The following is a 95684-nucleotide window of genomic DNA, read 5'->3' as shown; positions in this document are numbered from 1 at the left end:
AACAGCAAACACTACCCAAGTGGACAGTATTTACAGAAACTATTTGACACTACCCTATAGCGAGTATTGTCTTGAGTCGCACATCTATCGGCAAGTCCGAATGACTTTTTAAGAGCATTTCCTGTAGTACCGGGCTCACGTTAAATCTATCTTTCGGCGACTTCGCAACGTTTTCCTCTACACTAAGACTTTGATCGACTCCGGTCGACAGGATTTTCTCCTCAGTATCGTTTGTGTGCTCCGATCTGGCACTAGTCTCGACGAGGTCGGACACGATGGGGACTGTAGCCGCAACGCTACTTCGAGCTGAATGAATAGCGGTCAAAACTCCCGACAAGGCACCTATGCACAAGACGGCACTCATTCCAATGAATAGCTTTCGCAAAACTCTCCTCCTTCTAGGCTAAGAGTAGGCCCCGGTGCGGCGGCTTTGAGTCAAACTTTAATACGAAACGACGAGGGTGTCATTGCAATATTTAGGTTTCACGCGGATCCCTCCGACTGGGCGAGTTCGGAGGCGAGGCCTTCGGATGTAGCTGCGTTGTTGCGCAAACGTAGACTGTCATCCACGGCAAGGCAGGGATCCAATGCGCTTGCAGGGTTTACTTCGCCGCGTTCGTAGATTCCCGCTCTTGCGGGAAGGACAGATAAGTCGGCGGCCAGCGGCGCATTTCCGACCCGCGAGGACGCGCGTTCGGTCAGGCGGAGAGGGGACAGTGGGTTCTCGGGCACGCGGGACGCAGAGTCGTCTCGCAGGGAGGCCTCCATGTCGAGCAGGGCTTCCAAATCAATGGAATCTGTTGCCCCCCCCCCGCATACACCGCAGGCAGGAATTGCCACGCCTGCACGGAACTGGGGAGGAAGGTGAGCGCGGTGAAGACGGAGTCGCACCGAAGAAAAAATTGGTGGCGAGTCGAAGATCCGACTGGGCGGACGAACAGGTACATGGCGGAAGCCCTCCTCCTTGGTGTCATGAGCCCGAGAATGTGTTTTGTACTGCCGCGACTTATTGCCGCTGATTTCGAATCTACTCCTGTCTTGCGTGAATGTCAAGTAAAAAATTTCGACGGTTGCCATGGCAGCGAAAGGACGATACTCATTGTGAAATAAGCTCGAATAGACCTACATTCAGTCGTCCGAATTCTCGATTCGGGACACTGTTTCCCCCTCCCGCCCCTCGTTTTACTCCGAACCTATCCATCCATTATCATTTCCGCAGTGAGAGCAATCCCCCATAGCCCAACACCGGAGAACGCAGTTTCATGAATATTCCCGCGAATCTTTCGACCCACCAGCACCCCATCCCCGAGGGCATGCTCGCCGAGTTGCGCGATAGCGCCGATCTGGTTTCGGATTCGGAGGGACTTCAGGCGCGGATGGCGGAGGACGGCTATCTGTTTTTGCGCGGGGTGCTGAATATCGAAGATGTGCTGGCGGCGCGTGCGGAGGTGATCGCGCGCCTGGCGGCCGTGGGTGAATTGGCGGAGCCGTATGAAGACGCCATATCGTCGCACACGAGTCGGCGGGGCGAGTTGGTGGAAGATTTGGGTGCGTTCTGGCAGTCCATGTGCGAAGGTGCGGCGTTGCGCAAGGTGACGCACAGTGGCAACATCGTAAAGATCATGGAGACGCTCATCGGGGAGCCGGTGCGGTCCTATGACTTTTTGTGGCTCCGCACGATGCATCCGGGTCGGGCCTCGGCTTTTCACTTTGATCATGTGTATATGAATCGCGGCACGGACCGCCTTTTCACGGTGTGGACGCCGTTGGGCGATGCGACGCTGGATGAAGGGCCCCTGCTCCTGGTGGAGGATTCACACCGGTGGACGGACCTGCACGAGGAATTCCGCGGGCTGGATGTGGACAAGGACAAATCGCGCCCCGGCCATGTGACGCTGGATCCGGTGTCGCTGGCGACGGAGCGCGGGGTACACCTGCTGTCGGCGAATTTCAAGGCGGGTGACGTGGTGATCATGCCCATGTTCATGCTGCATGGCTCGCTGGACAACCGCAGCCCGGTCCACCGCGTACGCTTTTCTTCGGACACGCGTTATCAGGCGGCATCGGAGCCCATCGACGAGCGTTGGATCGGAGAAAATCCCATCGGCCACGGCGGGGGTTATGGCTCGATGGGCGGTGCAAAGCCCGCGACGAGCGATCCGCTATTCAGGTGAGGAAGGCTGTAGGATGAAGTCTGAAGGATGAAGTCTGAAGGATGAAGTCTGAAGGATGAAGCGCGGGCTATTGGTGATTTTTCATACTTCAGCCTTCAAACTTCAGCCTTCAATTCACTCCGGCGCCACGAGCTGTTTGCGCTGGCGCAAAAACTTCGGCAGTACGCCGTGTCGTGGTGAGGCCAGTGCCGCGAGGACGTAGAGTCCGCCGCTGACGACGGCCATGGCACCGGCGATGGCGCCGTCGACCCAGGCCGCCAGGGCGTAGCCGCCGAGGGCGCTGAGCACGCCCACGATCACGGAAATCATGAGCATGTGAGAGAGGCGATCGGTGAGCAGATAGGCCGTGTTGGCGGGCACGATGAGCATGGCCACCACGAGGATGGCCCCCACGCTCTCGAAGGAGGCGACGGTGGTCAACGACACGAAGCCCATGAGAAGGTAGTGCCAGAAGGCCACGTTGATCCCGATGGATGCGGCGAGGGCGGGGTCGAAGGAGCAGATCTTGAGCTGCTTGTAGCCGAGAAGCACGAAGATCAGATTGAATACGGAGACCGCACCCGTGAGCCAGACGGCGCGCGGCCCGAGGTTGTAATCGCCCCAGGTCAGGGTGTCGAGGGGCGCAAAGACGATCTCGCCGTACAGCACGCAGTCCACGTCGAGATCCACGGTGCCCGTGTATTTGCTTACCAGGATCACCCCGATGGCGAAGAGCCACGTGAAGGTCACGCCCATGGCGGCGTCGGACTGGAGTTTACCGAAGCGGTTGAGCACGTCGGTCAGAAATGCGGTGAGCATGCCCATGGCCATGGCGCCGACGAGCATGGGGACGATGTTGCGGCTGCCGGTCAGCATGAAGGCGATGACGATGCCGGGCAGCACGGCGTGGCTGATGGCGTCGCCCAGCATGGAGAGTCGACGCAGCACGAGGAAGCAGCCCACCAGGGAACACGAAGCGGCGACCAGGCTGCCGATGACCAATATCCAGAAGGTGTCCATCGTAATCATCGGGCCTGCCCTTCCTGGGCCGCTGCGGGGATTTGCTGGCCGTGGGGATCGAGGCCCTCGTCGCCCAGCTCGTCCATCAAGCGCTGCTCCAACTCGGGTGTGAGAATGTGCTCGATTTCTTCCGCGTCATCGTGGACGTGGTCCGGCGCGATCTCCAACTTTTTCATGAGATAGAGTTCCCACAGGCGGTGCAGACGCGTCAGGCGTTCGGCCGCTTCAATACCGGCACGGGTGAGGATAAAGCGGCCACCGCTTTCCTCCGATACGAGGCCTTCATGTTCCAGGCGGCGTACCGTGCGCTGCAGGAAGCCCATGGGCATGTCGCGGTGCTGGAGCAGTTCGCCCAGCGAGCGGGGCTCGTGCCAGTCGCGCGCGGCCTCGCCGAATTTGTACAGGGTGCGCAGAATGTTTTCCGTGGCGGTCTTGCGGCGGAAGCGACGGTGGCGCACGACGCGGGCCAGGGCGCCGCGCCGGGGCGCGACGAGGAAGGACACGATGAAGATGCTGGTCACCCCCACCACCATCCAGGGTCCCGTGGGCATACGCGCGCTGAGGTAGCTCACGTAGGCGCCGATGAAGCCGCTGATCGCGCCAAAGAGCACGGCCAGTAGGAGCATCCTGCCGAGATGATCGGTCCAGTAGCGCGCGGCGGCCGCGGGGGTCACCAGCATGGCCGCCATCAGTACGACGCCGACCGCCTGCAGGCCGATACACACGGCGAGGACGATCATGGTGGCCAGTGCGATTTCCACGGCGCGCACGGGCAGACCAAGCCCGCGGGCGAAATCGGGATCGAAGGATACGATCTTCAGTTCCTTGTAGCCCACGAGCACAATCGCGCACAGGACCAGCCCGAGACCGCCGAGGAGGTAGACATCCTTTTCCACCAGCGAGGCGGCCTGGCCGAAGAGGAATTTGTCCAGCCCCGACTGGGCGGCGTTGCCGGATTTCTGGATATGGGTGAGCAGAAGAATGCCGAGGCCGAAGAACACGGAGAGCACCATGCCCAGGGCGCTGTCTTCCTTGCAGCGGGTGTACTTCACAATCCACTCGATGGCCAGCGACCCCATCCAGCAGGAGACGACGGCGCCGGAGAGGACGACCAGGGGCTCCTTGGTGCCGGTGAGCATGAAGGCCATGCACACGCCCGGCAGGGCCGCGTGGGAAAGGGCATCGCCCAGGAGAGAGCGCTTGCGGAGAAAGGCGAAGCAGCCCAGGAGCCCGGCGGATATACCGAGGATGACGCAACCCGCCAGCACATAGACCACATTCGCGCTGGGAAAGGTGAAGAATTCCAGCCAGGGCGGTAAACCTTCAGGCGCGGCGCCGTTCATTCCGCCGCCTTCCGGGAGATCCACTCCTTCTCCCGCAGGCGCTCCGTCACCTCGGTGAGCAGGTGGAGCCGCCCGCCATAGGTGGCGTTGAGGTTCTCCGGCGTAAAGGTCGTGGCCACGGGGCCAAAGGCGACGGCGCGCAGGTTGAGCATGAGCACGGAGTCGAAATAGTCCGGCACGCTGTGGAGATCGTGATGGACCACCACGACCGTGCTGCCCTGGGCGCGCAACTCGCGCAGCAGGGTCACTATGGCCTTTTCCGTGGTCGCGTCCACGCCCGCAAAGGGCTCGTCCATGAGGTAGACCCGGGTCTGCTGGGCGAGTGCCCGCGCCAGGAAGACGCGCTGCTGCTGGCCACCGGAGAGCTGGCTGATCTGGCGATCGGCGTAGTCTCCCATGCCCACCTTGGCCAGGCTCTCCCGCGCGATCTCGCGGTCCCGTTTGTGGGGCCTGCCGAAAAGGGAGAGATGGCCGTAGCGCCCCATGAGCACCACGTCGAGGGCGGTGGTGGGAAAATCCCAGTCCACCGATTCCCGCTGGGGCACGTAGGCCACGGCGGAAAGGGCCCGACGGGACGACTGGCCGAAGATCTTCACATGGCCCGAGGCCAGGGGCACGAGGCCCATGATGGCTTTGATGAGGGTGCTCTTGCCCGCGCCGTTGGGCCCCACCACGCCGATGAGCTCGCCCTTGGGAAAAGAGAGGTCAATGTCCCAGAGGACGGGGCGGTGCTGATAGGCCACCGTCAGGTCATGGACTTCAATGGGTGCGGCTTCAACCGGGGCTTGCATCGCTCTTCAGGGCCTCCACTATCGTATCCACATTGTGCCGGACCATCCCGAGGTAGGTGCCTTCGGGCGTTCCCGTCTCCCCCATCGCATCGGAGTACAGCGTGCCGCCGAGGCGCACGGTGTGCCCCTTCGATGCAGCCCCCGCGATCAGCGCCTCGATGGACGCGTGAGAAATCGACGTTTCCACAAAGACCGCCTGGATCTTGCGGCTCACCAGCAACTCCACCAGTTTGTTCAAGTCCTGCAGGCCGTATTCGGAGGATGTACTGATCCCCTGAATGCCCATGACTTCGAGGCCATAAGCCCGGCCAAAATAACCGAAAGCGTCGTGGGCCGTCACGAGAACGCGGTGGTCCTCCGGGATGGTCGCGATCCGGGTGCGGGCGTATTCATGCAGCTCCGCCAGCTTCGCCTGATAGGCCGCCGCGCGTTCGTCGAAATAACCCTTCTGTTCAGGGCGGCTTTCCACCAGGATGGCGTGGATGCGCTCGGCTACTTTTTGCCACAAGGATACATCAAACCACACATGGGGATCGTAATTTCCCTGAAACTCCGGCGGCTCGCGCAGCAGGGTCGGATCGATCTGGTCCGTTACCTGATAGGTCTTCACCCGGCTCGCCATTCCAACAAGGACATCCGCCATTCGGCCTTCGAGGTGCAGCCCGTTGTAGAGTATGACATCCGCTTCATTCAAGCGGGCCAGGTCGCCCTGGGAGGCCTTGTAGAGGTGCGGATCGACACCGGAACCCATCAGGCTCGTCACGACGACCTGCTCGCCGCCGATTTCCTGGGCCACGTCGCCGATCATGCCGATGGTGCAGGTGATTTTCAGGGGCGCGGTGCTATCCGCGGGCCCGGCGGGTCCAGCGGCCTGTTTGCAACCGGTCAACGGCGCAAACAGGGCCAGGCCGAGGAGCCACGGAATCATTTTGGATTTATTCATACAGGAACCCTCAAACATCGCGCAGGCTCCGCCACCGAGCGTGGTCGGTTGCGCTGGTTTCTTGACGCATGCACTATAGCAGATTTTTAGCCCCGGCGCAAGTAATTTTGAAGCATGCCTAATTAATAAAATGAAACTCCATAATACACCTTTCAACGAAAAGGCGCCCGTGCCGGTAAGGCACGGGCGCGTGTATTTCGAAAGTGTGTTGCTATCGGCGTGATTAGTTCGGTGTGACGACGACGTCCACCCGCATCTCGGTTTCGATCGTGCCGTCGCGGTGGTCGGGGACCAGCTTTACGTGGATCACGTCTATTCCCGTCACAGGACCACCGGGCAGTGGCAGGTTTGCTTTTTCCCGATTGACATCGTCAAAGAGGCTGCCGTCGAGGGTATCGATGTAGAGCAGGTTACCCTGCCCATCGGACACGTGGACGATATAGCCGCAATGCCCCGTCGCGCGCCCATCGGAAGCCCAGGTAATCTGAATTTCGCTTATGTGACGATCGGCCAGGTTCCAGACCGCATAGACGGGAATCGCCGGGATCGAATTGTTGATGGCGGCGCGGCTTTCGAGGGTCTGCCGGAAAAGGGCCAACGCTTCGGGATCGGGCACGATTTCATCGGCCCATGCGGCCTCTTTCGCCGCATCAACCGGGTAGGGTTCGGCCAGGGGTTCACCCATTCGAAACACGAGCTGATTCCCCTTGGATACCCCCGTCTTACCGAGGTCGTTGGATACGAGAATATCACCTTCGGTCACCGTGACTTTGGTGGCGTCGGATTTCACTTCGACCACGAAGGCCGTGCCAAACACCAGGATTTCTCCGCCAGGCGTTTTCACGTTGAACAGGCGCTTGTCCCGGCCCACGTCAAAAAAGGTCAGGCCTTGTTCCACGCTTACGCGGCGATTGTCCTGGATGGTAAGTCCCGAGCTGTAGTTCGCCTTGACGATTGAGCCGCCGATCAGCGAGATCGCCAGCCTGCCCTTCGCCAGGGTTTCAAACTGGTCTCCCGGGCGCACCAGCGACTTCAGCTCGGCCGCCACATAGGTTTCATCCTCGCCCGCCTTGCAAAAAACCTCATTTCCGTTGCTGTAGGTCACCATACCCACCGCGGGCGGGCGCACTGAGGACGGCGCGGTTTCGCCGGTATAGAAGTAAAGCCCGGCCAGGGTCAACAGGGCGGCCGCGGCCACGAGCAACATTCTGGGGAAGGGGACAACCCGGGTGCGCCGGCGGGCATACTGCGGATCGGTGGGATGGGAACCCATCCTCGGCGCCGGGTCCATCTCGGGAAGGTGATCCAGGACCTGCGAGCGAAGGCCTCCACGCAGCCGCTGAGTGAAAAGTGATTCGAAAATTTTCGCGGAACACGCGTTCTGTTCGCCCAAGTCATGCCGGCAGGACGGGCACTCGCGGAGGTGCTGCTCGAGGATGCTCTTTTCGGCATTCCCGAGTTCTCCGTCGATATACGCCTGCAGCAGGCTGCTTACTTGCGAACATGAGGCCAAGTGGACTCTTCCTCCTGATTTCCGTCTTCCGACAACACCGTGCGAAGCTGGCGCCCGGCGCGGTGCAATATGCCACGTATCTCGTCGCGGGACTCGCCCGTGAACCGACTGATTTCTTCGTAACTCAACTCTTGCAGATACCGGAGCATGACCGGCAATCGGTACCGCTCGGGCAGGGTATCAATAGCCCGCTGCACGCGGGCGTAGAGGTCTTCCCGCTCCATGAAGGCCTCGGGACCCCTGCGCGCCTCCTCCATCGAGATCGTGCGCCGATGGGGCAACGGGGTCTCGTGATTCAGGCGGGACCGGTTCTTCCGAAGCCAGTTCGCCGACGTGCGCGTAGTGATCTCCCGAAGCCAGGGGCCAATCTTGTTGGGATCTTTCAGGCGGCGCAATCCGCGATAGGCCGCCCAGAAAGCCTCCTGGGAGACGTCTTCCGCCGCGCCATAGCGACCGACATAGTAGTGGGCCGTGGCGTAGACGGAAGATTCATAGCGCTCTACGAGATCGCCGAAGGCATCGGTATCCCCCTCCAGGCAGCGGAGCACCAGCGCGGCATCGCTCAGTGTCGACATGGGTACTCCTTCGCCAAGCTCTGCGACGATGCTGCCGCAACTTGTGCAGCGAGTCTGATTAAACTTTCCACAGTATAAGTGGTTCGCATGATCATATCTCGCATATTGAGTTCCACAATGGAGCCATACGACAATTATTCAGCATAAATAGGTGCGAATTTTCGGCGGTTAGCCGGGGAAAATTACACCGAGCTGACCGATCAACTCACTGCTGTGTCCGGCGGCGCGGAGCGGGCGAACAAGATCCGCTTCGAGATCCGGGACATAATAGTTTAGCACCTTTCCTGTTCCTGTGATGGTATAGGGCCCCGCGCCAGCCGGAATCATCACCGCGCGGCAGACTTGCAGTGCACAGCGTTCCTCCCCGGCGCGGATCTCCATTTCCCCGTCTCGGGGCATCACAATGTGGAAGGAGCGTCCCCCGGTATCACGTCGGAAGGCGCCGTCCAGGGAAATGAGTTCGTTCACGAAATACTTGCAGGCGCCGAGGACGGACACTTCCGCGCCGTCCAGGTGATAACCCAGTGGCCGGGAAGCGCCCGGATGGGACAGCCCGAATCGGGTCACCTGAGCGGCCTTGTCGAGATGAAGTTCACGAGCGCGCCCGTGGGCGTCGGTGCGGTCCCAATCGTAGATTCGGTAGGTGATATCGCTGTTTTGCTGGATCTCGGCCAGCAGAATCCCGGCGCCGATCGCGTGGACCGTGCCGGCCGAAACGAAGGCCGTCGTGCCGGGCACGGCGGGGATGGATTTCATGAATTCCTGGATCGTGCCGTCCTCCACGGCGACTTGAAACTGTTCCGGCGTGACGGCGGGGTCGAGCCCGCAAATCAGTGCGCTGTCCGGTTCGGCGGCGAGTACATGCCACATCTCGGTCTTACCCACGTCGGGCTCGCCGAGGCGGATGGCGTCCTCGTCATCGGGGTGCACCTGTACCGAAAGCACCTCGGCGGCATCGAGGATTTTCAGGAGGAGGGGAAAGCGACCGTGGATGGTTGGGGCGGCGTGGGTGCCCAGGAGGTAGTCGGGCGATGACAGCACGAGATCGTGGAGGGTCTGCCCGCGCCAGGCCCCGTTCGAAACGCGACTTTCATGGGCGGGGTGATCCGAGATCAACCAGGCTTCACCCAGGGGGACATTGCGGGGGGCATCAAAACCCGGCAACGAAGCAAAACGGTGCCCGCCCCAGATGCGCTCGAAGAAGGCGGGATCGAATTGAATTAACGATTGGGTCATGGTGGAACACTACTCCCTGGCACCATGGCTGGCCCGATCCAGACCGCACGGGTCGACTCACTGGGCACGTTCAACGCGCGCGCACCGATACCGGTCAGGCGACCGGGGCGAGCTGCTGAAGGTACCATGCAATCACTTCGGGCCCGACGAAGAGGTAAACCAGGCCCGCAATGGCGATATAGGGACCAAAGGGAAGGTAATGCGCGCCCAGCGAAATACCGTCGTCACTTTCGTCGTCCTTTTCAGGCTCCCCGCCATCCGTTTCTGCTTCCGGTGTGGTTTCGGCCGCGGCGGGCGCGCCCTTGAGCTTGAAATAGAGAATCATGGAAAGGCCGATGGTGCTGCCGAGTACGGAGGCGAGCATGAGCGTGCCCAGCACGCCCTGCCAGCCAATGAAAGCACCCAACATGGCCATCAGCTTTACGTCGCCGAAGCCCATACCCGGCTTCTTGAGGACAAAAATAGCGATGCGGTCAAGGCCATACAGAATTCCGAAGCCCAGGGCGATGCCCGCGAGCGCGTCGAAGGGATGTATGACGCGCAACCCCGCAGCCGGGACCAGCATGGCGATGACGGAAAGGCCAAGCCCCACGGGGACACCCGGCAGGGTGATTTCATTCGGGATGGTCCAGTCCGCGAGGTCCTGAAAGGTGACAACGACCATGGCCGCCGCCAGGGCCATATAGATGGGTGTGGCGAGGGTCATGTCGAAGCGAAGGTAGACGAGGACAAACAAGACGCCGGTGATCGCTTCGACCACGGGATACTGCCATGAGATGGGGGCTTTGCAGTGGCGACACTTTGCGGCAAGTATCAACCAGCTCAACAGGGGAATATTGTCGTACCACGCGATGGCGTTCATACACTTGGGGCACCGCGACCGGGGAGAAACCACCGATTCGCCGTGGGGCCAGCGCCCGACGCACACATTGCAGAAACTCCCGACCAGCAACCCCATGATCAAAGACACCGCTAGAAAAAGACTATTGAACTGGGCCATTACTGCATCTTCGGGCATAATTTCGGCAATCCTCTCCTTGGTTGAGGGCTAGAGTATATGCGCTGCCCCCCGACGGGCGCAAGACTTAGTTTGAGGGATAGTTGATAGTTGATAGTTGACAATTGACAGCGATAGGACGGATACGACCGACAGGACGTATATTTGAAATCGGCAGTATTGGTCGTATTGGTTCTACGTGCCCAGCTCGTCCACCATCTACCATCCACCATCCACCACCCACCATCCACCATCCACCATCTACCATCCACCATCCACCATCCACCACCCACCATCCACCATCCACTGTCCACTGTCCACTGTCCACTGTCCACTGTCCACTGTCCACTGTCAACTGCCAAGCGCTTTCGCCATCAGCAGGGCGCCTGCGGTGACCACATCCTCCTCCAGCGCGCAGGGCACAACGCTGAAACTGCCCTGGTAGGCCCCGAAGGCCAGGGCGTCCACGCGCTCCGCCAGTGCGTCGAGGAGCACATCGCCCATGAGCGAGACCCCGCCGCCCATGGCAATCTTCTCGGGATGAAGCAGCGTAACCACATTCGCCAGCGCCTGTCCTACGCCCGCCGCCACGGCGCGAATCTCGGCCAGGGCCCGCGCATCACCCGTCCGTGCGGCATCCGCAAGCATGGGGCAGGTCAAACGTCCGGCATCGCCTCCGCACATCACGCCCAGAGGCGACTTCGGATCGAGGTCGCTCCAGTTTCGGATTCGGCGGGTTATGGACCAGCCGGAGCAAAGGTGCTCCAGTTTGTCGATGGCGCCGGGCGTGTTCGAGGTCCAATCCGACACCCAGGTGTGTCCAATCTCACAGGCGCCGAGCCCCTGGCCGTTGTACAGCTTGCCATCGACGACGAGCGCGCCGCCGATGCCGCTGCCAATATTGCAGTAGACAAAAGTATTGGCGCCCTGCCCCGCCCCCAGACAATACTCCGCCCAACCCGCCGCGTTGGCATCGTTTTCCACACAGGTCGGTAGCGAGAAACGCTCTTCGAACCACTGCTTCAAATGGACACCGTCCCAGCCGCCGACCTGATGGGATACGAGCACGCGCCCCGTCGCCGAATCCACCGGACCACCGAAGCCCACGCCGATGGCGCGACAGGCCCCGTCCCCCGGGCAACGCCCGATCACCGTCGCCGTTGACGTCTCCAGCCATGCCAGAATGCCTTCGGCGCCGCGCGCGGGATCGACGTTGCCCCGCTCGACATCGACAATTTTTCCTTCCGGTGTGCCCAGCGCCACCTGCAGTTTTGTTCCACCAATTTCTACGGCGAGTAAGTAGTCTTTCATGATTAATCCTTGCTTCAACCAATCTCGATACCACGGTCTTCCGTGGAAACGCCTACCGGCCCGCCAGTGCTTCGTTCAGCTTTGCCAGAAAGGCTTCGCCGAAGGTCGCCCGCACGTTGTCGGCAATATCCGGATACAACTTCTTTGGCTTCCCTCCCCGTTTCCAGGCGCAGGGAAACTCGTATATATCGTCCTGAAGGGTGAGGACCGGCGGATCGCCCTCGGCCAGGGCCAGGGGCCACATGGTGCATACCGAAGGCTTCTGCTGATAAGGGTCCAGATCGTGCTTCAGCGCCGCCGCGTGAAGTGAACACCAGCCGCGGCCCTCTTTGTCCCTAAAGGAAAAGGCGCAGGCGCCCGACTCCTCATGACAGTCGATGGCCAAGCGACCGGGCTCCACGCGCTCGAAGGGATTTTCGAATTCGCCCCCCTCGCCCACCTCCGGCGCAAACTTCGCGGCGTCGGGCATCAGTCCCACCGCCCGCTTGATGTCCGCCTTGTCCACCGTGATCTCATATTGAGCGCAGCAATACCGGCCGTTGCGGCAGAGCATGGGGTCGCAATAATGCTTCAGGCGCAGGAGTGCCCGCACGTCCACCAGGATACCCTCGATGAGGAGCATCCCATCCGATTCCGTCATCGGGAATCCCTCCGGGCCAGGGCATCACGCGAAGCATCCGCCCGTTGACCAAACCAGGCATCAACGAAGGATTTCGAAAGGCTGGGTTGGTGGTTCTTTTGATAGGTGCGGAAGCGCGACGGCGGCGCGGCATTTTTGTAGCACGCGTCGAGAATGGGATTCACCCGGCGACCCCGCCAGGAAGCATAGCGGTTGGGATTGTAGGACTCGTCCATTTCCGGCGTGATATAGTCCCGAATGTCGAGTCCACCGCGATAGCGCCAGGCGCCCTTCTCGCGATAGAAGAGGGGCCCGTCCCCCGCGCTGAAGGCCAGCGCCAGCCGGAAGCCCTGGTAGTTCGCCTCCATATCGCCGTGGGAGAAAATCCCATCCACCAGTTTCCCGACCAGGTTGGATTCGTGTTGAATCCCCCACCTGAGCACACGATCCAGCGCCGCGTCGGGGCTGTCGCCCGCTGCAAGGGCGCGCTGATAGATTTGGAAATAGCGCCGCCCGAAGCCGAACATATGCCCGATCTTGTCAATACCCAGATAGACGTCGCCCACGCGAATCGTCTGCGCCATGGGCAGCAGGTACGGGAAGGCGGGCCGCCGAAAGATACTCATCCGCTGGTACTCCCAATCGGAGAGATCATCCGAAGGAAAGCGTTCCACCTCGGGAGAGGTCTTCAACCAGTTTCGAATCCGAGAGGCGTGGAGCCCCTCAAACAGGTGGAGGTAGAGGTCGACACTGAGATCCTCCACGCATGCCGGGGGACGCGTGCGGCGATTGGCCTTCACCAGAAATCGGTTAATTTCCGCATCCAGATAGGCATTCAATTCCGCGGAAGAATCCCTCAGGGTTGTCCCCCACGTTAAATATTGATCCGTCTCCCCCGCCGCGACTTTCGATACCCCCGCAAGCACGAAGCTTCCGGTCGCGCACGCCACAAGCGTGAAGTATCTGAAGATTTCGCCGTTGGATTTCATAGACTGACCGGATTTGCCGCCGCAGGTTAAAGGCTAAGGGAATAGTAGCACAAAGTTCACACATGTTCGGAAGAGCGGTGCCCCGCCTCGCGCCACCGGTGCAATGCCGCACCTCTGGACACGCCCCATTCTTAACCGACCCATCGTCCCGAATAACAAGAGCGCCGCCCGATGGGGCGGCGCAATTGCAGACTAATCGGTATTAATCGTCACATGTCCATGTAGGGCATGGCGGGAACGAGGCCCTTCAGCCGCGCGTACACGGTCAACGCGCCACGGTGATGGGCCGTGTGCTCTTCAATCGCGCCGACAATGCAGAGTTTCGGCGCACCGCCCATCACCGGCCCTTCGGGCAAAGGCGCTTGCAGCTCGTCCATGCTCTTCGCCTTTATCTCGGCAATCGCGCTCGCCACCGACTTGTCCAGCCACGCCCGAGCCTCGGCCAGGGAGCCGATGGCCATCACCGGGCGCATGTGATTCTCGAAGTCCATGTCGAATCCATCGGCCCGGTGAAAGGCGCCCTCGATGAACCAGTCAAAGGTCTGAGCCACGTGGGCCACCTGCTGGGCCACCGTCATCATGTCCGGTGTGGGCTTATATCCCGCAAGCTCTTCCGTAAGGCAGCGGGTCGAGCGGTCGAAAAACTCCTTGGAGGTGCTCAGGCTCTCGGCAAATTTGTCAGGGGTCATGGGGTCTTGCTCCTTGTTGTTGGTGTGTGGGTGCGTTGAACTGAGGCGAACTCTAGCACGACCCTCCTGACACGGAACGTCAGTAGACTGTAAATTAATTCAGTCCATCGAAATGAATCTCGGTGGAATGAAGCTTCAAAGACCGGGGGAGCCACCCCGCGCGCCCTGAGGATGGTATCACGGATTCACGGCCAGGGGCGGCGGCAATGTTTCGAACCCCGTCACGAGCACCTTGACCTCGCCCTTTTCCAGCGGGCGGGTGAACACCTGCGTGAAGTAATAGCCGACCGAATCATTGCCCGCTACGCCCATCCCCGTGAGGGTAAAATCCCCATTCAGGATGTTGTTTCGATGGCCCGTGCTGTTCATCCAGCCGTCTACCGCCGTTTCAACGGGGTTTGGAAAGCTGTTCCAGGCAATGTTCTCCCCGGCGCGTGAATATTCGATGCCCGCCGCGTGGATCCGGTCGAAAGGCGACTCCCCATCGGGATTGTCATGGGCGAAGAATTCCCGGGCGACCATATCCTCGCTGTGGGCCCGTGCCACGGCGCGCAGGTCGGCGTCCATCGTCAAGGGATCGACGTCGGCGGCGACACGCTCCCCGTTGATCAGGTCCAGCGTTTCAATTTCCATCGCCGCAATCCCGTCGCCTTCGCCTTCGCCCTCACCTTCCCCCCCGCCGCCACCGGGATTCTCCGGACACCCGGCCAGTGCGATGGCCATTAAGAGCAACGCGACCAGTCGGGTCTTTCCGAGGATACAAATGCGAGACTGCATGGTCCGACTCCCGCCCCGAGGGGCTTTATCCGTGGTGGAATGGCCGAACCGCACAAGACAAAAAATTGCCGCCCGGCATCTGCCCCATTCTGCCACAGCGGGGCAAAATTTGCGAACCGCCAGGAGACGCCCTTACTCCAGCGCGTCTTTCGCGAAGAGATACTCGTTGCTCTCTTCGGGGAAAACTTCCATCATCTTGCGATATAGCAGACGCAGACTACTCTGATCATCCAGATTACTGTAGCAGGTCATGAGCTGGTGATACACTCCCTTGATGCCGGGCCAGTCCGGATATTGCTCGATTACCTGCTCGTAGTAGCGAGCGGCCGTTGCGTAGTCCTGTTTCTTCTGCTTGTACAGATTCCCCAGGGCGCTGAGGAGAGCCGCCGCCTCTTCCGGCTCCGGGTTCTGCTCCAGCGATGCCGTATGCTCGGCGATAACCGTGTCCGTCGACTTCTCGGGACTGGCCTGGGCTTCACGCGCACCGGCGGCGGCTTTTGCGCGCTCGAACTCGTCCCGCAACGCGGCCTGGGCGTCCACCGCGGTGGACTCAGGCTCCGGTTCCACGGTCCCGCCGGGTGCGATAGCGCCCCGAGCGTAGTAAAGCGCCGCCCCCACCACCAGCACGACCGCGAGTGCGAGATACCAATTCGATTTCAACCACGCCACAGAACCCTCCAATCTCATATACCCAGTTCTCTCCAGGACACCTGCGAAATGGCGAGGATGGGATAATTGCCGATCATGCCGATGGGAAGATTATCCGCCAGTGCGGGCACCTGATAAATGTTCGGAACGTTCGTTCCCATGTCAAAGTAGTTGGAAACAAAAGTTCCCATTACGTTGGTCTGTTTTGCCGAGGTAATCTTAGTCTGTGCATAAAATGCGCCCATGATATCCAATTGGGCCGTCGAACCGACCACCATATTGTTGGACGCCATGATCCCGATGATGTTGTTCACCGGGAAACTATTGCTGGTATTCGTCTTGTCACCGTTGTTGCAGGTGATCAAATTGGCATCGATGTTGACGTCGCCATAGACCAGCAGGGCCGCGCGACCGCTGTAGTTGATTGTTCTGTCACCGCCCTGGCCGGTGAAGGACAGATTGCCGTTGATCCGGATTTGCCCGTTTATTTTCATCACGTCCGTCGCGCTGTCAAACCAGATGTAGTCATCGGTTGCCGCCGGTTGCGTTGCGGGCAGAGACCCGTTCAGCACTTGACCCGTGGTGGCGTTCCAGTAAAACTTGCTCGTCTTCACGTTGAGCGTTATGTTCCCGGTGTAGGTGCCGTCACTGGGGTTCGTGGGACTGGCCAGGAGCACCTGGTTGAAGTAGTCCTGGTGGGTGTACCAGGTTCCCGTGGAGGGATCCTCCACACGGGCGCCGTTCACCGGGTCGCGCCAGTCGTCCGTCAGAATGGGAAACGGCACTTTGTCACCGAGATCATACAGTTCGTCCCAGCCGTTGTCACTGAACACGGCCTTGGGGTCGCCGCGGTCACCGTCATCCACGACGGAGTTACCGGTCCAGCCGCTGGTTACGAAGATACCATCCATCGTCTCCTTGAAATTATTGCCCGCTATCTGGGGCTCGCCGATTTCGGAGTTGCCGGACATGCCGACCAGTCCAGCCTTGGCCCGGAGTTTGGCCTCCAGGGTGTAAACCGTCTCACCTTCCACCACGGCCTGCGGAAGGGCCGGAACGCGGCTCTGCAGGTAGGCGGGCACACCGACGTAGTTGTTATGGATCAGGCTCGTGCCGCTCAGGTCAATGGCCGCAAGCGCCATAGCGCCGGTAATCAGGTTGTCTCCAAGGAGATGAACGGAGCCGTGAATGCTCACATTCCCGTTAATTAACCCGCCCGCCTGGCCGGTGCCCGCGAAGATGGCGTTCTCCCAGACGTTCACATTGCTGGCTTCGTAGACGACTTCGGCCTGGCGCTCATTCTCGCCGTTTCGGGCCATGGCGTACACGGTATACATGTCTTTCTCGGACACATCGTCCACCACGCCGTCCCCGTTACTGTCTCGACCGTCGTTTTCCCAGCGCGCCGTATAGCCCGCGAACGCTACATCCTCCATGGACTGGAGCGTCTGGAGTGTGACATTGTCGTCGTCCATGGCCGGCATGACGATTTGGTTGTTCTCGTCGTAGGCCGGTGTCCAGTCTTCCATTCCGAGTATCCCATCGTCACCATTCTCCAGCTCCACTTTGCACGCGCTCACGGCGGCCTCCATACCCTGGAAGGTGGTGGTGTAGTCCTCGTACTGCTCCACGACCTGACGTTGCTGGAGGGAGCGGGCCATCAGTGCGCCCAGTACCACCAGGCCGACGCCGATGAAGAGCATTGCCACCAGGAGGGCCATGCCCTCTTCCCGTTTTCGGTGTAGTTTTCCCATCGCTAGTTCCTCGGATTCACAAGTTCGGTGAACTGTTGACGGATCACGTGTCCCTTGCGGGACTTGCCTTGTGTTCGTATCGTTATGAGCACGCCACCAGCCTGCTCTTCAACCCAGAATCCGGCCGTGTTGGGCGCCGGCGCTTCCCCATCCGCCGGGGGCGCGGGCGCCGCGTCCGGAGAAAGATTGTTCGCCAGCACCGTAATCTCCTCCCCCTGGAGCATGATCAGTTGCTCGGCCGCCACCCCGTCTTCGTTGGCGTCGTCCACATCGCGCTGGATGGTGACGAGTGACCCCACTTCCAGGTTGCCGTTGACGTTCACCGCCGTGCCGTTGCCGTCGATATCGGCCGCCATATTGAATTTCAGCACGTCGCCGGGGAGATCTTCGGTATTGACGCTTGTGCCTTGCGCCTGCCGCAGGCGGGGCACAACGGCGAGCAAGGCGCGCCGCGCCTCGTCGTTGGAGGTGGCCTTCACCTGCTGGATCCGGGCGGTATCGCCGATGCTCAGCGACAGGGAGAAGAGAACCCCCATGACTGCGGTAAGAATAGCGACGGAGAACATGATTTCAAGCAGGGTCACGCCCAGTTGGCTCTTGCGCATCGCGCCCATTTCAGCGGCCCACCGAGGTCGTAACATAGGTCTTGAAGACATGACCTTTTTCATTGGTCCAAAGCAGGGTGGCCTTTACTTCCAGGGGATTGGGCAGATCGGGAAGGGGCTCCAGAAGCGCGCCGGAGTCGGCGTCCACATCAAGATCCATGGGGATGGCGATCGCCACGCCGTCTTCGTCGAAGCACTCCAACTGTACGGTACGCTCCACACCAGGCCACTCGGGGGTCTGAGGCTCATACAACAGCAGATCCTTCAAGGGCTTGCCCCGGAGCTCCTCAAGGGTGCTGCTCAGGGCGGTGTTGGCCACCGCTTTCTCCTCATTCAGGCGACCGACGATACTGATGCTGATGAGCGAACCAAACAGGAGCGAGAGGGTCGTGGCCAGGATCCCCATGGCAAACATGATCTCGATGAGGGTCATACCTGAATTATTGTCTGGGTGTCGTGTCATAGTAGTCTCCTGTCTGGCGCGCACCACGCGTTCCACACAGGCACAAAGCAACTAGCATGCCACCCCTTTGATATGAATCCGCCAATAACCTTAAACCATTTATTGCCAGAGACTTAAAAATATCAAATCTCAAGCGGCGTCCTTTGCATCCGCGCCCTGGTGCGAATTTATACGCGGCATGTGCAGAAAATTCCACTGCGCGCTTTGGGGCTGCGAAAGACAAAATCCGGGCCAGCGAAAGGGGGCGCTGGCCCGGAGGTTGGTCTCTCTCGAAATCCCGGGGCCTTGGGAATCGCAGGACGCGCACATGCTCACCCGTCACCGGATAGCGGAGCGGGAGCAGTCAACGGCATGCCTTCAATGACGAAGAGAAGGCGGCTTGCCGCCGTCCGACGGAGAAGGATTCCTGATCCAGACTAATTCTTCTCCGCGACCTTTTTGCAACGGAGTATGCCGACAAGCACCAGGCCTGCGAGCCCGAGGCCAGCCGCCCCGGGTACCGGCACGATGTTGTCATTTGGGTCGGGCGGAAGCACAGGCGTGACGGAGACAAAGGCATCACTGGTGCCACCGTTAATACTCCTCACATGCAGTCCGAAGTTGATCAACCCCTCATACAACGCCCCGGAAACATCGTTCCAGCCCGCACCGCTGACGAGTCCCATGAAGAACGTTGCGGATTCACCTTTTGATATTCCGGGCTGATTTCCCTGATCCGCCGCCGCATCCGCGACAAAGCCGATTCCGTTGCCCCCGGGAAGATTTTGAGGGCTTACGCTACCGGGGCCAGGGTCCATGTTCCAGGAATCCCCATTCGGATCATAGTAGAAGCCCCCCGGTGCGGGCGGCGTGGGATCCAGCACGACGGGCGTTCCCCAGTTCCAGTAGAGCTCGGCTATATTGGCCGTCATGCTCCCCGTGTTTGAAAACGTGAACGCGACCATGGTGTCGTAGAGCCCGTTGTTCAGGCCTTCAAAAGAAGAGCCAAGCACCATCTGTATTTCAACGTTGAACTGCGAGGCCACGGTATTGGCATACGGTGAATTATTCGACAGGGGTGTGAAGCCGATATTGATCGACTCGGCCCTCGCCGAAACGCCGCCCACCACGGCGACGGCCATGAACCCCAGAAACAGATTTCGCACTGCTACTTTCATCAAACTGAACCCTTGATGTTTTCTCTAGACTGTGGAGGATGGAACGAAGTCCACTTCAGCCGGTAACCGGGAACCTCTGTGTTCCGGGGCTCTGCGCCTCCCTTGTACGGATGAACGGGCCGATACGACGCTCTGTACCGGCCCGTCCGTTTGCCGCAACCCTGTCGGGCTGCGGCATGTTTTAACAGGAGAAGCGTTTGCGTACCGCCAGCAGGCCCGTGCCCAGACCAAGCAGCACCATCGTGGCGGGCTCGGGGACGGGCGTCAGGGGCGGCGGAGGAAGCTCATTGGGCGTGCCGACGAAGGCGTCCGATTCTCCAGCGGTCCCTATGGACTGGACATGCATCCCGAAACGAAGGGTACCGTCCTGAATCGCCGCCGAGAGGGTGTCGAGATCGGTGAGGAGGGTGTAGCTGAGAATCAGGGACTCGCCCTGGCCGATGCCGTTCTTCGGGGACGGGTTGTTCGCGTAGACGCTGAGGTCCGTGTTGGCGGAGAAGCCGATGCCCGATCCACCGGGCATGTCGGACGGCGACCCGCTGCCGACCGTGAATTTCAGCACATTGTTAACCATCGGAGAGACAATCGTCGGGCTTCCCAGAAGCGCTTCGCCACTGTCGTCCAGATAAATCTGGGCGATCACCGACGCGATGGCCGAGTTATTCTCGAAAGTCATCGTCAGGGTGGTTCCATCGGTGACGAGGGACAGGTCAAAGTCGAGCATGGCCAGATCGCCCGCATTCGAGTTGCCCGATCCTACAACGCCAAAATTGAAAGCGCCGTAGGCCGCATTGAATTCGCTCACGGTAAGGGCCATGGCGGCGCCCGGAAGCACCGCGGCCAGAATTCCCAAGGTCAAGTACCGCATTATTCTTTTCATAGCTGCCAATTCCTGTCTGCCTGTTGCCGCACCATCGCGGCCCTCTTGCTTCGATTGCCGTCGGCATCAGAGGATGCCGACGTGACACCTATCTAATGGCAGCAATCGTGCCAAAAATCTGTCACTCTGCTTGTGTTTACAAATACTTTACTAAGAGAAGGATGGGGCAATGCCAACGTGGTAATAATTCGCAACGCTCGCCTGTACCGCGAAATTTTCCGCACACAACTTTCCATTAATGCGACATTTCCCTCACACCTCTACTCACGTGAGCCAGGGATGTGTCCAGGGCAATCTTTTCCGCCGCGTCACGGCCATCAAAAAAGTGTCGTCGTGCCTTCCGGCTTGAACCAGTCATAGTCAAAACTGACAACTCTTTGATCGGCAATCTTCGCGGTGGGACATCGCGGGGAACGGATCACGAGCGTTATTTTCCGAAAAAACGCCAGATAAGTATGGATTTCCGCCTGTATGTTCCTATACTATAGTAGTGTCTTTAACTTTGTGAGTGCGACATGTCCCCTGCAAGATGCTTTACCCGGCCGCCCCTTCCGCTCCGCGAGGACAAGCCGTGAAGCTGAATCAGAAGATCATGCTGGTGCTGATTGCCGCCATCACGCTGTATACCGCCGTGGGATTCGCCTTAAATCGATTCCTCATCCTGCCGAGCTTTCGCCAGCTCGAAATCGACGAAGCGCGAAAGGACATGCGGCGCTGCCTCGCGGCGCTCGAGAGCAACTTCACCCAGATTTCTTCGCTCTGTTACGACTGGTCGGCCTGGGACGACACCTACGCGTTTGTCGAGACGCCGAACGAGGCGTACATCGCGGCCAACCTCTACCCCTCCTGGTTCGTCGACAACGACATGAGCATCATGTACTTCTTCCGCAACGACGCCTCCATCGCCTGGGGTCAGTATTTCGATCTGGAATCGGGGACACCAGGCCCCTTTCCAAAGTTTGACGACGGGACCTTCCCGCCGGATCACCCGCTCCTGGTCCATGCCAACCGCGATAGTGCCGTTCAGGGGATACTGCGCACATCCCTGGGGCCCATGCTGGTCGTATCCCGACCGATACTTCCGAGTGAAGCGACGGCGGGGGAAGTGTCTCGCGGCACGCTGGTAATGGGCCGCCTCCTGAACAACGCCATCATTGGCGCAATCCGGGCGCAGGCGCAGGTTGCCCTCAACATCATCGACCTGAATGAGTATCCCATCCCCCCGGAAGCGGAATCGCTGGTTGCGGGCGAGATTCGCGTGGTGGAGGAAAGCCCCGAGATCTTACGCGTGTTGAGCGTCACGCAGGACTTTCATCAGCGCAATATTCTAGCCTTCGATGCGACCATCCCCCGCAGGATCATGTCCCGCGGCAAGGCGGCGATCCAGTTGAACATGCTGGCGGCGGCCCTCGCGGGCTGCATCTTGTTGCTCCTTCTGCTGGCGGCCATGAAATGGACGGTGTCCGCGCCGCTTCTGCGCCTCAGCGCCCACGTAAAAGGCGTGGGGCCCGGCAGCGCCCGTGAGCCGGTGCCGCTGGCCGGGCGCAAGGATGAAATTGGGGACGTCGCCCGGGAGTTCAACCATATGCTGGCGCGCCTCCAGGCTGAAGAGGCGGAGCTCATCGCCACGGAGCGTGCCCTTCGTCTGAGCCAGGCGCGAACCCGCACCATTCTGGATACGGCGCCGGACGCGATCGTCCTCATCGATATGTCCGGCAAAATAGAATCCGCAAATCAGGCCGCGTCCGAATTGTTCGACGCGGCGGGCCGCCCCCTGCTTGGAAGCCCGGTCATAGACCGGATCGCGCCTGAAAGCCACGAAGAGTGGCTGAACACGCTCCAGCGGGCGATACAATCCGGGCCGGGGGCATCCGCGAATGTAGAGGCCGAAATGCTCGGGCTGGGGCGGGATGGGGAGATCGTGCCTATCCATGTGATCGTTGCCACGACGGAACTGGAGGGCACACCATACTACACCTGCGCCATACGCGATATATCCACGTTGAAGGCCATGCAGGAAAAGGTGGTCCGCAACCAGCACCTCGCCCGCATCGGGGAGATGGGCGCAACCGTGGCCCACGAAATCCGCAATCCCCTGGCGGGGATGAAGGGCGCGCTCCAGATTATTGCCGGAGGGCAATTGGAGCCGGACGAGCAGCGCAGAGCATTGCGGGATATCCAGGGCCTGATCGACCGAATTTCCGCGACGGTGGAGCAGTTGCTCCGCTATGCGAGGCCCATCACCCCGCAGCCGGAGTCCGTCGTGCTTCGCAGTATGGTAGAATCCCTCTGCGCGGGCACGATCACGCCCGTGCCGGAAGGCGTAGCGGTGACCATCGAGTGCGCCGAAGGGCTCACGGTCCAAGCCGACCCCCGCCTTCTCCGCCAGGTGCTGGAGAACATCTGGGCCAATGCGTGCCAGGCTGTTTCGCCCGGCGGGCGAATTACGTGGTCAGCCTCCTCGGACATGGACGCCGTCACGCTTCGATTGACCAACGACGGCCCCCCCGTACCCGAGGCCAATCTCCCGCGGCTCTTCGAACCTTTCTTCACGACACGCGTCGAGGGCTCCGGGCTGGGCCTGGCGGTCTCCCTGCGGATCGTTGAAGCCCATGATGGTAAAATGTATATAGAAAATAGAGAGCAGTCCGGCGTCACGGTCGTCGTGCGCCTGCCACAAGGAGAATAACTGTGCCTGGTTCTGTTTTGGTGGTCGACGATGAGAAAATGATCCGGTGGTCCTTGAGGAAGCGGCTCGAACTGGAGGGCTACTCCGTGGTGGAGGCCGAATCGGGGGAAGTGGCCCGGCGCCGGTTCCGTGACGACTCCTTTGAAATCGCCCTCATGGACATGCGACTCCCCGACACGGATGGCATGGCGCTCTTCCAGGAGTTCCACGATACCCATCCCGAGACCCCTGTCATTATCATCACCGCCTATTCCAGCCTCGAGGGGGCCGTGGACGCCATCAAGCACGGTGCGGCATACTACATCTCCAAGCCCTTCGATCTGGACGAATTGAGCCTGACCGTGAACCGGGTGCACGAGAACAGCGTGATGCGGCGCAATGTCACCACGGATCTGGATCAGAAGCGGTCTCAGTTTGGTCTCGACAACATCGTCGGCTGCAGTCCCCAGATCATGGAAGTGAAGTCCCTCGTCCGCAAGGTGGCCCAGGGCCCCAGCACCACCACGCTGCTGCTGGGCGAGAGCGGCACCGGGAAGGACCTCGTGGCCCGCGCCCTGCACTACGAATCCTCCCGCGCCACCCACCCGTTCATGAACATCACCTGCACCGCCCTGCCCGAGACCCTTCTCGAATCCGAACTTTTCGGTTACGAAGCCGGGGCCTTCACCAATGCCACGAGTCGCAAGAAGGGCCTGATCGAACTGGCCAACCGGGGCACGGTGTTTCTCGATGAAATCGGCGACATGGCCCCTGCGCTCCAGTCCAAGCTGCTCCGCATCCTCGAAGAAAAATCGTTCAAGCGCATCGGCGGCGTCACGGACATCCACGTGGACATGCGCCTTATCGCGGCGACCAACCGCAATCTGGAGCGAATGGTCATGGACCATACCTTCCGCGAGGACCTCTACTACCGGCTGAACGTCGTACCCATTCACATGCCCCCGCTTCGCGAGCGCAAAGGGGACATCACCGTACTTGCGAATTACTTCCTCGCCATGTTCAGCAGGGAGTTCCGCAAACAACTTCAGGGCATCTCGGCCGACGCGCTGGCCAAGCTCAACGCCTACCCGTGGCCCGGCAACATACGCGAGCTCCGCAACGTCATGGAGCGGGCCATCCTGCTCAACGAAGGCCCCTGGATCGAGAAAGGCGATATCATCCTCGGCCGCGCAAACTTCAATACCCCCTCGGAGAGTGTCGGCGAACTCGTCGCCCTGCCGCCCGAAGGCTGCACCCTGGCCGACGCCGAAGAAAGCCTCCTCCGCCAGGCCCTTACCCGCTGTGACTGGAACCAGACCCGCACCGGCGCGCTCCTCGGCATCACCCGGGATCAGGTCCGATACAAGATCGAAAAGTTCGGGATGAAACCGCCGAGCAACTGAGTTCGAAGGGTGCGGAAAGGGGACGCGCGCTGGAATCGCGTGTCAGGCTGAAGTAGTGCGGGCGTTCCCGTTGTACCCTTCCCCTGACAGCGTAGTCTGGTGCGGGTCAGTCCCCTCAGCCCTTCGTCGCGTCCGCCAGGGATTTCACAAAGGCTCCCACCTTGACCGCCGTCTCGGGGCTTTCGCCGAGCTGTCCGATCATGCGAACGATGGCGCTGCCGACGACCACGCCCTGGGCCATGCCCGCAACTTTCTTCGCCTGCTCGGGGGTGGATATGCCAAAGCCGACGGCCACGGGGGTATCGGTGTGCTTCTGGATGTTGGCGACGGCCTGGTCGAGGTCGGCGGCAAGGGCGGATTGTTCGCCCGTCACGCCGAGTCGGGAAACGTAATAGATAAAGCCGCTGGATTGCTTCGCAATGATTTTGATGCGCTCGTCGGTGCTGGTGGGCGACATGAGGAAAACGGTGCGGAGTCCGTGGGCATCGAGCGCGGCCTTGTATTCATCCGCTTCTTCCGGGGGGAGATCCACGCAGAGCACACCATCGGCCCCGGCGTCTTCCGCGGCCTGGGCAAAGGCTTTAAGGCCGAAGGCGAGTACCGGGTTGTAATAGGTGAAAATAAGGATCGCCACCTGCGACTTCTCGCGAATCTTCTTGATCAGGGCGAGAACATCGCGAAGCGAAACGTTGTGCTTCAAGGCACGCAGAGCCGCTTCTTGATTGACCGGGCCGTCGCCGATGGGGTCGGAGAAGGGCACACCGAATTCGATGATGTCCGCGCCCGCCGCTTCCAGGGCATAGACAATTTCTTCGGTCTGGGCGAGGGTCGGGTCACCGGCGGTGATATAAGGGATGAAGGCCGTCTTCCCGGCGGCTTTTAGATCTTGAAAACGTTGGTCGATTCGGTTCACCGCTTAGATCTCCTCGTCCGGAAAAATGAGCCGGGCGGCCTGGGTTACGTCTTTGTCGCCGCGGCCGGACAGGTTGATGATGACAATCTCGTCCTTCGGCATCTGGGGAACGGCCTTCATGGCGTGGGCGATGGCGTGGGAACTTTCGAGGGCGGGAATGATGCCTTCGAGGCGCGCGCAGGCCTTGAAACCTTCCAAGGCTTCCTCGTCGCTGGCGTGAGTGTATTGCACCCGACCGCTCTTGAAGAAGTAGGCGTGCTCGGGGCCTACGCTGGCGTAGTCCAGACCTGCGGACACGCTGTGGGTCGAGCCAATCTGCCCATTGTCGTCCTGGAGCACATAGCTGATGGCGCCGTGGAGCATGCCGTACTGGCCGCCGTCGAAGCGAGCCGCGTGTTCGCCCGGAAGAATCGCCCGGCCTCCCGCTTCCACGCCGATCATCTTGACGGATTCATCCCCCACGAACTCGAAGAAGAGCCCGATGGCATTGCTGCCGCCGCCAACACAGGCGATGAGGGTGTTGGGCAGACGACCTTCGGCTTCGAGGATCTGGCGGCGCGCTTCCTGGCCGATCACGCTCTGGAAGTCGCGACAAATCATGGGGAAGGGATGGGGACCATGCACCGTACCCAGAACGTAGTGGGTATCCCCCACGTTCGTCACCCAGTCGCGGAGGGCGTCGTTGATGGCGTCTTTGAGGGTCTTGCTTCCCGATTCCACGGAGACGACGGTACTGCCGAGGAGGCGCATGCGAAATACATTCAACTTCTGGCGCTCGATGTCTTCCGAGCCCATATAGACGACACATTCAAGTCCGAGCAGCGCGCAGGCGGTAGCCGTGGCCACACCATGCTGTCCCGCGCCGGTCTCGGCGATGATGCGCTTCTTGCCCATGCGCTTCGCCAGGAGGCACTGCCCGAGCGCATTATTAATTTTGTGGGCGCCCGTGTGGGCCAGATCTTCGCGCTTGAAGTAGATCTTCGCACCGCCGAGGTGCTCCGTCATGCGCTTTGCGTGGTAAAGGGGCGTTTCCCGGCCGACGAAGTGGGTGCGCAGGTCCGCCAGTTCCGCTTGAAACAGCGGGTCGGCCTGGGCCGTGCGGTAGGCCTGCTCCAACTCGTCCAGAGCGTACATGAGCGTCTCGGGGACGAACTTGCCGCCGAACTCGCCGTAGCGCCCGCGGGCGTCAGGCCAGGGATGTTTTTGCGTTGTGGATGAAGGCGCGAATTCGGTCATGGTCTTTCTTTCCGGGGGCGGATTCCACCCCACTCGACGTATCCACGGCGTAGGGGCGCACGGCGCGCACGGCCTCGGCCACGTTCTCGGGCGTAAGTCCGCCCGCGAGAATAATCGGTTTTCCGGTGCCCACCGCCAGCTTCGCAAAGTCCCAGTCGCCCTGATGGCCCGTGCCGCCCCGGTCTTCGGTGCGATAGGCATCGAGGAGATAGGCCCGCGCCTGATAGCGTGTCATGTCACTCACGCCGAAGCCCGGGCCGGGACGAAAAGCCTTGACAGTGACATGCGCCGGGGGGCAATCTTCGGGTTCTTCTTCGCCATGAAGCTGCACGCAGTCGAAATAGGTCAGCAGGCCCGCGAGGGTCATCATGGACTCATTGACCGTCACCGCGACGGTAGTGACGTAGGGCGGCAACTGCTCGATGATCTCAAAGGCGGCATCCCGCTCGATGTAGCGGTTACGTTTCTTAGCCTCGGGCGCGAGGACGAATCCGAGCGCGTCGGCACCCGCGTCACAGGCGGCCAGCGCGTCTTCCAGATTGGTAATTCCGCAAATCTTAACCCGCGTCATGGCCCAGCAATTCTTGAATCTTTGCACGGATATCGTTGCTCGTCAGCAGGGATTCGCCGACCAGGATGGCATCCACGCCGCCGTCTTCCAGCTTCTGCACCTGACTGCGGGTGTAGATGCCGCTTTCGCTTACGAGGATGTTTCCGCCCGGAACGAGCTTCTTCAACTCCAGGCTCCGGTTCACGTCCACCTCCAGGGTGTCGAGATCGCGGTTGTTGATACCGATAATATGCGCACCGGCGTTCAACGCCCGCTCGATTTCTTTCGCGGTGTGGGTCTCCACCAGCACTTCCATGCCCAGGGTCTTGGCAACCTTGGAGAAGTCCTTCAATTCCTCGTCGCTCAGGCAGCGCACGATCAGCAGGATGGCGTCGGCCTCGGCCGCACGCGCTTCGTGAATCTGGTATTCATCCACGATAAATTCTTTGCGCAGGCAGGGAATGTGAACGTGGCGGTGTACGTTCGTAAGATCGTCCAGCTTGCCCTTGAAGTATTTCTCGTCCGTCAACACCGAAATGGCGCGTGCGCCGGTCTGCTCGTAGAGGGCGGCAATTTCCACCGCGTCCACACCGGGAAGAATGTCGCCCTTGGAGGGCGAGGCGCGCTTGATCTCCGCGATCAGGCTGATGCCATCCTGACGGAGGGCGGAGCGAAAGTCCCGCGGCTTGCGGTTCATGGCGATACGCTCTTCCAGCTCGCGGAGGGGCACCAGCTTCTTGCGCGCGGCTACTTCGATGCGCTTGTTTTCGAGGATGGGATCAAGAATCATGGGTTTTTCGAATCAATTCTTCCAATTTATTCAACGCCGCGCCGGAATCAATCGACGCCTGGGCCACGCGGATCCCCTCTTCGAGGGAGGCCGCCTTGCCACCAGCCACCAGGGCCGGGGCCGCGTTCAAGAGCACAATGTCACGACGGGGTCCCGCCTCGCCCGAAAGCACCGCCCGCAGAATGGCAGCGTTCTCCGCGGCATCGCCCCCCTTCAGGGTGGCCGCATCGGCCCGGGCGAGTCCGAACTGTTCCGGCATTACTTCATAACACTTCACGTCGCCCGCGCAGCCTTCGGCTACGAAACTGGGCCCGGTCAAGGTCAATTCATCCAGCCCGTCGGAGCCGGCCACGATAAACACGTGGCGGCTGCCCAATTGAAGCAGCACCTCGGCCAGTGGCGCAATCAGGCCGCGATCAAAGACGCCCATCACCTGGCCGTCCGCACCGGCCGGATTGGTCAATGGGCCGAGGATGTTAAACACCGTCCGCAGCTTCAGTTCCGCGCGAATAGGTCCCACATGTTTCATGGCGGTATGCAGATTCCGGGCAAAGAGAAAGCCGATTCCGATCTGGTCAATACATTCCGCCACTTTCTCCGGGCCCAGGTCGAGATTGACCCCGAGGGCTTCGAGTACGTCCGCGCTGCCGCACAGGCTGCTGGCGCTGCGGTTGCCGTGCTTGGCCACGTGGACCCCGGCGCCGGCGGTCACGAAGGCCGCCGTGGTGGATATGTTGAAAGTCCCGGAATGGTCGCCACCGGTTCCACACGTGTCCACCAAAGGTCGCGCGGTCGCCGGAATTGCGGTGGCCAGGGCCCGCATGGTTTCGGCCATCCCCGCGATCTCCTCCACCGTCTCCCCCTTCATCGCCAGCGCCGTCAGGATCGCCCCCACCAGGCTCGGTGAGGCTTCGCCGCCCATGAGCACCCGCATGAGGGAAGCCGCCTCGGGACGACTCAGATCCTCGCGCCGTACCACGCGCGAAAGTGCGTCATGAATCATGCCAATGGCTCCTCCAAGTTACAGATTGACCGCGCCCGCGGAAGGGTGGGACTGTAGCAACCCCGAACCGCTAAAGTCAAGAAAATTGACGGTTTAGGGCGTATTAATCGATTTGGAAATGCCCAGATCGGCGGTCAGTTGCGCCGCCACGAGGGCGTGGGCCGAAGGCCGGGGGTGACTGTCGAAAGGCAGGAAAAAGTTGCTCTCGGCGGGTTCTGGAAGCAATTGGGTGTAGTCCAGCACCTGAAGGCCTCTGGCCCGGAGTCGCTCGCCCATCTGGCTGGCGGGGAACTCGTCGTCCGGCGCGGCTGGGTACAGGACGACGTAAAATCTGCCACCCTGGAACTCCTCGGCAAAGGCCGCTGCGGAGCGCTCGATAATGGCGGCGGTGAGCGCGTGGTGCCGTTCGGCAAGTCGCAGCGGCAGGTCAAGCCCCAGGTACTGGATCACGTAGTCGCCTTTAAGAAAGTCATACCAGCCGGTGAGTCCTGCCCGTTCCCCCTGGAAGGAACCAAGCCGCCGTGGCAGCCCGTCGTCTCCCAGGACGTACCAGGGCGAATGGCGTGACCATGAAATAACCGAAAAAGACCCAATCACGCGGCGGACGTGGTTCGGGATGAAGACGTAAAGACCCGTTACCTCGGCTTCGGGAACTTCAGAGCGGGTGTCGAGTGATTCGAGCCGCGCCAGCATGTGATTTGGGCCATAGCCGGAAAAAGCATAGTTGTAAACGGCCCAATCGGGCGCCGACTTCGCAACGAAGTTGGGCAGAGTCTCATCGTCGTTCACGCCCTCCCCGAAGGTGTAAGAATCGCCGAAAAAGACCAGCGCATGATCCCGGAGCGTGTCGGATGCGCCATCCGGCGTGACCCGCCGTCGAAAGTTGTCCGTGTGGTAGGTGTAGTGAAAGACTTCTTTGCCATCGACAACAAGCCGCGCGCCGGAGCTTACATTGCGCCGGGGCATGTGGCCGAGAATGCGGCTGGACTGGTAGCTTGCCCCCACGCTGTGGGTCCCCTCCCGGACGGAACGGGCCTCTTCCCGGGTATGTCGCCATCCGCATACGCCCTGAGCCGCCAGGTAAAGACTCGTGAAGATCGAAAGGGCGACGAGCATTCCCGTGGCGCGGGCAAGAACGGGGCGTGCTGTGAGACTCTTGATTTGCAGCCGGACTGAAAGACCGAGCAGGGCCATCAGCACCGACAAGGCCGAAAGCCACGCGCACACATACTCGAAGGAATGGAGGCGTCCCTGGCCCAGGCGAAACCAGCCATAGGCGCCAAGGGTACCTGCCGCCATGAGAAACAGGCACGCCTTGGGCAGCCACGGAAACCTCCGCGCAAGCTCGGGAAGGCCGGTCGGCTCTGGCGTGGGTTCAGTCATTGGGGGGACAGCCCTTCATGAGGCTTCGCCTCACCCGTAGAGGATGAAAATTGTGTCGGGTCCTACCCCCCCTACCCCCCCGCAAGCGGGGGGGACCAAGAGGTGCGCTTTGGCGAGTAGGGTTCCCCCCGCTTGCGGGGGGCCAGGGGGGTAAACTCCCGAGTTGGCAAAGACCGCTATGAAGTTCTGGTTCCGCCGCTCGCGTATTTTCAAAGCCGCCGAATGGAGGTTGGGCGCGGCCTGTGTAGACGATCACGGCGTGCGCTTTGCGGTCTCCCCCCCCTGCCCCACCGCAAGCGGGGGGAACAGCGCGGTTCACTTTGGCCTTTATGGTTCCGTCGCCCGCGACGGGCGATGATACCAGGCCTTCCAGATTCTTATACCGCTCAGCCGTATTCGTCATGCCGTCAACCCTTGCCATTACGGTTATCGAGCGCGGCAAGAATAACCAGAACTTCACGCTCATTAACCTGGCCACGCATCACCGAAGCGATCAAGCGGGGATTGGTCGTCTCGGCCTGCCCTGCGGCCATCGACACCTTCATGTAGGTCGGCTTCGTGACCCAGGGAAAGGGGTGGCTTCGACCGCTGTGACGAATGTAGCTCTCCAGGGCGCGCCACACCCAGGGCTCTTCCCGGGATAGGTCCCGAGCCACATCGGCTACCGGAACCTCTCTCTCGAAGAGGGCGAAGGCCTCGCGATAGTGCTCGGGAACGACGCTGGAGCGTACCGGTGCGGGTGCCTGCGCGACCGTCCTGGGCGTGGACGTGGGCGGCGGCGCAGCCGGGGTCAAGGGAGCCTCCACGGAGACTTTCACGGTCCGGGGCTCCGAGGCGATGCCAAGAACACCCGCCACGGTCTGGCGCGCCACGTCGTCCATGGCCCCGTCGGCCAGTCCGAGGAGGGGAACTCCGGGAAAGAGGCAGGAAAGGACGCGACAGGTCTCATAAGCGATCAGGTAATCCGGGGCTTCACCGCAGATGCGCTGGCACGACGCCAGCGCCACAAAACGCAGGGCCAGTCCCCGGATAAACTGCACGAATCGGGGCTGGGTCAGGCGCTCCGGCGTCACAAAGACCAGTTGGATGGTGTGATTCTGGAGGGCAATGCCCAGATCCCGCCGTTCCGCGTCGGACATGTGGGGCGTCACGACCAACGCGCGCACGGGAAGGGCGCTGGCGCGGGCCGCGCGGCACAGAGGGTGTGTTTCGTCGGGGACAATCACCAGCCCCACCCGGGCGGGGTCGGCCAGCAGGGGGCCGTGGAGGCAGGCGAGGCATTCACCGGGGGCGCTGGATTCCAGCAGCAGCCCCTGCCCGGATTCTATGGTTGCGATGCGCCGTTCCCGCTCCAGCAACCGCGCGGCGGCGGACAGGCCCTCCCCGGATGCCGCCCCCGTCATGGCGCCGGCACTTCCAGCAGGCCGTGATGGAGGGCGAGCGTGGTGAGGGCCAGGAGGATGAAGAAGCCGCAAAGATCGGTGAGGGTCGTGAGTACCGGGGGCGCGCCGAGGGCGGGATCGAGTTTCAGCTTCCGCAAGGCCAAGGGGACGATGCCGCCGAGGCACACGGCGTTGATGGTGTTCACAAAGAAGGCGACGCCCACGAAGAGGGCCACCAGGGGAGCGTGGGAACCCCGCACGTAGTCCAGGCCCAGGGCGACGAGGGCGATGGTGGTGCCCAGCACGGCGCCGTTGATCAGGCCCACTTCAAATTCCTTGCGCAATACGCGCCAGAAGTCCTGGGGCTGAATCAGGCCCAGCGTCAATTCGCGGATACTCACGGCCACCGCCTGATTGCCCGAGCACCCGCAAAGATTTCCGATGATGGGAATGAAAAAGAGCACGGCGGGAAAGCCCAGAATGGTCTTCTCGAAGATGGGGAGCGTAAATGCGGCGATCATGCTGAGAGGCAGATTCACACCGAGCCACATGATCCGGCGGGACACGCGCTCGCCCGCGGGCATGCTCCGCAATTCTTCACCGCCGATAATACCGCCGAAGCGCATGAGGCTCTTCTCGTGGCCCTCGCCCACGGCCTCTTCCGCATCCGCCCGCCAGATCACCCCCACCATTTTCAGGTCGGGATCGGTCACGGGGACGCTGTAGAAGGGATAGCGATCGAAAAACTGGGCGACTTCCTGCAGGGGGGCATCGGACTGGAGATAGAGCGGATTCGCGATCATGATCTGCTGCAGGGTCTTCCAGGCCGGGGCCAGCACCAGATCGCGCAGGCGCACGACACCGATAAGCGTGCCGTTCTCGCTGTTTACGTAGGCGTACTGCACGCCGTAGTCGCTGTAGCGCTCGGCGTTGGCGCGGAAATCATTGAGCACTTCGGCGACCGAGGTATCCTGGGGATAGGAGACAAACTCTGTGGCCATGATGCCGCCCGCTTCGCTCTCATGGTATTCCAGGAGTTTCCGGGCGTCCTTCGCCTCCTCCGGATCCATCGCCTGCAGGATGGCCTCGGCGTCGTCTTCGGACATCTCCCCGAGGATATCGGCGCGGTGGTGACTCTCCATCTCGTCGACGATGGCCGCGGCCTCTTCCACCGGAAGCGCTTCCATCAGGTCGGAGCCCTGGGTGTCGGAGAGTTCCTCTATCAGGTCCGCCGCCGTTTCGGGGCTTAGCAACACCAGGACGGAGCGGAGGGCCTCATCTTCCAGACGGGAAAAGGCCCGGGCGACTTCACCGGGGGTGAGGACTTCCAGATAGGCGTCGAGCGCGGCCCGGTCCTGTGTGGCCGCGAGCGCTTCAATACGCTCCCAGCTTTCCAGGGTCTCGGTGTCTTCCATGGGGGCCAGCTCCGCAGGGTAGGGGCGTCGCCGGGCACGCGGCGGCGGGCGGGCGGCGGATTCAAAGTTGCTCCAGATTCACGCGCGGTCACGGGTATGGTGAAAATGCGCGCGAAGAGGGGATTCTAGCAGATGCGCCCCCAGGATGCGTAGTCTTTCCGCGCGTGGCTCCGCAAAGACGGCCTGTGCTATACTCCGGGTTTACAAGCAGACAGGCGCAGCCCCGCGAAAATTGCCTTCATGGCATGCGGCGCGCCGACCTGTTTTGAAACCTTTAAGTACTTTTATGTATAAAGATGCTATGTGGCCCCCGAATGGATGGTGTGACTGACTCGACTATGGCACTGCTGGATACGATAAATTCCCCCGCCGATCTTAAATCCCTCTCCCTCAACCAGTTGGAGACCCTGGCCAGCGAGCTGCGGGAGCGGGTACTGGAGGTGGTCAACCACAATGGCGGCCACCTCTCCGCCCCGCTGGGCGTGGTCGAGCTGACCCTTGCACTCCACTACGTCTATAACGTGGGTCATGACCAGCTCATCTGGGATGTGGGCCACCAGTGCTACCCCCACAAGCTGCTCACGGGCCGCCGCGAGGTTTTTGACTCCATCCGCAAGAAGGACGGGATCAGCGGCTACCCCAAGATCTGCGAAAGCGACTACGACTGCTTCGGCACCGGCCACTCCTCCACGTCCATTTCCGCCGCGGTGGGCATGGCCATTGCCCGCGACCAGCTTAAGGAAGACTATCAGGTCGTCGCCCTCATCGGGGATGGCGCCATCACGGGCGGCATGGCCTTTGAGGGCCTGAGCCACGCGGGACACCTGGGCCTCGACATGCTCGTCATCCTCAATGACAACGAGATGTCCATCTCCCCCAACGCCAGCGCGCTGAATCAGTACTTCAACCGGATGATCATGGCGGAGCCCTACAAGCGCGCCAAGGAAGACGCCGGCAGCTTTGTGAAGAAAATCATCGGCAATCGCATGACCCGGGCGATCCAGGACATCGAGAAGTCGGTCAAGAACTACATCACCAAAGGGGCGCTCTTTCAGGAGCTGGGCGTCAATTACATTGGCCCGGTGGACGGCCACGATCTGCCCCTGCTCATCGAATGCCTCTCCAGCATCAAGAAGATGCGCGGCCCGATCCTGCTCCACTGCCGCACGGAAAAAGGCAAGGGACTCAAGGCGGCCGAGGAAGATCCCCTCAAGTACCACGGCGTCTCCCCCCTCGCCATCAAGCCCGCCGAAGAAGAGGGCGAGCCCCTGCCCGCCGTGGGCGAAAACGGTGGCCACGCCGTAACCTTTACCGATGCCTTCGTGGAAGCCATGCTGGAAGCGGGCGCCGCGGACAGCCGCGTGGTCGGCATCACCGCCGCCATGCCCACGGGCACGGGCCTCTCCAAGTTTGAAGAGGTCTACCCCGACCGATTTTTCGATGTAGGCATTTGCGAGCAGCACGCCGTCACCATGGCCGCCGGTATGGCCGCCAGGGGCCTCCGTCCCGTCGCCGCCATCTACTCCACCTTCCTCCAGCGCGGCTACGACCAGCTCATCCACGACGTGTGCATTCAAAAACTGCCCGTCGTCTTTGCACTGGACCGCGCCGGCCTCGTGGGCGAAGACAGCCCCACGCAGAACGGCACCTTCGACCTGTCGTTCCTGCGCTGCGTGCCCGATCTTCAAGTCCTCGCACCGCGCGATGCGCTGGACACGAAGCTCATGGTCAAGTGGGCGCTCCAACAGGATGGCGCCGTGGCCATTCGCTACGCCCGGGGCAAGGCCCCAAATATCGGCGCCGAAGAGGGACGGGATATCACACAGGGCGAAATCCTGCGCGAAGGGACAGACGCCACCTTCCTCGTGATCGGCCCCTGCGCCCAGGCCTGCCTCGACGCCGCCGAACGCCTCGCCGCCGAGGGCTACTCCGTCGGCGTGGCCGATGCCCGCTTCGTGAAGCCGCTGGACACGGCGCTGCTCGACAGCCTCCTGGACCGGCCAATCATCACCGTGGAAGAAAACACCCTCGACGGCGGCTTCGGCTCCGCCGTGATGGAGTACTTCGCCAATACAGGCAAGCTCCACGAGCTCCAGATTCACCGCATGGGGATTCCCGACATCTTCAGCGAGCAAGCCACCCGCGCCGAGCAGCTAGCCGCCCACAACCTCCACGCCGAGGGGCTGTACAAAGAGGCCATGGCGGTGCTGAAAGAACACGCGGCCAATCCGGTGAACTGACACGCTTGAAGCGATCGATTTAACGCCAGGCTCGCCCACTGAAACAGATTTCCGACCTTCTGTCATTCCCGCGAATGCGGGAATGACAGGGGCTCTAGAAGTCTCAATGTTGATTCCCCACATCAGCACGCCATGGCTGGCCCTACATCATCCCCTGCCCCTGGTAGAGATACTTCTGAAATCCGGCGAAGGTCCGACCGATGTCGTCGGGCTGGCCCAGATCTGCGACGGCGTCCGGAATGGAGTTGTGGTACTTGAGTCGCAGCAGCGGGGCCAGTTTTTCCTGATCCAGTTCGTCCACGCCATCGCTCACATAGTGGTGCAGCACGAAATCGAGGAATTTCTGCTGCTTTGAGCCGAACTGGTCTCGGATAATGTGCCGCGCACGAGTAGCCCGCACTTCGCGGCTCTCGGGCGGCAGCGCATAGGCCACGTGGGCCAATACGTCGAAGAGATCGCTGTTTTCGGCATCAATAATACGCTGCATCTCGTCCAACTGCTCGCGGCCAAAGCCCTTTTCCGCCAGGGCCTCCAACAGTTTCTTTCGCGTCGCCGGATCGCTCCACAGCGTCCGCAACTCCGCCTCGTCTTTGAAGAAGTCCGGCAGCTTGCCGTAGAGTGCCTCCATGAACTGCTGGGCGGACATGGGCGTGCCGTCGGGGTGCCAGAAAGTGGTACTCATCATGTGCTGGATGCTGCGGGCCTTGCCATCGGCCAGTTTCACCTTGATGGGCTTTCTCGGTGCCTTGTCCTCGCCGTCCTCACCCCTATTTTCAGAATCCTCGGCAACACGGGGCGGACGCGGTCGGGCCGAGTCGGCCTCCGGCTCCAGGGGCTCGCCGTCCCACTCGGGATCCATGAAATGGTGGTGGGCCTTCACGAAGTCGTAGATCGTGAAGTAATCCTTGCCGTCGTAGAGCCGTGTGCCGCGCCCGATGATCTGCTTGAACTCGATCATGGAGCGCACGGGCCGCATCAGTACGATATTGCGGATGTTCCGCGCATCCACGCCCGTGGAAAGCTTCTGTGAGGTGGTCAGGATCGTGGGGATGGTCTTCTCGTTGTCCTGGAAATCCCGCAGGTGCTGTTCGCCGAGCGCCCCGTCGTTCGCCGTGACCCGCTGGCAGTAGTTGGGGTCGGAGACCGACTTCATCTGGTTGACGAGGTCGCGCACGGCCAGGGCGTGCTCCTGGGTGGCGCAGAAGATGATGGTTTTTTCGCGCGGGTTGGCCTGGTCCAGGAAGATCTGCACGCGCTTCTTCTCCCGCTCCATGATCTCGATGATACGGTTGAAGTCCGGCTCTTCGTAGCGCTTGCCCGCCTCGATCTCGCCTTCGATCAAGGTGTCGTCGGGCGTGTAGACATACTCGTCCAGCGTCGTGGCGATTTGCTTCACCTTGAACGGCGTGAGAAAGCCGTCGTTGATGCCTTCCTTCAGCGAATAGATATAGACCGGATCGCCGAAATAACGGTAGGTATCGGTATTGCCCTGGCGCTTGGGCGTTGCCGTCAGACCGAGCTGCACCGCCGGTTCGAAGTACTCAAGAATGTCCCGCCACGTGCTCTCATCGTTCGCACCGCCCCGGTGGCACTCGTCGATGATGATGAAGTCGAAGAAGTCCGGCGGGTAATCGCCAAAATACGGCGAAGGGTGTCCCTCCTTCGGCGGACCGCTCATGAAGGTCTGGAAGATGGTAAAGAAGATGCTCCCGTTCTTCGGAACCCGCCCCTTCTTCCGAATGGCCTCCGGCGCGATTCTTACCAGCGCATCCTCGGGGAATGCGGAAAACGCATTAAACGCCTGATTCGCCAATATATTGCGGTCTGCTAAAAAGAGAATTCGTGGACGACGCAATGGGGCTTTTTCGTTGTCCATTGTCAATTGTCCATTGTCCATTGAAGAAAGACTCCAGCGCGCGTGGAAGAGCTTCCACGCGATCTGGAAGGCGATGAAAGTTTTTCCCGTGCCCGTGGCCAGCGTCAGGAGGATTCGCTCCTCCCCATTCGCCACGGCCTCCAGCACCCGCTCGATGGCGATGTCCTGATAGTAGCGGCTCGGGTGGGATCCACCTTTGTCTTCAAAGGGGATTTCCGCGAAGCGATCGCGCCACGCGTTGGCGTGGGCAAAAGTGCGGTTCCAGAGTTCCTCCGGCGTGGGCCAGGCGGACACCGCGCCCTCGTCGCCCGACTCCAGATCGATTTCATAGAGCCCCTGGCCATTGCTCGCATAGGCAAAGCGCAGCGCCAGCTTGCCGCCGTAATCCTTCGCCTGGGCCACGCCCTCCGTCAGGGCCTTGCCCCACGCCTTCGCCTCCAGCACCGCCAGTTTCGTGTTGCGGTATTCCAGCACATAGTCGGCGGTCAGGGCCTTTCCGCGACGGCCCGGACCCTCGATGCGCCCGTGGGTGATGTGGTACTCACGGCGGATGCGGCTCCCCGGCACCACACCCCAGCCCGCCGCTGCCAGGGCCGGGTCAATGTGTTCCGCGCGGGTTTCCGATTCGTTCATGAATGTTTTGTCTCACAGATTAGTGACAAGCAGGATTGTGTCTCATTTTTTTTAAAATATGAGACACAAGGGAGCTTGTATCGCATGGATGAGACTCAAAATACCTCTTTGCCCTCGGCAATATTCAGAAGCTCTCGAAAAGCAAAAACACCAGGACGCCTACCACGACCTTTTCGCACTGTTAGCAGAATGCTCTCATCGCGCAATACAGTCAGAATTCGCGCGGCAGTCGGTTTTGGAACACTTGAGTAGTTAATAAAATGCCGTGATGTAAAAATGGGATTTTGAAAGATGAAATCCAAGGCGCGTATCGAATGTTGGGAATGTGTTACATCGGCTACCTCGGTCTTAACCCGGTCGTAGAGGGCTAGAATAGATCGCGCCCGCCGTTCGTTCTCGGCCGCTTGTTTCGCTATTCCCTGTAGAAAAAAAGCACACCACCCGGTCCAGTCACCATCGCGCGAAACGGCGCGAAGACGTTGCTGATACTCTTCACGATTGGCTTCGAGATAGCCGCTCATATAAAAGTCGGGACTGGACAGTAGCTTTCGCTGGAACATAAACAACGGAATCATCATCCTACCCAATCGCCCATTTCCATCCTTAAACGGGTGAAGCGCCTCGAACTCAACGTGAACTATCGCCAGTTGAACCAGTGCATCGAGTTCGGAAGTATTTCCGAGATAGTGCTCCCATGCGTCCATACCCTGTTGTAAGTGGGCCGGAGAAACCGGCACGAAACTGGCCTCTTGCTCCAAACACCCCTTGGGGCCTATCCAGTTTTGCTCCGTCCGGTAACTTCCAGGGGTCTGGTCTCGGCCCCGAACACCCTGCATCAGCAGGCTGTGGGCCGCGCGCAGAATTTGCTGGGAGAGCGGGCGACGCTCCAACTCCGCCACACAGGCACGCATCGCTTTGCGGTAGTTCAGAACTTCTTCGGCGTCGTCCCGCTTAGGTTGAGTGATGGTTTCGGACTGGCCGTCCGCCTCAATTTCAAGCACTTCACCGATAGTAACTTGCGTCCCTTCAATCCTCGACGATAGTACCGCTTCTTGCGTCGTAAGCGGAGAAAGCAGAATCTGTGCGTTGGGAATGGCGGTCAACAATCCATCGTAGCGCGCCAACCCCGCGCTGGCCGGGCCAATCAACGGGATCAGGCGCGGCCAGTCAAGAGAGTGCGGGGGAAACTCCCCCAAATGATATTGAACTGGAGCCATGGCGCTCATTTTTTCCTATATGGGACTGCCATCGGAAGTATACTAAAGTCATACCTTAAGTTCACCCCCGAAAAGAACTCTTCCGTTCTCCATTGTCAATTGTCCATTGTCCATTGAAAACGCTTCGTGAAGCAGCGACTTCTTCAGTTCGTCCAGCGCCGCGCTCTTGCGCTGGCTGCGCATGTTTCGCCCCGAAGGGGCACTGCAGTTTCCAGCCCAGGGCAACGCCCTGGGAACACCAACCCAATCTGTATTCAGCCCTGTAAGGGCGGCGCAGTTGTAGCTCGAGATTGAACTGTGCCGCCCCTGCAGGGCTCAAAAAGCAGGGGGCATCCTTTTTCCCGGGGCGTTGCCCTGGGCTTTTGAACTGCGCTGGCCCTTCGGGCCGGAATGCGGCGCGCGGCGTGACTTCACTCGATTCAACGTTGCCGGCCCAGCTCGACCAAATCCGCCGTTATCCGTTCCATGACCTTGCGAAGGTGCAGGAGTTTAACGGTGACTCCAATCCAGTGTGCATCCTCACCCGCGTCGGCATACCGGAAGGCAAAGCCCTTTTTATCAAATTCCGAAAACTCCTGCATCCGCTCGATGACTGCAGGATGAAGTGCTTTCCCAGTCTGCTGCTTCGCACGCTCGTTGGCCTGTTGTATCATGCCTTCCAGGTCATGGCACTTTGCGTTCGACTGGGTCGCCCATTTCAAGGACAACTCCAGGCTGTGCCGGTACAGGTACATGATCGGTGCGGCGATTTCCCAGGAGGTTTCGTCACGGTCCAGCGCTTTCTGCACCAGTATATCCGCCGCATTCTTGTAGGCCAGGGCCATGCCTCCGTGTGTGGAGATGTCGGACTCCCCAAGCATCAACACCTTATTCGCGCCGACCTCAAAGTCCTCGTCGAAGCCAAAGAGGGGATCGTCAATGCTGTAGCTTTTCTTCGCGGTCATCGCCCGGCCTCCTCGTCGCTATTCATTGTCAATTATCCATTGTCCAATGTCAATTGCAGCAGCGACTTCTTCAGTCCGTCCAGCGCGGCGAACTACTGCTTTCTATCGGATCGACGCAATGGACCGTGTGTCCAAATGAATGCCAAGCTCCCGCACACTGGCTTCAATCGAGACTCCCAGAATCTTCAGTTCATCCCAGAACACGTTACGCCGATCTCCTTCCGTATCGGCGTGCTGACGCGCCGCGATGACGGTAGAGTAAAAGGAATCCTGAAGCGCAGGCGGTAGATAAAGGCAGTGCCTGGACCACCAGTCCAGCGCGTCATTAACGATGACCAGCCGGTCCTCACCAGGACTGTCCAGATGTCGTAGCCGAAACCAATGCGCATATGCCTGCTGATGTACTTCGACTTGAGTTGACAGGACTGATCGCGCCCGCCCATCGCGGTCTTGTCGTCTGACTATGAGATAGTTCCCCAACAACGCGAATCCACCACCCAATGCGGAGACAAACAATGTTGCGAATGTGTTTTGCAAAAGGTCCATCTGTTCGATTGCCTCCTTCCAAGTATACAGTCGTCTGGTGAGTTTTATTCGCTGAGACAAGCAAATAGTCACAGTAGAATTCCAGCAACACATGGTCAACGGTCGATTGAAAACGCTTCGTGAAGCAGCGACTTCTTCATCTCGTCCAGCGCGGCGATCTTGCGCCGGTAGATGGATTCGAGGCGTTGGGCTTCCACGTGAAGTTGGTCAAGCTCTAGAGCAATCGCTTGTTGTGCTTCGAGGTTTGGAATCCACACGCGATACTCAAAGAGGTGATCGCGGTTCACCTTTGGCATGCCGGCACGCGCCGAACCTTCGATTGCGTAATCCGTGAACGGCTTGCTCAGCAAAAGATGGAAGAGGTAATCGCGGGTCACCACAGCCTCAACAGGGGTTAGCGGATACATATCCGCGCTACACACACCACTGAAACTCGGGCGCGCGACCTTCATCAGATATGGCCTGATCTTGCTGTAGAGAACCATGGACGGATCAAAGGGGAACTTGCCTGATATCAACCCCTCCATTCGGGCACTTTTGAGATCCAGGAGGGCACCAGTCTTGGACTGGATATTCCCAGCCCCAACATGCAATTGGTCTAAGTACGCTTCATCTTTTGGATCGACAAGATTTGACGTGATTGCGCAAATTTCCCCCAGTCGCTTCTCCACCCACCCCTCGCCGCGCTGGGTGAAGACAGCGTTGATGTGGCTTTCGAAGAGGGCGCGGGCGTTCTGGAGGTTCTTTTCGGCGTTGGCCCGGGCGGTGGCGATGCCCGCAAAGGCTTCGTCGAGGAAGGCAACGATCCGCTGCTGTTCGGCGAGCGGGGGGACGGGGATGCGGGTGTTGCGAATCTTCTCCTGTGAAATATTCGGCTGTGCGTTTCCAGTCGCTTGACTTACAAGCCCCTCTTTCTGGGATAGCATGAAGAAATAAACAAACTCCGGAACGAATTCCGCGTTTGGTAGTATTCCGCAGACAGCCTGGTTCGTTGCTGCCTCCATACGAAGAATGCCGACCTGCCCAGCGGTAGCTCCGTACATTGCGACCAGTACCGTATTGCATGGAAATACCTTTGCGGACGAGTTCTTTAGCCCCAACTCACTAATGAACTGAGTCGATTGCCGGATGTCACCTTGGGCAATCTCACCACTCATGAGCCACGGAATTGTCCCATTCTCGTAGTATTCCTTGTTCAATTTCGATGGCGTTCCGCCAGCCCCGGTTCGACAAACGTCCCCCAGCTTCTTCACCTCCCACCCCGGCTTCACAGCAGCCCCCGAATCGTGGCCAGGACCTCGGCGCTTTCCGCGTCCAGCGCAGCGATTTCGTCGAGGATATCCTGCGGGGTGCGGTGGGCGACAACTTCGCCGCCGTTGGGGTTTTTCACCGATAAGTCGAAGGTGCCCTGGTCGATGGTGGCGGCGTCAATGCTCCAGCTTTTGTCCGAGTCGGCTTTGGTCTTCTGCAGTTCCACGAACTCGGCGAGGTCGTCGTCGTTGAGGGGGTTGGTCTTGCCGAGGTTACGGCCGGGGTCGAGCTGGTAGTACCAGATCTTCCGCGTGGGCGCGCCTTTTTCGAAGAAGAGGACGACGGTTTTCACGCCGGCCCCCTGGAAGGTGCCGCCGGGGCAGTCGAGGATGGTGTGGAGGTTGCAGCTCTGGAGGAGTTCCTTGCGGAGGCTGACGGAGGCGTTGTCGGTGTTGGAGAGGAAGGTGTTTTTGATGACGACGCCCGCGCGGCCCCCGGCCTTCAGCATCTTGATGAAGTGCTGGAGGAAGAGGAAGGCGGTCTCGCTGGTGCGGATGGGAAAGTTCTGCTGGACTTCCTTGCGCTCTTTGCCGCCGAAGGGCGGATTGGCGAGGATGACGTCGAAGCGGTCTTTCTCCTGGATGTCGGCGCTGTTCTCCGTGAGGGTGTTCACGTGGAGGATGTTGGGCGCTTCGATGCCGTGGAGGATCATGTTCATGATGGCGATAACGTAGGCGAGCTTGTCCTTTTCCTTGCCGAAGAAGGTGTTGCTCTGGAGCTTCTTCAGATCGCTGGTGCTGAGCTTTTTCGAGGCGCGGAGGTATTCGAAGGCCTCGCAGAGGAAGCCGGCGGAGCCCACGGCGCCGTCGTAGATCCGTTCGCCGATTTTGGGCGCGACCACCTGGACGATGGCGCGGATGAGGGGGCGCGGGGTGTAGTAGGAGCCGCCGTCGCGCCCGGCGTTGCCCATGTTGCCGATTTTCTCCTCGTAGAGGTAGCTCAGCTCGTGCTTTTCGGCCTGGGACTGGAAGCGGAGCTCGTCCACCAGTTCGAGGATCTCGCGGAGGTTGTAGCCGCTGTTGATCTCGTTTTTCGTTTCGCTGAAGATCTCGCCGATCTTGTATTCGATGGTGTTGGGGCCGCTGGCGCGCTGCTTGAAGCCCTGGAGATAGGGAATGAGCCTCTGGTTCACAAAATCGCGAAGATCGTCGCCGATGAGGGCCTTGTTGTGGTCGGGCTTGCCTTCGCCGTCCTTCGGCACGGCCCAGTGCGCCCAGCGGTAGGGCTCGTCGAGGATGAAGGTGTACTTCTTCCCCTCCAGCGCCGCCTCCATGGCCTTTTCCTGCTCCAAGGTGTCCAGGTATTTCAGGAAGAGGATCCAGGAGGATTGCTCGGTGTATTTCAGCACGCCCCCGCCTTCGCGGCGGAGGATGTCGTCGATATTTCTAAAGGTCTGTTCGAACATGGCACTTCCGAAAGGGTGTGGCTATGGGTGAGGTTGGGCGCGCCCCTCGGCGCGCCCAAAGCATAGCACCCATCACCCGCTGCGCTCCAATGGGCCGGGGCCCGGGGTTGGCGCGCAGGGCCCTGTTCAGTTTGCCTCCCGGACCACGCGGAGGCCGTTGGACCAGCCGCCCGCTTCGGGCACGCCGTAGCTGCGCAGGGCGGAGCGGAGGAAGTAGTCTTCGTTGTAGAAGGAACCGCCGCGCTGGATGCGGAAGGATCCGGTCTCGGGGCCGGTGGGGTCGGTGACGGCGGCGGCGCTGTAGTTGGAGAGCCAGTCGGCGGTCCATTCCCACACGTTGCCGCTGGTGTCGTAGAGGCCCCAGGCGTTGGGCGGAAAGAGGCCGACGGGGTGGGTGGTTTCGCCGCTGTTTCCGAGGTACCAGGCCTGGTCGGCAATCAGGATCGGGTCATAGTCGTTGCCCCAGAAGTAGCGGGTGGCGCTGCCGGCCCGGCAGGCGTATTCCCATTCGGCTTCGGTGGGCAGGCGGTAGACATCGCCGGTGAGGGTGCTCAATTGGGTGCAGAAGTCCTGGGCCTCGTCCCACGAGATCTGCTCGACGGGATGGTTGGTCGTGTCGCCGTAGGCTTCGCCCTGAAAATAGGCGGGGTTCTCGCCCATGACGGCCAGCCATTGGGCTTGGGTAATTTCAAATTTGCCGATCCAGAAGGGCTGACTAAGCGTAACGAGATGCTGGGGCGTCTCGACGCTGAAACCTCCGGGTTCCAGGAAGAAGGCGCCCATATAGAAATTCCCTGCCGGCAGCAATACCATGGAGAGATCGAGGCCACCGGGCAACTCCACGAGTTCTTCAAGCAGTTCACCTTCGCCTTCGCCTTCACCTTCACCTTCACCTTCACCTTCACCTTCACCTTCACCTTCGCCTTCGCCTTCACCTTCACCTTCGCCTTCGCCTTCGCCTTCGCCTTCACCCTCTCCCTCGCCTTCGGCCGGCAAATCACCGAGGTAGATTTCGTCGGAAAGGACGGAGGACTCGCCTTTGTAATTCTTGAGCTTGAAGTATACGCGCTTTGCACCGTCGCCTTCGGAAAGGGTGAAAGCGGGCGCCTCCGAGTAGACCCACCAATCGGCATCGGCGAAGTCCGGGGACTCCGATGCGAGGAAGTGGGTGGGATTTTCGTGGGACACATTGTCGAGCGTCACTTCCCGCTCCAAGGTGCTTGCCGCACCGCCGTTGATCTGGAAGGAGTCCAGCTCCGGCGGGTTCTGCCCTCCGGTGATCAGGGGACAGCCCGCCAGGGGCAGGAGCAGTGCCGTCATGCACAAGAATCGCGCGTATATTCTGGATAAATCAGTCATTGGTTCCCTCTTGTTTGGTCGGGCGGCAACACGCCACCTTTTCCATCCATAGAGAAGTTCAGTGACGTATCACCAGAATGGGTTCACTGATTTTATGGCCCGTATGTGGCCACGGAAACTTGAATGGGCGGGTGTCCCGCTTTGCGGCACGCGACACGCCCATTCCCCCGGTTCCCCTTCTCTCTCCAGGGGACATTCTAGGGGAGCGCGCCCAAGTCGGGCAAGGTACACGCCCGGGAGCTGGTTCCGAGTCCTCGGACTGGAGTATTCTCATGGCATTGCAGCGGTGAAACGAATGTAGGAGCGGAACGGTATGAAGCAATGCGTGGCACTGTGGGCCCTGGTCGCCCTGACTTGTCTCTTTGCACGGGCGGAGGACCTCCCACCCCTCGATCTTTCCGGCTATACCTTCGACAAGGACGTGGCCTACGGCACGCAGTCGCCGAAGCAAGTGCTGGATATCCTCTACCCCGCCGATGCTTCGGCTGCGGCCCGACCGGCGATCATTCATATTCACGGCGGCGGCTGGTACACCGGCGGGAAGGATGGGGACAGCACCTTGCGGCTCATGCATGCTTTCGCGGAACAGGGTTATGTGGCGCTCTCCATCGCGTATCGATTGTCGGACGAGGCCTTGTTTCCCGCGGCGGTGGAGGATTGCCGCCTGGCGGTGCGCTGGCTGCGGGCGAATGCGGCGAAGTATCGCGTGGACCCGGCGCACATTGGCGCCCTGGGCGGTTCGGCGGGCGGACATCTTTCGGCCATGCTGGCGGTCTGCGGCCAGGAGACGCGCTTTGACGGCGCGGGCGGATTGCTGGAGTTTTCCAGCGCGGTTCAGGCGGCGGTGCCGATTTGTCCGCCGATGGACCTGACGAAGCCGTTGTCGTTCACCCTGGGCTTGGCCAATGATGAGGCGGTTACGCGCTTTCTGGGTGGCACCGCCGAGCAGAAGGCCGACGAGGCGAAGTGGGCCTCGCCCGTTACCTACGTGCGCGCCGGCGTCCCCCCCATGCTCGTGATCCACGGCGACGCGGATCGCCGGGTGGAGCTGGTGCAGTCCACGGAGTTCGCGGCGAAGATGAAGGAGGCCGGGGCGGCGTGCGAGTTAATCGTAGTGCCTGGCGGGAAGCACGGCATGGGCGATGCGCGCAAGCCGGAGATGCTGGAGCGAATGATCGCGTTTTTCGATGGGCATCTGAAGCCCGGGGGGTGAATGATGGAGACATCCACTCATGAGGCTTCACGTCTGCCCTCGCACACCACAGGACAGCCTCGCCGGTTGGCATACACTGTGCTCGGTACAATGCTGCCCGTTGGCGCGGCGTGAGCCTCTCGGCTCGGTGTCCTGGGGCGACGCTGTCCCTACGTTGTCGTGGGGCGAGGCAGTCCCTACTGTCCGAGCAGCTCCGTGCTGTGATCCACGTGGCGGTGGAGCGGCAGGCGGAACTGGAAGTCGGTGGGTACGAGGGTTGGATACTGGTTGTTGAAGCATCCGAGGCAGAAGTGTTCTTTGGGGGTACCGGTGGCGGCGACGAGGGCGTCTATGGGCAGGTAAGCCAGGGAATCCACGCCGAGGAACTCGCGTATCTCATCAACGGTCATGTTGTGGGCGATGAGGCGTCCGGCATTGGGCGTGTCGATGCCGTAGTGGCAGGAATTGATAATGGCGGGCGAGGAAATGCGGAAGTGGATTTCTTTCGCGCCGTGGTTGCGAAGCATCTTGATGATCTTCTTCGCGGTGGTGCCCCGCACGATGCTGTCGTCCACGAGGACGATACGTTTGCCCTCGATGGCGCTGCGGGCCGGATTCAGCTTGATGCGGACGCCGAAATCGCGGATACCCTGCTCGGGCTCGATGAAAGTGCGGCCCACGTAGTGATTGCGGATGATGCCCATGTCGAAGGGAATGCCCGATTCGTGGGAATAGCCGAGGGCGGCGGGGTTGGAAGAATCGGGCACGGCCATGACGACGTCGGCTTCCACAGGCGCCGCTTTGGCCAGCTCGCGGCCCATGTTCTTGCGCACTTCATCGACGCTGGCGCCAAAGATATCGCTGTCGGGCCGGGAAACGTAGATGTACTCGAAGATACACTGTTTCCTAACCGTGGGCTCAAAGGGAAACTGGCTGTGAACCCCGTGGCGGTTGATGGTAACCACTTCGCCCGGCTCGATCTCGCGGATGCGCTCGGCGTCGATAATGTCCAGTGCGCAGGTCTCGCTGGCGATGATGTAGGCGCCGTCGAGGCGGCCGAGCCAGAGGGGACGGAATCCGTGGGGATCCCGCGCGGCGACGATTTCGTCGCCGTTCATGACGAGCACGGAGTAGGCGCCGAGGACCTCCTTGAGGGCATCGATGACACAGTCGGTGAAGGTCTCGCCTTTGGATCGCGAGATCTGATGGATGATCACTTCGCTGTCCGTAGTGGACTGGAAGATGGCGCCCCCCTCTTCGAGGGTCTCGCGGAGGTAGCCGGCGTTCACCAGATTCCCGTTGTGCCCCACGGCCATGGAGCCCCTGGCATAGTCCACCACGAGGGGCTGGACGTTGCGGAGGTTGTTGCTCCCGAACGTGGAGTAGCGGACGTGGCCGATGCCCTGGTTGCCCTTCACCCGGGCCAGCTTGTGGGGCTTGAAGACGTCGGCCACGAGGCCGACGCCGCGGTGCGCGGTGAGGATACCGTCTTTCGCGCAGACGATGCCGGCGCCCTCCTGCCCGCGGTGCTGCAGCGAGTACAGGCCGAGGTAGATCAGGCGCGCCGCTTCGGCGTGGCCATAGACACCGAACACGCCGCACTCATCGCGGACCTGGTCGTCATCATCCCAGCCAAAGGGGCGGGGCTGATACTGCGGCGGGGGATTGTCGATGAGGGCAGCGAGCTGCGCGGAATCCATGGATTTAGAGGTCCTTCTTGCCGGTCAACAAGGTGTAGGCTTCGAAGTATTTCTCGCGGGTCTTCGCTACCACCTCGTCCGGAAGGGGCGGCTGCGGAGAGTTCTTGTCCCATCCCGTCGAAGACAGGTAGTCGCGCACAAACTGCTTGTCAAAACTGGGTTGGCTCACGCCAGCCTTGTAGGTGGCCGCGGGCCAGAAGCGGGAGGAGTCGGGCGTCAGCACTTCGTCCGCCAGAATCAACTCGCCGTCGAGCACGCCGAATTCAAACTTGGTGTCGCACAGGATGATCCCGCGCTCCGCGGCCACGTCCCGACCGCGCTCATAGACCCGGAGGGCGGCTTCGGAGGCCTTGGCATTCCAATCGGCACCGATGATTTCACCGGCCCGCTCGGGACTGATGTTAATGTCGTGACCATCGGATTCTTTGGTCGCGGGGGTGTAGAGGGGCTTTTCCAGCTTGCTCGACTCGACCAGCCCGGCGGGCAGGGCAATATCGCAGACCGTACCCTTTTTCTGATACTCGCTGAGGCCGCTGCCGGCCAGGTAACCGCGAATGACGAATTCGACCGGAAACATCGCGCACTTCTTCACTAACATCGAGCGCCCGGCAAACATTTCCGGATGCGCCTGAAACTCGGCCGGGAAATCCTTGAGGTCCGCCGAGATGAGGTGGTTCTTAACGATGCCATCCATCTGCTCAAACCAGAACAGGGAAATCTGGGTGAGGATCTTGCCCTTATCGGGAATACCCACGGGATTGACCCAGTCGAAGGCGGAAATACGGTCGGTGGCGACCAGCAGCAGGGAATCACCCAGGTCGTACAGGTCTCGCACTTTTCCCCGGGAGTCAGGCTCCCGGCCGGGCAGCGAGGTCTCGCAAACGGCGTGGCTCATTCATGGTCTCCGAAATCGTGTGATTAAAAGAAAGTACCCTGCAAATGGGGCTTGTTGACTTCGAGTAGGTCATCCAGCAGCGCGCGGCAGCCCGAAGCATTCGGGGTCAGGGGGTTGAGCAGAAGGGCCTGGAAGGCGGCCTCCCGATCACCGGTGACCGCCGCCTGGACCGTCATGGTTTCATAGGCCTTCACGTGCTGCATGAGGCCCCGGATGGAAGGAACCGGCGCGGCCTGGGGAATGGCTTTGGCGCCGTCCTTGCCGATGATGGCGCTCACTTCGACGGATACGTCATCGTCGAAGGTGGGAATGGCACCATTGTTGCGGCAGCACACGATCTGGCGGTTCTGACGATCGTTTTCGATGCCGTCGATGAGATAAAAGGCCGCCGTGGAGTAGTGGGCGCCACCGCGCTTGCCGAGTTCCTCGGGCTTCTCGTTCAAGCTCGGGTCGGCGTACTTCTTGAAGAGGGCCGCCTCGATTTCGAGCACATCCTCGCCGCGGGTTTTCGGCTTGGACTTGATCGTTTCCAGCACCGTGTCGGTGGAATAGAAATACTGGAGGTAGTAGTTGCAGAACATGTTCAAGCTGGACATGGCGCCGATCATGTTGTTCCGCGTGATTTCATGTTCCCACTCCGAGCGGGCGTTTTCGAAGAACTTCTCCAGCACGCCGGCCGTGATGTCTTCGCCTTTGCGCTTGAACTGGCGGACCCAGCTCAGGTGGTTGAGTCCCACGTAGTCCAGCTCGATGTCGGAGACTTCGCCACCGAAATACTTGATGGTTTCCATGATCATGCCGATGGGCACGTTGCACAGGCCGACGCTCTTGATCTTGCTGTGCTTGAGCACGGCCTCGGTCACGATACCGGCGGGGTTGGTGAAGTTGAGGAGGTAGCCTTCGGGCGCGAGTTCTTCCATGGCGTGGGCCACGTCGAGAATGCGCGGGATGGTCCGGATGGCGCAGGCGAAGCCGCCGACGCCGGTGGTTTCCTGGCCGATGATGTTGTGGCGCAGGCCCAGACGCTCATCCTCGATTCGGGCCTGCATCTGGCCGACGCGGATCTGGGTGATGACGTATTTGGCGCCCGCGACCGCGTCGCGCATGTTGGTCGTTTCATGGACCGAGAAGGGGTTGCCGTGCTTGGCGGCCATGCGGCGGGCGAAATCGGCGTTGATCTTGAGGCGATCCGCGTCCAGATCCATCATCCAGACTTCTTTCACGGGGATGGATTCGAGGCGGGAAAAGAGGCCGTCGAGGAGTTCGGGGGTGTATGAACTGCCGCCACCTATAATGGTAAACTTCATGGGGAGCACTTTCGAGAGGGTTTGATTACGCGGACGTCTAGGAAATCGGACCAGGAAATGTGCGTTGTCGTGGCAGCCAGCCTCGGTATCACCGACAACGCCGGGATCATAGCCGGAAGCCGGTGCGGAAGTCAATTTTTCGGGGGATTTCAGGGGACTTCCGAGGGGGATTCAATGCTCAAATTCGGGTAATCCGTGGGAATAAATCGCGGATAGCTGGACTTTTTCACCTTGCTCAGGTTATCGTTTATATACGCTGGCGGTGAAACGGTTTCCGTCCGGCGACATAGTGTCGGGCTATGGCCCCGCGTCCGCCCCACGGGCGGATGAAACGGACTGTAGACTTACGGACAAGGATATTATTGGACCTTGGTTCTTTCTCAGATAGTTGGCATTGCCCTGTTAGTCCCCTTTTTTGGATGGGCGATCTATCTCCTTAGAAGGCGCTTTCAGTATTACGAAGAAAACTCCCTGGCCCTGGAAGTCATCACGGCGGGGGCGCTCGCCATTTTTCTCTGGATCGAGGTTACGATTCTCCGTTATTTCCTGGACGGCCAGATGCTGCTCTACCTCGCGGCCATTCTGGGACTGAGTGTCTCCACTTTCGCCCTGTATGCGCACGTTCTGATCTCCCTGGCTTCCCGGATTGTAGTCGATATGGTTTCGCCACGAGGGGAAACGGCGGCCTACCAGCCTCGCTTTGGTCCCGTTGACGCCTTGGAACGGGAAGAAGATTATGAGGGCGCACTTCAGGAGTATCTGGTGCTCGCCCGCATTTATCCGCGCAATTTCGAGGTTCTCAGCCGTACCGGACGGGTTCAGGAAATCCTGGAGCAGCCCGAAGAGGCGGTCGTCTGGTATCTTCGCGCCCGCAAACGCGCCTCGCGCGCCGACGAAGCCCTCCTCGCGGTAAACCACCTCTGCGCGCTGTACGACGGGAAACTTGCCCGCCCGGAACTGGCGGACGAGCAATTGGCCCTCTTCATCCAGGATTATCCCGATTCCCCCGACCGGGAGATCGTAGTGGAGCGTCTGGAACGTCGGGCCCATCGGGAAGGATTCAAGCTTTCCTCCCTCCTGGAGGCCCTGGATGAGAATCCGCTGGCGCTGGTGGCCGTCGACGAGGCGATACCGGAAACGCGGCAGGCTATCGAGCTGGTAACCCTTGAAACGGCCGGCGCCGCGGAAGTGGCCCCGCCTGAAACACCCCGGGAGCGACCGCGCCGCCCCAGCGGCATAGGGTTGGAGCCGCTTGAGCAGCTCGCCGCCGTGGACCGCGCCACCGCCGACGACCGCTCGGGCGCCAACGGGCATGGCCCCGCCAAACCGGCTGAAACGGTGAAACGCGATTCCACGATTCAGAAGCTGGGAATCGAATCGCTGGAGTCGCTTGCCCCCGAGACGCCCCCCGTCGCTCCCCGACCGCGTGACAGCAAGATCCGGATATCGCTCGAATCTATGGATTCCTGACCGGCCCGGCGGCCGTACCTTTCGTTTCCTTCCCGCCTTCCCCCCCTTCAAGTTGCGTTCGTATGATGAGTTTCTCGCCACCGACGCGTCGTGCCAGATCGATGACGGCGATGAAGCTCTTGTAGTCGGAATTTTCATCGGCGCTGAGGGCGAGCCGGGCGTCGGGCTCCTTCGCGAGGAGGGCTTTCATTTCACTTTCCAGGGTTTCGAGGTTGATACCAGGCGTGTCGCGAAAGGTGATGGCGCCGGAATCCTGGATAAAGATCTCGTAGGGGGCCTCCTGCTGCTCGGCCGAGGTGGCGGCGCTTGGCAGGGTGATGTCGATACCCGCACTATTACGGAACACCGATGACACCATGAAGAAGATGAGGAGGAGGAACATAACGTCGATCAGGGATGCGAGATTGATGCTGGGGCGTCGGGGCCGATTGGCCCGGCCGAAAGCCTGGTTCATGGCGGAACTTCCATAGGGGCTTGGAGTTAGCGCGCAATGGCGCACAGGCGCCCCGCACGCGGTTATTGTAAGTCAGGCCGCGTGCGGGGGGCAAGTACCAAAGCTGCGCATTTCACTGGATGTTTGCTAAAATGTTACAAATAGGGTAAACTTCGGGCGAATTAGAGTTGGACTGGTTAACGGGAAGTCAGACCAAGTCAGGGGTAACAAGTGCATCACTTTCGTGTTTGTGTAACCGATGATTGCGACGATGAGAACGCGTTGCTCTGCACCGGCTTACGCTTGAACAACTACGAAGCATTGTCCGCGCGAACGGGGCAGGAAGCGTTGGAGATCTGCCGTACCCACCCGGTGGATGTGTTGCTGCTTGACGTGGGTCTGCCGGACATCGACGGCTACGAAGTTTGCCGCCAGTTAAAGTTGGATGAGCGCACGAAGGACATTCCCGTTGTGTTCATTACCGCCCACAGCGAGGCGGAAAATGTAGTTCACGGGTATGAGCTGGGTGCGGTTGATTACATCGCCAAGCCTTACAATCTGCCCATAATAATGATACGGATCGAGGCAATAATGAGAACTCAGCAATCTCGCGATGAACTTACTTCGGCAGGCGACCTCATCGACACCGCCTACACCGATCACCTGACCGGATTGCGAAACAGCCGCTTCCTCCTGGAGCGCCTTCAGGAAGAAGTCGAAAAAGCCCATCGCTACGACTATCCCGTTTCATGCGTTGTTCTCGACGTGGACGAGATGAAGCCTCTGGAAGGCGAAAACGGCACGGCCAGTCTGGACGACGTCCTGGTGGAGATCGCCATGGCCATGCGCAACGCCTCGCGCAACTATGACATCCTGGCGCGCTACGACGGCGCCATGTTTGCCGCTGTTCTCCCCCATGCGCTGCTGGACGAAGCGATTCGGTATGCGAAGAAGATCTACGACGAGATCAGCACCATCACCTTCAACGACCCCTGCTGCCCCACGCTGGCGCACCTGCGCTTCGGTGTGGTGTCCTGCCGCAATGGCAGCGCCATCGGCGCCGATCACATTCTGGGCGAAGCCATGCAGGGGCTATTCAAGGCTAAAAGCTGCGAGGGCAAGCGGCTGTTTGCCAAAGACTTGACGGACAAATCCGAGTCGAGCTTCTAGGCGCGACACAAAGGCGTCGGCAAATTACTTCAAGTGCCTGAAGGCTTTCTGGCCGATATCCGTGCGATATTGCATGCCCTCAAAGACAATCTGCTTCACGCCCGCGTAGGCATGATCCAGGGCCGCCTGCAACGTTTCACCCAGCGCGCTCACGGCAAGCACACGCCCCCCCTGGGTCACGAGTTGACCATCAACATCCCGGGTGCCCGCGTGGAATACCGTGACGCCCTCAATCCCGTCCGCCGCCTCAATTCCAGCGATCGGCATCCCCTTCGCGTAGTCGCCCGGGTAGCCGCCGCTGGCCAGCACCACCGCCGCGCAAGGATGTGGGGTGTAGGCCAGGTCAATCTCATGAAGCTTCCCAAGACAGCAGGCCTCGGCCACATCGACCAGATCCGTCGTGAGGCGGGGCAGCACGACCTGGGTTTCCGGGTCGCCGAATCGGCAGTTGAACTCCACCACCTTCGGTCCATCCTTCGTGATCATCAGGCCGGCGTAGAGGACGCCTATGTAGGGTGATCCGTCCGAGGCCATGCCGTCCACGCAGGGCTGGAGCACGCTGCGCTGGATTTCCTCCATCATCGCGGGCGTCACCACGGGTGCGGGCGAGTACGCGCCCATACCGCCCGTGTTCGGTCCCTGGTCGCCGTCATAGGCGGCCTTGTGGTCCTGGCTTGACGCCATGGGGATTACGGTCTTCCCGTCGCAGAAGGCGAGGATAGAGGCTTCTTCGCCCTCCAGAAAGGCTTCGATGATGATCTGATTGCCCGCCGCACCGAAAACATGGCCCACCATCGCCTCGTCGATGGCGCGCAGGGCTTCCTCCCGCGCAAAGGCCACGGTCACCCCCTTGCCCGCGGCGAGCCCGTCGGCTTTTACGACCAGCGGCACGCCGATTTCATCCACATAAGCCCGGGCCGCGGCGGCATCGGTGAAGGCGCGATAGGCGGCCGTGGGAATGTTGTGGCGTTCCATGAATTCTTTGGCGAAGGTCTTGCTCGCTTCCAGGCGTGCGGCGGCCTGACAGGGGCCAAAGACCAGGGCTCCCGAATCGGCCAGTCCGTCCACCACACCAGCGGCGAGGGGCGCTTCGGGACCGACGAGGACCATGGCAATGGACTTTTCGGCGATGAGGGCCTTCAGGGCAGGGATATCCTCCTGCCCCACGTTCACACAAGACCCTTTGGGCAGGGCCGCCATGCCGGGGTTTCCCGGTGCGCAATAAACGTGTTCGACCCGGTTGCTCTGGGCGGCCTTCCAGGCCATGGCGTGTTCGCGACCGCCGCTGCCGAGAATAAGAATGTTCATGGGTACTTCCTCTTCAAAAAGACATGGCCGCACCTGCGCGGCCAGGAAATCAGAAACTGGATTATGGAGCTACGCTTCCGGCGGAACATTGCTGGCCAGATAGGCCGCGATTTCCTTGTCGTATTCCGCAGTAAGGGCGAAGGCCTCCTGGGCGAGACGGTAGCGGCTGGTGAAGGGCACCTCACCCTCCATGGCCCGGAGTTCGTGCATGACGGACGCGTAACGCTCGGGGTTCACAACGCAGGTCACGAAGCGAAAATTCTTCGCGGCCGAACGGATCATGGCGATGCCGCCGATATCCGTCTGATCGAGAACGTCCTCCGTGGTGGCGCCGGGCTGGGCGATGATGTCCGCCATGGGCCGGATATTCACCACCAGCATATCGACCCAGTGCATGTCGTAGGCCTGCATCTGCTCGCAGTGCAGCTTGTTGTCCCGCAGGCCGAGCAGGCCCGCGTGAACCTTGGAATGGAGCGATTTCACGCGCCCCCCCATCATTTCGGGAACGCCCGTGTACTCCTCGATGCTGGCCGCCTCGATTCCCGCTTCGCGCAGCACCGTCAGCGTGCCCGAAGTGCTGATCAGCTCGACGCCCATGCCGCGCAGGAGTTCCGCGAGCTCGATTATGCCCGTCTTGTCGAAGCAGCTTAAGATGGCCCGTCGTACCTTGGGCATGCCATTTCCTCCAGGAGCGCGGACACCGCGTCACCCGTGTTTTGGAATACAATAAAAAAGGGAAGCAAATGATACGGCAATTACGCCATAATGTCGAATTATTTCGGGACTTTCCGAAAGGCGGGAACCAGCGATGCGCCGCGTTTCCCGGTTTCTCCATCGGTCAATCGGAAAGATCCTTACTGGAGAACGCGGAATGAAACGTCGAACCAAGATTACGATTGCCGTTCTTGTACTGTTTACCCTCCTCATCCTTCCTCTGGGAGCCTGGATTGCCGTGGGCATAGCGTCAACATCCGGCGTCGCGACGCCCGCCTATACCGTCCTGTCCGAGCACGACGGCTACGAGATCCGGGAATATGCGCCGCAACTTGTCGCGGAGGTGATCGTGGAGGGTGATTTCGAGGCGTCGCTCAACCGGGGATTCCGGAAACTCGCCGGATTCATCTTCGGCGACAACACGGCCCCGTCGGGCACGGGCGACGCCCAGCCCATCGCCATGACGGCGCCCGTCCTCGAAGAAAGCGCCACCTCTTCTCCGATCGCCATGACGGCCCCCGTTCTGGAGGAGGTCGAAGGCGATGACCGACGCAAAGTCACGTTCGTCATGCCGGCGGAATACACCCTGGCCACCATTCCCAAACCCAAAGATCCCGATGTGCGCCTGGTGGAAGTACCGGCACGCCGTTATGCGGCCAGCCGCTTCTCCGGATGGGTGGACGGTGAAAAGGCCGCGCGGATGAAAGCCCGGCTACTGGAGAATCTTTCGCGCGACAAGCAGGCCTCCGAGGGAGTACCGGCGCTTGCCCAGTACGATCCGCCCTGGACGCCGCCCTTCATGCGCCGAAACGAAATTCTCGTGCCCCTTTCGGCGGCGGGGAAGTCGCCGCAGTAGAATGCGCTTTGGATCTGTGGCGTCCCAACAGGATTGGCATCGTTTCGATACCATGGTGATCGATTACGATGAATCGAGACGTCAAGAAAACTGAACCAAGAGACTTTTCCGGGCCTGGACGTGGTTATAAGTCATTTGCTTTAAATGACTTGAGAAGCAAGATACACACTTGGCACGGGCTATGCTCTAAGCATTCCAGTTGCGTTCGAGACGTCCAGACAACAGCGGGACGGCGGACGCCTGAGGAAAGAAATCAATCCCGATGCAGGGAATGGAGGAATCGAACATGGCTACAATCAAAATCAATGACCTGAATGAAGACCGCGTGGTAACCGAGGAAGAATTGAAGCACGTCAAGGGCGGCGCGCTGCTCCTGCCCGCCGTACAGAAGGTCCAGAAGGTGAACGTGCTGGACAGCGCCCACAAGATTCTCGGCGATGGCTCCGTGCGCACGCTGGGCGACGGCTCCGTCTGAGTCACGGGCTCTGACCCGCGTTGTTGAATGGAACTTCAACCGGTTCGGGCGCGTTCCACGCGCAAGCCGAGAAGGGAGACGAAGATGTCCCATATAGAGTTTAATGATTTGGATTCCGATGTGATGCTTTCCGGAGAGGAATTGAACCATATTCGTGGTGGCCTGTTGCTGCCGGCGGTTCAGAAGGTTCGCGAGGCGGCTGCCCGCACTACGTGCAGCAACAACCTTAAGCAACTTGGCCTGGCTACGCACAACTTCTCGGACTCCTGAGGGAGCAATTCCCCAGTTCATATAGATTGCCGACGAGCCCCGATCCCCGGATTGGGGCTCTGTCGCATTTGCGGAAACGGACCGGAACGCTACATTTTGCCCATAGGTCGTGCTATCATGCCCCGGTATGAAGAGGAGCATGCCGTTGACCTCAGGCCGATCAGAACTGGGTGGAGATTTTGACGCCCTCTACCGCCGCAACATGCAGTTGGTTCGTCAGGTGGATCATCTGTCCACCCTTCGTGAGATATCACTGGCGATCACCGAAACGCTCGAACTCCACGAGGCCCTCCCCATCATTGCGCACGTAGTCCAGGGCGCCCTGGACGTCAGTCGTCTTACGCTGTATGAGCTCACCAAGGATGGTCGCCATCTTCAGCCGCTGGTGGCCAAGTACGGCCGGGACCTCATCAACCGCGAACGTCTTGCGGAAGATACCCTTTCGGTGAAAGGGACCCGGCTGGGCAAGGTGCTGGCCAGTCGCATGGTAACGCTGGAGTGGGATGGCAATCACGCCACCGCCCTGATCCCGCTGGTGGCCAAGAACGAAGCGATGGGGCTGCTGATGCTGGAGGATCCCGAGGATGGGGAGCCCTTCCACGAAGACGACCAGGCGCTGTTGCGCCAGTTGGGCTCGCAGATCGCCATTGCCATTCACAATGCGAAACTCTACGCCCTGGCGGTCACCGACGGGCTGACGGGGCTGTTTGTCCGGCGCTATTTCGACCTGCGCCTGGAGGAGGAATTCGCCGCGGCGGCCCGCTATAACCGCACCTTTTCCATCATGCTTTTTGATATCGACCACTTCAAGAAGTTTAACGATACCCACGGCCACCAGACCGGCGACATGGTTCTGCAGCAGTTCGCCCGGCTGCTGGAGGCCAACACGCGCGAATCCGACATCTGCTGCCGCTACGGCGGCGAGGAGATGGTGATCGTATTGCCGGAGACGCCCCTGAATGAAGCGGCGCTTCTGGCGAATAAACTCTGCGCCACCGTCCGCCAGCATGTGTTTCTGGGAACGGGAGAACAGGCATTGTCGGTGACCTCCAGCATCGGGGTCGCCCAGCATCATCGGGCCATTAAGTCGCCCGCGGCCCTCGTGGAGGCTGCCGATCGGGCCCTCTACCGCGCCAAAGAGTTGGGGCGAAACCGGGTCGAACTGGACGGAGTATGAACGTGAAGTGGCGTTTGTGGCAGCACAATTCCTCCCGGTCAGCCGCCATGGCGGTTCTAATGATCGCAATCGTGATGGCGGGCTGCTCGCCTCCCCCTCCGCCACCGCCGCCGCCCGCCGCCGTTGAAGCGCCCGCACGGCCCGTTTTCACCCAGAGCCAGTTCGACGCCATCCGCTACGACATGACCTACGGTCAGGTTTCGGAGATCCTGGGCGCCGAGTCCACGCGCCAGGAATCCACCTACGACGAAGGAAAATCGGAATACGTCCAGCCCTCCCTCACCGCCTGGCACTACTGGGAAAACGAGGACGGTTCCTTCATCAAAGCGGGCTTCGTGGACAAACGATTGATCGAGAAGGTCGCCGAGAACTTGCCGCAGTAGCAACGGGCCGCTAGCAGCCCGTTGCAAAACTCGAACGCGGGCTGCGAACGGTCTTCTTACCCGAATTCTGCGATGCGAAACCTTGAAAGTACTCGTATTTCCGGCGGCTTCACGCCTTGACTTCGGGCAAGAATCCTCGTTCTCGCCTTCGCGCGACTCTTGCAACGGGCCGCTAGCGCAGCGCGGGGTGGTTGCGCGTATAGGCCACCAACTGGCTCGCGCAATTCTCCATCAACTCCGTCAAATCCGCGTCGGTACATCTGCCGGACGGATCGATCTTGTTGTGGGCCTCCGCCACGGAAACCGGATAGGGCAGGACGATGGCGCCGATATGGGAGCAGACGCTTCGCAGGTGCTCCAGCGCCTTGATCGCGCCCAGACGCCCCGTGGCAATGCCCAGCAGAGAGACGGGCTTCCCGGCCATGACGGAGGGATAGCCCATGTTGTCGATGAGCACCTTGAGCACGCTGCTGTAGCTCCCGTGATACTCGGGCGTGGAGAGGAGGATGCCGTCGGCCGGTGCGACACGCGCCACAAGTAGTTTCTCCAGTTCGCGGGCCGCCGGCTCGCCGGGAAAGGCCAGCTCGAACTCGCCCGGGTCGATGCAGTCCACCGTCACCCCCGGATGGCGCTCGAGCAACGCGATGAGCAGGTCAAGGAACTGGCGGGTATAGCCGTCTTTGCGGACGCTCCCGGAGACGGCGACGAGGTGGATGGGACGTGGGGTGGGATCGCTCATGAAAATCCTTCGCTACGGTGCCCCCGGTTTGAACTGCGCCGCTGCATTCTGCCAGCATGAGCCCTTCCGAATCCAATCCCACCCCTGCGGAGATCGCGGTCATGATGCTTGTCACCTTCTTCATTGCGCTGGGCACGGCCCTGGCCGCGCCCGAATCCGCGACCCCCGAGCCACTCACCGTGATGTCCTATAATGTGCGCTTCGGCACGGCAAATGACGGGCCGGACGCCTGGGAACTTCGCAAGGACTTCCTCGTCGCAACGATCGCTAAGCACGCCCCCGCGATTCTGGGAACGCAGGAATGCCTGGATTTCCAGGCGGAGTACCTGGCGACCCACCTCCCCGGCTACGCCTGGATTGGGCTGGGCCGCGAAGAAGACGGCGGCGGCGAGATGACCGCGGTACTTTATCAGAAGGCCCTCCTGCTGCCCCTGGAAAGCGGACATTTCTGGCTCTCGGACTCGCCGGGAACACCGGGAACCAAATCCTGGGACTCCAGTCTTCCCCGAATCGCGACGTGGGTAAAATTTCACCATCGGCCTACGGGGCGGCAATTCTACTACTACAACACCCATCTCGATCACCGCGGCGCCCAGGCCCGCCTTGAGAGCGCGCGGCTGATAACGGCCCGTATCGCTTCACTCCACCCCGGCGAAGTGGTGATCCTGACGGGGGATTTCAATGCGGCGGGCGGAAGCAGCGCCCCCTGGAAGGCCCTCATCGACGGAGGTCTCGTAGATCTCTGGGAGAGTGCAAGGGAACGCAAGGGCGAGGCCAACACGTGGAATGGCTTTAAGGATCCGGAGGCGGCCGATTTTCGGCGCATCGACTGGATATTCGCCACGCCTGGGGTAACCGCGGTCACCTGCGAGATTGACGCGGTCCAGGAGGGGGGCCATTTCCCGTCCGATCACATGCCGGTCATCGCCCGAATTCTGCTTCCGCCGAAGGCTTAACGCGGGGTCGTTCAGGCCCCGTTTTGCGGGATATACGGGTAGGATGGGGCCATGTTTTTGCAGATTTTTTCCACCGTTTCTTCACAACGCTTCGCGGAAGCGCCATTTTTTAGGCACACTGCAAGTCATTTTAATTCAATAGCTTGTGAAGATATAACGAAAGGTAAACTTTTTTTGTTTCCCCTAAATTTTCAAAAAAATGGGTTTTTTAATTTTTTTTCTTGACTTATTGAAACTTTAGTGGTATAAGCCTCGCAAGTATGCATCAAGAAGGGTGCAGTACAACGTAACGAAAGCGAGGTGATAGCAGTTATGAAACAGTGCACATTGTGCAATGAGCACATTGAAGATGTCGATTTCGAATTTGGTGAGGCCGTAGACCTTGAAGGTGAGTATTGGCATGCCGAGTGTTACTACGAATATTTCGGCGAAGTACTCGAGACGGTATAAGTCGACACATCAGTCCGCCCTTTGAACCTCGGATGGGAACGCCCCCGTCCGAGGTTTTGCCTTTAGACGCTCCGGACTTTTCGGACGCTTCGCATGCTGCATTGCGGGTTGGCGCGTGATACAATGGCGGTGTTTTTCCCGCGAGCACTCCCGGGTATACGGAGTTAGAGTAGAGGCAGGGCCCGTCGCGCGCAGGAACTCGATGCGCAGGGCTTTATGATTGCATGGGATCACCACTAACGTGCAGATAAAACGAGCTAAGAAATCCACCGAGGTTATCCTCCCCTTCGAACAACCCCTTTTCGATATTGAGGAGCAGATCGCCAAGGCCGAGACCGAGGAAGCCCGAGAGGCGCTGAAGGTCCAGCGCGAGTCGCAGCGCAACGCGATATTTGCCAACATTTCCCCCTGGGAACGGGTGCAGCTTGCCCGGCATCCCCAGCGACCCCGGATGCGCTCTTTTGTGGAGCGTGTCTTTGAAGATTTCGTGGAGCTTCACGGAGACAAGGCTCTGGGCGATGACCCGGCGATGGTCTGTGGTATCGCCCGCTTTCAGGGACGGACTGTTTTCGTGGCCGGCCAGCAGAAGGGCGTGGATACCGACGAGAAGGTCAAGTGCAATTTCGGCATGGCCCACCCCGAAGGCTACCGCAAGGCGCTGCGCATTTACCGCATGGCCGAGCGTTTGGGATACCCGGTGGTCACCTTTGTGGACACGCCTGCGGCCCATCCCGGCATCGACGCCGAGCAGCACGGTCAGGGCTTTGCCATCGCCTTCAATCTGCTGGAAGCCTTCCGGATCAACACACCGATCCTTTCGATAATCCTGAGCGAAGGCGGCAGCGGCGGCGCCCTTGCCATTGCGGTGGGCGACCGGATTGCCATGTTTGAAAATGCGGTATATGTCATCTGTCCGCCGGAGCGCTGCGCGGAAATCCTCTGGCGCGATGTGGAGAAGAAGGAGCTTGCGGCCTCGGCCCTGCGCGTCTCCGCTTCGGACCTGAAATCCCTCGGCGTTGTCGACAGTATTCTCAAGGAACCTAATGGCGGGGCCCATCGCGATCTGGATGGCGCGGCCGCTTCGGTCACCGGGGAAATCGAAGCGTTTCTGCGGGACGTGGATCAGGGCGCATGGACCCTGGACCGGCGTCAGGCGCGATTCCAGCAACTGGGCCAGTGGCTGGAGCATGTGGAACCCGTCAAGCCGGCGGTTGCCCCGGCCACCGAGGCGGTGCAGCTCCTCCCCGAGGTGCCCGCCGAAGCCGTGAGTGCGGGAGAGTAGCGTGGAGGCTGGCCCCGTGGAAGCCCGTGCCGATGGCGTGTTGCTTCGCGTTAAGGTCCAACCCAAATCGTCGCGAAACGCCATCCTGGGCGAACAGGGTGGCCGGCTCCGGATTGCGCTGACGGCTCCCCCGGTTGAGGGCGCGGCCAACGACAGCCTCGTCCGATTTCTGGCCGACATTCTCCACGTGCGTCGGCAGCAGATCCTGATCAAGGGCGGTGAACATGGGCGGGACAAGTCTCTACTCGTGCAGGACATCACCGTTGCGCATGCAAATAAAGCCCTTGGGCGCGGTGTGCCTTGAGGACATCTCCATGAATCTCAACCGGCGTGCCCACCCATTTCATGACCTTGGCAAGGTACCGATAACCAACGCTTTGATGGAGTATGAGAAGGTATGATCCAACTGGGTGAAAAAGTCAGGGAAGCCGCCGCCTACGTTCGTTCCGTCGCGCCAAACCAGCCCCGGGTGGGCATCGTGCTCGGCACGGGCCTGGGCAGCCTGGCCGATCAGGTCGAGCAGGCCCACCGGATACCCTATGAGTCCATCCCCCACTTTCCCACCTCCACGGTGGACACCCATGCGGGCGAACTGGTGATGGGGATGCTGGCGGGTGTGCCGGTGGTGGCCTTGTCGGGACGATTCCACTTCTACGAGGGCTACACCCTGCAGGAAGTCACCTTCCCCATTCGCGTGGCCCGGGAACTGGGAATCCACACCCTGATCGTGTCCAACGCCGCGGGTGGCCTGAATCCCCAGTTTCGGACGGGCGACCTCATGCTCATCGCGGATCACATCAACTTTCTGGGCGACAACCCCCTCATCGGACCGAATGACGATACGCTGGGGCCGCGTTTCCCGGACATGTGCGAGCCGTATTCAAACGCTCTGCTCGAACTGGCGGAAACCAAAGCGCTCGAATTGGGCATTAAGACCCAGCGGGGCGTTTATCTGGCCTGTAGTGGCCCCTGCCTGGAAACGCGGGCGGAGTACCGCTTCATGCGGCTTATCGGCGCGGACGCCGTGGGCATGAGCACGGTTCCAGAGGTCATTGTAGCGGTCCATGCCGGTCTTCGGGTGCTGGGCTTTTCGGCCATCACGGATGAGTGTTTTCCCGACGCGCTGGAGCCGGTGAATATTGAGAAAATAATCGCCACAGCGAATGCCGTGGAGCCGAAAATCACCCGGCTGGTTACGGCGATTCTCGGCGAAATTGACGCGCAAAAATAAACTGAATTCTAGTAAATCCTCGGGGCATATGATACTATGTTGTCAATCAATTACCGGGACATGGCGGTTCAGGGTCACTGGGGATGCATAGTGCGAATCGATTGCGAACGGAGTTAGAGCATGTCCGAAAAGATCATCAGGTACATTTTCGTACTCGCCTGCCTGATTATGGGGCTGATTTGGGCGACCTATGCCCGCGAGGCCTATGAAGTCGCCAACGCGGGCAAGATGCTGGGCAGCGCCCTGCCGTGGTTCATCTTCGGCGGTCTGGCGGGCGGCGGCGTCGGATTTCTTGTGCTGTTGTTGCTCCGCCTTATCACCCAGGACATGTACGAGAAGCTTGCGCCCGCGATGGTGGCCATTATCATCGCCATGGTCTTCGGCTATGCCTGTGCGAACTGGCTGCTCTTCTGGGTTCCCCAGGCCAATCCGACCTTCAGTATTTTCATCACGGTTACCTTCGTGTTAATTTTTGGCTACGTGGGTATTTACCTGGGGTTGACCCGGGCCTCCAGCCTCCAGTCCCTCCTTTCCGCCGTGGAGCGCACAAAAGCGAATGCAATATCGCTTAAATTGGTGGACACGAGCGTCATCATCGATGGTCGCATTGCGGATATCTGTGAGAGCGGCTTCATCGAGGGCACGCTGATGGTGCCGCGCTTTGTGCTGCTGGAACTGCAACACATCGCGGACTCCTCCGACGTACTCCGGCGCGCCAAGGGCCGTCGTGGTCTGGACATTCTGAAGGAACTTCAGCGGGACGGCTCAAAGGTTGAAGTCAAAATCACCGACGACGATCCGCAGGATGTCCGGGACGTGGACAGCAAGCTGGTCCGGCTGGCGCACAAATACTCCGCGAAGATCCTCACCAATGACTTCAATCTGAACAAGGTGGCCCAGATCGAAGGGGTCACCGTGCTCAACATCAATGATCTCGCGAATGCGCTGAAGCCGGCGGTCCTTCCCGATGAGCAGATGGAAGTCAAGATCATCAAGGAAGGCAAAGAGCCCAGCCAGGGCGTGGGCTATCTCGACGACGGCACGATGGTCGTGGTGGATGGCGGGCGCGGTCACATGGGCAAGATGGTCCAGGTCGTGGTCACCAGCGTACTCCAGACGGCGGCGGGTCGCATGATCTTCACGCGGTATAACGACCTCGCACCGTGAAGGTCCAGGTCGTCATTCCTGCGGGCGGTCTGGGCCAGCGCCTGGGGAAATCCATGCCCAAGGCCCTGGTTCCAGTTTCGGGGGTACCGTTGCTGATCCGCACGCTCCAGCGTTTTGACGCCCTCGGCCTGGCGCGGAACGCAATTGTAGCCATACCCGCCTCGCACCGGGAGGCTTTTCTCTCCGTGCTGGAAGAAGACTATCCTGAAATCCGACTGGTAGATGGCGGCGAGGCGCGTCAGGACTCGGTGCGCCTCGGTATCGCCGCGCTGGACCCCGATACCGAGATCTGCGTCATTCATGACGCCGCACGGCTCTTTATCACCCCCGAGGCTATTCACGCGGCGATTGACGCGGCCCTGGCGATGGGCGCCGCGACGGTGGCGATTCCTTCCATCGACACCATCCTGATCGAAGATGGCGAGGGCTACCTGAAAGAGACCCCCGATCGCCGACAGCTCTGGGCCTGCCAGACGCCGCAGGTATTCCGAACCGAAATCATCCGCTCGGCCCATGAAAGGGCCGTGACCGAGAACATGGAAGTTACGGACGATGCGACGCTTGTGAGGCGTTGCGGCCACGCCGTCAAACTGATTCACGGCTCGCCGCTGAATTTTAAACTGACCACCCCCACGGACCTCCAGATTGCCGAGGCTCTCATTGAAAAGGGCATGGAATGCGCATAGGCCAGGGCTACGACCTGCATCGACTTGAAGAAGGCTATCCCCTGATCCTGGGTGGCGTTACCGTCCCCCACCACAAGGGACTCGTGGGGCACTCGGATGCGGACGTGCTTACCCACGCCATCATCGATGCGCTGCTCGGCGCGGCGGCCCTGGGGAATATTGGGCAGCATTTCCCCGATACGGACCCGAAATACAAAGGGGCGGACAGCCTGGTGCTGCTGGAGGAGTCGGCTGCTCTCTTATACCAGGCGGGCTGGATCGTGGTGAATATTGACAGCACGATCATTGCCCAGCAGCCGAAGCTCAACCCCCATCTTGACGCAATACGCGCGCGCCTTGCGGAGACGCTGGATCTGAGGTTGGACCAGATTTCCGTTAAGGCCAAGACCAATGAACACGTAGGCCCAGAAGGGCGCGAGGAAGCCATCAGCGTGCATGCCGCGGTGCTGATCGAAAGTAAAATCAATTTCTGAATTTCATAAGCTGTCCGCCCCCACGGCAGCCCTTGGAGCTTTCTATGGACGTCATCGTGGAACGCAAGGTCGGTAATCGCGAACTACTCCTCGGGCTGGATTACGCGTATCGCGAGGCCATGAAGGTATTCGAGGCGGAGAAGCTTCTCGCAGCCGCCGAGAAGGTCGCCGGACGTCTCGAAATTCACCCCCACGATGGGCCTGTTGAAGGCTATTACGGCGAAAGCCCTGAGCTCACCCGCTACTTTCAACTTGTCCGGGCACTGCAGGACGTTCCCGATACGGAGCGACACCGCGTCAAGGATTTGGTCGAGTTTCAGCGCCTGCGCGAGGTGACTCAATCACCGCTCTTCGGCATCCCCGGCGACCCATCCTATTTGCTGCCCCCTTCCCGCGACGCCTTGTACTTTGCCCTTCGGTCGCTGCCGCCAAATGCCTGGGCCCTCAGCGCGTTGACCGAGGCCGCTGCAAGAGAAGCCGAGGCCCGAGACGATTGCTCGCTTGTAGGCCTCGCCTGTCGCGGCCGCGACGCGGTTTGCATCGCCGCCCTTCGCGAATCCGTTGTGCTGTACGCCGAGCCCATGTGCATGATGGCTCGAAGCGTACGCTACAGGTACCAATGGGAGGTGGAACCTTCACTCGCTGCAGCCGCCAATCGCTTTATTGCTACGGTGAACGCGCTCCTGTCTGTTTCGATACCCGAAGCCCACAAGTCGAATGTGGAATACTACTATCACACCTCCCAGAACAACATGATTTCCGGGCGTTGCGTTCGCATCGGTCTTGATGACCGAAATAGGCCCGTGCGCCACTACCACTGGGCTGTCAATGGAGACGTTGGCGCTTACCTCGTGCAGGATTTCTGGAGCGACTCTCTCTGGACGACGGAAATGTACCGGCAGGAGAAACGGATCCAGCAGACTGTTAAATAGTCCGTAACGCCCCACGCGTCTGAATAATGCGCACGCTGAGCCTGCCAGTGTATATACACAGAAATTGGAGCGCCACGCCCCGGGAGATTCCGCTAAAATGACAAAGCTCTTGACATTTCTGGGCAACCTCTTATTCTGCCTCGCAGTCCCTCCACTTTGCTCCGCCGCGGAGCCTTCGTCGCTCCACGTAGTTGAAGGCCCCATCGTGGTCCATGCGAATGTGGACCAGCAATGGGGCGGCCATACCTTCTCCTATCTGATTGAGGGAAAATCGGCCCTATTCTGGTCGGCAACGACCTATAACCCGGACGGCAAGACCTGGGGCAGCGTCATCGGCCAGCACCCGAAGTCCGGCGCAATGCTCTCCCCCGCCGCTACGCTGATTCCCTTCACGGAGCCGAATGTTAAGAGCATGACCCAGCCCCTCATGCTTCGCTCGGACGACGGCTACATCCACATCTTTGTCGGAATGAGTCACGACATCGGGGTAGAGAATTTTCATCCCGGCGAGATCCGCTATTACCGCAGCGCGACCCCGGAGGATATCACCACGCTCGTGGATCGTTCGGAACTCATTCCCCGCGACACGCCCTACAAGGACTTTCACCTGCGGATGAATGCGGGCGTGTCCCGTGACGGAAAGCGCGCGGCCATCACCATCCTGGCGATCAGCCCCGACGGCAGCGTGCCCTTCAATACGCCGGTAATCTTCTTCGCGGACAAGCAGGGGCCGGACTTCGTCTTCAGGAAACCTGTGAAATACGCTGAGGCGATGGGCTTCTTCTATCCCCAGATTGCCCTCACAGACAACGGCACGGTGCTCGTGGGGCAACTGTGGGACAATCCCGACCGCAGCCTCACGCGCCTGATCCAGTTGGATGAGGATGGCAAGGTGACCCATACCGAGGACCTGCCCGCGACGAGCGACGGGAACTACTGGTGCCTGGACCTGCGGCCTGTCGCCGCAGAAAACTGGGATGAACTGACGCTGTATTACAACAAGTACCCGAAGGACAAGGCGGACTGCCGGCATGAGTTCTGGACGTATGCCCCAGCCACCCATGCGTTGACCCAGCGGCATTCGATTCCCGTGCCTGAGGGCCGCATCAACTACGGCAAGTGGATTCCCCTGGCGCCGGGGCGCTCGGCTTTTCTGCACAATCCTTCGATGGGCACCTACGACCTCATCGAGGGCGACCTGCTGAATGGCGGAGCCCACACGGTGACGCCGTTACCCGCCACAAGTCCGACGCTTCGGGGATACGCCGGCACGGCCCACACCTTTGTGCCCAATCCGCTTCAGGGAAGTATCGACACACCGGGGTCCGTGTGGTTTGCCTCGGACTACATCCCCCAGCGCAATGACCCGGCCGAACGCATTCGCGCGACGATACTGCTGTACCGCCTCGCATTCGGCGGTTGAGATCAGAGCGCCGGTTTCGCCGCCGGCTCCTCAGAGACCGTAAGGCCAAGTCCGGAGACGCCGGCGTAGAACACCGCCAGCTTCGCTGGTACGGTGCCTTTGTTCCTGCCGTTGTGCAGGGTGTTCACCACCTCGGCCAGGGCATCGCCCTTCTTGAAGTACTTCGATGTTCCGTCCTTCAGTTCGACGACAATTTCGCCTTCGAGAATGATGGCCACCGATGGGGCGGTGTGGAGATGCCAGCCGGTCTCCCCGCCTGCGGCGATTTCCACGATCATCGCGCTCACTTCGGGGGTGCCCGAGGGATAGGCGATGGCGGCGCCGTTCCACGTGCTCGTGGTCTTCAGCAGGGGCGTGGCGGTCACGTCTTTGTTTGAATAGAGCGCGAGGGTGTCAAAAGACTTGAAGGCCACCGCACATACGATAAATCCGAGCAGAAATTTCTTCATGGTTCTCCACCTTGTAGGAAGCGGTGTTTAGCTTAATCCGGTTGCAGCGCACTTTGTACTTTGAACATCAGCAGCCGCAAGTCATAATGAGATAGACGTTGGGTGAGCAAAAATTTCCAGCTCCGGAGGAGCGGCAGTCAGTAGCCTGGGGCTTCAGCCCCAGGATTGCAGCATATCCGAGTATCGAATCCGCGAAGCGGATGGCAGAGTGAGGTGACTCTACTCTATCATCCGCTTCGCGGATTCAACACGAGATTGCGATTGTTCCTGGGGCTGACGCCCCAGGCTACTGACTGTCATCCGCTACGCGGATTGGTAGACTTCTGAACTCAACGTCACGGCCTTATCGTACAGACACATGGTCAACTCATTTGCGATAGTGGCCACCATTTACAAACAGTTCCAGCATTCTACCTGAGTTTATAGTTGAGAATCGGTTGTCGGCAGCAACGGACAGACCGGTAAAATTCGGAACGATCCTCAAGAATGTACTCAATAACGGGATGAAACGGCATTTACTCGAAAATCATCGAGTAGACATCGGCCTCGCGCATAACCATCCGAACGAGGACGGGCTTGCCGATGAGCGCCTCAACGCTCTTGTTCCCCTTCCAGCTTACGCGCCGGTCCAGGGAATCGCCATAGATCAGATCGCATTCCTCCAGGGTGAAGCCGGGAATTGGCGTTCCATCGGGATTGCGAAGCTCCACCTTCACCATCCCGGCGGCGCTTGTGGCCGCGTTGAGGGAAAGCTCCTTGCCCGTGAAGGTGATCGGTTTGGTGGTGAATTCGCCTTCCTGCAACTTGGCGTGGATGGATGCGAAGCCGTCGATGCGCAGGGAATAGCGGCGCAAACGGGAGTCGCGCCCGGTGAAGTAGGACTCCGTAGCGTAAAGCGAAAGCTCGCGGGGCGAGTCATCGCGAACAGACTCGGTTTCCACCACGTGCCAGGCGATGTAATTGTCGCCGTAGCACCAGTTGTGACGTGTCCGGAGCCCCGGCCTCAGGAACACATCGTTGCTCTGCCGGAAGTTTGTGCCGTCCCGGCTCGTTATGAACACGGAATCCGTCGCTGCTGTGCCGTAGCGGGGTGAAACCGTCATCCGTTTTTCCCGGAGGTCCCATTCGGGCAGCAGCGACGTGGATGGGGTCAATCCGTTGTCCACGTAACGCGCTGGAAATCCGATGTAGAGGTGGGGTGCGCGTTCGTAGGGCTTTAGCTGGCTTACATAAAACTGGGCCTTCGGGTTCGGACCCTCGCCTTCGGGGAACCTGATGGTTCCTTCGTCGGTCCAGTGAAGGTAGTCCTTCGACACGGCGCGATTGACCAGACGCGTCCCCTTGTAGCCGCCATCGGAAAAGATACGATAGTACAGGACATACTGCTGCTCCCGGACCGACCAGAAGGAGATATTCTGCGAGTCGAAGGCCCCCTTGTCAAAGACGGGGCCGTCGGCCATGGGTGACCAGTGAATCCCGTCCGGTGACTGATAGGCCCAGACGCCTTTGTCCGTGGCGGACCCGGCCCCTGTGGCCTTGTAGCGGGCCTCGGGGGCGGCGGCAGGGTTCTCGTCAATAAAGGGCGAAAAGTCGTGACAGGGCTTGCCGTCCCCCATCTTGTCCAAAATAATGTTGTTTTCTTTCGAGCCGTTGAAATCAACGAGGCCGAGGTTGGGCCGTTCCCAGGCAATGCCGTCTTTGCTTTGGAAATAGGCGATGGTCAGCGGCCCGCCGGGCTCGATGCCCGTCGGGATCTGCCAGGCGTGGTAGTACATGCGGTAGATGGCTTCCTGCTTATCGTGGAGGACGGTGAAATAACCGCAGCCGTTTCCCTCCCAGGGTTTGTCACACTGAACGGCTATCTCCTCGGGCACGGGCGAATGGACCAGAAGCTGGACGTTCTTCATCTCACCTGCGAGATAGTCGTCGATAAAGAGCTCGCGATGGTTGCCGAGGTCGATGGCGTTCTGGGCGAGTGCCGGGCCGATGGCTGTAAGCGCCATGGCGGCGTACAGGCGAATTGCTGAATGCATTCAAAATCCTCTCACAGGTTAAACGAAGACCAATAGACATTGCCTCGAAGCGCTCTATCCCTTCCGCTGATCCTTCTCCGGCTTTGCCACCGGGAAGGGACGGTCAAGATCCTGCAAGCGGATCTTCCGCCACTTCACCTGCATGGGCTCGCTCTCCTTGGTGCTGTGCACCTGCAGCGCAATGAAACCCCGGGCCGTCATACCGTCCACGAGATCGGCAGCCGCCACGCCGTTGAGCCAGGTCTTGATCGAGGTTCCACGACACTCCACACGGACATGATTCCACTCGTTCTGCTTGAAGGCTTTGCGGGCTTCTGGATTGTTCTCGAGATTGTTCAACCAGCCGCGACGGGCCTCGTCGTAGATGCCGGCGGTCCAGGCACGCTCTTTCGGGTCAATTTCGACCTGATAGCCGTGGACGCGACCGTCCTTGTACTCTGGATAGCTGTTGGAGCGAATTTGGACGCCGGAGTTCATGTTCGGGTTGACGATGAACTCATATTCCAGAATAAAATCACCGTAGAGCGTGTCCGTGCAGAGAAAACTGTTCGGCTCGCCGAGGACTGTGGTACCCACGACCGCGCCGTCTTCCACGGTGTATTTTGCTTTGCCATTCTTCTGGGTCCAACCGTTGAGGGTGGCACCGTCAAAAAGATCCTGCCAGATGGGCTCTGCCATGGTCCGAATTCCTTTCTTTACGCGTCCAGCGTCCAGTTGCCGCGCATGGTCCTGCCCAGCATTGCATTGGCCTCGTCATCACCCTTGAAACGCTCGGCGTCGGGGTCCCACGCCAGTTTACGACCGAGGCGCATGGCGATATTGCCGATGTTGCAGATGGTCGCGGAGCGATGACCAATCTCGGCGGTGCAGATGGGGTCCTTGCGCGACTTCACACAGTCCGCGAAGTTTCGGTAGTGGTCCTCACTCTTGTAGAGGTGGATTTCACCGTCGCCGATCTTCTCGTTGAGTATTTCCGGGGGTGTGGCCTCAATGCGCTTGCGGTCCACGTAGATGGTGCCCTCAGTGCCTTCAAAGGCCATTCCGAACTTACCCGTCTTGCAGGTTAGTCGCACACCATTGGCATAGGCGCATTCGAAGAACACCTGCGTCGCCGTTGTGAACAGACCAGACTCGGGAAAAAGTCCGTTGCCATACACCTCGACGGGTCCGGAGTCGTCCATACCCAGGCCCCATTGGGCGATATCCAGATTGTGCGCGCCGAAGTTGGTCACCTGGCCACCGGAGTAATCGAGGATAAAGCGAAACTCGTAGTGGCAGCGCTGGTGATGGTATTCCGCAGCCGGGGCGGGCCCCAGCCAGAAATCGTAGTCGAAACCTTCGGGCACCGGCTCCGGCGACCACGTGGGGTCGCAGGTCTTGTTGTTGTCCGGTATGCCGATGTTGATGTACTTCAAGGTTCCGATGCGACCGTTGCGCACGAGTTCACAGGCCTGGCGGAAACGGTCGTTGGAGCGCTGCTGGCTGCCGGTCTGGAGAATCCTGTTGTGCTTCTTCACCGCTTCGCACAGCGCCCGGCCTTCTTGAACCGACCAAGTCAACGGTTTCTGGACGTAGGTATCTTTTCCCTTCTTGATGGCGTCGATAGCATTGAGCGCGTGCCAATGATCGGGGGTGGCGATTATCACCGCATCAATATCCGGTCGATCATTCAGCTCCCTGAAATCGTTGTAGAGGGCGCAGTCCTTCGTGCCGTACTTCGTATTAACAAGCATGGCGGCTGCTTCGCGGTGGGCTTTGTCCACATCGGCAATGGCGACCATCTGGACATCCTTGAAAGCCAGAAAGCCTTCCATGTTGGATGTGCCCTGCCCCCCGCTGCCGATGAGCCCCATGGTGATGCGCTCGCTCGGCGCGGTGGCACCGTCGAGACCCAACGCGGTCGACGGTACGATGGCGGGAAGGGCAAAGGCGCTACCCGCGGCGGCGGCGTGTTTCAGGAACTGGCGGCGGGTGGAAGTGGGCTTCTTCATGGATTGTGCTCTCCCGTGTTCATTGCTTCAATCGATAGGGAAAGCTATAGTACGTGCCGGCGGCCGGAAAACACAAAACCCAACGGAACCGCACGGGGATCGACTCCTGCAATACCTGCGGGGACAACAGGGAGCGCCTCGGCTTACTTCCCGGCTGGTTTCTGAAAAATGAATAGGTGCTGCGTGGGCAGGAACTCATGGCGCGTTTCGAGCACAAATCCGGCGGGCTCCCACTCGGCCATTACCTGCTCGACCGACATGCGGTGCTCCTGTTTGATGTGGGCCGCGGTATCGCCCAGGAGCCGGTATTCCACGAGGGCGACGCGGCCACCAGGCTTCAGGGCCTCCAGCATTTTTGCGAGCATGGGTTTGGGCTGTTGGAACTCATGGTAGACATCGACGAGGAGCATCCAGTCGATACTGGCGGGTGGAAGCTTGGGGTCGGCCTCCTCCCCGAGCACGACCTCGACGTTGGTGATGCCTTCCTTCTTGCAGTTTTCTTCCAGAGCGGCGTTCATCTCCGGCTGAATGTCCACCCCGTAGACCTTGCCGTCTGGAAGGACCGCCTTTGCGAGGCGGCGGGTAAAATAGCCCGAACCGGAGCCGATATCGGCCACCACGTCGCCGGATTTCAGTTTCATCACTGCGATGACCTTATCCGGCTGTTCCACGATTTCACGATCATCGCGCTCAAGCCAGTCGATGCCGAGGTAGCTCATGACCTGCGCTGGAATGCGCTCATGGCTGTGTTCGGGATTGATCGCGGGGTCATCGGCAGCAAAAAGCGGGGCGGGAAACAGAGCGCAAGCAAGGAGCGCGACGGAACGTAAACGTTTCATGGGTAGACTCCTGTTATCGTGAAGGAGCCTTCATTGTGGGCAGCGGGAAGGGAGATTGCAAGTGACCAGCACAATATCAGACCGATCGGACAAATCCGACTGATCAGATTTGGGCGATCGGTCCGATCCGTCTGATCAGTTCGATGCACCCTTACTTTTTGCAGGCTCCACCATCACCGCAACCGCACCCGGTTTTCTTGCCCTTGAGCATCCGGTAGAGGTAGCGGCCGAGGTAGATGACCGCGTAAAGCAGAAAGGCGCCAACGACAACCCACTCAATGGCCATGGTGCTAGGCTCCCAAACCGGCCAGGGTAGCTGCGTGGAAGGCGATGAATGCGCCCACGTAGGCCAGCACGGTCATGTAGGCGAAAGTGAGCAAAGGCCAGCGCCATTGCCCCGTCTCGCGCTTGATGGTGATGAGCGTTGCGCCGCACTGCGCGCAGAGCGCAAAAAAAACCATGATGGAAAGGGCCACCGCGACGTTGAAGAGGGGCCGTCCATCGGGCCAGGTGGCGCCGCGCAACGTGGCGAGCAGCCCCTCCGATTCCTCGGTTTCGTCCGCACCCAGATTGAAGAGCGTGCCCAGCGTGGCCACGATAATCTCGCGGGCGGGGAAACTGGCGATGGTGGCGGTGGCGATGCGCCAATCCCAGCCGAGGGGGCGAAACACGGGCTCGACCAGATGCCCCACGCGCCCGAGATAGCTGTCGCGGAGGTAGTCGCCCGACTCCAGATCGTCGATCTCTATCAGGCGCTGTTCAAGTGCTTCGGCTTCCAGGCCAGCCGCCTCGGCCTGTGCGCGCTGGGCGTCGTAGGTCGCCGCGATACTTTCCGCCCGGGGGAAATAGGCCAGCGCCCAGACGACGATGGTTACGGCGAAGATGAGGGTACCCGCGCGCTGGAGGAACTCTCGGCCTTCGCGGTACACCTTGAGGGCGACAACGCCGGGCTGGGGCACTTTGTAGGAGGGCATTTCCAGGATGAAAGGCGGTTTCTCGCCTTTGAAGATGGAATTCTTCAGGATCCAGGCGATGGGTACGGCCACGGCCACGCCGAGGGCGTACATGAGAAAAAGCGTGAGGGCGGGCAGGCTGAAGAGGCCACCCAGCACTTTGTTGTCCGGCACAAAGGCACCGATCATGATCACGTAGACCGGCAGACGCGCAGAGCAACTCATGAGCGGGGCGACGAGGATTGTTGTGAAGCGGTCGCGACGATCCGAGATGGTGCGCGTGGCCATGATGCCGGGAATGGCGCAGGCGAAGCTGGACAGCATGGGAATGAAGCACTGTCCGCTCAATCCGCACCAGCCAAGGAGCTTATCCATGAGGAAGGCGGCGCGCGCCATGTAACCGCAATCTTCGAGCACGGAGATGAAGAGACTGAGCAACAGGATCTGGGGCAGGAAGATTATCACGCCGCCAACGCCCGCGATGACGCCATCGACCAGCATGCTCTGAAGCATGCCGCCCTCGGGTAAGTGCCCGCCCGCCCAATCGCCAATAGCACCCACCAGGCCGTCCACACCATCCATGACGGGCCCGGCCCAGGAGTAGATGGACTGGAAGACCACCATCATGATGGCGAGGAAAAAGAGGGTGCCGAAGACTTTGTGGGTCAGGATGTTGTCGATTCGCTCCGAGCGGCTGTGGCGACGCGTGGCCGGGCGCTCCAGCGACACGGCCAGAATTTCTTTAACCCAGGCATAGCGGGCTTTCGCCTCCTGGGCTGCGAGGTTGCTGCCGTTGGCGAGGGCGGCTTCCCGGCAAACCTTAAGTTCATCGGCAAACTCCGGTCCCAACTGGCGTGCAATGCGCTGCTCCGCGTAGCCGCCCTGATCGATCAGAATCCGGCCCGCTTCGGGCGCGGGCACGACCCGTCCCAGCTTTTGCTCGTGGCGACGGAGCACCTCGGAGAGGCGCGCCACGGCCTCCCGCTGGCTGTCGGGAAAACGACAGCCGGCGTTTGAGATCTTCACGTCACCCGCGTGAAGCTGGAGAACGGCCTTGCGCAGTTCGTCGATGCCCAGCTTCGTGTGGGCGCAGATGGGCACCACGGGTGCGCCGAGGGCCTTGCCCAGGGCTTCGTGATCGATCGCGTAGCCGCGCCGATCCGCAATATCCATCATGTTCAGCGCGACGATGAAAGGCTTCTTCAACTCCATAAGCTGAGATACAAAATAGAGATTGCGCTCGAGATTGGAGGCATCCACCACGATGATGATGCCCTCTACCGGCGCCTCGTCCTTGCGCTGGTTCAGCAGGATGTCGGCCACGATGATCTCATCGGGGGATCGGGCGGCGAGGCTGTAGGTACCGGGCAGGTCGGCCAGATCGACTTTGACTTCCCCGAGGTGAATGGTGCCGTGGGTTCGGCTGACGGTTACGCCCGCGTAGTTGCCCGTGGTTTGGGAGAGGCCGGTAAGCGCGTTGAAGACGGCGGTCTTTCCCACGTTCGGGTTGCCCGCCAGAGCAAAGGTCTTGGCCATCAGCGGCTTTCGAGTTCGACCAGCGCTGCTTCCGATTTGCGCAGGGTCAAATGAAAGCCCCGCACGAAGATTTCCATCGGATCGCCGAGGGGCGCGAAGCGAAGCACTTCGATTTCGGCGCCGTCGCTGACGCCCATTTCCAGCAGACGCTGCTGGATGTTGCCCATACCCACCAGGTTGGCAACAACGCCTGTTTCTTTCGGCTTCAATTGATCTAGGGTACGCATGGATCCATCACCTGTCCCGGCCCGGATCCCCTGGGGGACCCGGCCACCGTACTGTCGTAACATCGCTACACCATCATGAAACTATCACGCCACCCGGTGCCCGCGACGGTCACCCCACTACGCCCGTCTCGACGAGACATTCGCCGGTGGCGCCGCAGATGGGGCACGCTTCCTTGCCGTGGGGGCCGCATCCGCCGTCGTAGGACAACATGCGTTCGCGAACTTTCACGGCAAGCTCTTCTTCACTCAACAGATACTTCATCAGCCACAGCATGCGCTGGCCCGTTTCCATACTCATCAAATGTTCCATCTTGCAGGCATCACCCAGCGCCGTGTCTTTACTCACGCCGAGCACCCGCTCGAAAAACTTGGACAGAATCAGGTAATTGTGCTCGACGAGGTTGGCGATGCGCTCGCCCTCTTCGGTCAGCAGGAGAAAGCGGTTGTGGTCTTCGCCGACCCAGCCGCGCTTCTTCAATTGCGCGAGCGCCATGCTGGCCGCGCCCCGCGACACCTCCAGCGTCTCCGCCACATCGGTCGCCCGGGCATAGCCGTATTCCGTCCTCAGGCTGTCGATAGCCATGAGGTAGTGGGCCATGGAATGCGAAAGGGGGTTGTTTTCGAATTCTCGCCAGTGGCTTGCGTCATTCATTTCTTTACCCATGTTGAAACGCTCCTTGTTTAGCAAGGTAAACTTTCATCGTGGGTGTATTCTACCATGCTTGCCACGGTGATCCAACCTTGGATCAGGTGGACGGCAAAACATTGGCTTCGATAAGCTACGTATACTACGATGACAAGCGGCTTGCCACAAGGAAGCTGTGTACCAAAACTTTACCACACGTTTGGAGTGGGTGTCAATGGTTAAGCATGTTGATCATATAAATATCGTCGTTACCGATCTGGAGCGATCGATCCGCTTCTACACCGAACTTCTCGGACTGAAGGAAACGCGGCGCGCGCGGCTGACCGGGGACTGGATCGAAGCCATCGTGGGGCTGAAGGGGGTCGAGGCTGATGTGGCCTTCGTTCAGCCGCTGGGCGGGGGCCCCCGAATCGAGTTGATTCAATACCACGCGCCCCGGGGCGAGGATTTCCCGGCCCATTCCAGGCCCAACACCCATGGCCTCCGACATATCGCCTTCCAAATCGAGGATATGGAGGCAATGCGGGGCCGTCTGGAAGCTGCGGGAGTTCACTTCTTCGGGCCACCCGTGCAGGTGCCGGGCGGAGTGGTGGAACACGACGACGGCCACAAGTCGCTGTGCTATTTCCTGGATCCGGATGGGGTCCTGCTGGAACTGGCTGCCTACGTGTAGCTAATGTTGATGTCGAGTGTGAAATAGCCCTGATATCACGTGCTATAATCCGGTTTTGACGGATACGGGCCGGGCATGGCACCTCGGAATACCAGACCGGACCCAACAGAAAAAGGAACGATTACATGCGTATTGCAAAGCAGACGATTCTGATTCTCACCGTGGTAGCCGTAGCGGGTGGCATTGCCGGATGCAACACGGTTAAGGGTGCCGGCCAGGACCTTAAGCAGGGTGGCCAGGCCATTGAGAATGCGGCTGACCGGGCGGCGAACTAGCGGGGCGGTCCGGTTCATCTCCGCACCGGCCACGATCCACGGTCCAATGGAGAATCGAACCAGGGGATGCCTGAAGGAAATGAATATCGGGCCGTTTCAACGCAGGCGGGCGAATCGCCTTTATCGGCCGGGCGGTCCACGCCGTCCCTGCGGCATCCGCGTCACCAGTTAAAGGTAGAACAGGCGAACTAAACATGAAAACCGAGTCCGGTGGCACCTCCCGCCTCCCCAATCTTCTGGCCTTCACCGGCCTTTTCGCCATCCTGTCGGCGACGGCTTGGTCGTACTTTCGGGGTGGACTCATGGCTGCCCTGCTGGCATCCCATCTATCGGCCGACGCGAAGATTGAGGTCCTGCGAGACTTCTTTCTGTCCTGGGGACCCTGGGCACCCCTGGCTTACATCCTCTTCGTTACGGCCGAGGTCGTGGTGGCACCCCTGCCCGGTCTGATGCTATACGCCCCCGGCGGGGTGATCTTCGGGGGCTTTCTGGGTGGTCTCTACTCGCTGGCGAGCAACCTGCTGGGCGCGGCCATCGCCTGTCAGGTCATGCGCCTGATTGGCGAGCAACTCTTTGGGGCGGGTATCCGCCGGAATCTGGAAAAGTTGACGCCGCTGCTGGAGAAACGGGGGGTTTGGGTGGTCTTCTTCCTGCGGGTCAATCCCTTTACCTCTTCGGACCTGGTTTCCTATGCAGCGGGGCTAACTCCCATGCCGGTGTGGAAGGTGGTATTGGGCACGGCCCTCGGCATGGCTCCGTTGTGCTGGCTTCAATCCTATCTTGCCGAAGGCCTTATGGAAGCCTTTCCGGCGCTGGTCTATCCCCTGCTTGCCGCTTGCGGCCTTTATGCGCTGGCGGTTATCTGGGCGATCCGTCAGATGAGCCGCAAGTCGGAAGACGGCGCAGCCGCCTGACGCCCTAACTCCCCGTGTTCGGGCCCTCTAAGCGCGTTGAGGCCGGGACCACCTGTCAGGGGGTGCTTGCGCCCGCGTCACACAACCCCGTACTCTATGGTACAGTCAGCGTAGAAATATGACGAAGTCATAACGGCCTTCTGGACATTTCGTTCTGATTGCGGTATTCTTACTTTGCTAAGTCTTAGCGAGTCCGTAAACTATATTGCGGATTCCAACGGAGTAGTCATGTTGTCGAACCGTCCAAAGTTTCCCCTGAACGAACGCGATGCCGATGCGGGTATGGTAATCTCCCCCGACAATCGCTCCATGCAACGGGGGCGCCGACGCGCAAGCAGGACGGAAGTCTGTCGGCCCTGCCTGGTGTGGGTTCCCGAATCCCCGGAATCGCCCTTTGAAGGGGTTGTTCTGGATCTCAACCCACGTGGCATGCGCATCCGGATGTTGTCGGCTTTTGAGGAGGGTTCCCGGCTGACGGTGCAATTAATGCGGGACGAGAATTTTCAGGTGCCCCTATCACAACCATTGACCATCAATGTCGTTCGGGTTCTCGAAAGTCCGGATGGTTTCGTGGACCACGGCACCGTGCTGGAAGTGGCGAAAATCAAGAAGGCGGGAACCGTGCGGCCCGTGCGCGTCGCGCGGCCCAACTTCAATCTAGGAACTGCAAACCGTATGTTTACCGCGATGCGGCGCAACGACGGACGCACCGGGAGGTAACGTGGCTGATCCAAAAATTCTAATCGTGGATGACGAACCCGATGTGGTTTCCCTGATAGAGCGTACCCTGACCAGCGATGGATTTGAAGTGGTAAAGGCATTTGACGGTATCGGGGCGCTGGATTTGATCAGCACCGAGAAGCCCGATCTGGTGCTCCTCGATCTGATGATGCCCATGATGAGCGGTTATGAGGTCTGCCAGCAGATCAAATCGAATCCGCAGACGCGAAACATCCCCGTGGTATGCCTTTCGTCCGCCCACACGCCGGACGCCCGGGCGCACAGCCTGAAGGCCGGTGCGGTGGAATTGATAACCAAGCCTTTCTTCCCCCAGGAACTGATCGCCCAGATCCGGCGCCATCTCCCCCACCCCGCCGAGGAGGTCGCAGTTGAAGCGATCCCGCCAAAAGGCGTATGATCAGGGGACCGGGAGTTAAGTCCGGTTCCGCGAACGATGTGAAGTAGATACGGTGACCCTTGCAAACCGCATTACATTGGTCCGGCTGGTCCTGATTCCTGTGTTTTGCGCGGTGGTGTACTCGTATTCCCCCGCCCACCTCTGGGCGCGTCCCGCCGCCCTCGCAATCTATGGGGCCGCCGCACTGACGGATATGTTGGACGGCTGGGTGGCACGACGCTTTAATCAGCGTACCCGCTTCGGCATGCGCCTGGACCCGCTGGCGGACAAACTCCTCATCAATCTGGGTTTTGTGTTTCTGGCGGCCAATGCGTCGTTCGAGCCGGGTGTTCCCCTCTGGTTTCCCATCCCCATCATGATTCGGGATATTATTGTGGTCGTGGGTGCCCTGCTGCTCAACTCGTATGTCGGGCCCGTGACCATTCATGTGAGAACAATTGGTAAAGTGAGTACGTTATTTCTAAATGGCACCCTCTTTTTCGCGCTGTTGGGCGTGCCTTTCCTGCCGTGGCTCCTGTGGGCCGCGACGCTGCTGACCCTGGCTTCCTGCGCGCAATACATCCACGACGGCATACATCAGCTTAAGGCCGGCGGAGAACATTCCCATGGCTAAACTGAAGAAACTGCCCCTGGTGGCGATATGTGGACGGCCCAACGTGGGCAAGTCCACCCTGTTCAACCGCATCCTGGGCAAGTCCCGGGCCATCGTGCATGATCAGGAAGGCATTACGCGGGACCGATTTTTCGGCAACGCGAAATGGCAGGACTACCGCTTCCGCCTGGTAGATACGGGCGGTATCATCGAACACCCGGATGACAATGTCTCCCGGCAGATGCAGGAGCAGGTGGACGCCGCGCTGAACGAAGCGCGTGTCATTGTCTTTGTAGTGGACGGTCAGCACGCCCTCACCCGCGTGGATCGCGAAGTGCGTGACCGGCTGTTCAAGTACAGCAAGCCCGTGCTTCTGGCCGTTAACAAGCTCGACAACGACGCCATGACGGAGGCCCACCGCTACGATTTCTACGAGCTTGGCCTCGGCGAACCCTTCCCCATTTCCTCCGGCCATGGTCTGGGCATCGATGCCCTGCGCGACGCCATCGTGGAGCACCTCCCCGTGCCGGAGCCCATTGCGGTTCCCGAAGAGGGCGCGGAGGACGAAGATGGCGAACTCCTGGAAGCCGCCGACGACGAGAGCTTCAACGAGAAGGACCCCCGCATCAAGGTAGCCATCGTAGGCAAGCCCAATGTGGGCAAGTCTTCCTTCGTCAATGCGATCTTGAATGAGAACCGCAGCATTGTGGACGACAAACCGGGCACGACGCGCGATGCCATCGACATCGACTTTACGTGGAATGATAAGGACTATGTCCTCATCGACACAGCGGGTCTGCGGAAGAAGGCCGGCATTACGGCCAAAGTCGAGCACTACAGTGTAGCCCGCTCCCTGCGCGCCGTGCGCCGCGCGGATATCTGCCTGGTCATGATTGACGCGACCGAGGGCATGTCCGAGCAAGACAAGCGCATCATCGGCTACGCCCGCGAAAACGGCACGGCCATGGTCCTCGTGTGGACCAAATGGGACCTCGTGGAAGACAAGGCGCGGCGCCAGAAGTCCATCGTGGAAGAGCTGGACCTCAAGATGGCCCAGATTCATTATGTGCCCAACGTGACCATTTCCAACGTCACGCGCCAGCGCCTCTTTACCGTGTTTGAATATATCGACCGGGTCTACGAACAGACGCGCAAACGCATCTCGACTGCGGACATGAACAAGTTCATCGAAGAGATCAAAGTACAGCACAAGCCGCCGTCACAGAAGGGCAAGCACGCAAAGATTCTCTACGCGACGCAGGTCAGCATCAAGCCGACCATGGTGATCCTCTTTGTGAATCAGGTGCGCCTCTTCCACTTCAGCTACATGCGTTTCCTGGAAAACCAGTTACGCGAGAAATTCGGTTTTGAAGGCGTGCCCATCACGCTGGAGCTCCGCGAAGGAAAATCACGGGAATGAGCCTGGATCCCATGGCGATTGGCGCGCTGCTGCTGAGCTATGTGCTCGGCTCTATCCCTACCGGCTTGTGGCTTGGGCTCTGGATTCGCAAGGTGGACATCCGCGAGGCGGGCAGCAAGAACATCGGTGCGACGAATACAATGCGCGTGCTGGGCAAGCCCCTCGGGGCCGCGGCCCTCACGGGGGATGTGCTGAAGGGGCTCTTCCCGGTCATTTTCTTTGCGAAGTTACACCCGGAAAGCATTCACCTTCCGCTGCTCTGTGGCGTCGCCGCGATCCTGGGCCATTCCTTTTCACTTTTTCTCAAGTTTCGCGGCGGCAAGGGCGTAGCCACGAGCGCCGGGGTCTTTCTGGGCCTGGTCACCTGGCCCACCGTGCTCGCCGTTGCAATCTTTGCGGGAATCGTGGCCGCAACGCGCTACGTAAGTCTCGGATCCATCTTCGCTTCGATTTCCCTGGCCATCTCGGTGTGGTTCGTCGACACGTCGAACGTGATCCGGATTGTCGTGTTGCTCGTGGCGCTGCTCATCATCGTCAAGCACCGGGCCAACGTCCAACGGATACTCAAGGGTGAGGAAAACCGCGTCTGAAGACCGGCCCGGTCCGGTTCGGAAAATTGTGGAGCCAATCGAGAATTGGAAAACCCGTTAACGTGGGTTGGGCTTCCAGCCTGACACAAAGCCTGCGTTGGACACTGACGGGCCTTGCGTTTCGTTGACGGACCAGGGTTTAGCAGCAGAAAGACGCGTCGCGTCAATATTGGGTGAACTTAAGGTCAGGCTGGAAGCCTAACCCACGTTGACGGGCGAGATTGCTTGAGGGCCATGCGCATGCCTGGAGTCTGTAGCGGCAAACCGATGAGAATACACTGTACGTGATTGGAACGGCTGGCGTGTTACCAACTCTGCAACACGAAAGAATGACGCCGCGCCCTTTGGGTCGAAGCGACTACGGGGCAGCGATAGCGGCGGGCCTGATAGCGCTGCTGGTGTACGGCTATACACTGGCCCCCACCGTCACCGGCGAAGACTCCGGCGAGTTGATTGGCGCCGCCTGGACCCTGGGCGTCCCCCACCCGCCCGGCTACCCGGTCTGGATCCTCCTCGCCCATGGGTTCACCTGGATCCCTTTCGGCAGCGCGGGCTGGCGCGTCAATCTCCTCTCCGCCATTTGTGCGGCAGGCACGGTCTCGCTCCTTGTCCTCATCGGGCTCACCGTCACGCGCCACCGACTTGCCTCGTTCACCGCCGCCATGATTTTCGCCTTCTCCCGCGTCTTCTGGGAACAGGCGATGATTGCGGAGGTCTACACGCTCAATACCTTCTTCATGGCCCTGCTCCTGCTGATCGGCCTGCGCGGTTTTCGCGAGGAAAAGCCAGGGTCGCTCTGGGCCTATGCACTTCTGGCGGGCGCCGGCACTGGCGTGCACAACACGCTGATTCTCCTTGTGCCTTTCTGGGCGCTGCTTGCGTGGCATCAGATGCCAAGGGCGATGCGACGATCCAGAATCGTCTACGCGGGGTCCATAGCCTTTTTTGCAGCAGGGCTGCTTGTGCACACCTATCTCCCGCTGGCCGCGAGGCACGATCCGGGCGTGAACTGGGGCAATCCGGACACGCTGGCGCGCTGGTTGGCGGTCCTGCGACGGGATCAGTTCTCTTTCATGATCGACCAGTATCCCCGGAGCCTGTCGCGCTTCAGCGGTCAATTGGCCACCATGGGCCTGTTCTGGTTGCGTGATTTCCTGGGACTGGGCACTCTCATGGGAATCTGGGGTGCCGCCCTTCTCTTTCGGCGCAACCGCTTCCTCGCGGCATTTCTCGGCCTTTCGGCGCTGGCCACCGTGCTGTCCATCACCTGGATGCAGAATTTCGAGCAGAGCCGGGAGTGGCTCTGGGTCATGCGGGTCTTCCTGCTGCCCGCGGAGCTCATCACGGCGATCGGGATTGCCTGCGCGCTTGCGTGGGGCGCGGAAAGTCGGCCACGGCTTCGGGCGTTCGTGGGGGGGCTTGCGGCCGCCACGTTGCTCCTTTCGCTTGGGCTCCACAGCGTCCAGAGCAAGCGGAACTACACCTACGCGGAGGACTACGCCCGCAATATCCTCGCCACCCTGCCCGCCGATGCGATCTACGTCCCCGGGGCCGATCACCAAGCTTTCCCCGTGATGTACCTTCAGGTGGTGGAGGGTCTCCGGCCCGACGTGACCTTATTGCGGAAGTATGGGTATTTCGACCTGGAGAGCGTGCCGGGGCTGGCCGAGGCCAACCCGGCAACCTGGGGCGCGCTTCCCCGTCGCCGCTATGAACCGGAAATCCTCGGTTGGCTGCTCGAACATACGGATCGACCCATCGTTCTGAGCCGTCAAGTACCCGTTAAAGGATTCGATGCGAATTTCGCGCCGCTGGGACTCCTCGTTCAGGCCCTGCGCCCCGGCGAGACCGCCGTGCCGGGAAAGACGCTGGCGCAACTGGAATGGCGCCATCCGCTGCCGGAAGCGCCCGTGGCGGAATACTCGCTGTCGCTTTTTCAATACGACGTTGCCTTCGCCAAGGCGCAGGAACACTTCGCGGCGGGCCGGGAGCAGGAGGCCCTGGCCGAGGTCGAGGCGGCGGCCACGTTCGGGCACCGCGAGCCGGAGATTCTGAACAACCTCGGCGTGCTCTGCGGCCGCTACGGCGCCTGGGACAGGGCGGAGGCGTTTTTCAGAGAGGTCCTGGAAAAGCACCCGGAGCACGAATCCGCGAAAGCAAACCTCGCGCGCGTAGCGCGAAAGCGCGGACTCTGAAGGAAGAATCGGACCGCTCGGAAAGCGCCTTATCGAAGAATCCGTGCGCACTACCCACGCCAACTTATTGCGGAGCCTCCACTCCGGGGGCTATGCTACACGCAGTGAGTCTATTGCAGCCGGGGCCACGCCCCAATACAGGAATTACCTCCCATGAAGATTTCCAAGTCCTCTCTGTTCACCCGTTTCACTACGGGCCTCATGCTTCTGCCCCTTGGCGCATTTGCGCAGGATCCGGCCGTTGCGGAAACGTCGATCAATGCCGTCGCCCTGCTGAGCCGCTGGCTCCACATATTCGGCGCGATTTTTCTGATGGGCGGCGCTTTCTACATGCGCGCCGTGCTGATCCCTTCGGCGTCGGAGACGCTGGACGATGCGACACATGCCAATCTGCGCACGAGTATCCTCGGACGCTGGCGCAAGTGGATCATGATCCTGAGTCTCGTGCTGATTCTCTCGGGCCTGTACAACTTCATGGCGGGCATCGCCGACCACCGCGAACAGCCGACCTACCACATGCTCTTTGGCATCAAGTTCCTGCTGGCGATAGCGGTCTTCGGTCTGGCCTCCATGCTTGCCGGTCGCAAGTCGATTTCGCTGAAGCTCCAGCAGAATTCCAAGCTCTGGCTCGGCGTGACCCTCGCCATGGGTGCCGCGATTGTGATGATCGCCGGCTACATGAAGATGATGTAAGCCGGTCTTTGGGGACGGACACGCGCACTCGATAGTGTCGAGCGCGGGCAACCTTGATAGATTGCGCTAAACTCAATGGGAAATGGGTTCGCCAGTGCGCGTGCCTGTCCCAGGGGATGTGTGGCAGGCTTCGGATATCGTTCACCTTTCGTTCTCAGCTATACAGGGACAGCAGCGACCGCAGGGACATCAGATTTTCGCAATTCTGCCGTCTCTGTTGTCCCTGCCGTCTCTGAGACCACGAAGAAGGAATTCAATCCGTGATACGAGTCGTCCATCTGCTTTCACTCGCCCTCGCTATTGGCTTTGGCGTAAATGCAAACGCCGCCACTTTCCGTATCGCGACTTTTCAATCCGACGCCACACCGCCGATTGGCGCGCCGCTCTGCGGCAGTGCGGAGAACAAAGCGAAAAGCGTCACCGACCCCTTGAGTGCCCGAGGCATCGTGTTCTTGCCTGACGGGGAACAACCCATCGTGCTTTGCGCCGTCGACTGGGTGGGCATTGGCAACGGCGGCTACGAGGCCTGGCGCAGTGCCCTGGCGGCTGCCGCGAAGACGGAGCCCTCCCGCGTCTCGGTCCATGTGCTGCATCAGCACGATGCCCCCATGTGTGATTTCTCGGCGGAGGCCCTCCTCGATGCGCAGGGCATCGGCGGCGCCACGATGGACGTGCCCTATGCTCACAGGGCGATTGCGGTGGCTGCCGAAGCCCTCACGGCTTCTCTGGACGACACCCAGCCGGTAACCCATGTTGCCACGGGCGAAGGCATCGTGGAGAAGGTCGCATCGAACCGGCGGGTCATGGGGACCGATGGCAAGGTTAAGGCCGTGCGCTGGACGGCGACGAAAGATCCCGCGGTGCGCGCGGAGCCCGTGGGCACAATTGACCCTTTCTGCAAGTCCGTCTCTTTCTGGAATGAAGAGAAGCCCCTGGCGGTGCTGACCTGGTATGCCACCCACCCCCAGAGCCACTATGGCGAAGGCGAGGTTTCGACGGACTTCGTGGGCATGGCCCGCGCCGCGCGGGAAGCGGCCCTGCCGGGCGTGCCCCACATCCACTTCAACGGGGCGGGCGGCAACCTGGGTGCGGGCAAGTGGAACGACGGCGCCCGGGACAATCGCCCGGTACTGGCGGGTCGCCTGGAAGCGGGCATGCGGAAGGCCTGGGAACATGCAACGCGTGTGCCGGCGGAGGGCGCGCTGGACTGGGCCGTAGCGCCGGTGGTGCTGCCGACTCGGAGCGAAATCACGGCCGAGGGGGAAGCGGCCAAGTTGGCTGCCACGGAAAAGTCGCCGGGCGAGCGGGCGGGCGCGGCCTGGAAGCTGGCGTGGCTCAACCGGGCCAACGCGAATTCGCCTGTCGAACTTACGCGCTTGCGGCTGGGCGACGTGCAGCTTCTGATGCTGCCAGGCGAACTGTTTGTGGAATACCAGTTGGCCGCGCAGGATATGGCGCCGAGCGACTTCGTGTGCGTCGCGGCTTACGCCGACTACGGCCCCGGCTACATCGGCACCGCCTGTGCCTACAGCGAGGGTGGCTACGAAACCGAAGTCGACTCCGCCCACTGCGGCCCGGAAGTCGAGGCTGTGCTGATGGACGGAATCCGGAAGCTGGTGGGGCATTGATAGAGCGCGGAATGGTCCCGTCGGGTCTTATGGGTCTTATGGGTCGTATGGGTCATATGGGTCGTATGGGTCATATGGGTCATATGGGTCGTATGGGTCGTATGGGTCGTATGGGTCGTGTGGGTCGTGTGGTCAACTATCAACTAACAACTATCAACTATCAACTGTCAACTATCAACTATCAACTATCAACTATCAACTATCAACTATTGAATATTCCCCGGTCGCGGGCGTCTAATGGTTGCGTATCAATCAAGGAGGATAACGCCATGAAACATCTGCGTCCCATTTCTGTTGCCAAAGCGAGCGATTCTTTCGGCTATATTTTCTTCCAGATCTGGCTGGCCGCGTTCACCACGCTGCTCAGCGCCGCCTTCAGTGGTGGCAAAGACAAGTAATTTTTGCGACCGATAAAGAAATCGCCGGAGACCACAGTCTCCGGCGATTTCTCGATGGACCTCTCCTCAGCGCCAGACGGCGCGAATGGTTTTGGGGATATCGGTGTTGTCGATGAAGGGGCCGCGCAGGGCATCTTTGCCTTTGACGGCTTCGAGGAGTTTCTCGGCACCCTTGCCCTTGGCGATGCAGGGTACGACCTGGTTGGTGTGGCCGCCGGTGTGGAACTTGTAACCCGGTGTCTTGCCCTTGCCATTGCTGACGAGGGGGGTCACCTTCTCCCCTGAATCCGGGCCACTGAGGTACCCCGTTTCGTGGTCGGCCGTGATGATGAGCAGGGTTTCATCCCAACTGCTGTTGGCGGCCACCCACGCGTCGACGGCCGCGATGGCCTTGTCGAAATCCATCTGCTCTTCGATGAGGCGCCCGATGACATTGCCGTGACCGCCCCAGTCGATGGCGCCGCCCTCGGCCATGATGAAAAAGCCGTCGGGGTCCTTGGAGAGCACGTTGAGCGCGCCTTCCATCATCAGGGCCAGATCGGGCATGCCGGGCGTCGAGGGCGTGGCGTAGGGCAGTTCCGCTTTCTTCTCGTCATCGGTGCCACGGTTACCCTGCAGCGTGGTGGACACGGGAGCGATGCCGAGCACGCGGGTGGGTGCGTCGGCCCCCTTGAGGGCTGTGAATTCGTCGAACGAGTCCACCAGTGTCCAGGGGTCCGCGGTTCCATCGCCGTTGGCGTCGCCGCCGGCGGTTCCGGCGACCACCTCGCGCCACAGGGTCTCGCCGCCGATGCGCTTGTAATCGCCTTCGGTCTTGAAGGGGTCGTCACCCAGTCCGCCCACCTGTTTCCCGTTGTCATCGAACCAGGGATGCCCGGCGCCCATGAGCACATCCAGCGAACTGTTGCGGAGCATGTCCTCGGCCAGAATGTCGACGTCGTTGCGGCTGGGGTGGTGGGTGGTGAAACCGGCCGGTGTTGCATGGCTGATGTAGACCGTGGTCAGCACGCCCGTGGCCTTCCCCATGGCTTCGGCGTCCTCATAGAGATGACGCAGCGGCTGTTCGTTGACATCGACGCCAATGGCCTTGTTGGCGGTCTTCACGCCGCTGGACAGCGTTGTCGCGCCCGCCGCGGAGTCGGTGGAATCCTTCAGGACATAGGAAAAGTCCGCCGCGGCTTTTTCCGGATCGAAGCCCTTGCCGCTCGCGGAATACGTGGTGCAGGCCAGGACCTGGTAATTCCAGTAAGGCTGGCTGTGAAGTTCGCCACTGGCGTAGAGGCTTGCGGCCTCCATCTGAGCGAAACCCATGCCGTCGCCGATCATGAGGATGATGTTCTTGGGCCCCGTGTTGTCCTGGGCGTGGGCGATACCGCACAGGGCAAGTCCCGTGCCCGCAACGGCGCCGAGCAGTCTGGTTTTCATTGGCAAATCTCCTTTTCGATTGCGCGTATATATTCTTCCAGGGTTTTTCCTGGTTCAGTGGCAAAAATTTCTTCCGTCAACACCACCGCCTCCATCCGGTCCACGCGGAAATTCCGGAAGGCGCGACGCAGTTCGCACCAGGCGGCAAAGGACCAGGTGCTCCCCCAGAAGAAGAGCCCCAGGGGTCGCACGAGCCGGCGGGCGGACTGGCCGTCGGCCCGGGTGTAGTCGAATTCAAGTTTCCGCTGGAGACCGATCCCTTCGCGGACCCGTCCCATCTTTTCCCGAAGTGTCGGGCATATATGAAAGCCGGGCACCTGCATAAGCTGGCTGTCGAGGTCATCGAGCAGGGGCCTTTCCGCCACGGCGCGGACTTTGTCCAGCACGCCCCGCGCGGCCCGCTCCAGGGCGGGGTCTCCCCAGGCCTGCACCATGCGGGCCCCCAGCAGCAGGGCCTGCGCCTCTTCGTTGGTAAACATGAGGGGCGGGAGCTGGAAATCGCGGCGGAGGACGTAGCCTACGCCGGCCTCTCCCTCCACGGGCACCCCGGAGAGGATGAGGGATTGTACATCGCGGTAGATGGTCCGCTCGGAAACGCCAAGTTCCGCGGCAAGCTCGCGGGCCGTGACCGCTCGGGAGCGGCGCAAAAGCACGACCAGTTGAAATAGGCGTTCCGCCTTGTACATGTTTTCCTCGATGGAGATTGGGGGCCGCTCGATGGGGTCGCAACGTACGACCCGCCGGATGTGGAAAGAGGTTTCAGTTCGAGCCTTTATTGATACTTTCATCCACGCTGGTATTTGATCCTCGGCGTGGCGCCCCGCCGGGCAATTGGACATCGAAATACCCGCAAAAAGAACACTGCCGCGAACGCCGCGATGTCTACTCCACGGGCGCATTCCAGGCGCCATCGGCGTCCAGAAAAAGCCGCCGCTTCGTGTGGGGGTATTGGATTTCCAGCCAGGGCGGCAGGGGTTCGCCCGCGGATGTTGCGCGGTTGAAAATATAGATCCGATTCGGGCCATTTATCTCGTCGGCATCGTTGCGCGCGACCCGGCCCTCGGGATCTTTGAGCAGGATCGGGAGCGCGGCCTCGCAGGCGTCCCAGGGTGGTTTGAGCGCCATGGTCAAGCGCACTTCACCGGGCTTTACGGTCAATGAAAGCGGCCCGCCGTGCCACCTTGCCACCTGACGGGCGCCGATCTCTTTGATGTCCTCCTGGTAGCCGTTCCAGGCGGGCTGGCTTGCCTCGCAACGTCTCGACAGCTCCGCCCCCGAGGGGTCGCGCGACGTTAGCGTGGCCACGACGGCCACCAGCGCGAGGAAAAGCAGCGCGGCAAGGAAGGCGGCGAGTCGCATCGGCTGTCAGCGATCGCTGCGTCGCCGATCCACAAACACCATGCTGGAGCCCTCCTTCGGATGGGCCATCTGGCGGACCTGGGCGAGCACCTCAAACATTTTTTTGGCGCTCTTGAAGTAGCGGTACTGGGTGTGGGCCACACCGACGGAAAGGGCCATCAACTTGCAGCGCACTTCGTTGCCCTGGCGGTCCAGCGCCTTGATGTAGCCCTTCTGGACTTCGTCGGCGGTGTAGAGCTGGGTGACGTGCTTGTCAAACTGGTCGCAGAGGTGCTTGGTGAAGCGCTCGTGGTCTTCCAGCTTCAGGCTGACGACGAAATGCTCGCCGCCCATGTGGGAGACGAAGCTTTCATAGAAGCCCATGTCACGGGTCAGGCTGACGAGTAACTTGCCCATGAATTCCAGGGCTTTCTGTTGCCCGTCGGCCCCGCGCGACGCGCAGTAGGCCTTGTAGCCGATCATGTCGACGTAGACCACGGCCAGGGCCGTGTCTCGGGCGAGGAGGTGGTTGATCTCCCGCTTGGCGGCGTCGGTACCGGGCAGATTGGTGACACGGTTGCGATTGGCCAGGGAGGTGGTGAGGGCGGTGAGCGAGGCGATCTTGTCCATCAGGCGCTCGAGTTTGAAGGGCTTGACGAGGTAGTCGTCGGCGCCCTGCTCCAGGCCGTGGAGAATTTCGGGCTCTTCGCCCAGCGCGGTGAGCACCAGGATGGCGTGCTTATAAAGCTCGGGGTCTTTGCGCATGCGGCGGCAGATTTGATATCCCGTCACGCCGGGCAGCATGATATCGAGGATGGAGATGTCGGGTTTGACCTTCTTCGCGAATTCGAAGGCCCCCTCCCCCGTGTTGATTACATGGGTGTCGTGGCCCTCCGCATTCAGCTTTGTCTTGATCAATTCAGACAAATCGACATCATCGTCCACCAGAAGAATTCGGCTCATTCATGCGTTCCTATGGTTTTCCAAGCCCCGTGTAAGTTCTTACCTTTGAAGGTAGTATACCCAAATTACTCCGCTTGTCGCGAATTATCTCTCTGGACCGCTTCCGGAGCGGATTTCCTGCGGAATCACGGCATCGATGCTGTTTACGGAAACATGTTTGTATGCGTCCGAACGGCTGTGGTACGATACCGGTGTTGACGTTCTTTTCAGCCAAGGAGCCTTCCCCATGCGATCTCTGTTCGGTTTGACTATGCTTTCGATTCTTGCCCTTGCCGGGTGCGCCAAGGAAGAGGCGCCGCCTGAAGCCGTGCCGGTGGAAGTGCCGCCGAAGACCGTATCTGAGATCGTGGGTGAATACTCCGCGGCGCTGCAGCCTCTCTTTGCGGGCGCCCAGGCGGGCAGTGGCTTTGCCTACGGCGCGGCCGACCCCATCATCAGCCAGTTCACCACGCTGCGCTCGCAGAATTCCAATCCCAAGGAAATCAACGAGCCGGCCGCCTCCGCCCAGATTGAGGAGCAGGTGGCGAACCACGTCAAGATTGCGAAAGACGCGGAAGAGTGGTACGCCCTGGACGGCCTGCTGAAACTGCACGCCACCCTGAATCCGACAAGCCAGCGCTATCAGCCCCTGCGTCGCAAGACGGACCTGATGATGGAGCGCCCGCTGGTCAAGTGCACCGGCTTTGCCACGATCGACAAGGACGACCTGATGGCCTTCCTCGACGTGATGGATCCCAAGACGAGCCAGATCACGAGCGTGCGTGTCCGTGAAGGCGAAGAATTCTATCCGGACGCCGAGGGCAAGAGCATTCTTCGCCTGGTGAAGGTGATCGGTGCTCAGTCGGGTCTCGAACTGGAGTACATGCGTTTGCCGGGCGAGACCTGGGAGATCCCGGGTCCCGAGAACCGCTAGATCGCGATAGCAAACCTGTCCACCGCTGGAATCCGACACCCCGGATTCCGGCGGTTTTTTTTTGCGTGGCCCCCCGCCGCTGGGCTAGGCTGTGGGGCACCCGATCCGCGCCTTCCCGGTCGGGGAGAAGAACCGAAATCGTACTCATGAACGAGGTTTTAATGACACAACGACAATATACCTGGACCGCTTCGGTCGCCCTGGTGCTGCTGGGCTTTCTGGCCTATGCCAATACCTTCAGCGGCGACTGGGTGTGGGACGACGTCTCGTCCGTGCTGCTCCATGAAAATGTGCAGAATCCGGCCAAGCTCGGTCAGCTCTTCCGCGAGGACCAGCACGCTTTCGGGCGCGGCGAGGGCAATTTCTATCGCCCCCTGGTCTCCGTGAGCTTCATGATCGATTTCCTGCTTTCCTATGATCCTACCCTGGACACGGCGGAGATCAAAGGCTACCCCGACGTGAAGCCCTTCCTGTTCCACCTGAGCAATACCCTTTGGCACTGCGCGGCCGCCGTGCTGCTTTTTCTCCTGCTCGGTCGGCTCGGCGCGCCGCGAATGGTTCAGGCCGCGGCGGCGGTCCTATTCGTGCTCCACCCCATGCACACGGAAGCCGTGGCCTATATCAGCGGTCGGGCCGATATGATGTCGGCCACCTTCATCCTTGCGGCTTTGCTTTGCGCGACGGCGGAAGTCCGGGGCACGAAGCAAATGGTTGCTTTCGCATTCAGCGGTCTCTTTTTCATTCTGGGCCTGTGCTCCAAAGAGTCCACGATGATCTACCCCGTATTGCTGGCCATCGTGATTGCCTTGCGACCGCAGTCCGAGACATCGCCAGTCTCCTGGCAGGTCCGGGCCTATCCCGTGTTTCTTGCGGCAATTCTCCTCTGCGCCTATGGCGGGTTGCGCGCCACCGTGCTGAAGTTCAGCGAGGGCGGGGGCGGCAACACGACGGGCCTCCTGGCGCGCCTTGTGGAAACTTGCCAGGCATTCGCATTTTACATGAAGACCCTGTTCCTCCCGGCGAACCTGCATATGGAGCAGACCCTCGCGGGCGTGCCCGGCTGGACCGCCGGTGTGGGACTGATCCTGCTGGCGGCCTGCGTCGGAGCGGCCTTCTGGGGCTACCGCTCGGGCAACCGGCGCATCACGCTGGCCCTGGTGTGGTTCCTGGCGGCGTGGCTGCCCATTTCCGGGATTTTCCCGCTGAACGCGCCCATGGCCGAGCACTGGATGTATGTGCCCATGGCCGGCTTCTGGTGGGCGGTGATGGAGCTGCTGGTGCTGATCTCCCAGCGGATGAACCTGCGCACCGCGCCGGTGGCGGTTGCGGTGGTGCTGGGGCTGCTGTTTCTGAATCAGACCATCGCACGCAACAGTGACTGGCGGGACAACGAGTCGATTTTCCGCGCGACGCTGGCGGAAAACCCCGATACGCTGCGGGTCCATTCCAACCTGGCGGTGACCTACGATTTCCTGCAGGGGAACTACCCCGGGGCGGCGCGCCACTATGAGGCGGCCATCGGCCTCTATGAGAAGCAGAAAGAGCGCCCCGAGGTGCTCCTGCCCGATGAAATTCCGCTGCGCCTCTCCCTGGCGGAGATGTTGCTGCGTCAGGGGAAATATAGCGACGCCCTTCCCTGGTACGGCAGCCTGATGCCGCTGACCCAGCAGGAAAACCTGAAGAGTGACGGCGCGAAGGCGGCCTTTGGCTTGGGGCAGTGCTACCTTGGCCTCGGCAACTACACCCAGGCCACGCAGCTCATGCAGCAGGCGGTCGCACTGGACCCCAACCTGGCGGGCGGTTTTCGTGACCTGATGCGGGGAGCCCCCCTGCCCGGCCCGCGTTGATGCGATCACGATTTGGAAAGTGACTGAACCATGCTGAAACACACCCTGATCCACCCTGGAATTCTGGAAGCCATCGGCGCGGCGGGCCACGGTTCGCGCATTCTGATTGCGGACGGCAACTACCCCGCGAGCACGAAGTGCGGCATGAACTCGGAGCGGGTCTACCTCAATCTTGTGCCGGGAACGCCTACGGTCACACAGGTGCTCGACGCCCTGCTCACGGCGATTCCCGTGGAAGCGGCCGGGGTGATGACGCCCGCAGAGGGCCCCGAGCCCCCGATCTTCGAAGAATTTCGGCAGCGCCTGTCCGGGCTTGAGTTGACGCCGCTGGGGCGGCACGAATTCTATGTGGAAGCGGGAAGCGACGACACCTGCCTTACGATAGTGACGGGAGAACAACGGATTTACGCGAATCTGCTGCTCACCATTGGCGTTCGGATGCCGGACTGATTTCGATTTGAAATCGCAGTTTTAGAACCTGGGTGGGCCCCGAAGGGATTCGGGTGGATAGATTTATAACCTGCAATGGGACCTGAGTTTAGTTGCGATGGCCCCTCGGAATAACTTGATTTTCAGGGTGGGAGTTTGCTTGACACATTGGGGGACCCATGCTAGAATGGCCCAGTTGAACCAGTATCAGCGAAATAAAGTTGCGTTTAAACGAGTTACGGAGAAAGGCTTCCATGGCTGACGACAAGAGAAACGAAGACAATCTGGATACCCCCGGCGACTCCGGTTTGGGTAACCTGCCCCCGCTCAGTGATTTTGACTCGGGCGGTATGGATTCGGACGGTGGCCTGCCTCCTCTCGGTAATTTCGATTCCGGCGGCAGCCCCACGGATTCGGCGGGCCTCCCCCCCATCAGCGACATTCAGGTGGAAACGCCCCAGCCCACGGGGGGCAATGTTCGCCGTCCTCCCTTCGGCTTTGACAGCGCCATCAACGATACCTTCTCCAGCGGCACGCCCGGCATTGACACCCCGGCCGGAACGAAATCCAGCCAGGGCCTGAGCCCCATCGGCTCTGGATTCCAGGACCTCGCCGCAGACAGCGACTTCTCCCCCGAGACCCCGGAAATTGGTCCCGGCCCGGATTCGAACATGGACACACCCATGTTTGACAGCGCCTTCGGCGGCGGCAGCGGCTCCGGCTTCGGCGGTGGACGCTCCACCGGCGCGCCGACCCAGGCCATGGAAACGCCCATGTTCGGCCAGCCCGTGGGTGGCCGTGACAATCGCGGCTTTGACGCGGGCGCCTTCGGCGGCGGCGGCGGTGACTTCGGCATGGGCACGCCCGCGCCGGACTTCTCCCCCGACACCGACATGCGTGCCCCGCGTGGCATGGGCGGCGGCATCAGTATGGGTGCCAGCGAACCGGCCGGCGGTGGACGCAAGGGCGGTGCCGGTGCGCTCGTCGCGGCGGCTGCGGTTGCGCTGATCGTCGGGATTGTCGCGGGACCGTTTGTTGCGGAGAAGGTAGCCGTCCTTCCGAATCCCTTGAAACCCCAACTTGAAGCAGCCCAGCAGCTCGCTTCCACCGAGAAGGCGCGCGCCGACCGGTTGGATGCGGAATTGAAGAAGGCGGTTCCAGTAGGTGGCGTAGGTACGGAAGGGATGACGCCGGCGCAGTTGGAGCAGATGCGGACCGACGCCATCGCCGCTCAGGAAAAGCTCACGGAAGTGCAGACGGCGCTGAAGGCCGAAGAAGATAAGCTCGCCGCCGCTAGCGCCGACCTCCTTGCGAAGAACGAGGAAGTAGCCAAGCGCGACGAAGAATATCAGAATCTTTCCAACCAGCTCTCCATCACGGAAGCGCGTCAGCGCGGTTTGGTTTCCGAAGTGGATCGCCTGACGAATCATGTTGGCAAGCTGGAGGAAGCCGCCCAGCGCAGCGATCAGTCGAAAGACGCGCTGGCCCATGCGGTGGACCGCTTGTACATCAAGGTCAAAGAAGGCCTTCCCCTTACGCCGACCAAGTTTGACCGTAGCGCCCGCCTGGCCGAAGTCGAAAAACTTCGCACCCAGATCAGCGAGTCCAAGTGGGTGACCCCCTCCATTCAGGATGCCTACACGGGCCTTTACCTGAAGGAACTGGAAATCGCCCAGGCCCAGGAATACTTCTACAGCAAGATTCCGGTGGTGGACGCCTACGGCAGCCGCGTACACAAGTGGGCCGAATGCGTGATGCGGGGCAACCACGAAGTGGTCTATCGCACCTTTGACGGCCAGAACATTGGCGTCTTCACGAACCTCGGCACGGGCGAATCGCCCGCCTGGGGCTTCAAGGAAGAGTTCACCCCCGCCGCGAAGAAGGAACTCGAAGAGCAGGTGATCACGAGCCGCATTCCTGGATTCGAAGAAAAAATCCAGGCGTTGGCGGAACGTGAATTGAGCATGGACGGCGACACCGCCTTCCAGAAAGTGTTCAGTTCGCTGTAATGGATTGAGCGTTTAAGACAGCCGCCGCGCGGCCTTCGGGCCGCGCGGTTTTTTTGTGGGCGGGGGGATGGGTCGTATGGGTCGTATGGGTCGTATGGGTCGTATGGGTCGTATGGGTCGTATGGGTCGTATGGGTCGTATGGG

Annotated in this window: 91 protein-coding genes and 1 pseudogene; 38 read left to right on the top strand and 54 right to left on the bottom strand. The window is 60.5% G+C overall.

What is annotated here, in order from left to right:
* The first annotated feature begins 1262 nt into the window (after window positions 1-1262).
* Window positions 1263-2174: a phytanoyl-CoA dioxygenase family protein gene (locus JNK74_15290; GenBank protein MBL7647549.1), complete on the top strand. Its 912-nt coding sequence runs from the start codon at window positions 1263-1265 to the stop codon at window positions 2172-2174.
* Window positions 2175-2288: 114 nt separating this feature from the next.
* Here the strand turns inward: JNK74_15290 and JNK74_15285 are convergent, their stop codons facing one another.
* The 19 genes from JNK74_15285 to JNK74_15195 form a co-directional block, all read right to left on the bottom strand.
* Window positions 2289-3179, bottom strand: coding sequence for a metal ABC transporter permease (locus JNK74_15285; protein MBL7647548.1), 891 nt, complete (start codon window positions 3177-3179; stop codon window positions 2289-2291).
* Window positions 3179-4516, bottom strand: coding sequence for a metal ABC transporter permease (locus JNK74_15280; protein MBL7647547.1), 1338 nt, complete (start codon window positions 4514-4516; stop codon window positions 3179-3181). The genes JNK74_15285 and JNK74_15280 overlap by 1 nt, the downstream gene beginning before the upstream one ends.
* Window positions 4513-5307, bottom strand: a complete 795-nt coding sequence (locus JNK74_15275; GenBank protein MBL7647546.1) for a metal ABC transporter ATP-binding protein — start codon at window positions 5305-5307, stop codon at window positions 4513-4515. Before JNK74_15275 ends, JNK74_15280 begins: the two co-directional genes overlap by 4 nt.
* Window positions 5291-6235: a zinc ABC transporter substrate-binding protein gene (locus tag JNK74_15270; GenBank protein MBL7647545.1), complete on the bottom strand. Its 945-nt coding sequence runs from the start codon at window positions 6233-6235 to the stop codon at window positions 5291-5293. Before JNK74_15270 ends, JNK74_15275 begins: the two co-directional genes overlap by 17 nt.
* 238 nt (window positions 6236-6473) lie before the next feature.
* Window positions 6474-7763 (bottom strand): zf-HC2 domain-containing protein, encoded by a 1290-nt coding sequence (locus JNK74_15265; GenBank protein MBL7647544.1) that lies wholly within the window; start codon window positions 7761-7763, stop codon window positions 6474-6476.
* The gene (locus JNK74_15260) at window positions 7742-8338 is read right to left on the bottom strand and encodes a sigma-70 family RNA polymerase sigma factor (protein ID MBL7647543.1); all 597 of its coding nucleotides are present in this window, start codon (window positions 8336-8338) and stop codon (window positions 7742-7744) included. Before JNK74_15260 ends, JNK74_15265 begins: the two co-directional genes overlap by 22 nt.
* Window positions 8339-8506: 168 nt before the next feature.
* Window positions 8507-9574 carry a class I mannose-6-phosphate isomerase gene (locus JNK74_15255; protein ID MBL7647542.1) on the bottom strand — a complete coding sequence of 356 codons (1068 nt, stop codon included), beginning with the start codon at window positions 9572-9574 and terminating at the stop codon, window positions 8507-8509.
* A 94-nt stretch (window positions 9575-9668) separates the two neighbouring features.
* Window positions 9669-10592, bottom strand: a complete 924-nt coding sequence (locus tag JNK74_15250) for a prepilin peptidase (GenBank protein ID MBL7647541.1) — start codon at window positions 10590-10592, stop codon at window positions 9669-9671.
* A gap of 330 nt (window positions 10593-10922) precedes the next feature.
* Entirely contained in the window at window positions 10923-11882 is a 960-nt protein-coding gene (locus tag JNK74_15245) for an ROK family protein (GenBank protein MBL7647540.1), read from the bottom strand.
* A 52-nt stretch (window positions 11883-11934) separates the two neighbouring features.
* Window positions 11935-12522, bottom strand: coding sequence for a hypothetical protein (locus tag JNK74_15240; protein MBL7647539.1), 588 nt, complete (start codon window positions 12520-12522; stop codon window positions 11935-11937).
* A complete protein-coding gene (locus JNK74_15235; protein ID MBL7647538.1) occupies window positions 12519-13490 on the bottom strand; it encodes a hypothetical protein in 972 nt (323 codons plus the stop codon). The genes JNK74_15240 and JNK74_15235 overlap by 4 nt, the downstream gene beginning before the upstream one ends.
* Window positions 13491-13699: 209 nt before the next feature.
* A complete protein-coding gene (locus tag JNK74_15230) occupies window positions 13700-14179 on the bottom strand; it encodes a DinB family protein (protein ID MBL7647537.1) in 480 nt (159 codons plus the stop codon).
* A gap of 177 nt (window positions 14180-14356) precedes the next feature.
* Window positions 14357-14956 carry a CAP domain-containing protein gene (locus JNK74_15225; GenBank protein MBL7647536.1) on the bottom strand — a complete coding sequence of 200 codons (600 nt, stop codon included), beginning with the start codon at window positions 14954-14956 and terminating at the stop codon, window positions 14357-14359.
* A 132-nt stretch (window positions 14957-15088) separates the two neighbouring features.
* The gene (locus JNK74_15220; GenBank protein MBL7647535.1) at window positions 15089-15625 is read right to left on the bottom strand and encodes a hypothetical protein; all 537 of its coding nucleotides are present in this window, start codon (window positions 15623-15625) and stop codon (window positions 15089-15091) included.
* Window positions 15626-15639: 14 nt separating this feature from the next.
* Complete coding sequence (locus JNK74_15215) at window positions 15640-17358, bottom strand: hypothetical protein (protein ID MBL7647534.1); 1719 nt, start codon at window positions 17356-17358, stop codon at window positions 15640-15642.
* 2 nt (window positions 17359-17360) lie between these two features.
* A complete protein-coding gene (locus JNK74_15210; GenBank protein ID MBL7647533.1) occupies window positions 17361-17963 on the bottom strand; it encodes a prepilin-type N-terminal cleavage/methylation domain-containing protein in 603 nt (200 codons plus the stop codon).
* A gap of 10 nt (window positions 17964-17973) precedes the next feature.
* Window positions 17974-18426: a type II secretion system protein gene (locus tag JNK74_15205; GenBank protein MBL7647532.1), complete on the bottom strand. Its 453-nt coding sequence runs from the start codon at window positions 18424-18426 to the stop codon at window positions 17974-17976.
* A gap of 416 nt (window positions 18427-18842) precedes the next feature.
* Window positions 18843-19583: a hypothetical protein gene (locus tag JNK74_15200; protein ID MBL7647531.1), complete on the bottom strand. Its 741-nt coding sequence runs from the start codon at window positions 19581-19583 to the stop codon at window positions 18843-18845.
* Window positions 19584-19764: 181 nt separating this feature from the next.
* A complete protein-coding gene (locus JNK74_15195) occupies window positions 19765-20463 on the bottom strand; it encodes a PEP-CTERM sorting domain-containing protein (GenBank protein MBL7647530.1) in 699 nt (232 codons plus the stop codon).
* A 571-nt stretch (window positions 20464-21034) separates the two neighbouring features.
* Between JNK74_15195 and JNK74_15190 the strand changes: the two genes are divergently transcribed.
* Window positions 21035-23152: a PAS domain S-box protein gene (locus JNK74_15190; protein ID MBL7647529.1), complete on the top strand. Its 2118-nt coding sequence runs from the start codon at window positions 21035-21037 to the stop codon at window positions 23150-23152.
* Between the two features lie 2 nt (window positions 23153-23154).
* The gene (locus tag JNK74_15185; protein ID MBL7647528.1) at window positions 23155-24534 is read left to right on the top strand and encodes a sigma-54-dependent Fis family transcriptional regulator; all 1380 of its coding nucleotides are present in this window, start codon (window positions 23155-23157) and stop codon (window positions 24532-24534) included.
* Window positions 24535-24649: 115 nt separating this feature from the next.
* Here the strand turns inward: JNK74_15185 and JNK74_15180 are convergent, their stop codons facing one another.
* The 8 genes from JNK74_15180 to mgtE form a co-directional block, all read right to left on the bottom strand.
* Complete coding sequence (locus JNK74_15180; protein MBL7647527.1) at window positions 24650-25447, bottom strand: tryptophan synthase subunit alpha; 798 nt, start codon at window positions 25445-25447, stop codon at window positions 24650-24652.
* 3 nt (window positions 25448-25450) lie between these two features.
* Entirely contained in the window at window positions 25451-26683 is a 1233-nt protein-coding gene (gene trpB / locus JNK74_15175; GenBank protein ID MBL7647526.1) for a tryptophan synthase subunit beta, read from the bottom strand.
* Window positions 26634-27254: a phosphoribosylanthranilate isomerase gene (locus JNK74_15170; protein ID MBL7647525.1), complete on the bottom strand. Its 621-nt coding sequence runs from the start codon at window positions 27252-27254 to the stop codon at window positions 26634-26636. The genes trpB and JNK74_15170 overlap by 50 nt, the downstream gene beginning before the upstream one ends.
* Window positions 27241-28023 carry an indole-3-glycerol phosphate synthase TrpC gene (gene trpC, locus JNK74_15165; GenBank protein ID MBL7647524.1) on the bottom strand — a complete coding sequence of 261 codons (783 nt, stop codon included), beginning with the start codon at window positions 28021-28023 and terminating at the stop codon, window positions 27241-27243. The genes JNK74_15170 and trpC overlap by 14 nt, the downstream gene beginning before the upstream one ends.
* The gene (trpD, locus tag JNK74_15160) at window positions 28013-29026 is read right to left on the bottom strand and encodes an anthranilate phosphoribosyltransferase (protein ID MBL7647523.1); all 1014 of its coding nucleotides are present in this window, start codon (window positions 29024-29026) and stop codon (window positions 28013-28015) included. Before trpD ends, trpC begins: the two co-directional genes overlap by 11 nt.
* 93 nt (window positions 29027-29119) lie before the next feature.
* On the bottom strand, window positions 29120-30409 hold the full coding sequence (locus JNK74_15155) for a hypothetical protein (protein ID MBL7647522.1): 1290 nt from the start codon (window positions 30407-30409) through the stop codon (window positions 29120-29122).
* 407 nt (window positions 30410-30816) lie between these two features.
* Window positions 30817-31812: a hypothetical protein gene (locus JNK74_15150; GenBank protein ID MBL7647521.1), complete on the bottom strand. Its 996-nt coding sequence runs from the start codon at window positions 31810-31812 to the stop codon at window positions 30817-30819.
* Window positions 31809-33206, bottom strand: coding sequence for a magnesium transporter (mgtE, locus tag JNK74_15145; protein MBL7647520.1), 1398 nt, complete (start codon window positions 33204-33206; stop codon window positions 31809-31811). The genes JNK74_15150 and mgtE overlap by 4 nt, the downstream gene beginning before the upstream one ends.
* 338 nt (window positions 33207-33544) lie before the next feature.
* Here mgtE and JNK74_15140 point away from each other — a divergent pair, with 338 nt between their 5' ends.
* A complete protein-coding gene (locus JNK74_15140) occupies window positions 33545-35446 on the top strand; it encodes a 1-deoxy-D-xylulose-5-phosphate synthase (GenBank protein MBL7647519.1) in 1902 nt (633 codons plus the stop codon).
* Window positions 35447-35588: 142 nt separating this feature from the next.
* On the opposite strand, the gene JNK74_15135 is transcribed toward JNK74_15140, so the two are convergent.
* The 7 genes from JNK74_15135 to JNK74_15105 all read right to left on the bottom strand — a co-directional run bounded on the left by JNK74_15135 (window position 35589) and on the right by JNK74_15105 (window position 44191).
* Window positions 35589-37955, bottom strand: a complete 2367-nt coding sequence (locus JNK74_15135; protein ID MBL7647518.1) for a DEAD/DEAH box helicase family protein — start codon at window positions 37953-37955, stop codon at window positions 35589-35591.
* Window positions 37956-38050: 95 nt separating this feature from the next.
* The gene (locus JNK74_15130) at window positions 38051-39172 is read right to left on the bottom strand and encodes a Fic family protein (GenBank protein MBL7647517.1); all 1122 of its coding nucleotides are present in this window, start codon (window positions 39170-39172) and stop codon (window positions 38051-38053) included.
* Between the two features lie 419 nt (window positions 39173-39591).
* Window positions 39592-40116, bottom strand: coding sequence for a hypothetical protein (locus tag JNK74_15125; GenBank protein ID MBL7647516.1), 525 nt, complete (start codon window positions 40114-40116; stop codon window positions 39592-39594).
* Window positions 40117-40218: 102 nt separating this feature from the next.
* Entirely contained in the window at window positions 40219-40662 is a 444-nt protein-coding gene (locus tag JNK74_15120) for a hypothetical protein (GenBank protein MBL7647515.1), read from the bottom strand.
* Between the two features lie 95 nt (window positions 40663-40757).
* Window positions 40758-41915 carry a restriction endonuclease subunit S gene (locus JNK74_15115; protein MBL7647514.1) on the bottom strand — a complete coding sequence of 386 codons (1158 nt, stop codon included), beginning with the start codon at window positions 41913-41915 and terminating at the stop codon, window positions 40758-40760.
* Between the two features lie 14 nt (window positions 41916-41929).
* Window positions 41930-43378 carry an N-6 DNA methylase gene (locus tag JNK74_15110; GenBank protein ID MBL7647513.1) on the bottom strand — a complete coding sequence of 483 codons (1449 nt, stop codon included), beginning with the start codon at window positions 43376-43378 and terminating at the stop codon, window positions 41930-41932.
* Between the two features lie 126 nt (window positions 43379-43504).
* The gene (locus JNK74_15105; protein ID MBL7647512.1) at window positions 43505-44191 is read right to left on the bottom strand and encodes a formylglycine-generating enzyme family protein; all 687 of its coding nucleotides are present in this window, start codon (window positions 44189-44191) and stop codon (window positions 43505-43507) included.
* 859 nt (window positions 44192-45050) lie between these two features.
* Between JNK74_15105 and JNK74_15100 the strand changes: the two genes are divergently transcribed.
* Complete coding sequence (locus JNK74_15100) at window positions 45051-45950, top strand: alpha/beta hydrolase (GenBank protein ID MBL7647511.1); 900 nt, start codon at window positions 45051-45053, stop codon at window positions 45948-45950.
* Window positions 45951-46126: 176 nt separating this feature from the next.
* On the opposite strand, the gene JNK74_15095 is transcribed toward JNK74_15100, so the two are convergent.
* Genes JNK74_15095 through JNK74_15085 form a run of 3 tightly spaced genes read right to left on the bottom strand, consistent with a single transcriptional unit; the run spans window position 46127 to window position 49831 of the window.
* Window positions 46127-47629 (bottom strand): amidophosphoribosyltransferase, encoded by a 1503-nt coding sequence (locus JNK74_15095; GenBank protein ID MBL7647510.1) that lies wholly within the window; start codon window positions 47627-47629, stop codon window positions 46127-46129.
* Between the two features lie 4 nt (window positions 47630-47633).
* A complete protein-coding gene (locus JNK74_15090; GenBank protein ID MBL7647509.1) occupies window positions 47634-48524 on the bottom strand; it encodes a phosphoribosylaminoimidazolesuccinocarboxamide synthase in 891 nt (296 codons plus the stop codon).
* Window positions 48525-48547: 23 nt separating this feature from the next.
* The gene (locus JNK74_15085; protein MBL7647508.1) at window positions 48548-49831 is read right to left on the bottom strand and encodes a 6-phospho-beta-glucosidase; all 1284 of its coding nucleotides are present in this window, start codon (window positions 49829-49831) and stop codon (window positions 48548-48550) included.
* 369 nt (window positions 49832-50200) lie between these two features.
* On the opposite strand from JNK74_15085, the gene JNK74_15080 reads away from it, so the two are divergent.
* Window positions 50201-51301 (top strand): hypothetical protein, encoded by a 1101-nt coding sequence (locus JNK74_15080; protein ID MBL7647507.1) that lies wholly within the window; start codon window positions 50201-50203, stop codon window positions 51299-51301.
* Here JNK74_15080 and JNK74_15075 read toward each other — a convergent pair.
* Window positions 51288-51755 (bottom strand): biopolymer transporter ExbD, encoded by a 468-nt coding sequence (locus JNK74_15075; protein MBL7647506.1) that lies wholly within the window; start codon window positions 51753-51755, stop codon window positions 51288-51290. The two genes, JNK74_15080 and JNK74_15075, sit on opposite strands and share 14 nt — an antisense overlap.
* Before the next feature lie 210 nt (window positions 51756-51965).
* Between JNK74_15075 and JNK74_15070 the strand changes: the two genes are divergently transcribed.
* Entirely contained in the window at window positions 51966-52904 is a 939-nt protein-coding gene (locus JNK74_15070) for a diguanylate cyclase (protein MBL7647505.1), read from the top strand.
* A 24-nt stretch (window positions 52905-52928) separates the two neighbouring features.
* Here JNK74_15070 and purD read toward each other — a convergent pair whose 3' ends face one another.
* Window positions 52929-54212 carry a phosphoribosylamine--glycine ligase gene (purD, locus tag JNK74_15065; GenBank protein ID MBL7647504.1) on the bottom strand — a complete coding sequence of 428 codons (1284 nt, stop codon included), beginning with the start codon at window positions 54210-54212 and terminating at the stop codon, window positions 52929-52931.
* Window positions 54213-54281: 69 nt separating this feature from the next.
* The gene (locus JNK74_15060) at window positions 54282-54887 is read right to left on the bottom strand and encodes an IMP cyclohydrolase (GenBank protein MBL7647503.1); all 606 of its coding nucleotides are present in this window, start codon (window positions 54885-54887) and stop codon (window positions 54282-54284) included.
* A 196-nt stretch (window positions 54888-55083) separates the two neighbouring features.
* On the opposite strand from JNK74_15060, the gene JNK74_15055 reads away from it, so the two are divergent.
* The 5 genes and pseudogenes from JNK74_15055 (at window position 55084) to JNK74_15035 (ending at window position 58087) form a co-directional block, all read left to right on the top strand.
* Window positions 55084-55782, top strand: coding sequence for a heme-binding protein (locus JNK74_15055; GenBank protein ID MBL7647502.1), 699 nt, complete (start codon window positions 55084-55086; stop codon window positions 55780-55782).
* 286 nt (window positions 55783-56068) lie between these two features.
* On the top strand, window positions 56069-56257 hold the full coding sequence (locus JNK74_15050; GenBank protein ID MBL7647501.1) for a hypothetical protein: 189 nt from the start codon (window positions 56069-56071) through the stop codon (window positions 56255-56257).
* 84 nt (window positions 56258-56341) lie between these two features.
* Window positions 56342-56521, top strand: a pseudogene (locus JNK74_15045) (DUF1559 domain-containing protein).
* Between the two features lie 145 nt (window positions 56522-56666).
* Entirely contained in the window at window positions 56667-57704 is a 1038-nt protein-coding gene (locus tag JNK74_15040) for a sensor domain-containing diguanylate cyclase (GenBank protein MBL7647500.1), read from the top strand.
* Window positions 57705-57706: 2 nt separating this feature from the next.
* Window positions 57707-58087 (top strand): hypothetical protein, encoded by a 381-nt coding sequence (locus JNK74_15035; protein ID MBL7647499.1) that lies wholly within the window; start codon window positions 57707-57709, stop codon window positions 58085-58087.
* Between the two features lie 172 nt (window positions 58088-58259).
* Here JNK74_15035 and JNK74_15030 read toward each other — a convergent pair whose 3' ends face one another.
* Window positions 58260-58826: an NAD(P)H-dependent oxidoreductase gene (locus JNK74_15030; GenBank protein ID MBL7647498.1), complete on the bottom strand. Its 567-nt coding sequence runs from the start codon at window positions 58824-58826 to the stop codon at window positions 58260-58262.
* A 56-nt stretch (window positions 58827-58882) separates the two neighbouring features.
* Here JNK74_15030 and JNK74_15025 point away from each other — a divergent pair, with 56 nt between their 5' ends.
* The 10 genes from JNK74_15025 to JNK74_14980 all read left to right on the top strand — a co-directional run bounded on the left by JNK74_15025 (window position 58883) and on the right by JNK74_14980 (window position 67426).
* Window positions 58883-59782, top strand: coding sequence for an endonuclease/exonuclease/phosphatase family protein (locus JNK74_15025; GenBank protein MBL7647497.1), 900 nt, complete (start codon window positions 58883-58885; stop codon window positions 59780-59782).
* A gap of 312 nt (window positions 59783-60094) precedes the next feature.
* Window positions 60095-60232 carry a hypothetical protein gene (locus JNK74_15020; protein ID MBL7647496.1) on the top strand — a complete coding sequence of 46 codons (138 nt, stop codon included), beginning with the start codon at window positions 60095-60097 and terminating at the stop codon, window positions 60230-60232.
* 277 nt (window positions 60233-60509) lie between these two features.
* The gene (locus tag JNK74_15015; protein ID MBL7647495.1) at window positions 60510-61514 is read left to right on the top strand and encodes an acetyl-CoA carboxylase carboxyltransferase subunit alpha; all 1005 of its coding nucleotides are present in this window, start codon (window positions 60510-60512) and stop codon (window positions 61512-61514) included.
* A 16-nt stretch (window positions 61515-61530) separates the two neighbouring features.
* A complete protein-coding gene (locus JNK74_15010) occupies window positions 61531-61818 on the top strand; it encodes a YggU family protein (GenBank protein MBL7647494.1) in 288 nt (95 codons plus the stop codon).
* Window positions 61819-61911: 93 nt separating this feature from the next.
* A complete protein-coding gene (locus JNK74_15005; protein ID MBL7647493.1) occupies window positions 61912-62745 on the top strand; it encodes a purine-nucleoside phosphorylase in 834 nt (277 codons plus the stop codon).
* Between the two features lie 120 nt (window positions 62746-62865).
* Window positions 62866-63912 (top strand): TRAM domain-containing protein, encoded by a 1047-nt coding sequence (locus JNK74_15000; protein ID MBL7647492.1) that lies wholly within the window; start codon window positions 62866-62868, stop codon window positions 63910-63912.
* Window positions 63909-64598: a 2-C-methyl-D-erythritol 4-phosphate cytidylyltransferase gene (gene ispD / locus JNK74_14995; GenBank protein MBL7647491.1), complete on the top strand. Its 690-nt coding sequence runs from the start codon at window positions 63909-63911 to the stop codon at window positions 64596-64598. The genes JNK74_15000 and ispD overlap by 4 nt, the downstream gene beginning before the upstream one ends.
* A complete protein-coding gene (locus JNK74_14990) occupies window positions 64589-65071 on the top strand; it encodes a 2-C-methyl-D-erythritol 2,4-cyclodiphosphate synthase (protein ID MBL7647490.1) in 483 nt (160 codons plus the stop codon). The genes ispD and JNK74_14990 overlap by 10 nt, the downstream gene beginning before the upstream one ends.
* Before the next feature lie 44 nt (window positions 65072-65115).
* Window positions 65116-66003 (top strand): hypothetical protein, encoded by an 888-nt coding sequence (locus tag JNK74_14985; protein ID MBL7647489.1) that lies wholly within the window; start codon window positions 65116-65118, stop codon window positions 66001-66003.
* 97 nt (window positions 66004-66100) lie between these two features.
* On the top strand, window positions 66101-67426 hold the full coding sequence (locus JNK74_14980; protein MBL7647488.1) for a hypothetical protein: 1326 nt from the start codon (window positions 66101-66103) through the stop codon (window positions 67424-67426).
* 2 nt (window positions 67427-67428) lie between these two features.
* Here JNK74_14980 and JNK74_14975 read toward each other — a convergent pair whose 3' ends face one another.
* From JNK74_14975 to JNK74_14935, 9 genes are all read right to left on the bottom strand, one after another.
* A complete protein-coding gene (locus tag JNK74_14975) occupies window positions 67429-67875 on the bottom strand; it encodes a cupin domain-containing protein (GenBank protein MBL7647487.1) in 447 nt (148 codons plus the stop codon).
* A gap of 515 nt (window positions 67876-68390) precedes the next feature.
* Window positions 68391-69908: a hypothetical protein gene (locus JNK74_14970; GenBank protein ID MBL7647486.1), complete on the bottom strand. Its 1518-nt coding sequence runs from the start codon at window positions 69906-69908 to the stop codon at window positions 68391-68393.
* 54 nt (window positions 69909-69962) lie between these two features.
* Window positions 69963-70586, bottom strand: coding sequence for a DUF1080 domain-containing protein (locus JNK74_14965; GenBank protein ID MBL7647485.1), 624 nt, complete (start codon window positions 70584-70586; stop codon window positions 69963-69965).
* 17 nt (window positions 70587-70603) lie between these two features.
* Complete coding sequence (locus JNK74_14960; GenBank protein MBL7647484.1) at window positions 70604-71899, bottom strand: Gfo/Idh/MocA family oxidoreductase; 1296 nt, start codon at window positions 71897-71899, stop codon at window positions 70604-70606.
* A gap of 143 nt (window positions 71900-72042) precedes the next feature.
* Complete coding sequence (locus JNK74_14955) at window positions 72043-72738, bottom strand: class I SAM-dependent methyltransferase (protein MBL7647483.1); 696 nt, start codon at window positions 72736-72738, stop codon at window positions 72043-72045.
* Window positions 72739-72889: 151 nt separating this feature from the next.
* Window positions 72890-73024 carry a FeoB-associated Cys-rich membrane protein gene (locus JNK74_14950; protein MBL7647482.1) on the bottom strand — a complete coding sequence of 45 codons (135 nt, stop codon included), beginning with the start codon at window positions 73022-73024 and terminating at the stop codon, window positions 72890-72892.
* Between the two features lie 4 nt (window positions 73025-73028).
* Window positions 73029-75227, bottom strand: coding sequence for a ferrous iron transport protein B (feoB, locus tag JNK74_14945; protein MBL7647481.1), 2199 nt, complete (start codon window positions 75225-75227; stop codon window positions 73029-73031).
* Window positions 75227-75454 (bottom strand): ferrous iron transport protein A, encoded by a 228-nt coding sequence (locus JNK74_14940; GenBank protein MBL7647480.1) that lies wholly within the window; start codon window positions 75452-75454, stop codon window positions 75227-75229. Before JNK74_14940 ends, feoB begins: the two co-directional genes overlap by 1 nt.
* A gap of 109 nt (window positions 75455-75563) precedes the next feature.
* Window positions 75564-76118: a metal-dependent transcriptional regulator gene (locus JNK74_14935; protein MBL7647479.1), complete on the bottom strand. Its 555-nt coding sequence runs from the start codon at window positions 76116-76118 to the stop codon at window positions 75564-75566.
* Window positions 76119-76314: 196 nt separating this feature from the next.
* Here JNK74_14935 and JNK74_14930 point away from each other — a divergent pair, with 196 nt between their 5' ends.
* The 12 genes from JNK74_14930 to JNK74_14875 all read left to right on the top strand — a co-directional run bounded on the left by JNK74_14930 (window position 76315) and on the right by JNK74_14875 (window position 86456).
* Window positions 76315-76773 (top strand): VOC family protein, encoded by a 459-nt coding sequence (locus JNK74_14930; protein ID MBL7647478.1) that lies wholly within the window; start codon window positions 76315-76317, stop codon window positions 76771-76773.
* Window positions 76774-76898: 125 nt separating this feature from the next.
* Window positions 76899-77048 (top strand): entericidin A/B family lipoprotein, encoded by a 150-nt coding sequence (locus tag JNK74_14925; GenBank protein ID MBL7647477.1) that lies wholly within the window; start codon window positions 76899-76901, stop codon window positions 77046-77048.
* Window positions 77049-77242: 194 nt separating this feature from the next.
* Window positions 77243-77962 carry a TVP38/TMEM64 family protein gene (locus tag JNK74_14920; protein ID MBL7647476.1) on the top strand — a complete coding sequence of 240 codons (720 nt, stop codon included), beginning with the start codon at window positions 77243-77245 and terminating at the stop codon, window positions 77960-77962.
* Window positions 77963-78190: 228 nt separating this feature from the next.
* A complete protein-coding gene (locus tag JNK74_14915) occupies window positions 78191-78682 on the top strand; it encodes a PilZ domain-containing protein (GenBank protein MBL7647475.1) in 492 nt (163 codons plus the stop codon).
* Window position 78683: 1 nt separating this feature from the next.
* Window positions 78684-79100, top strand: coding sequence for a response regulator (locus JNK74_14910; GenBank protein MBL7647474.1), 417 nt, complete (start codon window positions 78684-78686; stop codon window positions 79098-79100).
* Between the two features lie 52 nt (window positions 79101-79152).
* Window positions 79153-79713, top strand: a complete 561-nt coding sequence (locus tag JNK74_14905) for a CDP-alcohol phosphatidyltransferase family protein (GenBank protein ID MBL7647473.1) — start codon at window positions 79153-79155, stop codon at window positions 79711-79713.
* Window positions 79706-81112 (top strand): ribosome biogenesis GTPase Der, encoded by a 1407-nt coding sequence (gene der, locus JNK74_14900; protein ID MBL7647472.1) that lies wholly within the window; start codon window positions 79706-79708, stop codon window positions 81110-81112. Before JNK74_14905 ends, der begins: the two co-directional genes overlap by 8 nt.
* An 11-nt stretch (window positions 81113-81123) precedes the next feature.
* A complete protein-coding gene (gene plsY / locus JNK74_14895; protein MBL7647471.1) occupies window positions 81124-81702 on the top strand; it encodes a glycerol-3-phosphate 1-O-acyltransferase PlsY in 579 nt (192 codons plus the stop codon).
* A gap of 344 nt (window positions 81703-82046) precedes the next feature.
* Window positions 82047-83897: a DUF2723 domain-containing protein gene (locus JNK74_14890; protein MBL7647470.1), complete on the top strand. Its 1851-nt coding sequence runs from the start codon at window positions 82047-82049 to the stop codon at window positions 83895-83897.
* A 153-nt stretch (window positions 83898-84050) separates the two neighbouring features.
* On the top strand, window positions 84051-84590 hold the full coding sequence (locus tag JNK74_14885) for a hypothetical protein (GenBank protein MBL7647469.1): 540 nt from the start codon (window positions 84051-84053) through the stop codon (window positions 84588-84590).
* A 260-nt stretch (window positions 84591-84850) separates the two neighbouring features.
* Window positions 84851-86218, top strand: coding sequence for a hypothetical protein (locus JNK74_14880; protein ID MBL7647468.1), 1368 nt, complete (start codon window positions 84851-84853; stop codon window positions 86216-86218).
* Window positions 86214-86456: a hypothetical protein gene (locus tag JNK74_14875; GenBank protein ID MBL7647467.1), complete on the top strand. Its 243-nt coding sequence runs from the start codon at window positions 86214-86216 to the stop codon at window positions 86454-86456. The genes JNK74_14880 and JNK74_14875 overlap by 5 nt, the downstream gene beginning before the upstream one ends.
* 226 nt (window positions 86457-86682) lie before the next feature.
* Here the strand turns inward: JNK74_14875 and JNK74_14870 are convergent, their stop codons facing one another.
* From JNK74_14870 to JNK74_14855, 4 genes are all read right to left on the bottom strand, one after another.
* Window positions 86683-88041, bottom strand: coding sequence for an alkaline phosphatase (locus JNK74_14870; protein MBL7647466.1), 1359 nt, complete (start codon window positions 88039-88041; stop codon window positions 86683-86685).
* Window positions 88038-88727, bottom strand: coding sequence for a YafY family transcriptional regulator (locus JNK74_14865; protein ID MBL7647465.1), 690 nt, complete (start codon window positions 88725-88727; stop codon window positions 88038-88040). The genes JNK74_14870 and JNK74_14865 overlap by 4 nt, the downstream gene beginning before the upstream one ends.
* Before the next feature lie 196 nt (window positions 88728-88923).
* Entirely contained in the window at window positions 88924-89400 is a 477-nt protein-coding gene (locus JNK74_14860) for a hypothetical protein (protein ID MBL7647464.1), read from the bottom strand.
* Between the two features lie 6 nt (window positions 89401-89406).
* A complete protein-coding gene (locus JNK74_14855; GenBank protein MBL7647463.1) occupies window positions 89407-90342 on the bottom strand; it encodes a response regulator in 936 nt (311 codons plus the stop codon).
* 226 nt (window positions 90343-90568) lie between these two features.
* Between JNK74_14855 and JNK74_14850 the strand changes: the two genes are divergently transcribed.
* The 4 genes from JNK74_14850 (at window position 90569) to JNK74_14835 (ending at window position 95540) form a co-directional block, all read left to right on the top strand.
* Entirely contained in the window at window positions 90569-91255 is a 687-nt protein-coding gene (locus JNK74_14850; protein MBL7647462.1) for a hypothetical protein, read from the top strand.
* Between the two features lie 161 nt (window positions 91256-91416).
* On the top strand, window positions 91417-93102 hold the full coding sequence (locus tag JNK74_14845; GenBank protein MBL7647461.1) for a tetratricopeptide repeat protein: 1686 nt from the start codon (window positions 91417-91419) through the stop codon (window positions 93100-93102).
* 30 nt (window positions 93103-93132) lie between these two features.
* On the top strand, window positions 93133-93552 hold the full coding sequence (locus JNK74_14840) for an RbsD/FucU family protein (protein MBL7647460.1): 420 nt from the start codon (window positions 93133-93135) through the stop codon (window positions 93550-93552).
* 233 nt (window positions 93553-93785) lie between these two features.
* A complete protein-coding gene (locus JNK74_14835) occupies window positions 93786-95540 on the top strand; it encodes a hypothetical protein (GenBank protein ID MBL7647459.1) in 1755 nt (584 codons plus the stop codon).
* Window positions 95541-95684 lie beyond the last annotated feature (144 nt).

Source organism: Candidatus Hydrogenedentota bacterium (assembly GCA_016791475.1).
GTDB lineage: Bacteria > Hydrogenedentota > Hydrogenedentia > Hydrogenedentales > JAEUWI01 > JAEUWI01.
This window is presented reverse-complemented; position numbering and strand designations above follow the sequence as displayed.

Coding starts and splice junctions, on each gene's coding strand:
- JNK74_15290 (MBL7647549.1), top strand. CDS start 1,263: ATGAATATTCCCGCGAATCTTTCGACCCACCAGCACCCCATCCCCGAG.
- JNK74_15280 (MBL7647547.1), bottom strand. CDS start 4,516: ATGAACGGCGCCGCGCCTGAAGGTTTACCGCCCTGGCTGGAATTCTTC.
- JNK74_15275 (MBL7647546.1), bottom strand. CDS start 5,307: ATGCAAGCCCCGGTTGAAGCCGCACCCATTGAAGTCCATGACCTGACG.
- JNK74_15270 (MBL7647545.1), bottom strand. CDS start 6,235: ATGATTCCGTGGCTCCTCGGCCTGGCCCTGTTTGCGCCGTTGACCGGT.
- JNK74_15260 (MBL7647543.1), bottom strand. CDS start 8,338: ATGTCGACACTGAGCGATGCCGCGCTGGTGCTCCGCTGCCTGGAGGGG.
- JNK74_15255 (MBL7647542.1), bottom strand. CDS start 9,574: ATGACCCAATCGTTAATTCAATTCGATCCCGCCTTCTTCGAGCGCATC.
- JNK74_15250 (MBL7647541.1), bottom strand. CDS start 10,592: ATGCCCGAAGATGCAGTAATGGCCCAGTTCAATAGTCTTTTTCTAGCG.
- JNK74_15245 (MBL7647540.1), bottom strand. CDS start 11,882: ATGAAAGACTACTTACTCGCCGTAGAAATTGGTGGAACAAAACTGCAG.
- JNK74_15240 (MBL7647539.1), bottom strand. CDS start 12,522: ATGACGGAATCGGATGGGATGCTCCTCATCGAGGGTATCCTGGTGGAC.
- JNK74_15235 (MBL7647538.1), bottom strand. CDS start 13,490: ATGAAATCCAACGGCGAAATCTTCAGATACTTCACGCTTGTGGCGTGC.
- JNK74_15230 (MBL7647537.1), bottom strand. CDS start 14,179: ATGACCCCTGACAAATTTGCCGAGAGCCTGAGCACCTCCAAGGAGTTT.
- JNK74_15225 (MBL7647536.1), bottom strand. CDS start 14,956: ATGCAGTCTCGCATTTGTATCCTCGGAAAGACCCGACTGGTCGCGTTG.
- JNK74_15215 (MBL7647534.1), bottom strand. CDS start 17,358: ATGGGAAAACTACACCGAAAACGGGAAGAGGGCATGGCCCTCCTGGTG.
- JNK74_15210 (MBL7647533.1), bottom strand. CDS start 17,963: ATGCGCAAGAGCCAACTGGGCGTGACCCTGCTTGAAATCATGTTCTCC.
- JNK74_15205 (MBL7647532.1), bottom strand. CDS start 18,426: ATGACACGACACCCAGACAATAATTCAGGTATGACCCTCATCGAGATC.
- JNK74_15200 (MBL7647531.1), bottom strand. CDS start 19,583: ATGAAAGTAGCAGTGCGAAATCTGTTTCTGGGGTTCATGGCCGTCGCC.
- JNK74_15195 (MBL7647530.1), bottom strand. CDS start 20,463: ATGAAAAGAATAATGCGGTACTTGACCTTGGGAATTCTGGCCGCGGTG.
- trpB (MBL7647526.1), bottom strand. CDS start 26,683: ATGACCGAATTCGCGCCTTCATCCACAACGCAAAAACATCCCTGGCCT.
- JNK74_15170 (MBL7647525.1), bottom strand. CDS start 27,254: ATGACGCGGGTTAAGATTTGCGGAATTACCAATCTGGAAGACGCGCTG.
- trpC (MBL7647524.1), bottom strand. CDS start 28,023: ATGATTCTTGATCCCATCCTCGAAAACAAGCGCATCGAAGTAGCCGCG.
- trpD (MBL7647523.1), bottom strand. CDS start 29,026: ATGATTCATGACGCACTTTCGCGCGTGGTACGGCGCGAGGATCTGAGT.
- JNK74_15155 (MBL7647522.1), bottom strand. CDS start 30,409: ATGACTGAACCCACGCCAGAGCCGACCGGCCTTCCCGAGCTTGCGCGG.
- JNK74_15150 (MBL7647521.1), bottom strand. CDS start 31,812: ATGACGGGGGCGGCATCCGGGGAGGGCCTGTCCGCCGCCGCGCGGTTG.
- mgtE (MBL7647520.1), bottom strand. CDS start 33,206: ATGGAAGACACCGAGACCCTGGAAAGCTGGGAGCGTATTGAAGCGCTC.
- JNK74_15140 (MBL7647519.1), top strand. CDS start 33,545: ATGGCACTGCTGGATACGATAAATTCCCCCGCCGATCTTAAATCCCTC.
- JNK74_15135 (MBL7647518.1), bottom strand. CDS start 37,955: ATGAACGAATCGGAAACCCGCGCGGAACACATTGACCCGGCCCTGGCA.
- JNK74_15130 (MBL7647517.1), bottom strand. CDS start 39,172: ATGGCTCCAGTTCAATATCATTTGGGGGAGTTTCCCCCGCACTCTCTT.
- JNK74_15125 (MBL7647516.1), bottom strand. CDS start 40,116: ATGACCGCGAAGAAAAGCTACAGCATTGACGATCCCCTCTTTGGCTTC.
- JNK74_15120 (MBL7647515.1), bottom strand. CDS start 40,662: ATGGACCTTTTGCAAAACACATTCGCAACATTGTTTGTCTCCGCATTG.
- JNK74_15110 (MBL7647513.1), bottom strand. CDS start 43,378: ATGTTCGAACAGACCTTTAGAAATATCGACGACATCCTCCGCCGCGAA.
- JNK74_15105 (MBL7647512.1), bottom strand. CDS start 44,191: ATGGTATTGCTGCCGGCAGGGAATTTCTATATGGGCGCCTTCTTCCTG.
- JNK74_15100 (MBL7647511.1), top strand. CDS start 45,051: ATGAAGCAATGCGTGGCACTGTGGGCCCTGGTCGCCCTGACTTGTCTC.
- JNK74_15095 (MBL7647510.1), bottom strand. CDS start 47,629: ATGGATTCCGCGCAGCTCGCTGCCCTCATCGACAATCCCCCGCCGCAG.
- JNK74_15090 (MBL7647509.1), bottom strand. CDS start 48,524: ATGAGCCACGCCGTTTGCGAGACCTCGCTGCCCGGCCGGGAGCCTGAC.
- JNK74_15085 (MBL7647508.1), bottom strand. CDS start 49,831: ATGAAGTTTACCATTATAGGTGGCGGCAGTTCATACACCCCCGAACTC.
- JNK74_15075 (MBL7647506.1), bottom strand. CDS start 51,755: ATGAACCAGGCTTTCGGCCGGGCCAATCGGCCCCGACGCCCCAGCATC.
- purD (MBL7647504.1), bottom strand. CDS start 54,212: ATGAACATTCTTATTCTCGGCAGCGGCGGTCGCGAACACGCCATGGCC.
- JNK74_15060 (MBL7647503.1), bottom strand. CDS start 54,887: ATGCCCAAGGTACGACGGGCCATCTTAAGCTGCTTCGACAAGACGGGC.
- JNK74_15055 (MBL7647502.1), top strand. CDS start 55,084: ATGAAACGTCGAACCAAGATTACGATTGCCGTTCTTGTACTGTTTACC.
- JNK74_15050 (MBL7647501.1), top strand. CDS start 56,069: ATGGCTACAATCAAAATCAATGACCTGAATGAAGACCGCGTGGTAACC.
- JNK74_15040 (MBL7647500.1), top strand. CDS start 56,667: ATGCCGTTGACCTCAGGCCGATCAGAACTGGGTGGAGATTTTGACGCC.
- JNK74_15030 (MBL7647498.1), bottom strand. CDS start 58,826: ATGAGCGATCCCACCCCACGTCCCATCCACCTCGTCGCCGTCTCCGGG.
- JNK74_15025 (MBL7647497.1), top strand. CDS start 58,883: ATGAGCCCTTCCGAATCCAATCCCACCCCTGCGGAGATCGCGGTCATG.
- JNK74_15020 (MBL7647496.1), top strand. CDS start 60,095: ATGAAACAGTGCACATTGTGCAATGAGCACATTGAAGATGTCGATTTC.
- JNK74_15005 (MBL7647493.1), top strand. CDS start 61,912: ATGATCCAACTGGGTGAAAAAGTCAGGGAAGCCGCCGCCTACGTTCGT.
- JNK74_15000 (MBL7647492.1), top strand. CDS start 62,866: ATGTCCGAAAAGATCATCAGGTACATTTTCGTACTCGCCTGCCTGATT.
- JNK74_14990 (MBL7647490.1), top strand. CDS start 64,589: ATGCGCATAGGCCAGGGCTACGACCTGCATCGACTTGAAGAAGGCTAT.
- JNK74_14985 (MBL7647489.1), top strand. CDS start 65,116: ATGGACGTCATCGTGGAACGCAAGGTCGGTAATCGCGAACTACTCCTC.
- JNK74_14980 (MBL7647488.1), top strand. CDS start 66,101: ATGACAAAGCTCTTGACATTTCTGGGCAACCTCTTATTCTGCCTCGCA.
- JNK74_14975 (MBL7647487.1), bottom strand. CDS start 67,875: ATGAAGAAATTTCTGCTCGGATTTATCGTATGTGCGGTGGCCTTCAAG.
- JNK74_14970 (MBL7647486.1), bottom strand. CDS start 69,908: ATGCATTCAGCAATTCGCCTGTACGCCGCCATGGCGCTTACAGCCATC.
- JNK74_14965 (MBL7647485.1), bottom strand. CDS start 70,586: ATGGCAGAGCCCATCTGGCAGGATCTTTTTGACGGTGCCACCCTCAAC.
- JNK74_14960 (MBL7647484.1), bottom strand. CDS start 71,899: ATGAAGAAGCCCACTTCCACCCGCCGCCAGTTCCTGAAACACGCCGCC.
- JNK74_14955 (MBL7647483.1), bottom strand. CDS start 72,738: ATGAAACGTTTACGTTCCGTCGCGCTCCTTGCTTGCGCTCTGTTTCCC.
- JNK74_14950 (MBL7647482.1), bottom strand. CDS start 73,024: ATGGCCATTGAGTGGGTTGTCGTTGGCGCCTTTCTGCTTTACGCGGTC.
- feoB (MBL7647481.1), bottom strand. CDS start 75,227: ATGGCCAAGACCTTTGCTCTGGCGGGCAACCCGAACGTGGGAAAGACC.
- JNK74_14940 (MBL7647480.1), bottom strand. CDS start 75,454: ATGCGTACCCTAGATCAATTGAAGCCGAAAGAAACAGGCGTTGTTGCC.
- JNK74_14935 (MBL7647479.1), bottom strand. CDS start 76,118: ATGGGTAAAGAAATGAATGACGCAAGCCACTGGCGAGAATTCGAAAAC.
- JNK74_14930 (MBL7647478.1), top strand. CDS start 76,315: ATGGTTAAGCATGTTGATCATATAAATATCGTCGTTACCGATCTGGAG.
- JNK74_14925 (MBL7647477.1), top strand. CDS start 76,899: ATGCGTATTGCAAAGCAGACGATTCTGATTCTCACCGTGGTAGCCGTA.
- JNK74_14920 (MBL7647476.1), top strand. CDS start 77,243: ATGAAAACCGAGTCCGGTGGCACCTCCCGCCTCCCCAATCTTCTGGCC.
- JNK74_14915 (MBL7647475.1), top strand. CDS start 78,191: ATGTTGTCGAACCGTCCAAAGTTTCCCCTGAACGAACGCGATGCCGAT.
- der (MBL7647472.1), top strand. CDS start 79,706: ATGGCTAAACTGAAGAAACTGCCCCTGGTGGCGATATGTGGACGGCCC.
- plsY (MBL7647471.1), top strand. CDS start 81,124: ATGGCGATTGGCGCGCTGCTGCTGAGCTATGTGCTCGGCTCTATCCCT.
- JNK74_14885 (MBL7647469.1), top strand. CDS start 84,051: ATGAAGATTTCCAAGTCCTCTCTGTTCACCCGTTTCACTACGGGCCTC.
- JNK74_14870 (MBL7647466.1), bottom strand. CDS start 88,041: ATGAAAACCAGACTGCTCGGCGCCGTTGCGGGCACGGGACTTGCCCTG.
- JNK74_14865 (MBL7647465.1), bottom strand. CDS start 88,727: ATGTACAAGGCGGAACGCCTATTTCAACTGGTCGTGCTTTTGCGCCGC.
- JNK74_14860 (MBL7647464.1), bottom strand. CDS start 89,400: ATGCGACTCGCCGCCTTCCTTGCCGCGCTGCTTTTCCTCGCGCTGGTG.
- JNK74_14855 (MBL7647463.1), bottom strand. CDS start 90,342: ATGAGCCGAATTCTTCTGGTGGACGATGATGTCGATTTGTCTGAATTG.
- JNK74_14850 (MBL7647462.1), top strand. CDS start 90,569: ATGCGATCTCTGTTCGGTTTGACTATGCTTTCGATTCTTGCCCTTGCC.
- JNK74_14845 (MBL7647461.1), top strand. CDS start 91,417: ATGACACAACGACAATATACCTGGACCGCTTCGGTCGCCCTGGTGCTG.
- JNK74_14840 (MBL7647460.1), top strand. CDS start 93,133: ATGCTGAAACACACCCTGATCCACCCTGGAATTCTGGAAGCCATCGGC.
- JNK74_14835 (MBL7647459.1), top strand. CDS start 93,786: ATGGCTGACGACAAGAGAAACGAAGACAATCTGGATACCCCCGGCGAC.